Raw genomic sequence first — 110932 nt, 5'->3', positions numbered from 1 at the left:
CCGAAGCGCGCTACTCGATCGCGACGTTTACCCGTCCCGGTGATCCCGAACGTGATCTCGGAAACTGCGGCTTCCCGTTCCAAGACATCGACATTGAAGACGGCGTCGTTCCGGTCGACGTCGTCGTCGACTACCTCGAGGACTACTCGCCGATCGATTACGAGGAGACGACGCTCGTCCAGACGCCCGACAACGGCGGATGGGTCCAGAATACGCCCGCTGACGGACCGTACCCGTACGTCCAACCGGGGGTTGATTACGCGGGCGGAGATGAGTACTGCGAGACGCGGTTAATCCCAACCGGGACCCGCTTCCCCGAGAGCGGGCGAAATCCGTACCGGTAGCCGAGGATGCCTATGCAGGGATGAGAACTATCGGCGGCCTCGCACCAGATAGTATTGTAAGGTGATTCCAATGGTGAACCAAATTTCCCCTGAACGGCTCGCGGATATGATTGACTCAAACGAGTCGTTCACGCTCGTCGATACGCGCCCTGAAGATAGTTACGAGGGCTGGCGTATTCACGGCGCCGAGAACATCCCGTTCGGTCCAGACAACGAGATCGGGGACGAAGAACTCGAGCGCGTTGAGGAGGCCAAAGACGGAGAGACAGTAGTCGCGATCTGTGGAAAGGGGCTTACGTCGACGCCGTTCAGCTTCGAACTCGAGCAACACGGCTACGACGACGTGTCCGTCGTGAAGGGCGGTATGGAGGATTGGAGCAAAGTCTACGAGGTCGTTCCCGTCGAGACCGAAAACGACGACCTCGTCGTCCTGCAACTGCAGCGACGGGCGAAGGGCTGTCTCGGCTATATCGTCGGCTCGAGGGACGCCGAGTCGGCGGTCGTCGTCGATGCGACCCGTCAGACGGACCAGTTCAAAATCGTCGCCGAGGAGGCCGGGCTCACGATCGAGCGCGTCCTCGATACCCACGTTCACGCCGACCACATCTCGGGTGGACCGAAGCTCGCTGACGAACTCGACGTACCGTACCACCTCGGCGAACACGCGAGCGAGCGGGGCGTCGAGTACGACTACGAACCCCTCACCGACGGCGAGACGATCGAACTCGGCGGGATCGAGATCGAAACGCTACATACGCCAGGGCACACGACCGAGATGGTCAACTACCTCGTCGATGGCGAGGCGCTGCTGACCGGCGACACGCTGTTCGTCGAGTCCGTCGGACGGACGGAGCTTCAGTTCGGCGATGAAGATGCGGCACGCGGCGCCAAACTGCTATACGAATCGATTCACGACACCATCCTCGAGTTACCGGAGGAGACGCGGATCCTTCCGGGCCACGTGTCGGTCACGGAGGACAACCGATACGAGGTCGGCTCGCCTGGCGAACTGATCAGCGCTCGACTAGGTGACCTCCGCGACGACCTCGACCTGCTGGGACTGGACGAGGACGAGTTCGTGGACCGATTGGTCGACAATGCGCCCGACAAGCCACCGAACTACGAGCGCGTGATCGAGATCAACACGGGTTCGGAGCCACCCGAGGACGAGTCCGAGGCGACGGAACTCGAGTTAGGGCCAAATAACTGCGCGGCCTAGTTCGCGCAGTCAGACTCGAATCGGTTCTGTACGGTCGATCATCGGTTCCGTGGCACGTCTTCTACATTGGAATCCTTCCAGTCACCTCCTGCCCTGTTTTCTTTGCGAAATTCGCCCTTCGATTGGGACGACAGGAGCGATCATGAATGGCTGCACCGGACCCGAACTATAACGACTCGAGAACGCGTTCGAAGCGTTCGTAAGCATCGTCACCGATCGGGTCGAGTTCGTCGTCGTCAGCGACACCAATCAGACGCTGCGGGTCGACCGCGCTAACGACGACGCCGTCGTCATCGTCGTACACGACGACGTTACACGGGAGCAACGTCCCGAGTTCGAGATCGTGCTCGAGTCCCTGATGGGCCAACTGCGGATTGCACGCACCCAGGATTCTATACTGCCGGAAGTCCTCGTCGAGTTTCTTTTTCAGCGTTTCCCGGACGTCGATATCGCAGAGTACGCCGAACTCCTCGTCCTCAAGGGCGTCGATCGTTTTCTCGACGATGTCGTCAAACTCGCCGTCGACTTGTGTACGAATCGTGTAGGACATACTGTACGATCGACTTCGAGAATGATTGTAGTTGGGGTAGCAACGGCAAGCCCACGGCGCGTGCTCGGGTCGGGGAAGACTGTAGTCAGTCCACGATGAAGGGTTTACTATGGTTTCGCGTCGTATCGTACGAGCGATCGCCGCTCTGCTCGGACTCACGGTGCTCGCCGGACTCGGATACGCCCTCCGGTGGCGATCGAACCCGTCACCGTGCCCGTACGCCCAGCGCCACGCGATCAACTTCCCGCGTCCGGTCATTACTCGCTCCCGGCTGCGCGACGTACTCAAGCCCCAGCCCAGTGAACGTCTTCTCGAGGTCGGACCGGGAACCGGCTACTACACCGGGATGGTCGCACGGGCAATCGAACCGTCGGGGACACTGCACGCCGTGGACGTCCAATCGGAGATGGTCGAACACGTCCGAACGCGAATGCGACAGGAAGGGAACCCGAACGTCGAACCGATCCGCGGCGACGCACGATCGCTTCCGTATCCGGACGACACGTTCGACGCTGCGTATCTGATCTTAGTCCTCGGGGAAATTCCTGACCAAGAGCAAGCCCTCGACGAACTCGAGCGGGTTTTGAAACCCGACGGTCGACTCGTCATCGGTGAGTCTCTCCCCGACCCGCACTTCGTCGGATTCGAAGGGCTGCGACGCCGTGTCGAACAGCGAGGACTGACATTCGACGCGCGCGTCGGAACGCGAGTTGGGTATTTCACCCGCTTTGACGCGGGTATTTCAGATCGGTCGGCCGACTCTGTCGAATGAGCGGTTGTTAGGTTACTGTGCAAAACCGATTGGGACGGTTCGACCGACGAAAGCGTTGTCACGTCTCTTCGATCACCCTCACCGAACCTCTACTTAGCGCGGTACACGGATCGGTTTGTTCGTCGTAGTGTGGAGAATGAAGACAGCCTCTACTATGGCCCTTATATTGTGCAATTCTCACAAAACCTTTAAACGCTATCAGTCCATACGTAGTGGTGATGGCAACTGATGCACGCGGTGCCTCCGGAGAATCGCTCGACGAACCGATCTACATCGACGGGAGAAGCCACCTCGAGGACGTCACGACGGCGCACGACGTCGTTCTCGTGGACTTCTACGCCGACTGGTGTGGCCCCTGTCAGATGCTCAATCCCGTCCTCGAGCAGCTCGCGGACACGACCGAGGCCGTGATCGCCAAGGTCGACGTCGACGAACGCCAGCAACTCGCGGGCTCGTTCGGCGTTCGGGGTGTGCCAACGCTAGCCCTCTTCGCTGGCGGCGAGCAGGTCGAACAGCAGTCCGGCGCGCTGCCGGAAGACCGACTCCGTAGCCTGATCGAGAGATACACCGAATGAACAAGGAAACAGACACGACCGCGGATGTTCGCAACGTAGTGATCGTCGGTTCCGGCGTCGCCGGTCTCTCCGCGGCCGTCTACGCCGCGCGGGCCGACCTCGAGCCGTTGGTGCTTGAAGGACCCGAACCGGGCGGCCAACTGACGCTGACGACCGACGTCGAGAACTACCTCGGCTTCCCTGAGGGCGTCGGCGGGATGGAGCTGATCCAAAACGGGAAGGACCAGGCCGAGCGCTTCGGCGCTGAGTTCACCCACGGCACTGTCGAAAACACGATGCTCGCAGAGCGGCCGTTCGAACTCGAACTCTCGAACGGCGACACGTTGCAAACGCGTGCGCTGATCGTCGCGAGCGGCGCGAGCGCTCGCTGGGTCGGCGCCGAGAACGAAGACGAACTGATGGGCTACGGGCTCTCCACGTGTGCGACCTGCGACGGCGCATTCCACCGCGGTGACGACGTCCTCGTGATCGGCGGCGGTGATTCGGCGATGGAAGAGGCGCTCTTCCTCGCGAAGTTCGCCGATAATGTGACGATCGTTCACCGTCGCGAGGAACTGCGCGCCTCCGAGATCATGGCCGACCGCGCCCGCGACAACGAAACCATCGAGTTCCGCTGGAACACGGAACTCGAGGCGATACACGGCTCGCAGGAGGCGGGCGTCACCAGCGCGACGCTCGTCTCGCATCCCGACGGCTATCCCGCGGAGAAGGCCGCGACCGGCGTCGACGTCGACCGAGAGACCGTCGATGTCGGCGGCGTGTTCTACGCCATCGGCCACACACCGAACACCGAATTCCTCGAGGGGACCGCCGTCGACCGCGACGAGAGCGGCTATCTCCGCACCCGTACGGACGACGCCGGCCGCGCGACGACCGAGACGGCGGTCGAGGGCGTCTTCGCCGCCGGCGACGTCGCTGATCCGCACTATCAACAGGCGGTCACCGCTGCCGGAACCGGCAGCATGGCAGCACTCGATGCCGAAGCGCACCTCGAGACGCTTGAGCGAACGGAAGAGGCCGCATTTGAGATTCCTCTGTAGCTGGAAACATGCATTCTATGAATTATTAGATTAGGAACGGCTGCTCAGTAAGTCTATAGAATTCAAGAACGAGAGCTCACTCGCTGGCTTTGTCACTGTATCCACAATATCACGCCAATTTCGAACCACCATTTTATGTGTCGATATCGGACGAAGAGACGATGGCTACTGATTCAACTGTTCACGATTACGAAGTTCTCGTCGTCGGAGGCGGTCCGGCTGGAATGACCGCAGCGCTGTATACGACGCGACTCGGTCATCGAACGGCCGTCGTCGATCGAGGCGGTGGACGCGCAGCGATGATGCAAGAGGTCCACAATTTACTTGGTGTCACGGAGGAGACATCCGGGAACGAATTTCTCTCGGTCGGGAGAGACCAACTTCAAGAGTACGGGTGCGATATCCACAATGATCTACTCGTCTCCTGCGACAGTACTGAGGATGGTTCGATCCGTCTCTGCGGGAATAATGCTGACTATCGCGCAGAGTACATTGTTCTCGCGACGGGATTCAACGATGTCCGCCCAGAACCGCCACTACCGCGGACCGGTCGTGGACTCCACTACTGCTTGCACTGTGATGCCTACATGTTCGTCGATGAACCCGTCTACGTCATGGGATACGGGGAGAGCGCTGCACACGTAGCTGCGATCATGCTGAACTTCACCGACGATGTTGATCTACTCACTCGCAATGATAGCCCTGAATGGAGCGACGAGACGGCAACGATGCTCTCGAACCATCCGATCGATATCATTCACGAGGACATCGTTGGCGTTCAAAACGACAAAGATGGCTGGTTAGCAGCCCTTGAGTTCGAAGATGGCATGGTTCGCGAGTACAAGGGTGGCTTCGCCATGTATGGTGCCGAATACAACAACGGTCTGGCCCGCAACCTCGGCTGTGGTATCAATGATGATGGGACGGTCGTCGTCGATGATCACGGGCAGACAACAGTCGATCGCGTCTATGCAGTGGGAGACTTGACACCTGGGCACAATCAACTCCCGATTGCATTGGGCGAAGGAGCAAAGGCTGGTATTTCATTGCATTTCGAGTTACGTGAATTTCCCCGTGATCTCGACGTCATCGAGAAACAGGGTCCAGTCCGTTCCGATGAAGTTCCTGGGATTCCCGACGAACTTCTCGAGCAAGAAGTCGAATTCCACACATATGACTGAATGACTGTAGAGTAGATATGATGCAGAATCAGCTTGACCATCTCCTAAAATAGTTCATCTTCCAAAACTGTAGAGGAAGTGGATTGTTGAGTTAGGAACGACACGTAACATTCACGGCCCCTATTCACCTCAACGATATGTGAAAAGAATCATTGGGAACTGTTTCCGAGAATAGAAGTCACACCGTAGGTGCCAGTTCTCTCTATAGTCCCCGTTGTGAGTCAATCTTCTGTTTCACCTACGCTTTGCTTTGGCAAGCCGGACAGTATCTCACCCCTCTGTAGAATTCTAACCGCGTACTGCACGAATCATACCTCATGTCTGTCATCCGCCTCTCACCAAATTCGAATCCACAGGTCTATCTTGGAGTGTCTGTGCGAGTTTCAATGTAGACAAAAATACGGCCCTCACGCGGTTAAAACTCTGGAGGAGAGTGCACACCAAGTGAGAGGCTATCGGCTCTGTTGAAATCCTCTTCTTTAGAGAACCATTCATGTAAATCTACTGTACACCAAACGTGCTTACTGATCAAGAGTCTTCAGCAATAGCTGATACCGGAGCTTGAAATTCCGCTTAATGGGCACCTCACCGAATTCTTATACCGATTCACTTGGATCATCATACTATGGGGAGTGGCTCATCAGAGGCGGTGATACTGCTGGTAGAAGACAACCCTGGCGATATCCGTCTCATCGAAGAGGCCTTCTCAGACGGCAACATCGGAAATACGCTCACCACCGTCACTGATGGCCGAGCAGCACTGGACTTTATCGATCAACGTGGCGAGTACGAAGACACTCCCCAGCCGGACATTATACTGCTTGATCTGAACCTACCGAAAGTGGACGGAGAGGACGTTCTACATGAGATCAAGCACCACCCAGAACTGGATGACGTACCAGTGATTGTCTTAACCGGGATGGATGAGGGCTTGATTGAATCCCGGGATCTCGATCATGATGCGGACGAAGATGCAGTCCTCGAAAAACCGGTTGATCCTGGCGAGTTTGTTGAGCTAATTCGGTCGTTCGAGCAGTTTCGGTTAGCAGTTATGAGAGTGGACTGATAGGAATAGCTTCTGCAGTAAGTCCTTGACCTCTACTGAGCGATTGGTGGTGTAGAAACTACCACAGGTTAGGGATTCCACCAGAGCCAATCTACGGATTTGTGAGGATCCGTACATCGGACTGCGTAACGAGGACACGAAACTCACCAACCGAGAATCTTACTTCGAGGTCATTGTTCGCCGAGTCCACGAGTTGCTCGAGTGCTTCGATGTCAATCACCCGTTGCAGTTGGTACTCGTCACGACCGAGTCCCTCCGTTTCAAGCGCGGCGACGATTTCGAAGAGGAGGTACCGATCACTCATCAGTGATCACCTCGTCGACGACATCGATAATCTCCGCAGCGGTCGAACTGATCCGTTCGAGTCGATCGAGGATAGCCTCCGACTCTTCGCCCTCCCATGCAGCAAGGTAGAACGCCGACCCACTCGTGTTCAGCCCGAAATACCGACCGACGATATAGCCGACCGCTTCCGCCTCGAGTTCGCGTTTCGAGCGTTCGGTCTCGTCGTCGACGTCACCGTGCAAGCGTGCGTGGGCGTACTCGTGGACGGTCGTTACGGCAAGGTCGGCACTGTTCTCACGATCGCGGACCTCGATTAGTGGTCGCTCCGCAGGAGAGCGGTACTGACACACGCCTCTGGCATCACCGTAAGGCCACTCCGCTGGAGAAACGACCTCCACTTCCACCTCAAGCATCGAAGCCCCCTCGAGGAGCGCTGGCACCAGTTCGTCGGCTTCTCCGGTCGCCTCCGTCTCGAGTTCGGGCAGTGGCTCTCCCTCTGTCTGAGAAATGTCGAAGACTGGCGCTGGCCGAAAGCCGACAAGTCCTTTCGACCACTCCTCGGGTGATGTCTCGTCGTACTCACAGTCGCTTCGTTCGTGGTACGACGGCGAGTTTTCGCACTCGGGGCACTGCTTTGCGATGATCGGTGCCCAGATCCAGATAGCACTCTCGCCCTCTTCCACATACCGGTCGAATTCGTTTTGCCACGTTCGATAGCCGGCAACGTGAGTTGCGTGCGGACGCTGGCGTGTGATCAGCAGCGTGTTTCGGTAGGAGTAGTCATGGAAGTGACTCTGCACGTCGAGCCACTCCTGGAACTGCTCACTCGAGACTGCGTCATCAACCTCGTCGACGAGGTCGTCAACCCAGGCTTCCATTGTACTGTGCATCTCGTCACGTCTGGTGTCCGAATCATCGAAGGACACCTGCGAACAGTCGCTCGTAGTCATCGTTCTTGGCGATGGACGCTCCGTTCTGGAACGCCCCTCACCCCTTTGGGGGAAGAAAAACACACTCGAGGGAGCGCCCGATCAGCTCCGTTACAGGTATCTCATCCGGGTTGTGACGATCAGGTTTCAGCTTCAATCTCGACTAAGTCGTCTCGCCGACTGCGAAGCGTGTTCGGTGATGTTCCTGCGATATCGGCGATCCGCTGTTGCGAGAGACAGAATCCGACTCGCTGGGCAGCGAGATAGAGACAGCCCGCTGCGACGCCACTCGGCCGACAGCCGATCGTCATTCCGCGTTCGCGTGCCGTCTGTGCGAGTTCGAGTGCTCGTCGACGAACCTGATCTGGGACCTCGAGTTCTGTTGAAAGCCTCGGAATGCGATCTACTGCTGCAATCGGCTGTGTCGGTAACTCGAGTTCGACGTTCATCGCGTTGTAGGCGTTGGTAAGTCTCTGCTGATTACAGCGTGCACAGGCTGCGACTTCTGCCCGTGATCGTCCGAGTCCGTTACACCGAGTGGTTGCGTAGACACTGGCTGCAGCCACCGCCTCGAGCGATCGTCCACGACAGAGCTGTTCGGACTGTGCAGTTCGGAACAGCGAACACGCCTGATCCCGGATACTCTGTGCGAGGCCGAGGCTTGCGACGATCCGCCGGATTTCACCGAGTCCATAGGCGAGGTTCCGTTCAGTTTTCGACTGCCACTGGGCACGGGACTGTTCGCGACGCAACCGGTTCAATTGTCGACGCTTCGTGCTCGAGAGGGTGTTTCCATGTCCGTCTTGCGTGTACCCGATCTCGGTGGAGAGGCCTCGATCGTGGCGTGTCGGTGTCAGCGGGGCACCGGTCCGTCTCTTGGTTCCCTGCTCGTCATGTCGACCCCAGTCTGGCCCTCGGTCGAGGTGAGTGTCCTCGAGGATACGTCCACAGTCCTCACAGATCGTCTCGCGGTCAGTCGTTCGAACGCTGCCGCCACAGTCTGGACAGGTAGTTGTAGTCGTCTGAATGCCGTCGTCAAACGTCGTCGTGTAGATGTCTCTCGTTGCCATCGATAACTCCGAAGAGGACAACTGATCAGCCCCTTCACCGCTACTGGGGCGATAAACACCACTAGTTGATTCCAGAGTTCAGTAGAAAGGTCCGTGGTATCAGTGCACATGTTTAGGAAGCTCCAACCCTACAACGGTCCTGCTGAAACTCTCACTCCGTCTCGGGCGTAGCCTACGGTGCCGATGATCCGAAACATTCCCCGTGATCGTCCCAAGAACACATCTTCTGAGATCGGTCCAGTGTTCTACACCTGCGGCAGCTACCGATTGCCTAGACACTAAAGGGTCAGAAGAGTGAATCAGGGTGGCACTTCGGACTGGGATCAAACGGGCCGAGATGCCAATCACTGTCGAAGTTGAGTTCCGCGAGGTCGTCTTCATCATCCATATCCTTCACTACGCTCACATCGTCGACGTCTCCGTCAGAGAGGAATTTCTGTGTATCGACGACATCCCGGGTAATATCCTCAATCGTACCGAGAATCTCGTCGATCCCGTACTCCAGCGTCATATACAGTTCCCGCAGTAGCACGAGATAGGTTATTATCTGTTCCCGGGATACAGGGTTACGACCAAGAAAATCAGTCTCAGTGGTCACCCATCACCATACTGGCGTGGAACACATGCCGCCAACCCACATTTCAGGTTAGGAACCAGCTGACCTCGAAACGGCGATTACACAGACGAGAGAATCGGAGATCGCGCAAGCATAGGACAGAGATGGTCACATCCCTGTGAATTAGGTTTCCGGGTGATCGTACCGGTGGAACCGGTACTTGCCTGTTCGCATCACCCAGTATCGTCTATCAAACTCGAGAAGATCATCGTTATTGACCGCCTCCGAAATGAGGTCCGAGATATTCGTATCGGTGATGCTGTGATCAGCTGCCATCTCCGTGATTTCCTCAAAGGTGGTCCCCGGGTTCTCCGCCACGACCTCCAGAATCTGGTCGTACCCCTCGTCCATAGGTCAGGATATCCGATGTTGTACGATCGTTTCTGTCCGGCATTCAGGACAGATATCGGTGTCTTTGTCGACAGTGGTGCCACAGCACCGACACTCGTACACAACGTCCTTTTCGTTCACTAGGCCAAGCAACCGGCCTACTCTGTCACATAGCATGGGCGGTAGTTACTGTGGGTTCACGACGTCGCGGCACTCAGGACACTCAGCGTATACTGCCGATCCCGTCTCAGTCTCATACTCGAGGATCACGTTGAGCGTCGTGATCTCGGCCTGGCAGAACGGACACGCACCGAGATCCGGTGGGTTCGTCGTGGACATGAATTTGTGAAGGTAATACAGAGGGAGCGTGTGACTGCGACAGGGGATGATGTGGTTACTCCCTCTACAAGCAGGAGAACACCCGTATTCACAAATAGGCGATCCAACCGCGGTGAAACTGAAAATAGACGGTACATGAACACATCAGGTTGCAACTCGAGGATTCCTCTCTAAACGATAGACAGACCTTCCTTAGGAAATCCAACGCTCCGCCGATACAGAGAACGATCGGGTCCCACCCGATGAGATTCACCGGCTTTCAGAGGGAAACGCTGACCGGAACCACCAGCCACTGATCAGGAGCACCAAGATTACTGCCAGTCTACCGACTACTGCTTCATAGGAAACACCGATCCCGCCGGTCGATCCAGTTATCGCCAATCCAGAGAATAGACCAGGTGACCGAATCTCAGAATCTCAGCCGTCACCTCAGTCGAAAAACTCGGCGAATAACTTTGGAATGGATCTCAGTTGCCATTTCCGACGAACCGCCGTGTACGACCCCAGATCGAGTCACCGTCATCAGCACCCGTCTCATCCATTCGGGGTTCGAATATTGATTACGACGCTCGAGTACCTCCTGATAGTCACTGAGTTGCTCTTGAAGCGCTTCATTAGTCGCCTCAAGTTCGTTGATACGGTCGTCTTTCTCCCCGAGTTCGTCGACGCGGTCGTCGATGCCGAACTCACTGGCCACGGGGCGATTGAGTCGTGTTTCGACCTTGCGATGGCTGACGTCAGCGTCGAAATCCTCGAGTGAGGTCGCAATACTTTCTTCGGTCGGTTCGAGTCCACCGTCAGCGGTGAACCTGTCTGTTGTTGGATCGTAATCTCGGGTCGATCTATTATCTGGAAAAACATCCACCCCTCTCGAGGGTACAAACAACACTCTCAGATCTTCGCAGGCGTCGTAATCGGTGGACCAGTCACGACTCCTCACGAAGTTCTTCAGCTCGCTGGCCTAGCTGTTTGAGGATCGGAAGGCGTTGTTGGTGCTGGTTTTCGTAGGCGACACACGCCTGAAGTGTCTCCATGTCGGTGATCGTCGCGACTCCTGCATCAATGATCCGGGGATTCGATGACTCGAGGCGCTGTGCTGGTGTCAGTGACTCATCAGTCTGGTCGGCATCTGCCATCATGGACTCCTCTCACTCTCTCGAGGAGAGGAACAACACTACGGGACCGTGGCGCAGGTCTAACGTGTATTTCGAGCAGTGAGACGCGTCCGTCGTCCAGATTTTTAGTTCACCGGCGGTGCGTGTTTCCGTTCGGACTGTCAGGGTCCGGGCCGTGTCGGGAAGACTGACACCGGGTGCATTCCCAGATTGATGAGTCTGGAATCTCTGGAACTGGCACTTCATCGAAGCCACTGAACATGTGGCGTGCCGCCTCACCGCAAGACCGACACTCGAGATTGCGACGGGTTCGCCCCTCACGAGGAGGGTTCTCGGAGCGATCCGGTGGGGAGACGTTTTCGAGGGCGATCGCATTGGGGGCAAGACTTCATTCGTCTTCGGGAGCGAACTCCCAGCGGTCGTCATCGTTGTAGTTCATGGTGTTGTGGAACTCCTCGTGGGTCGTCAATTTTCGCTCTTATCCCTTCCCTCGTGAATCTCCGAGTAGTGGAGTGAAAGTGAAACGATATTTTGTCGATAGATCAAAAGAATTATCTATACGTATTAATTGGTTTATATGTGGGGAGGCCGGGCGGTTGTCGTCCGTTCGGCTGTTACCTGTCAGAGGCACCCTCACCCGCGCTTTCCGTACGTTTTGTTTCCCACCGTAGTGCATGAGGCCTACTGCTGCTCCCACAGCATCTCGATGCGCTCCTCGATGTGATCAAGGACGAGGCGGCTCACGTCGCGGTGGTCGTCCGGCCACTGAGCGTTCTCCGCGTCGGTGCGGCTAGCGGCCGGTGGTGGATGGAAGTGATCCCGTGAGTTGTGTGCGTTTGGGTACCGATCCCATCGGCACTTCCAGTCGCTGTCCCGTCGCTGCTCCTGGTAGTGGAAGTTGAAGTCGTCGTTGCGATACCAGCGAATCTCAAAGCGAGCAGACGCCTCGTTCGGATAGTAGCCGCCTGATAGCTCGACGCAGAGGTGTAGCTTCCCCTCCTTGACGATCTCCGCCGACTCGAACATGCGACGCCCAACGAATCGGGAACGCATTCGCTCTAACATCGACCGGTCTATCGGTGCGGGACTCGCACCGTCATCCGCCGGCACCATCTCAGCTATGCGATGGGGCCGTCGAGCCGGCGGCCTTTCTCCTGGCGCGTTCGTGTAGGCGACGCTCCTCGATGATGGTGGCCCAATCACCGAGTTCCACATACACGTCGTCAATCCGCTCCGCGTCGAACTCGAGGACATCAACCTCGGCGGGGGAGTCGACCCCATATTCGCCGCGGTACTCTTCGATCCGGTCAGTCAACTCCGACACGCGGGCCTGCAACTCGTCGACAGTGTTCTCCCGCGCCAGCTTGTTGACCCGCCGCCACTCGAAATAGTCGTCGTTGCGCTCGTACCTGACCGGCCGGCCCTCATGCCGAATGACGATGCCAAGGTCGGCGTAGAAGGACAGGTGTGTCCGTGCCGACTCCCCCGAGCAGTCTGCTCGCTCGGCGATCTCGGCGGCCGTCATCGGCTCTCGAGCGTGTAACACCGCACCGTACACGCGCTGCTTTGTGTCCTCGCCTTCGAACGGGGGCGGGCCGTCGTGACGGACATCGTCTGTCATACTCCTACTAACGGGATTGGCACACATATTTCTTCCTCTGGGCAAAATATATCGCCCAAAGTCATAGTCACTCGCCGTGCACCCCAACCGTCTTCGACCCCCACGCTCGCCGCCACCCACGCTATCCTGTTCTGAATCTCGATCGTCATAGGGAGGATCAATCCTCCTCGGTGTTGCTGTCTGCGCTGAGTCCGTCGTAGGGCAGTATCTGTTCCTCGCTGTCCCCGTCTCTGACGGGCGGCTCTCGAGAGAGGGGGACGTCTTCGTCAAACGTGTGTTCGTATACGTCTAGGAGTGGCATGATGATCAGTCTTGGAGAGCGCGTATTGCTTGTACACGCGCCCTCCACTCCTCTGAGGAGGTGAGCAACACCACGGTCGATCGCGTCGGAATCACAGAGGGCTACAGAGAACCCAAGTGATACAATCGAGAGGCTCTGTTGAAATCCTTAGAACATCCCTCCACCGACACAACAGCTACAAGAGTCCTTCAGAAATTCATTATGTATGAAGAATGTAGCCCGTAGAAGATATATCACAGCCCTCGCTGCTTCCGGTGTCGGTATTCTGGCTGGATGTGCAAGCGATGAATCCAGCAGTAATACATCACAGCCACAACAGAACCAGAAGAACGATTCAAACGGAAACACAGAATCTCAAAATAGCAATCCGAACGAAAATACAGAAGCACAAAATGACGAGCCAACTGAAAATGCAAAAGCGACAAAGAAGGGATCAGCAACAGTCAGAAGTACCGATTTCATTTTAGGAGATTCTGCCGTGTTGAATAGATGCTGAGTCACGGTCACAGCGGTTCACAGAGCAGTTCTATGTTCGAGATAGCGAACATCAGGACGATTTCACGGAACTGCCGATACCAGCCCAGCGCTCGCACGGCATCGCCGAGCGAGCGCTTCGTTGTCGAATACGAAGTCTCGGCCATCCAGCGCTGAGAGTAGCCTTTTGCGCGGATGAGAGCGTTATGACCTAGCGTCAACGGCCTCGATCCACGCTGTAAGATGAGTGGTTCGACACCAAGCGCGTAGAACTCGTATTTCGTGATCCAGTTGTGGAACGCTTTGTCGGCAGCTACGGACAGCAGGTCGTCCGCGTTCCGGCGGACGACCTGCGGCCCGGTCTTCGTATCGTGTTTCCACCGGGCAGAGATATGCACGTCAAGGACAGCAAGAGACTCTCTATCGGTTAGTGTCGTCACTTTCAGTGTTTGGACGTTACTGCCTGACCGCTGGCGGTAGTACGACGAGGCTGAGCGACGGTCGAAGAATGTGCTGTCGAGAGCAGCGTGGCCAGACTGCGGGTGTTGCTGCGCTGAAACGCGCAGCAACGCCCGCCAAACCCACATTTTCAGCCGGTCGAATGATTTGTAGATTGTGCTGTAGTCCGGGAGATCGTCTCGATCTAAACCGAGTGCGTCACGAATCTCGGCCATATACTTCAGCCGATTCGACGTTTCTCGGTAGCTGTGGCCGTCTTCGAGCCGGAGACAGTGCAGAACGACGTGCTTCCAGCGGGCGAACCCGCCGCTGGCGGGCTCGCCCGCGTGCTTTCCCAACGCTTGTTTGACTAGGTGCCGACACTGCTCAACGAAGTCGAGGAGATCGACTTCCATGGACAGAATCGATTTCCTCGGCTTCGTCCTTCTGCTCCGTGATATCAGCCGATTAGATCGCTATTCAACAGGGCAGGAGATTCGGTAACTGCACCACCGAGCGGCCAAATCCCATGGGCAGTTACAGAAATCAAGAACATAGAAGGGATCACCCACGGCTGGGTTCAAACCGAACTACGATTCTACGATTCGAATGATACTATTCTGGAAGTGCGAGAGGGATATTGTCCGTATATCCCGGCAAACACGGTCTGGAAGGACTATACACGGTACTACACCAAAACGCCAGACCGTCTCGAATATGTTGAGGCCCGGATCATCAAGTCTGACCTCATCGTGGATGCGTCGGAGATCGAAGCAGCTACAGTGGTCAGCTCGGATATGACTGCCGATCCCGAAGGTGGTATCGATCTAACTGCCGAAATTGATCTTCAGGGTGCAAATCCTGACACAGTGACAATCGTTGGTCTCTTCTACGACGTTCAGGGCCGATTCCGTGGGGCCATATCATCGTTCAAACGGAACCCAGCAGCGACTGTCGCGATGAGCGCAGGAACAATATCAATCCGAACGCCGCCGAACCTCCAAGGTCAGCAGGTAGACTCTCACAAGATCGTCGTTCTTGACGGATTCATCTGATCAATATTCTCGAGGGTCGATATGCTCTATTTCCACAATATCTGGATAGAGCGTATCGGTCGAAACGATCGGTTCGCCGAGCATGTCGGCCGTCCCGAGATGGACTGCATCGAAGACGTTGAGCTTCTCGTATCGCTTTCGCAACGTCGCCGCCGCCTCCATCACGTCGACAGTCAGCGGGACAAGGTCAACCCCCTCGTCGACGATCGCTGTGTGGGCGTCCGCGAGTTGGTCCCGATCCCATTCACCCTCCATGACGTACTGGACTTCGATCGCTGTCGCAACCGATGTTTTCGGCTCCTCAATCGCTTCGAGATCGACGCTGCTTGCGAGCCAGTCATCAGTTTTCAGGAGCGCAAGGATCGGATCCGTATCAAGATACACGTTTGCGCTCCAGTCGCTCGCGGATATCATCGCCGGCCTGCTCTGCGGTGAAGTCATGCAGTCGGGCATGGCGCTCTTCGCGAACAACGAGGCGAGCTCCGTACCGAAGCGCCTCGGAGCGGGAGCTGAACATACCTTCTTCGACCAGTTCGTCCAGTTCTTTTACCAGCTCCGGCGGCATGGATACTGGAACCGACTTTCGATCACTACTCATGTCTATACCATCGCTACACAATCGTATAAAGTTCTCGGCTATCCTATTGGCCTGCAATAGACTACATACACACAGTCATAATTATTTCTCGGAAACGGATCATGGAGTTTTAACCAACAGAAGTCACATCCTTCCACGAGTGTTGGTTAACAGTAGTTGGTAATACGGTTTCTTTATTCAGAACTGAGAGTGAATCAAGACTAAGACAGAGTCTACAGTTCGCATGACTCACTGCTGCTCGAGCGTTCGTGTCTCAGGTGGTGCGAACGAGCAGCATCTTCTCGGTGAGTTTAACGTCATATCACTGACCGAGAACGCGACCGACACCGATTCGCCGGTTGTGACGAGCCGATCGAGCGCCTCAGTATCGATCGTGTCGGACAAGACGATTCCGTGGGTTGGTCCCAGCTCGGTTGCCGGGCAATTTTTGAGACTCGCGATCGCTTCAATAATTGCGATGCTCGGCGGCGTTTCCGACTACTCGTATTCGACTTGCTTAGTTACCATGATTCGCCTCCTCTGCTAGCCCGGCCCCTGCTCCTGAAAATCGCTCGTGCTGGGATCGGCAGTTCGGACAAGCGTGGAGCGTTCCGGTGTTGTCCGAAAATACCCGCTTGTACTGTTCTGTGACGTGCGCACCACAGTTCGAACAGTTGGGCATCGTCACACCCCCACAACCGCATGTTCGTACATGGCACGCGTCGTCTCGAGCTTAGTGATCGCACTTGAGAGGGTCAACGGCTCGGCCAGGTGATCCTCGAGCGTTTGCAGCTCGGCCAGCACTGCTTTGAGTTCGGTCTGCACTCGTTCATCAGGCCAGCTGTCGACGGATTCGCTCATCGCGACTCACGCTCCGGGCAGCCGGGCGCATGCGACAGGTTGTCCTGTCCACCGAGTTCGACCAGCAGCTCGCGTTCGCAGTACGTACATCGGACGTACGCCTTACCACCCTGTTCCGGCGGTTCGACATGCCGCGTGTACGTCGGTTTCCCGGACTCACTCTGAGTAGCCTCGGCGGCTACGGTCCCGCCGTCGGGAACCAACCACTCTGTACGAGCAATCACCTCGGCTTCCGCACGCAGGCGCAGTTTTCGGCCTGTGTCGGTTTCATAGTATTCGGATCGCTGTACAATCTGTTTCAGCTCTCTGAATCGGCTCATCTGTCAAACCCTCCACCCCTCTCGAGGGGAGAACAACACCACCGAACAGCAAGGAGGACGTCCAGTGCTGTCGCTGAGTGTCTTCGTGTCTGATTGAGCGCTAGTCAGCTTCTGCGGTCACTGTCTCTCGATCCCACGCTGGCTCCCACTCGCTCTCGCAACCATCGACGTGGGCTGCATACGCCGAGAACCAGTAGCGATCGTAGCCACGAGACTCGGTCCCAAGCCACTTGCCAGACGCGAGCGCGCCGTACTCATCAGTCTCGGGAATCGGCTCAGCCTCTTCGACGGACCACGTGTACTGGCTGTCGAACTCGGCGATGAAGCCCTGGTCGCCAGACGGTTCACGCAGCGTACACCGAGTGTTGCAGGTCGCACAGAAAACGCCTTGATAGACAAGGTGTGTCCATTCGTCGGAGCCACAGACAGGACACGTCACCGTGTCGAACGCACCAGCATACCGCTCTTCAGTGTCGACGATCGCCATCACTCGTCACCTCTCTCTGGATCGATCCGCGTCACGCGACCGATCTTGGCGTGGGCACCAGCCAGTACTAGCGAAACGTGCTCGAGCATCGAGATATCGGTCACGATCGTGTTCCCGTCCTTCTGGAGGACGACGACACCGCTGTCGTGGACCCAGACAGAGATGCCGATGCCCCAATGATGCCATCGGTCAGGCGAGAGTGCTCTCGACGGAAGTGAGAGACTCTCGTCACCGCGATCGATCGCCGCCTGCACGCCCTGACGAAGCGCCCACACTTGCGACTCGGTGAGCGTGTCCTCAGGTGCGTCACTCTCGTCGACGTACGTCAGCAGATCGGCCACCATCATGCCTCACCTCCGATGATCCGATCGACCTCAGCCAGTTCACGCGCTTCAGCGGCCTCGTCCGCATATCCCACGTCGGTGGCATAACGCTCGAGGACGGTCACGGCTCCATCGTCGTCCTTGGCTGCTCGCTCGAACAGTTCTTCAAGAACAGTGACGACCACACGATCGGCGACCTGACGGCCAGCATCGGCTGCCTCGCTCTCGATACGGCCAAGCCGCGACTCCGGATATGCGTAGGTTTTCGAAGGTCTGGACTTCAGGCTCGAACAGTAGACGACATCGAATACGCGATCGTCGTTGGTTGCGTCGAATCGTGAGTTCCCGTAATTATCGAGCAGATTGTAGTTGTTTGCCTCGGACCACTCCGCTACGGTCTGGCCAGTATCGGTGACCACGTGCACTGGTTGCCCCTGTGCGAGATCCAAACAGACGTCACCAAGTTTGATCGACTGCTCGCTCATTACTCCTCACCCCCGTCGTCACTGAGAGTGCGAGCAAGCGTTGCGGCCTGCTGTTCAATCGGCTCGTGGTGGGCGTGTCTGACGTTCAGAAGAGCGAGGTGCGCTCCATGCCCCCACAGCTCTGCCTGGTGAAGCTCGTCAGCAAACTCCTCGAGAACGTCGTCAGTCGTCTGGCGACCATCGGTGAGGCCGTTGATCCGAGCTGCAATCCGATGAGGGATTGCGTCTCGACAAGAAGGATCTCGTCCTGTGTAGTCGGCCATCGTCTCGACGAGTCCCACAAATGCCTCAACACGTCCGTCAACCGTGATGTCCCACTCTTCGAGGTCATCCTCGTCGACGGCGTACGTCACAGCGTCGGGTTCCTGTCTCTTGAGGAGAGCCTCGAGAGCCGCTCGCTTCCAGCTGCGGTAATCGCGGAAGCCCCAGAACGTGGCGAACTCTTCGAGCGTCTCGATTGAGTACTCGATGGAGATGTCGGCGCAAACACGCTCAGTCGTCTCGTCACTATGGTCAGTGATCCGAGTGACCGGCCCACTGGCAGTCGCGAGGAACCGTCGTGGAAGCAGCGTCGTGCAGTCGGTTGACTGCGCTTCATCGGATGTTTTCGTTGGCTGTGCTGCCGTCTCGTCTGCTCGTGACATCTGTGATACCCTCCATCCCTCTCGAGGGTGTAACAACACCACGTGCGGTACGTTCGTGCGGATGCTGGTCGACTCTGGCGAAGTTACCCCACGACTTCGGACTCAGTTTCACGTGTGGGGTAACTCACGGCGCTGGTGGATTCGCTGTGGCCTGCAACCCGCAGACCTCGAGTTCTCGAATCCGCTGTGCATTGCGTGCAGCCTCGAGAACGGACGTTCGGATCGCGACTGCAACCCGATGTTTGCATGCACCCTGGTGGTGTTTGTCTGCTGGACACGGACAGCTGTGCGGCAAGCCGTCCTCGATCGTCACGAGGTACTCGTGGTCCTCGGGATTTGCGTGACTGGCGTTGCGAACGAGGACGCCCTGCGCGACAAGTTCGAACTCGAAGGCTTCGTACTGGGCGCGTCGGAGCGTCCGCTGGGTCGGTTCAAGTCGCTCGATCGGATGTGCTGATGGTGATATTGACATAGATCAGGTGTAACTACCGGTAGACTGGTCGATCGTTTCGAGTTACGTGCTCTCGCAGTCGGAGCAGATGAGTTGAACTCCGAGGTCACAGGCAGTTTCACAGCTCTGGGTCGGAACAAGTCCGAACTTCCCGCAGTAGTTACAGCTCGTGTTAGTGTGTTCAGGGGCGTCGAATACGCCGAAGCGGGAATGCTCGACGGTCGAATCGGACTCGGTAGTGAACTCAACGGCGAGTGGGTTCGTGATCTGGCTGGCAGTTTGCATCGTCTTTGATCCCTCTATCCCTGTCAGGGAGCGAACAACGCCACCGGCTGTTCAGGTGCTTCTACGGTAGCATTGGTGGCAAGCGCACTACCGACGGCGGCTAGATGGAAGACCTCGAGGTTATCATCGATAAAGCACTCCAGACGATGGCCATCACATCATGTTGATCCACGCCGTCACGAACAGTGCCAGCGTCGACAGTCGTATCGCCTCAAGCACGGCATTACGGCCGTTATCGATCGCTCGGCAGCGCACCGCAATACGATCGAAACTTGTCGTTCGCCGCGCCGAAGCCGTGCGAGATTCACTCACGATAGATCGTGTCATCCGCGACGAGCGCGAGCGAACGCCCACAATGCGGGCACTGTTCGCTCGAACTCATCGCGTTTCCCCCAGTGTCGGTCCTGTCTCAAGTCGCACTATGTCGGTCCGTTGATCGCGGGTCCGATGAGTGCCAGCCCGGCAGATTAGACAGCGCAGATCCTCTCGGATGGCGTCGGCGTGATCGCACACCACGTTGTGGGCGACCACCAGATTGGCCGAGCGGTGTCGACACTCAACTATTGTCGTTCACCGTTGAGATCGACGTTGCGTGGACTACGCCGTGCATCGGACAGTACTGGCCCGCCGTGGGACCGAAATCGCTCAACTCGACGACCGCTGTTGGTCACCCACAGTGCGGGCAACTACTGCCCCGAGAGTCAGTTTCTTCGCGATTCGGCTCGTACTGTTGACCGCCTGTATCCCGGGTCATTGTCCTGAGCCGAGACAGGCATTAGCCGCGTGTTCCAGCACGCGGTTTCTCGAAGAACTATCCCCCGAGCGTGGTGCCTGCCTCCATCTAGACCTTCTACGACATAGAAGACAAATCTCTTTTACACTGGTGAAACTCTCGTGTTTGGCAATATTCCCTCGACGGCACAGTGATCCACAAGCAACGACCGATCCTTCAAGAACAGCTCGCTACTGCCATCCAACCGACTGCTGAGGCTTAGCTAAAGACCAATGCGCACCACATTAACTGATAGGCGAGGATCAGAGACAGCAGTTTATTCGATGGACATAGGTCTGCTTAGCCTCGTACTGAACGGATGGTAACGCTGAAAGGCTGTGTTGAACCACTAAACGACAGCGGAATGGTTCGCTAAATCGAAGGTCTTGAAGCGGGAGACTTCAGTTGTTCATGTCCCAAATCACCCGCTTCATTGGGCAGTTGTGCCGATTGCTCAAAACGTTATTGGCGATGGAGACGAATACGTTGCCCCGAAAGGTGGCGGCGGATTCGCCGACTATGCCCTCGTTTCCCTGCATTGTCTGCGAATTTACCTCGATACGTCTTACCGGATGACGATTGACCTGCTGAAAGAGATACCTCAAATAACCGGAGAAATCGGCCTCATCGCGGCCGATCTCCCCGCTCCATCTACGCTATGTAAAGCGTTCGACCGAATCAGTATGAGCGTCTGCCGAGTGCTGTTAAGCCGGTCGGCGCAGCTGAACAATCCCTCGAAACACGGTGCTATATAGATTGGACCTTAGAGCGTGTCACACAATGGTTCTCAACGGGAATTATTCGCAGCCCCAGTTATGATTAAAACTCATGATTGACGAAACTCATAGGGTTACACGCGAATTGGGAATGGTATAATCAACAGGTAAAGGGTATGAGACGCATTCTATGACACGCTGTGGACCTTATCCAAACAAATTTTTCCTATGCCTTATCTGCCTTAGATCCGTATTTGCTGTTGATGAGCGAAACACTATATGAAAGACTAGGTGGTGAAGACGCGATCACGGCGGTCGTCGATGAATTCTACGATCGCGTTATGGCAGACGAACAGGTCGTTGGCTACTTCGACGATGTCGATATGCAGAAACAGCGCGCCCATCAGGCTCAGTTTATTAGTTCGGTCACTGGCGGCCCGATCGAGTACTCGGGCGGGGAGATGGAAGACGTCCACGCGGATATGGGCATCACCCCGTCGGACTTTCGGGCGATCGCGACCCACCTCGACGACGCGCTCGCTGAATTCGACGTCGGCGAGGACGATCGTGAGGCAGTACTCGAGGAGATCGCGAGCTACCAGGGTGCGATCGTCACAGCGGCCGACTGATTGATAGGTCGTTCGATTCTGTTGGTGTATCGACTTCAACGACTCTTGAACTATAACTGTAGTCTTTGACGATTTTAAGAAGAGACTGTATTATATAACTGTCACTCTGAGCCACCCGCAGTACAAACTATCGAATAATACTTTCCAGAATCACAATTATTGATCTTACTAGAGAATTTATACTATATCCTTCCAACAGTTTGAACAAGGAATGGTACCGTTTTAACCTCTACTGGCTTACCTCTCGAGGTAAGAAACAGATTAGAACCGGCGAACCCACTGAGCGACTAGACATGAGTCCTACAAGCGTGTCTGAGATGTTAGGGGGAGTTAGCCGGTGACTCTTTCCTTGAGTACGAGAAATACACTGGTATCGAAATAACGCCTCGAGGGATAGCAATTACCAAGTCGCTTGCATGGAGGCAGTGCATTGTCACATTGTTCTTTGATCACATCTTAGCATACGACATTGACGGTTACACTTCTCGTCAAATTGAATATGATATTTGGAAGATGGAAACTATCGTCTTCAGGAGCGAATTGATCGTTCCTGTAGCGACACCTGTCGAAGCATTCTCGAAGATTCTAATATTTCCATCATGGAGTTCTATACCGTAAATTTCCTCATCAGGAATTTTGATAAATGGTCGTGGCAGGTTTGACTGGACTATAGACGTTATATATTTGATATCCACGGCACCATCCGCCAGGAGACGGTCATGGAAACCTTCAAGAAAACTCGTCGAGACGGCGGCCAGACTGCCGTACTGATCGAAACCAGTGGTTAGATGTCTGTATTACTGGGATAGTAATGAAAGACATCGTCGCGCCAGCCACCCTTGCCTTTCCCAATGTCCTCGAAGTCCTCGACGAATTCGATGCGGGTAACCCACTTGGCCATTTTATAACCGAGTTGGTTTTCGATGCGCAGCCGATAGGGGGCACCGTGGGTGACCGACAGATCCTCACCGTTCATTTCGTAAGCGAGGATCGATCCTGTCCCGTTTCGAGTATTTAAATCCGATGTCAGGCCGTCATGTTCGGCCTGATGACCGAAACGGTTCATACCCTGACACAGCGTTCTTCTGACCAGAATCTCAGCGGAGGGAGTTGTCAGTCAGCCACGACTGCAAGCGAATTTTACTCGCTGCTCGACGAAGTCGACAGCGAGTTCATCGCCGAGCAGTTCGATATCGGCACCTACACGACCAAGCACGACTTTGAGAACCATCTCAAGGTCGGCGTCTTCGAGGGCATCAATCCGTCTGACTCGCTCGCTGAACTTGCCGAGAAAACAGCCACACATGATCAGCTCGAGGAAATGGCTGCATCAACGTTCTCCCGGCGAACGAACGACCGCGACTACCACGCGGTCGTTCGTCTCTTCTTCGAGCTACTCCATTCGCCCCAGCTGTATCACCAACGCAGTGTTCAGCGCAAGCGGCTCGAATGGCTCGATCGAGCAGTTGTCGCTCTCGACGGAACAAATCTCGCTCTCACCAGGTCGGTCGCTGTTCCAAGTGAACTGCATGACAGCGAAGCCATTGATGAGATTAAGCCAGGTGACCGTGGCCTCAAATTCAACTTCGCTGCACGTGTGGACGGACACGCCAAGCAGCCTCTTGGCGTGTCTGTCACAGCGGGCGAAACACGCGAACCAACTCAGTTCGACCATCTCCAAGGCGATGTCGAGGTCTTCACAGACCTCGACTCGCCAATTCACGTGTTCGACCGTGGCTATCTCGACTATGACCGTTTCTGTGCGCTGAAAGAGCGTGAAGAGGACTTCGTGTGTTTGTTGCAGTCAGATTCTCGGGTCGATGTCCTGGAGCGAATCCAGGACATCGACATCACTGACGAAGCAGGGACACGACACGTACGCGACGACTTGATTGAACTGGCCGAGACTGGCGAAACGTTTCGGCGGATCGTATTTGAGGACGTGGACGGAGAGGAGATAGCGTATCTAACGACGCTATCTCCGGAGAAGTACGATCCTGTGGACGTGATGAACATCTACACGCTTCGGACGTTAATCGAGATTCTGTTTCGTGAGCTAAAGCAGTATACGAACATCGAGAACTTCCATTCACAATCGGTAAACGGCGTGTTGTTCGAGTTGTTCTGTACGCTGATTGGTTACGTGTTGATCGAGTGGTTCCGGCACTGCCACCCACTTCGGGGTGGCGTGCCGGAAGCAGTCCGTCTCATTCGTACACGCTGGAACAAGTCGCTTCCCGTGTACGGGTGAATCATCTGATAACGCCGTGAGAGCGCCGCCGCAGGAGCGGCGGCACTCTCCAGACAGGTGATTACCAGGCTATTGAGGCTGAGTCTGGACGATTGCGGCTGGTAGATTACGTCTTCGTCCCTTTGAACTGCTTTGCGATCTGACAGACCATAGTCTCTTGCGTTGTTGCTTGCTCGGTAACCTTATCACGTCGAAACGGGACAGGATCGATCGTGGTTCGCGGGCTTTAGTGAGCCGAATCGCCTCGTAGTAGAATTCCGGAACCGCAGGATCAACCTCAAACGGACCATCTGCGGAGTACTCCCACTTCTCGTCGAGCGTCCAGAAGACAAGCCATTCGGCATCCTCGTGGGGATTAAATCGGTCTATGATCTCCGACAGCGGGACGCCGCCCCACTTGGCGTAGTAGGTCCATCCTTGGATACAGTCGTGACGGGTGATGTTCTCCCGCTGGTCCATCTCACGGATCTCCTCATTCGTCAACTCAAGTTCGTTCTCAACAAGGCCATCAACGGTCACGGTCCAGTCTTCGAACCCGTTCTCGTAGTAGTAGCGGTACTCGTCATTGCGCGGCGGTTTTCCGTTGACCCGTGCGAAGTCGGACTTAATCTCCCTGTCGTCGCCGTCGACGAATGAAACTTGGTGAAAGAGTCCTTTCAGCAACGGATCGACGCCGACCTCAAGTGAATTCTGTGTAAAATAGGGCCGCTTGAGGGATATCCACGTTGCGAACCCTGCGAAACCGAAGACGATAACGACACCTATGAGGGTGAGAGCCATGGTCAGTTCTGTCGAGGCTGTCGAACTCCCAAGAACAATCTTCCCCATCTTCGACCAGAACCCGTGTGCGGCCACGAGGGAGTGGAGACTTCGGTTGAACTGTCGGTGGTCCCGAACCAATCAGGGGAGTGCGCCCGGAAGGCGGGTGCTTGGAAAATTCCGGTAAGAATCATCACTGGCGACAGTATAAAAATGACGCTGAAGTACGTGAGTTGCTGCAGTGCGTTGTAGCCGTTGGCGTGGGAGATCTGTAGCTGTGCGTATGTGAGCAGGTCGTTCCAAGCTTATGGGAAGATTTCAAGGGTCACCGGGACGAATCGTGTTCACTCTCCTGATACAAAGAGGGCACCAGCATAGAGGAGTCCACAGACGGTCCAGCCAAGCGCACCCCAGAAATGCCAGTGCCGTCCCATGCCGACCGCGTCTCGGCCGGGGAGAGAGATAAGGGCGGATGGAAGGTCAATTTCGTCTTCAGCGGCCCAGAGGTTCTCTCCGTCGATGACCTCCTTGTCGAAGTCGGTTGTCCGTTCCTCATCACCGACACGGATCCACTCATCGCCGGGTTCGGCGTCGTCGTTCCAGTAAAGTTTCGGATGACTCATCAGGATCTCGTATCCATTCCGGAACAACAGAATGATGAAAAAGAAGTTGAACCAGTGAGTGATCCGAAGCCACCATGGGAATGCTAGGCCGTCGGCCATACGTGAACAAAGAATGCCACTCTAGTAAACTTTGGTCGCGACTAAAACAGGTTTGGACGGGAGCTTTTTGATGATAGCACCGTACTCATAGTGTATGGGTGAACGAACCTGTTACAGAGAGTATTGTCCAGAATGTGATGCACAGGTAACAATCGTTGATGAGGAGTGTCCTGACTGTAATCGAGTACTAAAAATCGAGTGATATGTACTATGTCTCTGAACATACAACCACATTCTGATCAGCGACTACATAGATGCAGTTTCAATATACTGCCTTGACAAATTATGAAGAGAGATTACAATGCAGGTTGAATTCGATCAAGCAACCTGTACTGGGATTTTCAACTGTGTCAAAGAGTGGGAAGCATTTATCGAGGATCGAGACGCGGGAAAGGCTCCCCTTCTCGAAAGCGATGAAATAGAGTCGGATTTGTACGGACGGGAAGTCACCAACGACGAAGAGATGGATGCAAAAATGGCTGCATGAGTCTGTCCTGTCGATGCGATCGCGATTTCTGACATGACGGCACACAATTGATTCCCTGAAACAACCGTCCGTCATAGGAGGCATCCTCCTTTCAAGTATCGCGGTTATCTATCAGTGTCACTGCCAACACGCTACCCCCCGTAAGCATTGGTATGGACATATAGTCTGGAGTAAACGTAACCAGTTGCTTGGGAGAAATCTGAGGTTCTATGGAGAATTCGCTCGACATTGTTCAAAATCGATTGCTCTCTCATCTATGCCTGGGGAATGAAAACTGATTCAACTGTAGTTTTCGTATGCATCAAGTATTTCTGGGTAATGGTTTCTGATCGTTACGCAACTCACATGGGTAGCATTACTCACTGTATCTTGTGTGACTTTCTCATTTGTTAATTGGGCAGCTGCGTATAATGCCGCAGCAGTAATACTTGCTGGACTTTGGCCGCTGTGTAAAGACTCCGATTTTGCCGCTTCAAGTAGTCTTCGCGTTAACTGCTCTGCTTCCTCACTCACGCCAAGTTCAGATGCAAATTGTGGGACATATTGGAGTGGATCCACTGGCTTAAGTTGTAAAGAAAGCTCCTGAGAAATATAGCGGTATGCTCGTTGAATACGTACTTTTGCAACTCGACTTACAGTCTCAAACTCAACTAGTGTCCGTGGTGTCCCATGTTGGCGCGCAGCAGCATACAAACTGGCTGTTGTCATTCCTTCGATTGTTCGCCCTGGCAAGAGTTCTTGGTCAACAGCTTGTCGATAGATAACACCAGCAGTTTCCCGACAAGGTTGTGGAAATCCTAGCGCTGATGCCATCCGATCAATCTCTCCAAAAGCATGCTTGAGGTTACGCTCCTGAGCATTCTTAGTGACAAATCTCTGATCCCATTTCCTTAACCGTCGAAACAACTCCTTTCTTTTCGAGGAGAGTTGATTTCCATATCCATCCTTATTTCGCCAGTCAATCGTTGTACTGAGTCCACTATCGTGCCGAAGTTCGGTTGATGGTGCACCAACTCTACTACGCTTTAAACGTTCTTCATCTCCAAACGCTCGCCACTCTGGGCCACGGTCAATGATCTCCTCAGCAGTAATAAGTCCACACTTGTTACATCTTGCCTCCCCATGTTCGCTATCCTGAATTACCTGTCCATCACATTCAGGGCATACTACCTTTGATTCTGCAGATTCTGACTGATCAGATATCTCATGCGTAGTTGCTTTCTGTTCTACCTTTATATGGCGATCTTTCATAATTTATGTGAAGTGCTTTTGGATGAGATTTGCTGTGTGGTCACCTAGCGCATAGGGCTGACTTAACCATAAATGTAGATCAAATTCCCAATGGTTAGGAACCAGCCACTATCCTATTGAATTCGGACAAAATTATAATCCATTTGAAGACCGGTTTTAAGAAGATACTTAGAGGAAGAATGAGTCTATAAGGAATCTGGCTCTAATGATGAAATCCGCAAATTTCGGTAGTCTATAAAATTCTGGAATCAAACCGCTTTAAAGATGTACAAATGCTCGACCAAGATCGGCGCGGAGGTCGTCAACGTGCTCGATACCGACGGGAATGCGGACGAGAGAATCCGGAATTCCGGCTTCCTCTCGCTCCGCGTCGGAGAGGTACGATGCAGACATCGTCGCGGGATGGTCGACGAGCGATTCGGTCCCCCCGAGACTCACGGCAAGCGTGAACGTAGTGAGTTCCTCGAGGACAGCCTGCGTCTCGACACCCGTCGCGTCCAACTCGAACGAGACGATACCACCGAACCCGTCCATCTGTTCGCGAGCGAGGTCGTGTTGGGGATGCTGCTGTAATCCGGGATAATTGACCTGTATCGTCGCTGGATGACCGTCGAGGAACCGCACGAGTTTGGCGGCGTTAGTTTCGTGTTGGTCCATCCGAAGCGGAAGCGTCCGTAGCCCGCGGAGCGTGAGATAACAGTCGAACGGAGCAAGCGTTCCACCGAGATCGTAAGCCTGCGTGTGCCGCACCGAGTCTGCTATTTCATCGTCATCAGTCAGGATAGCACCCCCTATCGAATCGCTGTGGCCGTTCAGATACTTCGTCGCACTGTGGATGACGACGTCCGGTCGTTTCTGCGCAAAAACTTTCCCCAGATCGCGATGCACGGCGGGGAAGCTGCCGTCCGGGACGTCGATCCCGACTCGGGAGCAGTCTGGATCCAACTCCCGGGTGCGTGAGGAGGGTGTGGCATCTCGCCGATGACGATGAGGCAATCCAGAGCCACCTCGCAATGGAACTTCCCCGGCGTAACAGAGGTTCACGTCGAGACCGTCTGATCCCTTGATCGCACCCGGAAATAGTGTCGTTCGAATATCTCTATGCTAACGACAGGTTTACTCACATCTGACCGCTAGTTCTCAACTGACGTCCGAGTCCATATAACTGAACTGAAAAGATATTTGGACTAAACGTTACCTGACCGACGCACGTACCCTATAGTGATCATGTCGAAACATGCGTTCATACTCCTGTCCCATCCGGAGTATCCGGGTAAGTTTGCCAACCCGCTGACCTATGCTGCACAGCTCGATGATGCCGGCCACGATGTCGAAGTGTACTTCGATGGGGAAGCGACGTACTGGTTCGACGATCTCGAGGAGCGGCCCCAACCCGCGCTGGATGCCTACGCCCGTGCGAAAGAACGTGACCTCATCGCGGGGGTCTGCGATCACTGTGCTTCGTTTAAGGGCGTTGTAGAAGCCGTCGAGAGCGAGGGATTCGAGATCGAAGGTACCGACCACGCACCTGACGTGGCAGAGTTAGTCGACGAGGGGTACGAAATTCACATGGTGTAGTAGTACTCCCCATTGCGCTTCTGTTTTCGGTCGAGCTGACTACCCGGTTTGTTGACCCGAGGCCGGCCGGTTTGCTCGTCGCGGCGGAACGTCACGTCCAGCGAGGAGAGGAAATCGTTCATCCCCTCGCGCATGGGTTGTGGCGCGGTTGCCTCCCCGTACGTCCCGGACTCGCCGTCGAAAACGACCAGTCGATCCGACACGCGATTGATCAGGAAGAGGTCGTGGTCGATCACGAGCAGTGGCCGGTCGCGTTGGCGGGCGAACCGACGGAGCTGGTCGGCAACAGCTACGCGGCGGTCGACGTCGAGAAACGCCGACGGCTCGTCCAGAAGGTAGATGTCGGCCTCGCGGGCGAGACACAGTGCCACCGCGACCCGCTGGAGTTCGCCGCCGGAGAGCTCCGAAAGCGGGCGATCGAACAGCGTCTCGAGGTCGAACGGCTTTGCGATCCGCGTCTCGAACGCCTGCGAACTGACGTCGGTAACCCGCACGAACCGTTCTCGAACCGTCTCGTCGTCCGGAACGATGTACTGCGGTTTGTACGAGACAGTCGCGTGGTCGGGGACGGTCCCATCGTCGGGTTCGATGCCTCCCGCGAGTAGTTTCGCGAACGTCGTCTTTCCGAGGGCGTTCGCCCCGACGATCCCGATCGATTCGCCCTCGTGGACGGCGCCGGCCTCGACGGTCAGCGAGAACTCCTCGAAGCTGACCTCGAGGTCCGGATACTCGAGGACTGCCTTCGTCTCGGGGACCGACCGCTCCCGTGGCCCCGGGAATGTGATCGACTTATCTCTGATCCGGACGTTTTCCTGTCGAAGCTGTCCCTTGAGGAACTGGTTGATACCCTCGCGGGATCCGAGACGTTGGGCAACGACACCGAAATCTCCCGGTTCCCCGTAGGCGACGTGGATCCCGTCGGCGAGAAGGTCGAGGGTCGCCAGGTCGTGTTCGACGACTACCGCCGCGGCCCCTGCCTCAGTGATCCGGTCGCGGATCGTTTGGGCGACGCTCAGTCGTCGTTCGACGTCCAGGAACGACGACGGTTCGTCGAACAGGTAAAGGTCAGCGTCGGTCGCCAGCGTGGTCGCGATCGCGAGGCGCTGGTGTTCACCGCCCGAGAGATCGCCAATCGCCCGGTCGAGAAGCGGCGTCAGGTCGAGTTCGTCTACGAGGTCGTTCACCCTGTCTCGGGAACTGTTCGCTCCGTTCGAGTACGCGGCCAGCCGTGTTCGGACCGTCTCGTCTGCAGTCGCCTCGTCTACGGGTGCCTCGACTCGCTGGTGTTTGGTCGCTGTCGTTACGTCTTCGCTGCGGAGTCGCTCGAGGTGTGTTTGAAGTGTCGTACCGCGAAACGTGTCGATCGCGCGGTCCCAGTCGGGGTCGTCCTCGTGCCCAAAGTTTGGGATCGTCTCTCCAGCAAGGATCCGTAACGCCGTACTCTTCCCGATCCCATTGCGTCCAAGCAGGCCGATCACGGCTCCGTCCTCGGGCATCGGAAGTTCGTAGAGTCGGAACCCGTTATCGCCGTACTGGTGAACGAGCTGGCCGGTTTCGGCGGGGAGCGGCACGATCCGAATCGCGTCGTTGGGGATTTTCTTTTCGATGAGCTTGTGTTCGCGCATTACGACGTCGTCGTCGATGTGTAACTCCCCGTCGTCGGTGACGTGAAACCCCTCGCGCCCCGAGCGATTGAGTGGGTCGTATTTGACCGCGATGTCTCTGATCTCGTCGGTCACTTCGTCCTGATCGATGACCGCGACGTACGCTTGCTCTTGGATGTCGGTCGGATTCGTCATGGTGTGGTTGGAAATCTCGTCTCTGTGTGCTGGCGTATACTGGGTGGTGTTCCGTGCGACCGACGGGGCGAACCGTGGTGCCTTGCCATCGACCCGTTTCGCCCGCTCGAAGGAGAGCTATGCCGACTCCTGCTGTGCCAGCACGATGAGTGCGGTACTCGGCTCGAGGGCGTGCGGTGCGATGTCTTGGTCGCCGTCAAAACGGGCGATGTCGCCTGCGGTAACTTTGTAGGTGTCACCATCGGGTTCCAGTTTGATCTCGCCCTCAAGTAGGTGGAAGACGATGTCACGACCCGGGTGTGAGTGGGGTTCGGCCGCCTCGTCTGCAGCGAGTTTCAGCCGGATCGTTTTTGGCTCCTCGGTGGGGAAGACGTTCGCGTGTGGTGTGGCCTCCAGTTCTGAGAGGGATCGAATTGTGGGCATACGTGACTTACCTCGTAGCCGAGTACGCGTGTCGTCCCGACGGGATCGTCAGTACGGGTCACCGTCTCGGCGTCCGAACACGAACGACTACGGGTTCGACTCTCAAAAGTGGGCTGTCGAACACGTTTGTTCCTTGAATTATGCTGATGTCGACGTACCGTTCGACAATCGACTCATCGCAGCGGTACCGAGACCGATCCGCCCTTGTGCGTTCGGTTGGACGGTGACATACCAGTATGTCCGAAAACGACTACGGATTCGAAACCCTCGTCACTCGATTCGACGAGGACGGTTCCGGCGCGGCGGAGACCGGGGACGTCGTCGCACCGATCCATCTCACAACCACGCACGAGATGGATCAGCCGGGGGTCTCCGATCACGGGTACAAGTACACGCGATTTGGCAACCCGACTCGAGACGTCCTCGAGAGTCGACTTGCGAAACTTGCCGGCGCGGAGCACGCGACTGCCTGTGCATCCGGAACCGCAGCGATAGCGACAACATGTCTCGCGGTCCTCAAGCCCGGCGATCACGTCGTCGCGTTCGACGGCATATATGGTGGGACGCGGCTCCTCTTCGAGGATCTCGTCGTAGATTCGATCGGAGCGACCGTCGAGTACGTGGACGCGACGGATACTGAAGCGGTCGCCAACGCCATTGCCGACGACACTGCGCTCGTCTGGATGGAGTCGCCGACGAATCCACTACTCCGACTCTGTGATCTCGCCGTGATCGGTGAACTTGCTGCAGCTGTGGACGCCTCCTTCGTCGTCGACAATACGTTTTCGACGCCGTACCTCCAGCGACCGCTCGAGTTCGGTGCCGATGTCGTCGTTCATAGCACGACGAAATACATTAACGGCCACAGTGACTCGATGGGCGGCGTCGTCCTCACGAACGACGATGTGATCGAAAGCGAGATCGATCACGTCCGAGCGTACGATCTCGGCGGAACACTGTCGCCGTTTGACTGTTATCTCACGCTCCGTGGGCTACGGACGCTTCCGCTTCGGATGGACCGACACGAGGCGAACGCATACCACATCGCCGAGTTCCTGTCCGATCACCCGGCCGTCCGTCGCGTCCGCTATCCCGGACTCGAGGCACATCCACAACACGCCCTCGCCGAGGCGCAGATGGACGGGTTCGGTGGGATCGTCTCGTTCGAACTCGACGCTTCGGGAGCCGAAACGCGAGCTGTCCTCGAGGAGCTCGAGGTGTTCACCCTCGCCGTGAGCCTCGGCGGCACCGAATCGCTCGTCGACCATCCGGCGACGATGTCGGCGTCGTATCTTTCTCAAGCGGAGCGCGAGGCGGCCGGGATTTCAGAGTCGCTGGTTCGCATTCCCGTTGGGATCGAAAGTAGTGACGATCTCGTCGCCGATCTCGAGCGGGTACTCGCCAATCTGCTGTAGCGCCACGGGTCTTCGGAGCGACGAACGAAGCGGAGCTACGAGTCAGTGATCGCGATGCCAACCCAGTCGTCAATCCTGATAACCTTGAGTTCGTGGTCCGCCGGTTTCTCGCCGATCGTCACGTCGCGCACGGTGTCGCGGATCATCCTTCGACATGCTCGTTCGATCTCGGACGCTGTGATCGCGTGATCAGGTTCGCGAGCAATCCGTACTCGCAGTTCGATGCTCCCACCGTCGGGTAGTGATGTCGCCGCGTTCGCACACAGACTTTCGATCGCCTTGAGCTCCTCTCCGCTGACGTCCGATATACAATGCTCGACTCGGACGACACGTTCAACGTCGTTGATCCGACGGATTGCATCCAACGGCAGTTCGTAGTTCGAATCGATCAGGATGGTCCCCGGCGTGCCGTCGGAAGCGGACGCGGGGACGATCGATACCTCGGTGAACAGGTCTCCGTAGTACTTTTCGAGCGTCGAATCGACGTACGACTCGGTTCCCGGCTTCGTTTCGATGAGGTACGTGTCGGTATCCGGTGTGGAACTGCTCATAGTGGAATTCGTACGAGGACCTCGATAGCGTTGTTTTCGATCACGTTTCCACGACCTGTACGTGGAATGCAATCTTCCAAACGCTCTCAAGTTACGGAAGTACGAGGAGAAAGCCCCGTGCTTTAGCGTGGGGATGAATCCGACAACAGGGACGCTAACCACGACTATAAGTAGACCGACAGCATTGCGTATCGTAAGCATATCAGATGAAAATTGGAGTTGGGTTGGGGTCTCCGTCAACAAAAAGCAACCCTGCGTCGGATGGCTACTCGACCCTCGTGGTTGAGTCGGGTCGATGGCACGGCCTGTGAGGTGCAAGCGGATATCCAAGCATACCACGCCTCTTTCGAGGCCCGACGCACTACTCACAAACCACAGCCAGACCCTCGTGATCTGGTCAGGGTGCCTTCGGGGATGTAGGGACGGCCTGCTGTCCCACGAAGGAATCCTCGCCCTTCAGGGCGGGGAGGATGTCAAACAGCTGTTTTCCCAATGGAAGAGCCACGTTCGTACGGAACCGCATTAGGAAGAAGCGGTCGCCGTGGGCAGTCAGTTCGAGTTCCCAGTGCCATCTCGTCTCTCACGGTCCGTACAGACCCCTCGGGAACCGGACGATTCCCGAGATGTTCAGTCGGGTGCGCCATCTCGACACCAGAGCGCGGTCACTGGACGACCGCTCCCGACCGACGAGGGCCCACTCTTATGTGATTCACAGCCGATTACCGGATCATGGCAAGTGGCCTCGAGTATCCGTGGTGGCTCCGAATCACGCACTGGTTTAACTTCTTCTTCATCATTCTGTTATTCCGAAGCGGTTATGAGATTCTCATGAGCCACCCTAAACTCTACTGGAGCGACGACGCGGAACCGAGCGATGCGTGGCTTCGAGTTGGCGATGAGGAGCGGGACACTGACTTCGACAAGGAGGTCATCGACGGCGAAGACCTCTGGGCGGCCGAGGACGAGATTGACCCGCCGTCGGCGCTCATCTCGCTGCCCGGTCGCGACGCCATCGGGATGGGCCGCCATTGGCACTTCTGGGGTGCGATCGGGTGGACGATCTGCGGTGTTCTCTACGTCGGAGCGCTACTTATATCGGGCGAGTGGACGCGATTCGTACCGACGTCGTTCGAAATTTTCCCACAGGCGTGGAATGCGCTTATATCGTACGCACAACTTCAGATCCCCCACGCTGCGGGATACAACGCCCTCCAACAGCTCACGTACTTCAGCGTCATCTTTATCCTATCGCCAGTAATGATCGTCACCGGTCTCCTTCAGGCACCGGCCTTTCGGGCACATTGGCCGGAGTGGTTCGGGTGGAACCGACAACTCAACCGGAGCATCCACTTCATCGGTTTCATCGCGTTCAACGTCTTTCTGTTCGTCCACGTCGCCCTCGTCGCGGCCCACGGATTCTGGTCCGAGATGGGGAAGATCGTTCTCGGGAGCGCAAATGCGTCTACTGATTTGACGATCGCACTCACCGTGTTGGGCGTCGCAATCGTCTTCGGGTTTGCCGCTCTCGCTACGTGGATCTCCCTGAAACGACCGTATTTCACTCAGAACCTCCTCGAAATCGGCGTTGACCCGCTGTTGAAAGGGCTGTTCCACCACGTCTCGTTCTACGACGGCGACGATCGGCCCGAGGAGTCGGACTTCGCGCGAGTCAACGGCAAGCCGCCGCGAAACGACGAGTACCGCGCCCACTTCGAGAACGACTTCGAGGACTGGACGATCATGGTCGATGGCCTCGTCGAAAACAAACTCGAGCTGACCAACGACGAGATACGGGAGATGGACAAACAAGAACACATCACCCGTCACGACTGTATCCAGGGTTGGACGTATTATGCCAAGTGGGGTGGCATCCCACTGTCGACCATCATGGACCGGTGTGAGCCCCACGAGGACGCGGAGTGGCTCGTCTTCTGGACGCTCGACGAGAAGTGGGAGTATTCCGAGGACGGACCCTTCGAAGAGAAGGGGGTGGAGGACGACATTCCAGAGTTCTATTACGAGGCCATCCGGATGGACAAGGCCCAGGAGCCGCGTTCGATCCTCGCCTACGAGATGAACGATGGCGATCTCCCCGTGGCCCACGGCGCCCCCTACCGGCTCCGTATCGAGAGTCAGCTCGGCTACAAGATGTCCAAGTGGGTCACTCGCATCGAGTTCGTCGAAGACTTCGACGACATCGGCAAGGGCTACGGCGGGTGGCGTGACGATGTCCTCCACTACTACCCCAACAGCGCCGACATCTGAAACGACGATGCTGTCTCTGCTTTCGCGACGGCATCGGGCGATCTAAGCGTTCGATGACCACCGACCAAGACCCTGACGAACCTGGTGAGTTGCCGGTCGGCAGTGCCGGCCGCGCTGGCAATGTACTCAAGTTTCTCGAGTATTGGGATCCGCTCTACTTCGCGCTGGTCATGGCGACCGGAATCGTCTCCATCGGTGCGTCCCTCACTGGATTCGAGCGGATCGGCCGGTTGCTGTTCGTGGTCAACACTGTCGCGTACGTCGGTATCGGTGTCCTCACGGTGGCACGGATCGGCCGCGCCCTCGGATCGACGCTTCACGACCTCGTCTCGCCGGACCGGGCAGTGGGGTCGTTCACTGCCGTCGCAGCGACCTGCATCCTTGGGAGTCAATTCGTCGTCTTCGAGCAGGCGGTTCTGGCCGCGACGGCGTTACTGGTGTTCGCCGGCGGTCTCTGGTTCGTTCTCACGTACACCGTGTTCGTGGGATTGACGATCCGGGACGTCGACGATCCCATCGAAGAGACGCTCGACGGCGGCTGGTTTCTCGCCGTGGTCGCAACACAGTCCGTGGCCGTGCTCACCGCGTTACTCGCTCCACAATATCCGTCGGTGCTCGAGAGCGTCGGCCTAGTGGCACTCGTCCTGTACCTGATCGGCGGTGGATTCTACCTGGTGTTCTTCACACTGGTGTTCTACCGGATGACGTTTTTCGCGTTTCGACCATCGTCCGCGACGCCGCCGTACTGGATCAACATGGGTGCCGTCGCAATCACAACGCTGGCGGGCGCGTTGCTCCTCCAACTCGGACCGTCGTGGCCATTCATCACCGAGATACGCCCGTTCCTCCTCGGGTTCACATTCTTCTTCTGGGCGACGGCCACGTGGTGGATCCCATTGCTCGTCGCGCTCGGCGTCTGGCGGCACACCGTCGGCGGAATCGCACTGCCCCATCGACCAGAGGGGTACGGCCCGCGATACTGGGGGATGGTCTTCCCGCTGGGGATGTACACAGTGAGTACATCCCGCCTCGCGAGCGAAGTAGGGATCGGAATACTTCACGTCGTTCCGCGAGTGTTCGTGTTTATCGCATTCGGAGCGTGGGCAGTTGTGAGCGTTGGGTTGGTCCGCCGCGCGGTACAGTGGACGCAGACGCACCTCGGATAAGACCGTCGTGCATCGGCTGTATCGGATTACCCCTTACCTAACCGTAGGCGCTAAGGTCCCTTCCTCAACGAGCGACCGGAGGGAGCGAGTAGGGAGGGATACAGCGCCGTCATCGTCTTTCATCAATACCAAAGACTACTCCCAACCAACTCACCGTTTGCGCGATTCCATAGTGGCACCTACTACGTTCCGGAGAACATACGGCATCCCTCTCCAGATCTGGAGTACACAAACTCCGGACTGTTTTTGGACGAGCGACCGGTGGATTCGAGTACTCATATGGCCGATTCGAAGTACCACCTCGAAACTCTAGCTACCCGGTTCGATCGGGCCGGCACCGGTGTCGGCGACACCGGTGATGTCGTCCCACCGATTCACCTCTCAACCACGCACGAGATGCACAGTCCTGGGAACCGGAACACGGATACAAGTACAGTCGGTTCGGTAATCCCACACGTGATATCCTCGAGGAGAAACTCACCGAACTCTGCGGTGTCGAACGCGCTATCGCCTGTTCCTCTGGGACCGCTGCGATTGCAGCGACCTGCCTGTCGGTCGTCGAAGCGGGCGACCACGTGGTCGCCTTCGACGGCATCTACGGTGGCACGCGCTTACTCTTCGAGGACCTGCTCGTCGATTCGCTGGGCGCCACCGTCGAGTATGTCGACGCGACCGACGTAGACACCGTCGACGCGACCGACGTAGACACCGTCGACGCAGCAATCACCGACGAAACCGCCTTGGTGTGGATGTAGTCGCCGACGAGCCCGTTGCTCCGGCTCTGTGATCTCGCCGCCGTGGGCGAGATTGCGACGGCGGCAGACGCGACGTACGTCGTCGATAACACGTTCGCGACGCCGTACTTCCAGCGGTCGCTCGAACGGGGATCCGACGTCGTCGTCCACAGTACGATGTCTCTTGGACGAACCCTCGGCGTTCCTTGACGTGAACCGTCGAGTGGTATTCGCTGATCGGATTCACCAGTTCAGCAAACGAACGAATCGACCCGTGCTCGTCGTGGGTCACGACCTCTTCGTCGTCGATCGGGTTGCCGATCGGTTGATCGTCTTCGAGGGTGAGCCGAGTCAGAGCGGCTATGCAAATTCTCCACAATCGATGCGGAATGGCATGAACGCGTTTCTATCTGCCTCGGGATCACGTTTCGACGAGACGAACGAACCGGCAGGCCTCGAGTGAATAAGCCAAGCAGTCAACTCGACCGGAAACAAAAATCGAGCGGCGAATACTACTACTGGGACTGAGCATCCAATCGAATGGGAGTGGAAACGACACCCCGACAGAGAATCGTCGAAGCGTGATGCAAGTGGTGTCCTCCTCATCGAAGTGAACGTAGGCTCGCACGCGGTCTGCCGATTTGGATTATACTTCCTTCCCCCGATCGCTCGGAAATGAACGGATGAACAGAATCTACTCTCGGAAACGGTTGGGGGATGTTTCTCGACATCTTCGTGGAAAAGCGATTGCAACACGTGGGAATCGCGAGGTAGTCTTATTGGGTAACGGGACAAATTCCAGACAGAATGTACGACCGTATTCTGCTCGCCACTGATGGAACCGTCTCATCGCAGAACGCCGAAAGGCACGCAATCGAACTTGCAAAGGAACACGCTGCCAACCTACATATACTCTTTGTCGTCGATGAGAGCATCTACGCGGCCTACAGCGGAGATGAGTACGTAAACGAAGCAGAAGGACCAGAACACGGACTCGAAGAACTCGGTAAAGAAACAATTGAGCAGGTCCGGTCGAGTGCGATGGATTTCGACGTGGAAACCAGGGAAGCGCTCAAGCACGGCCACCCGGTTGAAACGATCCTCGATTATGGAGATCGCAACGATGTCGATATGATTGTCCTCGGGACGAAACATCGACCAGCGGAATACCGGGCGCTACTCGGAAGTGTAACAGAGCGCGTTCTCAGGCTTACCACTCGACCGACAGTCGTTATAAAAACGGAAGTCGACGAATAAACAGGTCCCTTGAGAACCAGAGTAGAACTGCAATTAGTGCGGATATTAAGGGAAACAAGAAAAAAGTTATCACATCAGGGACTATTTAATTCGGCCCATATATTTAGCATATCAATACAGACGGGAAAATGTCAGAGGGAACCATCAGTGGATAGTTCACAACCAGTGTTATCCACCCAGAGACCGTAATCACCGATATGGCTTCTGACGATTCACATCCACCCCGGGATTCCGATGACTGGGCCAATCCAGATCTCTGTGCGTTCTGTGGCGAGAATTTACGGGATGGTGGCGCTGGATTCATGGAACACATCGAGACAGCCGAAACCTGTAAGGCGAGGTTCGAAGATTGGCTGGAGAACATCAGCGATGACATGGGGAGTACTTGGACCGGCTGAAACGGGATCCACATGAGCCCGGATCGGCGGTATTGAGTCGTAAAATGAAAATCGATTAGAAGACCACGACCAGGTTGTTCGTCTCTTCTTTGTCCCAGATGCAGTCTCCGAGTGTGGATCGGACGAGATCGTGTCCCTCCGTTAACGAGAGTGCCCACGAATGTCATCTATCCATCCACCATCATGAGTCGACCGGCCGGCGTGCCGTCCAGACCCATAACAGTTCGAACGCCGTCACGCCGGGGATGGTATTCTAAATATGCTCTTGAAAATAGTACGCTGCAAGTTCGACTCTACGACTAGGTCGGTGAACCTCAATCTCAAGCAACCACCGCAAATCGCGCCGTACAGATGGATATAGCTACCGGCACAACAGTCCATCATCTAAAAACCCGGCTCGATGGCGAGCCCGCTTTCGCTCAGCATCGGTCAATCGGTACGCCGGTAACTCATCTGCGAGTGACCCTAATTGTCTTCGTCGTTCTTGATGGCGTTCGAGGAAGTCGGCTATGTTTTCTGCTGCGATTTCCTTGAGTTCACCGCTCAACAACGATCCATCACGATACTCCCGGGCGAGTCGTTCCAGCCGCTCGTCATCCGCTTCGAAGAAATACGAGAGAAACTGGAACGACGTGTCTCTCTTGGGATCTCCACCCTGATCTCGATGTTCGTCGATGGTGGACTGACCACCGGAATATGCGTGGGCCCGGATCTTATCGAACACGGTTTCTCTGTCGTCAGAGAGAAGAATACTGGGAGCGTCATCCGAAGAGCTCATTTTGCCTGGCCCCGCGAGGCTCGGGAGGAATTTCGAGAGCAACGCGCTCGGTTTATCGACGTCGTATCGCTTTTTATCCGCGATGTCCCGACAGATGCGAATGTGGGGGTCCTGATCGACTGCGATCGGAACGAGCGTTGGATGACGTCCCTCGACGAGTTGCGGCAAGAGGAGGTGTGTCGCCTGCACCGCGGGATAGAATGACAGGCCGATGTTCGCAGGTTCTCCGTACGTCGCCTCGACAGTCGATTGGGTCACCGCCTTTGCGAATGCGGTTGCGAGGGGATATACCACGTCTCCATCCGCTGTATCCACGACGATACGCGTCCGATCTGGATCGAAGCCTATTGCGAGCAGATCGAATAAGTTCTCACGAGTGTGATCGCCGATTGCTTCGAGGGACATGTCTTTCAGGAAGTATTTCTCGTCGTCGGATACTGGAATGTAGACGAGAGCGTTTGTCTGCTCTTGCAGGTGCTTGGCAAAGTAGAACGGGACGACGTGACCGATATGCATCGGCCCTGAAGGGCCCCGACCCGTAACAATAGAATGAGGTTTTCCTGCGTTAACAGCGGAGAGGAACCTATCTATGTCGCGTTCTGCGTAGAATACATTTCGATGAACTAGCGGATGGACTGGGTCGGGGAAGGCTGTGATCTGGTCGTCTGTGAGCGTATCAGCCCCAAACTGTTCAAGGAGTTTCTCGTAGTCGATCTCTCCGTCGACGCTGTAGGGCGTAACGGTGAATTCGTTTCTTTCTGTCATTTTTTGGTGTGCGTCTAGAGGTCATTATGATGGCGATACAATCGAGAAAGTGAGTGAGCATCGCGGTTGAGCCAGCTAGGTGAGAACGACTAGCCGTGCTCCGTGATACTGTCCACTTCCGGACGCTAACTACCGCCAGCGCCGTTCGTCGGTTTCGCGGGAAGTGGACACTACGTATAGTGTTGGGTGCAGAGCGGGTATATGTGTTACTGCTCTCCCCAACCCGTCGAATACGATGTAACGGTGGGCGGTTCCTCCAGCATCTGATAAACCCAAGACTCCAACCGGGTTTCGACGTTCCGGGTTACGAAGCATATGATCGGTCTATGAGGCAGTTTCGTGTGCGTCCTCGGGGACAGCTATTTCGGTGGTCTCCCCTTACCTTTTCACATGGAACTCCGCTACCCTCCTAAGCGAATTTCAGTACTTTACCCACGAATATGAGCTCCCAACAAACATCCTCAGAGACAGAAGAGAAATCCGACACTGGCTCTTCACCACAGCAGCAACGTCTCGATAAGAAAGACGAGCAAGCAAAAGAGCGGGGGGCACAAGCGGCCGCTGAAGCACAGTCTCCCGCCGATGAGGAGACAACTCTCCTGAAGGTCTTCCGGTACGACCCTGAAGTCGAAACCAAACAAGAACCCCGATTCGATGACTTCCATGTTCCCTACGAAAAGGGGATAACAGTCTTGGACGCACTCATCTACGCTCGTGACCACTTCGACTCTAGTCTCACATTCCGTCACTCGTGCCGGATGGCGGTGTGTGGAAGTGACGGACTATTCATCAACGGGAGCCAACGACTCGGCTGTCAAACGCAAATCTCCGATCTCGATGAGCCAGTTCGCGTCGAACCGCTCCCTCACGAACCAGTAATCAAGGACTTGGTAGTGGATATGGACCACTTCTTTGAGCGGATGGAATCCGTTGAACCATATTTTCAGCCCGAGGATCTCCCAGACGGTGAACTCGAAGAACAGCATCAATCTCCCGAGAACCGAGAGAAGATCAAGATGGCCTCACGGTGTATTCAGTGTGGCTGTTGTACGTCGTCGTGTAATCCCTCACAGTTCGACGACGAGTACATCGGCCCCGCTGCCATTGTCAAGGGGTATCGGTTCTATATGGACGAACGCGAAGAGGAAGACGCGAAGGAACATCGGTTGGATCTACTCGATAAAGAACACGGGGTCTGGCAGTGTCATACGCAATTTTCGTGTACAGCCGTCTGTCCAAAGGACATCCCGATCACAGAAGAAATCCAGGAGATGAAGCGTGAATCAGTCAAACAGAACCTCAAATTCTGGTGATCGAGAACATCGGGTTGCGGGGCTACTACACAGCGTAGTGATCAAATCTTCCACTCACGCCACCTGAAACGGCAGTCAACAACAAACTATGGAACCAATTGTTCCCCCTCCTCGTCGTAGATCGTGATTGCGTCTACCGGACAAACACGAGCGGCCATTTTCGCATCGAACTCCTCTCCCTCGGGAACGCCTCGTCTGTAGTGATCAGTCTCGAACTCATCACTTCCGACAAGCGTTGCTTTCCCCGCATCGCGATCTTCGACGAACTTCTCCCACTCGTGAACGCAGTTGAAGATTCCTGTGCAGGTATCGCGGTCGAATTCGACTTCCATTGTGTGAATATTGGTATGTTGTGCTTTGAATCGTCTGTTCCAGCGACTCGCTCTGTTCACCGGGGGATATTGACTGTGGTCTTCTTGGTAGTTGCTTCCGGATCACCGTAGTAGTTTGCTCCTATAGTAGAATCTGGAAGTCTTTGTAATGCGCACTAACGTAACCAGCTGCTATCCGTTGATCCTTACCGATCTATCGAGTGCTGTGAGCAAAGACTTCTGGGGATTACTATAGGTTGTTGTAGTACTGAATCTGGCTCTGATGGAATCTTGGTAATTCGACACATTCGGAGTTGGAATCTCCTCCCTCAGGGATAGTCACTATCTGTTAGAAGGATCCAGCTCCTCTGTATCTAATAGCGTGAGATTTGTCCTGCTCTTTTTAAGCCTCCATCGAATACAGTAGATTGACAGAATATCAACAAGCATGACAGACAAAAATCCAGAGATAGCGGTCACGTTCAATCCACAGAAATGGGTCGATGGACCGTACCATCTAGATGATGGGGCAGATAAACAATTGAATCCTGCCGAAGATCGAGACCCAGTGACGTTCGTAGTGCCGTGGGAGGACGGGACTGACGAGGAGGGAACCATTTTTCCTGACGAATCGTATGAAGCAAATCAGCTGCGGTCTCATCCTGCAGCCCCCAACTGGGTCCAAGACTGGGAAGGACCGTACTATGTCCGGACGAAACTGGTTGACGACGAGTAATTGACTCCAGACAATGCAGGCCAAGTAGATATAGATTTGCTGGCAGAGACGAAAAGAACGGCTGTCTCTATTGACGTCTTGGGTTATTGACCTCCTCCACGCTGTAAACGACGTGGAATCCAACCATGGGATATCGGTCGGGAGTAGCCTTCCAGGTTTCAACCCGCACTTCCAAGGGAACCAGCAGCATACTGGAGGAACCTCTCGGTTTAACTCCCTTAGTAGGGCTGTGGTCCGGTCAAACAGGCCCCGTCTCCAGCCGAGTCATAGGCATGCATGTGTTCTCTGGCATGACTCTCTCCACTGGAGTAGCAGGTCTAAATGCGTAGTACAGACGCTTAAACGCACCGGTAGAAGATATCCAGCCCGGCCACCGACGTCGGTTCACCGGTCGGGCCTACCGCTCGACCCGTGCCTGAAGACGCGGGTATGCGCTACCAATTCCTATCATCCCCGCGGCGCGTACACGTTCTATACTCAATTACGTACACCTGACCCTTTTGAAAAGTGAAGATCAGTCGGTAGACGGATACTCCCGTATGAACCGTGTATTGATGAGATTCCTCTTTTCACAGACGGTATGAGGAGGATGCTCCGACCCCTGAGATTGGAGAGGAAGCCGATAACCGATGACGCAAACCACGTCACGATGGCAGACCTACTCCTCTACATGTAAGTGACATTGAACATATATGAAAATACTGTGGAGTACCGTCGTACCGCCGTCATCAAACTCGACACTCTCGACGGAGCCGATGATTCCCTTCGAGAGACTGTTGAGCAGTTCAAACACTGCGCCAACACCGCAAGCGAGTGGTGCTGGCACGGTGACGACGGAGACCACGTCACCTCGAAAGCCAAAGCCGAACGCGCCCTCTACGATCGACTCCTCGATGAAACCGACCTCACCGCGAATCTCGCCCAGAAAGGAATTCGGCGAGCAGTCGAAGCCGTCAAAAGCGGCGTCGAACGCCTCAAACGTGGCGAGGCAACGTCGCAACCGCACTTCTCGGCAGACAGCACAGTCTACGACAAGCGGAGTGCGACGTTCCACCGCGACCACGTTTCCCTTTCGGCCGTAAACGGACGAATCGAGTGTGACTACATCCTTCCTGACGACTCGGAGATACCACCGACGAAGTACGTCTCCAACGAGGGCTTCGAGTTTCGGATGGCCAACCTCCAGTACCGTGACGGTGACGGGTACCTCCACGCTTCGATGCAGAAAGTCGAAGCAGACGCGGAAACACCAGAATCCGAGTCCAAGCACAGAACAGTCCTTGGTGTGGATCCGGGCGTGAACAATCTCGCCGTTGCTTCGACGGGGCGATTCTGGTCGGCAGACGAGTTCAACCACTGGCGTCAAGAATACGAGAAGCGTCGTGGCTCGCTCCAGCAGTGTGGGTCCCGCCACGCCCAAGAAAACATCGAAAGCGTCGGACAGAAAGAGTACGGACGCTTCGAGATATACCTACACACGGTGGCGAACGAACTTATCGAGGAAGCCGTCGAGAACGATTGTTCGCACATCGTGTTCGAGGATCTGATCCACATCCGGGAGAACGTCCCCGGAGCGACGTGGCAACACCTCTGGGCGTTCCGATGTCTCCACGAGTACGTCGAATACAAGGCCGAAGAACACGGTGTCGAAGCCGTTCAGGTTGATCCACGCAATACGTCGAAGCGTTGCTCAACATGTGGGTTTACCCACGACGATAATCGCTCGGGGGAGACGCTCGAGTGTCAGCAGTGCGGGTACGAGAGCCAGGCCGACTACAACGCCGCGAAGAATATAGGCTTGCAGTATCTCCATCGTCGGCAAAATGCAGACGATGGAGGCGCACCCGTAGATGTGCGCTTGAATCGCGGGACGTTGGACGTGAGCGGGGAGTACGTACCCCCTGCCTCAGGTGAGGCATAGAACGGAAGTCCACGCGAAAGCCTCGGGGCTTGGCCCTGAGACGATTTACGTCTGCTGAAGTCGGTGTTCGCGTTCGATGTCCCGCAATTGCGGGATCAATTCGGAATCTTCCGTTACGTGGATGATATAGCGGGGAACGTCCCTCGTTGTTCGTGCCATAAAGGGTTCTCCCCAGAAACTCAAGAGCGCGTCAGTCTGCTCGTTTTTCGTCCCGCGAAGAATGAACGAGACGTTCTCATCGAGTTCGCGCCAAACGGGTTCCTGTACCGTCTCAGCACCCCGACACTCCTTTACTTTGGGTTTGACATGAGTATTCCAGCGCTCCCGCTCACTCTCGTCGAGGACGAACTGAATCGAGGACACATTTGGATTCTCGATCGGTGGACGAAGCAACGCATCGAATAAATCCTGGGGAACGAACATGAGGAGACAGACGTTGAACCAGGTCATTTCTCCACGGGCACCCTGACCGAACTGCGTACTCCGGGATCTGAGCTCTCCTGGGCCGATGAGTTCGAGGTCGGAGGCATCCATACCGGCGCGGATGTCTTCGACAGTGCGTTCGGTGTGAGCGAGGGACTCAGAGAGATTCTCCGTTTCCGATTCACGCCTGAGATGACTGATAAACAAGAACGCCATGAGAACGAGCGTGATCTGAAGAAGCACGGCTTCGTCCACGATGTGCAAGAAATGGAGTACCAGTGCGAGAACCGCTGCTAGGATACCCGCGACAGCTTCCCATTCGATTTCCTTAATTTGCCATCTCATAACGATAGTATCTCTGAAACGGTTCTATTGAATCCACGGACGGCATCGGGGTAAGTCGTCAGAACGATTGAGGTGAAGCGGAAGAGGCGTCTTAGTGCAGAAGATTCTCTTCCGCTTCGTCAAACAGGCTGTCTCGATAGCACGAAAACTTACTGATGCAGCAGTGATGCAGATCAGCCATCCTGCCGGCAACGGAGTTGCCGGCTGGAAGCACGCAGTCTTGCACTTTCTTCGGGTTCACATGGAAGCGACACTCGTCGAAGTCCTCGATTGGGCCGAGGAAATGGAGCGGGTCCGAGCCGCGCTCGTTCTCGAGCGCGGCGAGTTCCCCGGTCCATCCGCGCTGTGCAAGTCGTTTGATCGAGCACCGATGCGGATCTGGAGAGAGCTGCTCCGACTCTCGTCGGAGCTGCTCGATCAGTCCGGTCACGCCGCCATCGACGCCACCTATTTCGACCGCCAACAGGCGTCGAGCCACTACCTCAAACGGTGCGACCGAGACGTACAGACGATACAGGCGACGTTTCTCGTCGATACCGCGCAGGGCGCGGTGATCGACGTACACTGTAGTGCGAAGTGGCCAAACGGGACGAAGATCGGCCCGCAGGTCGTCCGGCGGAACGCCGGCGACCTGCTCACACTCGCCGCTGACAAAGGCTATGACGACATGAGCTTCCGCGAAGAACTCCGTGCTGACGGCGTGAGACCGCTGATTAAACACCGCGTCTTCGCACCCTACGATCACGCGCACAACGCGCGGATCAACGACGATCTCTACAACCAGCGGTCGATCTGTGAGACCGTGAACTCGGTGATCAAGCGCTCGTACGGCTCCGCCGTCCGAGCGCGAGCATGGTACCGTCAGTTTCGTGAAATCGCTCTCACTGCTGCCGTTTACAACGTCGAACAAGTCGTCAAACAGTGAAACCCGCTGCCCTCTGCGGATTCAATGAAGCCCTCTGAAACAGAAATCTGGTTATAGCTATTTAGTCTAGTGGCGAAGTCCGCAGATACTCTTCGGTGCTTCAAACGAGATGTTCTAGTCCCACAGAAATTATGTACTCGGGTACTGGCTACACTTCGGGCTCAACGCTTTGATCGTCAGCCATATACACGAGTTTACCGGCCCGCTCGAGCCAGTCGACACCGAGTTTTACAGTCATGGGGACGAGTGCCGTCGTGAAGATTGCCATGAACACGAGAATCGAGAAGAGCTGTTGGGAGATGATTCCTATCGAAAGTCCGATCGAGACGATGATGATTTCGACCGTCCCACGGCCGTTCATTCCGAGACCGATGACCAGTCCCTCTTTGCTCGTCAGTTTCGTCGGAAGCGCGAACGCCCAACTACCGACGATCTTCCTGAAGAATGCGAGGGCCAGGACGAGCAACAGGAGACCGAGTTCTTGAGTGAACACGCCCAGCGTGAGTTCGAAGCCAACAGTGACGAAGAAAATCGGCGCGAACACGCCCATCGCGAGGTCGTACATGACCGTGTGCATATGCTCATATATCACCTTGTCGAGCTGCGCCTGCCGAAGGAACATCCCGGCGACGAAGCCGCCGATAATCATGTGGAGGTCCGCTAGAGCTGCCAAATATGCGAATATTAATGCCACGATGAGTGCGACACTGAACGCGGAGGTTTTGTCGATGAATCTGTACCGGCGCATCAATCCTTCGAGGCGTTCCCAGACGACTGGGAGCACGCGGTCGCCGATAACGAGCGCAACCGCGAAGAACGCGAGCGCGCGGAGCATCACGGTGCCAATGCTCCAGAGGGTGACCTCGCCGCTCTCGATGAATCCGGTGACGCCCGCGAATACGACGAGAATGCCGACGTCGGACAGGAGCGCTCCGCCCAAGAGCACGCCAGCGATCCGCGTGTCGAGGATATCGAGGTCAACGAGAATCCGTGACTTGGTCGCCAGCGGCGTAGCCGAGGCCGAACGGCAACAGGAACCCGCCGAGCGCGATCATCAGCGCCTGCGGATCGAGTTCGAACAGCTCGTGGAGGTCGATTTCCATCCCCACGTAGACCATCAATAGGAAGACGCCGAATTCGGCGAAGATGTTGAGGACTTCTGAAGAGTGGAGTAATCCAAGGAGGGCCGGCCCGAACACGATGCCGGCGAGGATTTCACCCATCATCGCGGGGTAGCTCAGACGTTCGGCGAAGGCACCGAACACCCAGGCGAGGGACAACACGAGTAGCAGATTGATAATGTCGATGCCGGTGGCTTCGACCATGTGATTTTGAAATGGGTGAGCACGCCTTTGTATTCTCCTTTTTATTTTGCACGAACCGTCTACCAACCGATGAATCAATCATGTCTAATTACGTTCTATTGTCTACCTGTATTTAGAGTTGGAGAGAACGTTTGATATTTCTCACCGCTATTTTTAGAACGGGTTCTCGGAATTGCCCGAACCATGTTCGAGTCCGGTACGGATCACCGGTCCGTTGTTTGAGCGCAAAGAAGAGAGCTTCAACCACTGACCGCCAATGATTGATGCCATCGTCATGGCGAGCGCCGTGCGCTATATCAAGCTTGTCCGATTTGTATAGTGATGGCTAGCCAAATGGCGGTCAAGGCCAATTGTATCGATAGCCTGCACGTCTCAGGTATCGTGAAGCATATCGAGGAGTCGCCGGTCTGGCAGATCGAGATATTCGCGGAGACCGTGGATCGCTACAATTACCCAGCAGCATAGCCGCCGTATCCCTTCTTGGCCGCTGGTGTAGGATCTCCAGAGATAGCGCATTGAGCCAGAGTTACAAGGTGATCTGTGAAACGCATAAAAGGAGGGGCATACTATTTAGACAGACTCAGAGGTCAGTTAGTTCACCAGAGCGACTCGTTCTCTACAGTATCTAACTTCTACTATAAGTTTCCTGATCGGCTTTTGGCTCAGTTCTAGATGCGTCTGCCCGCCACGAGAGAACGACGACGGTCAGGTATAACGCGCCCAACAATCGCGCCGCTGGTTTGATCCACGGCTTCATCTCCAGATCCTCAGTGTTCTCGTAGACAAATTCTTGGCTAAGCTGGATAATTGGATGTGGCACGAGCGCAAGCAGGATCCCAGCGACGGCGAGTAATCCACTGACAATCGTTGAGCCGCTCTCACCTCGGCCGCGGACGAGCAGCCAGACGAATATCATTCCCTCGAGACGAGCTCCCCAGAGCGCCCATGGACGCAATTGTGCCTCATCGGAATTCTCGAGGCCGATCCATTCGCACATGTCGATGATCGGTTTCGGTTTCGCGATCTCGAACAGACCGAACACGATCAATAGTTTGCGAAGCACAGTCGTGATACGACGTCAGCTGACAAAAAGACTGACTCCGCTGTTGAAAGTTGTCTCATTAGTGTACAGACGTTGAAGCTCAGACACAGACAGATATCAAGGATCGATTCGTACGTTCATCGAAAGATGTTATCAGATCGTCATGGGGCAGGATACTACCCAGAGCTTCAGCCATCAGATCTCCGGGAGCAGAATCAATCAGGTGCTCGGAGTCTGCAAACTGGCGACAGGCGACTGAACGGCCGCTGGTTGCCCATTATGGTCTTCCGGCCGCGGTCCGACATTCTCTCGATCATAACTGTCGTCGAATGTGTCACTGACCGTTTTCCGTCCCACTGGTGTAACTCCCGATCTGATGACGCAGATCGCAACGATCATCGACATGTATCAACTCGCTCCGCAGGTCAAGGGATTCCGTCTCCGAGCCCCTGACACCGAACTCGAATTCGATCCCGGACAACACACTACGGTCCGGTTCGAGGCCGACGGCAAGGAGGTTGTCCGCCCCTACAGTCCAACGACTCTTCCCGGCACCGACGAGTTCGCGCTGGCAATCAAGTGGTACGACGACGGCCTCGCATCTTCGTACATGCATACCCGCTCGCCGGGCGACGAGATCGAAATCGGCGAATTCGAGGGAGGCCTCTCCCTCGAGGATCCAGACCGTGATATTGCCCTGCTCGCGAGCGGCACCGGCCTCACGCCGCTGCTCGCGATTCTCAGGCAGTACGCACAGGTCGGAAGCGGTGACGCCCACCTCATCTTCGGCGAGCGGACAGCCGACTCGATCTTCCATCGAAGCACGCTCGAGGAACTGGCAGCCATGCACGACAACGTCGAGGTGACCTTCACGCTGTCAGATCCCGAGTGGGACTGGCTCGACCGAACTGGCTACGTTCAGGAGCATCTCAAAGATCTCTTCGAGGAGTTCGAGGAGCGGGACTTCTACGTCTGCGGCGTCCCGGGAATGGTCGTCGAGACGAAAGACGAACTCCGCGACCTCGGCGTACCCGAGGAGCGGATCCACAGCGAAGGGTGGGAGGACGACGCGGTCACCGATGAGTCGTGAATCGGACGGCTCGGGCTTCTACACCCCGTTTAACGACCGGTGTCGGCCGTCCCGCTCGAGTCCGGCCCGGGGAGTCGCCGAACGGATAGCACCGCCGGTTGTAATTTCATCCTGTAGATAAACGGAACTGGATCGAGAACGACCTCACGGGAGCGGGTTCCGGTGACCGATTCGTCGCCCCGGATAACAGGTGCGCCGACGGGCGATTCACGATCCGTCGGAATCGATCGACCGCTCTCGCCGCGGCGGTGCGAACCGTCACCGGGCCGGTTGTCGGTCATACGCCTGAATAGGTGGCTTGCATCAAAAGTCCATTTGTGGATAAGCGGAGCGTTATTCCTCGCGCTTCTCGGCGAGATGCTCCCAGATTTCCGTACAGCCAGCCCCTTCTTCGATATCGGAGAGGTGTGCGTCGTCGCGTTCCGTCGGTTCTTGTTCGACCGACTCTAGGTTGCATTCGGCTGCGTCAGTCATCGACGGCCTTTCGAATCCTGCCAGCATAAGTCTCGGTTCGGCTGCAAAAGATACCTGTACACTGTCTTACGGGTCGATTATGCCGCTATTCCCGACGACCAGTCAGTCTGAAACGAACGGCGCTCGAACGACTCGTGTCGACCCGGATTTGCTGAAGAGCGGAGTCACCACGAACACGCTCGAGTTGGGGTCGACCGTTATCAGCTCGACAGCTCGCGACCACTCGCAACAGCAGTGCCAATCGACCGGTAGTCCACGACGAACAGACGGTTCCGGCCTGACCGCCGTGGCGCTGAACGCCGATCGGCTCGATACGATCGTGTTCTGCCGTTTCAGTCATCTCGGTGTGTACTGGTAGTCGGAAACGACGGTGCCGGCAAGAACGATGGTGAATGACGGCATTCGTTCGCTGGAACTCCCAATTTCCTGCATCTGATCGAATCAGCGGGCATTTGCCGTCGGCAGAGATGCGGCGAATATAACCGTCAGAGAGAACACTCGTCACAGCAAATCATGACTGACAGTACCACGACCGGTGGCGCTGAGAGACGTCTCCGGCGATAATTACGGTTTCACTCAGTCTAAATAGTACTTGATCGGCCCCCGCTCGCTGGAGCCTCGAGCGTCAAGGACAATCCCTTCTAATAACGAGTGACGAGTCTGACGTACTGTCGATCCTGGCTGATCTCACTGGGTATCCTCGAGAGCGATTCGAATACATGGGCAAGATACGCAACCGCTCGGGGATGGAACCAACGCCGATCGTCGACTGGGAACAGGAGGGTGCGTGGGACGATCTCGACGCGAGCGAGCTAGAAGACGACCCAGATGATGAAGACTGACAAATTCGACATTGTCTAAATCTCCTCCCATGGCCGTTCCCCCTGCTGTTTTCGATACTTTTATACTCTGATAGAACATCGAACAAATATGTACGATTTAACGGGCTTCCAGCGTGACCTGCTGTACACGATCGCCGGCCAGGACGAACCACACGGACTCGCACTCAAAACCGAACTCGAGCAGTACTACGAAGGCGAGATCCACCACGGCCGGCTCTATCCAAATCTCGATACACTCGTCGATAAGGGCCTTGTCGAGAAAGGCGAAGCTGATCGACGGACGAACGTCTATACGCTCACGGCTCGTGGCCGCCGCGAGATCGAGGCGCGTCGGGACTGGGAAGATCAGTACGTGGGCGAGCTACTAACAGAGTAGCAGACGATCGCGCCCACCGCTATGACAACTGCGATACCTGCGCGCGACTGAGCCGCGGTTCTGCAACTGGCGTCGACGTTTCGATTCCGGACCCGGAGACATCGCCCGGTCGCCACGGAGGTGAGACCGATGTGTAGCTGGTTCGTTCCGGCGAATCGGCTATGCGATGTCGAGAGTCAGACGCCATAGCCCATCAATCGGCTGACAAGGACGGTCGGCGCACTTTCAAGGATCGAAAGATTCGCGTCGACAGTGGACAGTCCTTGAACGGTACTGAACGGCAACTAAACTCTGTTGGAGAATGTGACGGGAAGGATTTGCACCTTCGGCGCACCTGTGGAACAGGCACGTGTTACGCTACACCACCCACGCCGACTGTAGTCGATATGTCGCCAGTCGTCTCCATATAAATCCAGGGCGTTTCTCACTCCCCGATTCTATGCAGCTACTAGTATCTCTTGGGAGATCGTCATTTCTGGAATAGTCCCGCTCAGTTTATGTTTTCCGCTAGAGTAAAGCTCGTTCCGCCACACTTGCAGAAACCTCGCCCCATCGCCTTCGGTTCTCCATCTAATAGATTAATACCTGGTTGTATCAAGCCACATTTATTACAGTATAGTACTACCCTGTCTACTCTCTCTGTCATTTTACCGAAGGTCATTACTACTGGACTCGATAATAACCTTACTCAACTACCACGGACGCCTGAATGATCGATACAGGATACTGATCGCGAGGACGATGGTTCATGGTCTGAACAGGGAATCGCGCAACTGACGTGGTCGCACGGAATCGATCCGTCGGTGATCGTTGAGAGATCACGATGAACGTCGATGCTGAGCGCGACGATCTCACTCGCGAGCAGCGCCGGGAGATCGCCGAGATGCTGAGCACTCGAGCTATCAGTTTCGACCTCGAGAGTCCTGTCTCAGTGACGACGAAGGGTGAGATGTGATCTCGCGTTAGAATTCTTCGCAGGTACCAACGAATCACGAATGAAACAGTCACTCTGACTGATTATATTTAGAATTCGACTGTAATAGCCCCTAATACGCCCTGTTTCGGCACACCTAAAACTAACGAGCTACATAGTTCCAATTGAAGTATGGAACCAACAGTAACCCGCGGGATAGCGTTGAACCGTCCGGCAAACCCGCCGATACGTCTCTCGTTCGGTTTGTTCTGGCTGGTCGATCTCGTCGCTACCGTGTTCCTCTTTCTCGTTCCGTACGCCACCGAACTTAATCCGATCACGACCCATTTCTATGAGCTAATCGGATTACCTGGCGTCGTTCTCGCGGGAAGTATCTACGCCGCCACGGTCGTCATGATCGGACACTATCTCTCGAAGCCGTATGATGCACTGTTCGCTGTCGGTACTGTTCTCGTGTACGCTTTCTGTGCGACTAACAATGTCATCCTCCTAATGAGCGGGGAAGCAGTCTTCGAAACGCTCGCCATCGCTTGAGCGAATCGCTTAGAAAATATCGCTGATCGCGATCTTTGCCTGCTCAGTCCCGCGGTGATCGCCGCCGCCGTGCCACCGGAGCAGTGGAAGATCACACGAGCGGACCATCTTGTCTTTGAGGATCGGACAATCCGACCGCCCATGCGGCCAGTAGACGACGAAGCAGTACCAGCCGTCGTTACGTCGAGCTTTCTCATGATACTCCCAGTAGACCTTAAAGTTCCCTGGCTGGCCGTCGGCGTGCTTGTGCATCGTCGACTTAATCTCGACGGACGTTCCCGAATCTCGCGTTGTGCCAGCTCGCCCGCTCGAGATTGAAGCGACACTTCTCGGCCATCCGTTTCTCGACGGCGGTCCCGAAGTGGTTCGCCCACTTCGAGTGGTTCATATCGATGTGGAGTTTGCCGGTTGGGCCGTCGCTCCTGTCAGCGGGTTCGAACATCATGTCCTCCTTGATACACTCGGGGTCGTTCGCCCGCGCGTACTCGGCTGTCTCGCCATCGGCCTCGAGTACGATCGGGACGGGGTCGTCGCCGTACTCGACGTGAATCGCAACGGTCGCACGTTCGTCGGGCCAGTTGTCGTGAATCGTCACCGCCTGCTTGCTTTCGCTGCGGCGGTGCTCGAGAGGTATTCGCCATCGGATAGACGTTCACGCCATCCTTGCCGTCGGAGAGGATATACGGGTTCTCGGCGTTTCACTACTCGAGATGATCTTGCCACCAAATCGGTACGGCGGTCCTGACGACCCACTGGGGAATGTTCTCTTTTAGCCGTCGGATCCGCTACGCCTACTCGAGCATTCGACGATTGATCCGTGGCTGCAAATAGCAGCTGCACTCACAGCAACAGAAACCCCCAGGAACGGCCGCGCTGTTCAGATAGGTCCACCGCTCGAGCAGCAAGCGATTTGTTCTTGTTTATCGACAATTCACCCGTACCGGTCGCGAGTGAACGCGGATTGATTGTTGTGATGGACAACAACGTTTATAGTGTTGTGAATGATAACAACAGGTGATGGCCGAAGGTGATGATGGGGCGACGCGTTTCCTCAAGCTAACTGAGGACTTCGGCGACACATACGTCGAAGTTGAGGCGTGGTCCGTGCCAGAGTCGGACCGGTACCCGGAAGGAGTGAAATACTCATTCCAGTACGGAAACACAGCCGGCGAGACGGTCATCCGATACGACAACTTCCCGGACCATCCCGAGATCGGACGGCACCACAAACACCGCTCAAGCGACCCCGACGACGTTGTGACGGTGGACTTCAACGGGTTAGAGTCGCTGTTCAAACGATTCAAGCAAGAGGTGAAAGATCATGGCGAACCCTGGTAACAGCAACAGGAAGAGCAAGACAAACAGCGAGCGTACGATGCATATTCGGTTCCAGAGTGGCGACGAGCAGGGAGTGCTCGAGACGCTTCGCGCACTCGATCGCGGCGAGAGACCCGAGCCGCATCTCGAGGTTGTGTTTCACGATCCCGACGACCTTCACCGCGTAGTCCGCCCGAAGAACCTCGAGTTACTCCGGAGTATCGTCCAACACGAACCAGAGAGTATTCGCGAGACCGCTCGGCTTGTCGAACGTGACGTCCGACAGGTCCACACGAATCTCGAGGAACTTGAGGAGTTACACTTGCTCGAATTTGAGCAAGCCGGCCGATCGAAGAAACCGACAGTATGGTATGACTCGATCGAGCTGGACCTGTCGCTCACCGATGCTGATTCCGAGGCAGCACGGGCGTGATTCACTCGACGCTATCTCTGATCACCATCACCTTTACTCGCCGCGCACCGTCGAAGTCGCGGAGTCGGTCGGTTAGCTCACGAACCTGCCCGGTTGGCCCCCGACAGAACAGCGACTCGAGAAATCATCGCCCTACACAGACGAGTGTATGGAGCGTGTCATAGAATAGGCCATGTGGCCTATGGACTCCAGAGCGACCGTTCAGTACAGGTGAGGGACTGAACGATTGTAAAATACAGCGAAGAGCGGTAGCGTTACTCGATGTCGAGGCTGTACAGGCGCTTGCGGGCGTCCGAGAACGAGAATCGGGAGTCAACGACGTTCTCCTCGTCGAGACGATTCAGAGCGTAGCGAACCGTCCGGGCTGGCAGAAGCGTCTCGTCGGCAATCTGTTGCTGGGTCATCACATCGCTGTGCTCAAGGACCTTTGCGACGAGTTTGGCACTCGGTGGCAGATCACGGATGTCGTCCCATGACCCCATTTGAGTCCTTTCCTGATGCAGTGATTCTGACGTGCTCATTGTATACTCCCCGTTTCAAATACAGGATGATAATATTTCCTATCTCAATATATGCATAGTGGTTATACCAGGCGCGAGTTCATCTCTCTAAAATCCCGTAAATAGGTAGTTCTCTGTGTAAATGCATCGGATAGAACTCCGACCGGATGAACTACGCTACGCCTTAGGACCGCTCGAGCTCACGCAGTTGCTCTCCGATCACCCACCAACGATTGGCTGAATCGTTCAGACGTTTCTCACAGCAGAGGGTCATTTGTTGCAACGAGATAGCGTATCAGAGAATACATCTCACACCCACCATCTGCCGATTATACGGCTCCCAATTCGCGTATAAGGCTTAATTTCGTCAGTCATTGGTTTTGCTCAGGACTGAAACCGTGAATAATGCCTGTTGAGAACCATTGTATGTCAGACTCGTATATGGAGTGTGGGCACAGAATGACGGCAGACCACCAGCCGGTGGAGTGTACAGAATGCGACGGTGAGATGCTCACTCTCAGCAAACTACAGGAGTGATCCACCGCCACCTTTCGGGGCGGCGGATTCGTCTCCATCGCCAGTAACGTTTTGAGTAATCGGCACAACTGTCCCAATGAAGCGGGAGATTTGGGACATGAACAACTGAAGTCTCCCGCTTCAAGACCTTCGATTTAGCGACCCATTCTGCCGCCGTCTAGTGATCCAACGCAGCCGTTTCAACACAGTTGGAATCGGAGCAAGATTGAAATAGGACAGGACGAGCATATTCACTGTCGCGTTCTCCTGCGCGACATGGACGATCCAATCACCACCGAACCCCATTGGCCCTTCTCTCTATTCCGCCCGGCGGCCATCCCCCTGTGCCTATCCGGGCGGCATTTTGAGGTCCTCTCGAGGCGATTAAACGCTGAGCGAGAGCTATCCAATCTCAAGGATCTCACCGCAAAACTCACAGCCGGCGACTATGAGGACCGCAACCGCTTCCGCAGCGAGATTATGCGCTCCGCTCACAGCCTTGCTGGCTTGATCATCCATCTATTCGATGCCCTCGAAATCGATATCGTTCGAGAGCTTCGCGTCCCGTCGGGACTCGAGACCGATTCGCTAGACGAGCTCGCAACCTCGATCAGTATTTCGGCCGCGATTCAGGGGAAATACGGTGTGTTTGCCTCGTACTGACAGCTGTTCAAAACTCGCGAAGAGCGTCGTCACACTGCGTTCTCACCGACAGTCGACACAGACGATCCGCTAGTGACGCTCATCGGCTCTGTCATCGTTCGCGGTGAGGACGTCCATCCGTCTTCACCTATACCTTGAGGACACACTCGAGACGCCAGCAGCGGTCGCTGATGACGCTCCCGAATTTGCGGTCCACGTCTCCCTCTCGACGGTCGATCGAACGGACTACGCGATGGCTGCGACGCGGATCCTGCAGGCCAAGAACCTCCGACCGACTCGAGACAGTATCTCGCTACTACGGGCGGTAGCCAGCTCGCCGTACGCTGCTGCTCGAGCACTGTACCAACTCGCCACCGAAGACGAGAGCCGAGAGCTCCGGCCGGACGAACTCCGCTACGCGTTGGGAACACTCGAACCCAAGCAGTTGCTCGCCGATCTTCCACCGACAGTTAGCCGAATCGTTCAGACGCTTCTCACAGCCGAAAATCGCCTATCATAGCGTGACCTCGCTGACCGAGCGGGCGTCTCAGCACGGATCATCCGGAACTATCGCAACCGGCTCGAGGCGTTCGATCTCATCCGGGTTGACGAGACTGGATACCGCCTAGTTCTATCGTTCCAGACTACTTCCGAACGCCGCGATCCCGTTGTTCCAACTGTCCTCGAGGCGAACCAGACGCTCCTCGACGCATTGCTCGAGAAATCCTCCCGCCAGAGCGATACAGTGATCCTGACGACCCACTCGGTGGTGTGCTGTTTTGGCCACTGGACCCCCAGCGATTATTCGATCACCACCGAGTTAGTCCGTGGCTGCGACTAGCAGCTGCGCTCATAGCAACAGGATCTACCGGGAACAACCAGGCCGTGTGGATGGGCCCACCGCTCGAGCAGCAAGCGCTTTCTCAGACAACTCCGTAGGATTTAGTGAAGCGAGATCGCGTTGCCAGTCTAGCTGTTGTTCTTCCGGACGGGGACGCCGTAATCGATGTGGACTTCCGGTGTGCTCGGTGATTCAGATGCTGGAGTTCCGTTCCAATCGAGAACATGAACATTCGCTAGTTCCCCAGAGAACTGGAACCGATGGACGCCGGTTTCGATCGTCCCTTCAACAGCATGTTCCGAGACTACTGTGGTTTTCTCGAACGAGTCAGCCTCAACTGGTTCGATATCACCATCGACGCTAATTTCGTAGTTGGATGGCACTCCACGACCGATTACTGTAACGGTATTTGTCATCGTTGTCTCACTTGGCATACAGTGGGAGACTCAATTTTGCCAGTATAAGCCTTCTTATTGACAAAACGGTCGGAATTTCCAACGCTCTCGAACGAATGAATATGGATTACACTACAACTCGACGTGCTGATCTTCCCACTCTCGTCTATCTTGGATCGCTTGCTCTCCTGCGTCGCTGATCGCGTAATAGTTCGTTCGTCGGTCGAGTTCGCCCTTCTCGACCAACTCCTTGTTGACAAGCGTGTCGAGGTTTGGGTACAGCCGGCCGTGATTGATCTCGCTCTCATAGTACTCCTCTATCTCCTCCTTGACATCTTGGCCAGACGGGCGGTCGGCACTTGCGATCACGTACAGGAGGTCTCGTTGGAAGCCGGTGAGGTCATCCATCTCGCGTGAGTATTCAACGATGCTGCATTTTACTTCTTTCCACGGAGAATTGTATGTCTCCGCGCTGTGAAAGTAGAATGTTGTGCTCTGTTGGATATATATTACACTCAATCAAATAATGGAAACTGTAGCAGAGGCCGGTTCGAGGGTGTCATCGAACGATCCACATGACGCTCTTTTCACCGAATCTGGAGCGAACTGTCCGTTCACTCTACTTGCTTACTTATCGGATAGCTTTTTCCATCACGAGAAACTCAAAGAGATAGTTCTCCTGCGAGACTGTCTCGACGTCCTCATACCCACGTTGGCGGTACATCTCCGGGAGATATGGATGCTCTTCCGGAGTGATCAGCCGGATCGTAGCGTACCCACAGTGCCGAACCTGTTCCTCTGCGTAGTCCAGTAACTGTCTTCCGACACCCTCTCCTTTCCAGTTTTCGTGTACGGCGAGTCGGCTGAGTTCCACACGGTCCGAGTCTGTTTCTTCGAGACAGACACCGCCAATTACATCGCCGCCTTTCTTGGCAACGTAGACTGTGTTCTGCTGAACCAAGTCAGCTATCTTCCTCTCTGATGCAGACTCTGCTTCGTTGGGGAGTCCTAGCCGACGATTTTCCTGATACGCGCTCTGGTATACCGCCGCAAGTTGCTCGGCGACGGCCACTGTCGCTCGTTGAATGTGCGGTTCACTTATTCGTAACGACTATCTATCTGATAAAACGTGATAACGTTGCATCCTGTACTGATCGGCAACTACAGATACAGACTGTGCGAACTTCGCTGTACTTTTCGTTGCCGGTCGCCAACAGAGCGTAATGGGAATTCAAAGCTACTTTGAATCCGATCTCCGGTTCTACTATGCGGTTGGTGGGTTCGTGATATTGGTTTTCATAAGCGGGATCGCTGTCTCGGCAATATTGGAACTCGCCGTCATTGATCAGCGGCTCATTCCGCTCATTGTCGGATTTTTCTTGTTCATGTTCGTCTACTTTATCTCGGTAAGCGTTCAGGCTCTCGAACCGGATTCGTGACGCTATCATTTTTGAATATACTGTTCACTTCTTTACCTGTACTGAGCGATAACTACAGGTACGAAGTTATCATGTAATGGTGTCAAAGCTGTATTGTTATTTTGCGTATCCTCTAAGATCTGCTTATCACAATCATGGACCGAGATGAAGAGCAGCCGTCCGATGAACCCGTACAGACTACGATCAGCGGTGTCGACGTGCAGTTTCGTGTGGCGTCAGAAAGAGAACGTCGATTTCTTCCCGACGATGTCGGAATCTATGATGAGATGTTTGAGGACATGTTTTCCGAAATGCACGGGGACGATGTCTTCTTCGATATTGGTGCTCATATTGGCATCAACAGCTGTGTAATCGGTCGAAGGCACCCTGAGATAGATATCGTCTGTTTCGAGCCTCACCCCCAGACACGGAGGAGTCTAGAGACGAACCTTGAGTTAAATGAGATTGACGCCCTCGTTATGGATTGTGCTATCTCAAATTCAGATGGGGCGATAGCGTTCGATACTCAACACGATACGCTAGGTGGGATGGGCGAAGTTCGCCATTCGGGGCAGGGGATAGAAACACCCGTTCGAACGCTCGATAGCATCATCAAAGATGATGGTGTCCCATCGCCAACCGTTATCATGTCGGACATCGTGGGCGAAGAAATCAATCTGCTCCGTGGCGGTTCAATGACCTTCTCGTCGCTAACGACGCGGCTGGCATACCTTGTAACCCACGACCAGCCATTAGAACGTCTTGGAAGTAGTAAGCACGAAGTCGAGGATCTTCTAAGAAGTTATGGGTTCGACGAGTTGGAATACCTCCGCGATAACTTCCTCAAGGCCAAGAAGTCAAGTCAATCCGGATAACTGTCAGAGGATGAGTGCGGGCGCTTGGTGCAGTCGTGATATCTGCTTCGTCTGTACTTACCGTTTGTCGGATAGTCACAGAGAGAGGGTATGGAAACCATGCGTTCTAGTTTAACCGATTGTACCGTCGTCTGATTGAATATCGTTGTGACTACCTGTCAGAGAAATCCGGTAGATGATGTGACTTACAGACCACCGGATTCTGCCCTGTTGAATAGCGATCTAATCGGCTGATATCACGGAGCAGAAGGACGAAGCCGAGGAAATCGATTCTGTCCATGGAAGTCGATCTCCTCGACTTCGTTGAGCAGTGTCGGCACCTAGTCAAACAAGCGTTGGGAAAGCACGCGGGCGAGCCCGCCAGCGGCGGGTTCGCCCGCTGGAAGCACGTCGTTCTGCACTGTCTCCGGCTCGAAGACGGCCACAGCTACCGAGAAACGTCGAATCGGCTGAAGTATATGGCCGAGATTCGTGACGCACTCGGTTTAGATCGAGACGATCTCCCGGACTACAGCACAATCTACAAATCATTCGACCGGCTGAAAATGTGGGTTTGGCGGGCGTTGCTGCGCGTTTCAGCGCAGCAACACCCGCAGTCTGGCCACGCTGCTCTCGACAGCACATTCTTCGACCGTCGCTCAGCCTCGTCGTACTACCGCCAGCGGTCAGGCAGTAACGTCCAAACACTGAAAGTGACGACACTAACCGATAGAGAGTCTCTTGCTGTCCTTGACGTGCATATCTCTGCCCGGTGGAAACACGATACGAAGACCGGGCCGCAGGTCGTCCGCCGGAACGCGGACGACCTGCTGTCCGTAGCTGCCGACAAAGCGTTCCACAACTGGATCACGAAATACGAGTTCTACGCGCTTGGTGTCGAACCACTCATCTTACAGCGTGGATCGAGGCCGTTGACGCTAGGTCATAACGCTCTCATCCGCGCAAAAGGCTACTCTCAGCGCTGGATGGCCGAGACTTCGTATTCGACAACGAAGCGCTCGCTCGGCGATGCCGTGCGAGCGCTGGGCTGGTATCGGCAGTTCCGTGAAATCGTCCTGATGTTCGCTATCTCGAACATAGAACTGCTCTGTGAACCGCTGTGACCGTGACTCAGCATCTATTCAACACGGCACCGGATTCAGTAATTGTGAATCGAATTCAAAGAGCGTTTCCCTCTGATGAGTTGCGCGAGCGTGCTCGCGCAACGAATCTCATCCAACGCGAACGGAAACTCGACGTCGTCGCGCTGTTCTACACGCTTTCACTTGGCTTCGCTGCCGGATCTGATCGATCCATCCAGACGTTTCTCGAACGCTACGTTGAGATGGGTGACTGTGATAAACTCGCTTATTCAACCTTCTATGGATGGTTCGGACCAGGATTCGTTGCACTCCTTCGAGAGATTCTCGATGACGCCATCGAGAATCTCGACACGGGCCGAACCGATCTGAGCGGACGTCTCGAACGATTTCGAGACGTCCTCATCGTCGACGCCACGGTCATCTCGCTCTATCAAGACGCTAAAGATGTCTACGCGCTTGACGACGACCGAGCCGGCGCGAAACTTCATCTCACGGAGTCACTCTCGACTGGGCTTCCAACGCGATTCCAGACAACCGACGCGAACACCCATGAACGGAGCCAGCTACCCACCGGCGAGTGGGTAGCTGGCGCCCTCATCCTGTTCGATCTTGGCTACTACGATTTCTGGTTGTTCGACCGCATCGACGCTAACGACGGCCGGTTTGTCTCTCGCGTCAAAGAGAACGCGAACTTCGAGATCGTCGAAGAACTTCGCACGTGGCGAGGGAACAGCATTTCGCTAGAGGGTCAGTCGCTGCAGGCCGTCCTCGACGACCTGCAGCGACAGGAAATCGACGTGCGGCTCACTCTCTCGTTCGACCGTAAACGAGGGTCGGGCGTCAGCACGACCCGAACCTTTCGATTGGTCGGCGTTCGCAACGAAGTCAACGACGAGTACCATCTGTACTTGACGAATCTCGACAAAGACGACTACAGCGCGCCCGATATCGCACAGCTCTATCGGGTGCGCTGGGAGATCGAGCTGCTGTTCAAAGAACTCAAATCGCGTTTCGCCCTCGATGAGATCAACACGACCGATCCGTACATTATCGAGGCGCTGATCATCATGTCCGCAATCTCGCTGCTTCTGAGCCGTGTTATTGTCGATGAACTCCGAAAACTCGACGCAAAACAGCAGGATAGCGTCGACGACGCCGCGGCGTCGTCGTCGCATCTTCCTCAACGCCGATGTTCACACGCTGTCGAGCGCCACGCGCACCTGGTCCAGTTGTACGTGATGCTCGATTTAGGGTACGAGCTTCCGGATTTAGATGAGTTGTTGCTGTGGTCATCACGTGATCCAAATCCACATCGGCCGCGGTTACGTGAGCAGGTTGAGTCAGGCGAGTTCTGGTAACGAACTCGCCTGACGACTGGGGTAGCTCCTGTCTCGATAGCGGCAGCTCTGGAACGGCGACGCACTCACAGCCGTGAGTGCGCCGCCTCGAAGGTATCACACGACGAATCAGCGACTGCCTGCTCCAGCGAACCCAGTCTCCTTATCCAATTCCACCCCAATTTGGTACAGTCTCCGCTAAGATCCTGCTTCACTCCGCCACTAAACTAGAACAGATGGTATGGAAACTTTTCTATGACACCCTGTGGTTCGTTTAGCAACTGTGGATAGCGTACCTATCTGGCTTGGGGCAAGAATGAAGCGTGATTTCTAAGATATTATCCTTCGACCTCTCGTTCGTGGCTGTCGCACACCTCCCCCGACGCCGTACCCCTATTCACCTATGGAAATCCTGCTGACTGACCAAACCATGCTTGCCAAGATAATTCTTCGGGCGACGAGGACTTGCTGTAGTTTTCGAACGTAGAATCGACAACCGGCGAACCGATAGCTACTGAAACAGCCATCAGGCGGGGGACTTCTTGTTTGCGAGAGCAGTCGCTCGCGCTGCCACCAACCGGCCAATGAGCGCCGCTCCGGCGGCGCTCAGGCACTCACCCCTGGTGGGTCGTACACCTCCTCACGATCCAGCATGTGATACATTGAAACCAGCAGCTTTCGGGCGGTTGCTACAATCGCTGTTTTCGAGTTCTTTTTTCGAGCTAACCGGTTGTAAAACCGGCTGAGGTACTCGTCTTCGCACGTATGTACCGCAGAGTATGACGCTTGAACGAGCAGCCACCGGACTCGTCCTGATCCTCGCTTCGAGATGCTCCCCTCAAACCGCGAGTCGCCAGACTCGCGGATTATCGGGTTCAGTCCAACGTAACTTACGACCTCTTTGGCCCGATCAAACCGGTTGATCTCTCCCAACTCCGCGTAAATCGTCAACGCCGTAAAGTAACTCACACCAGGAATCGTCATCAGGAGCTGGGTCTCCTTCAGAGACCCAGCCCGCTCCTCGATCTCTGCTTCTAACGACTCAATCTGCTCAGTGAGTGTCTGAATGAGTTCCAGATACGACTCCAGTAATGCATCCCACGGTGCCGGGAGCGAGAGTTCCCGCAGGAACTCTCGTCCCTTCACACTCAGCGGTTTCACCTCCTGAGTGATCCCGTGGTCACTCAACAAGCTATGGATCTTGTTCGCGTACTCGGTCCGGTTCTCGACGAGCTTCTGGCGCCCGCGCACAAGTGCGCGGGCTTGTCTAACCTCGTCAGTTGGAACGTAGCTTTCAGGAATCGATCCTAACCGAACCATCCGAGCGAGTTGTTTCGCGTCAACGCGGTCAGTTTTCTTGTCCGAGTCGGAGATCAACTTTAATTTGCCGGGGTTAGCGACGGTCACATCCAGATACTCTGAAAGAGTGTCATGGATGTGGTAGTAGTTGCTGGTCGCTTCAAGCGCGGCTTTGGACCCAGCGTACTGCTGGGCAAAGTCGTCGAGGTTCGCGTTTATAAATATAGTACTCAAGATAACTTTTGCAAGTCAAGGAACTGCTTGATCCAGTTTCCAGCGAAGCTCACACGGTCAGTCACTTTTTCGAAGACAGTACTGACGAGAGCGCGGAACTCCTCCGCGCTCTCGACGATTAACGGTGAAATTTCCCACTTCAGACTCTTCCAAACCGATTCAATTGGGTTGAGATCCGGCGATCCAACCGGTAAGAACACAAAATCGATACCGAGCTGGGACGCTCGCTTGCGCGTATACTCGCACGTGTGTGAGAAGAGATTGTCCAAGACGAGCAGAATCCGCTTGCCGGGATTCTGCTCGCGGATTGCTTCGAGACACTCGCAAATTCGTTCTTTTGTCTGATCTTCGGGAAACGAAACAACGCTCTCGCCGTTGAGTGCATAGAAGCCGACCGCTGGTTCATCGATTTGAACCAGCGGTCGCTCGATATGTGGGTTATCGACGTACCACATCCGACGCGAATTATCCCACGGTTGGGGATGTGACGCGTCGAAGAATCCAACAATAGTCCCGCCATCTGTACAAATATCGTCGTCAAGTTCCCAGCCACCGGCTTCGTCGGCTTCGTGTTTGTTGTGAGGCTGGTTGTCGTCCTCGTCGAGCGCCTCATCAAGGCGCTCGTCGAGGATCTCTTCAGCGTTATCAGGCCGTGACGGGCGCTTTGTCCGCGGAATTGAGTACGAAAGCCCGAGTTCACGGAGGAACGTGCTCAGATAATCTGGATGATACTCAACGTCGAATTCCGTGTTGAGGAGATGCTGTATTTCCTGTTGTTTCCATGGTTGGCCCTCACGAAGGAGTTCGAGAAGCTCTTCCTGGTCATCTTCGCCGAGCTTCGGGGGGCGTCCGTCCCCGAAGTTCGGCGTCAGTTGACCGAGACCGCCCTCATTCCACCGGCGACCCCACCGACTTCCGGTCGATTCAGACTTCCCAACCCGGTTTGCTGCCTCCTCAAGCGTGTCGCCTTCATAGAGATTCTTTACGAAGGTAAGACGGCGGACGACCTTCGGATCGTCCGCCTCGGCCAGGAGTTGATCAAGCTCTTCATCAGAAAGATGGCGAACAACGTCCTTTCGACGATCGCCGCTCACTGTGTCGATTATCTCCCTCCAGCCCCAAAACTTCTCTCACGTACTACGACGCGAACCTCTTCGACGATCTCACCGTTTTGGTCCAATACTGCGATTTGTGAGTACCGTTTGTGTACGCCGATTCCGATGAACATTGGGTTCACCTCGGGACGGTGGTGCGTGAAACAGAGATTCACCTATACGGACTTTCCCGACTGCCGCCGGGAGCGGCAGTCGGGCTGTAATGCCCAGGACTCGGCTTCCTACGCACTCGGGCCAGTCAACAGCACGTGCTTCGGTGCACGGAATAGGGCTCGGCCTCTTGCGTCCCATACTTGTTTCACGCTCTCATGGGATAGCAGGATTTCCATCGAGTCAACAGAGCAAACTCAACAACAATCGACTCTTGCTCGCTGTCTGGCACCGTCACCTCTGAGCCCTCTCCCTCTCGTGAGGGGTGAACAACGCCACAATCGCGTCGAACTGAGCAGTCACTCGAGCGGTCTCGTCTCTGCCTTCTCTGCTGCTGGGGTACGGACCGACTGGACGGCTCTGTGATGCTCTCTGAGCCGTGCCAGCGGTGGCGCGCGCTGAATGCGCGCTTCAGCGCGCAGAACGTGCGAGGGACGAGCGATGCGACCACAGGGAGCAAAGCGAGGAGGATGGGGAGGACGCGAGCGAAGCGAGCGTGTGGTCGGACACACAAAAAAGAGGGGAGGCGACGCTATTCCTGGGTCCACCACTGCCCGCGTTCGGGGAACTCGAGGCGGCTCCAGCCGGTCACGGCCAGATTGCATCGCTCGTTGTGCCAGTTCTTTGCCGCGTTCCTGATCCGTACCGTCTCTCCCTCGCTCACTGTTGTCTGGTAGGAGTTCTCCCAGATCGTGAACTTCATCTTCTCAGTCTCATCCGCGATCAGTCCCACTTGGCTGATCGACGACTTCGAGGGATCCCACAACTCGATAATCTCGCCTTCCACGTCCACTTCGCCTGCCTCCACCTCCGGCACGTCTGCGATATCGACGATCGTTCCCGACTCCGCTTTCACTTCGTCCATCTCCTCGAGGGTTGCGTCGATCATCGACTTCCCGTCCGTCACCTTCTCCGCCAGTCCACGGCTCACTGCCGCCCGGTTTGGACCCCCACGAACCGTCTCCGTGATTCGCACCGATTGTGTGTTGACCTCCGCCAACTGCTCTTGCTCCAGCTCCGAACGGGGATCCACCCGTTCGACCCGCCGCTCTCGGCGCTGCTCGGCCACGACCTCTCGCGTCCGCTTCTCTCGCCCCTCTTGCGTTCCGAACGTCGCCTTTGCGCTGATCACCTCGATTTCCTCCTCTCGAGCCCGAATTCGCTCTTCCTGTGCCAGTGGCAGGTGTCCGAACTCGTTCTCCTCGCGTCCAACCACCGTCTCCGGGTGGTTCGTCTCGACTTTCGTGTTGATCTCCTGCTCGACCGACGCCTGGAACTCCGGCGTCTCGTCCACGGCGTACTCCGCGAACTCGTCTTCCACGTCGACGCCCACGTCCGTCTTCTCCGCAGCCGCATCTTGGTTGACACTCGATTCATCCGAAGTTTTATCATCTCGGAAGTTCGTAGAACTCATTGTAGTTTACCTCGAAGGCGCTACCCACCGCGTCTTCACCTCAACTCTTCTGAGTCCCAACTGTGTTCGTCTCCTGCAACCGCTCTCGCTCGCGCCTTCAGGTCCCCTGAGGCGCGAGTAGAGCGGGACACCCACCCCCACCAGCCAGCACCGCGCGCCGAGACGACCGGCGCGAGCGTCCAGCGGAGTAACCGTGGGGGGTGAGCAGCGACGCCGCGCAACCCCTCGCGGTTACCCGCTGGCGTCGAAACCAGAGCCCGGCAGCACAGCGACCACCGGGAGCGAGCAGCCCGGAATGGTCGGTCGCAAGCGATGCAGAGGGAGGGAAGGCGAGCGGGGCGTGCCATCTCGTTCACACCAGTCGAGAGATAGCTACAGCATCCCCGCCTTCAGCTCAGCCTGGTGGGCTTCGAAAGGGCGAGGTCGACTCGGTCGTCCCCCGCCGACGTCTCCGCGAGTGGAGCGAGCGGAGGCCAGCGAGAGCCGCGGCTCTCGCTCGGCAAGCACCGCAACGACCGAGCGTTGCGAGGGAGTGAGACGCGCAGCGAGGCGCGGGATGCCGAGCGGCCGAGGGCTTTCGGGGGTAGTGTACTCCGCTCCCCCTCTCTGCTCGAGTAATATCGACGACGTCGTCTCCCTCACAACCATCTCTCTGTCTCCATCCCTCCATCACGATCTTCCCCTTACCCTACCCCTCCTTCTATTCTCCTCTCCTCGAGCATCACCTCCACGCCAACCTCACTCTGCCCTACACAATCCGAGCAATTCACACGTCTATCCGTACCCCCGCAACATCGTCTTCGTCTCTCCCCCAACGTACCAGCGTACTACCATCCCGCGTGTACTGCCTTCTCGATCTCCCCGTTCACTACCGATACCGAACCCGTCAATCGTCCATGCTGCTACCTCCGTCAGCACCGTCCAGCTGTCCAACGCTCAGATCGATCTCGAGCAGCAGGACCACCGACCGAGAGGAGCCAATCTGACACACTGGGAGGGTGTCATAGAACGGGTCGCGTACCAGTTTCGTTGACCCCGACGAGTGTTACGTACAGGACAAGAACTTGTTGAGAAGTGTCCTGCGATCAAGGACTGGAGCTCACGACGTACACCGTACAATACAGTTACCGGTACGGTGGTGCTGCGCCGGTAGAGAAGACCGTGCATGTATTCTTGGTTGTAGCAACTGACCGAGAACGTGAGCGGGATGGGTACCGGTGGGTGAGCCTATCAAATATCTCCTCTGAATTCTCGTACGATAAAGGCGCCATCCACGAGATGAAACAGACAATGAACGCCGTCGGACTGAACGACCTCGGCGTGGATACTTTCGGGGTTCAGTATGCGTGGCAACTATCGCCGGAAGCACGCGCTTAGAAAGTCTATCAGGACACTATACTCGTCGGTTTCTGAACCCTACGCTGAGTGTTTTGGATAAAGTGAACCGTTGTCTGGTTCAACAATCTGCTTCTCGATGAGCCGGTCAGCCGCTTCTGAGACGGCTTGCTGCTCGTTATCTGAAAGCGTCTGCACGTTCGAGAGAACAGCGTCTTGAATCCCTTCGTTCTCGTGCAAACCGTCCTCAATCGCTCCCAGAACGAAATACTCAACTTCGAATTCGGTTGCGAATGCACTGATACGCGTCGTGAATGCTGTCGGCAGACCTGAGAGTGAATGAACCGCAGTTTCGATGGCGAACAACGGATGAGAGCGATCGCGGATGTGCCGTGCCTCAGTCGAGCCAGTGTTGAACGGGCGTTGTTCCTCTATTTCTTCGATGATTGTTTCGTACGCCAAGCCGCGTTGTGCGTAGATTCGCATATCCTCAATATCCCGCCGCCTTCCGCTCCCTAAGTCACCGCCTGAGACAGCTTTTAGCAGGAACATGTCCTCGTCAGCGAGTACGTACGCTTGGGCGTGCTCGCCGGTCCAGAACTCGTCTGCTCGGCCATGCATTCGGTTTGTGATTCGAACCTTGCCGACGACTTGCCGCTCAAACAGGTCAACGCGGAACCCTCGGTCCGGGTGGCGAAGTTCGACCGTTTTCCCCACACCGTCGAACGATTCGGTTGGTTCGCCGATCACCTCGAATCCGTGGTGTTGAAGCGCTTGGTAAGCGTGCTCGAATTCGGTGGTCACGGCGAGCGCGAGGTCAATGTCTTCGGTCTGGTCTTTTAACCCATGGATAGTCATTGCGGACCCGCCCAACAAGTACACGTCAACCGGTTCTGAAAGCCACTCGTCAAACTCATCAAGGAACTCCTTGATCGCTTCACTACCACTAAACACGGTCATCTTACGCAACCCCGTACTGTTCTTTCAATGCGGCGTACTCCTGACCACTCGGGATGCTGTTTCCCACATCATCGGTCGTGGCGAAGTCGCCCTTGATGAACTGGTAGATTCGTTCAATCAGCGGTTCAATCCCGTACCATGACGCGGTCTCAAGTAAGTCGTCTTCGGGGATCTGCTCCTGTTCGATGAGAAGCATCGCGTAACTCACTCGTCGAGCGCCCGCCTCAAGAACGAGTGTGTGACAGACGATGTCCGCAGGCGTGAGTTGGTCATCTGGCGCGTACCAGAATGCTGGTTCACCGGCGAGGAAGAATTGCAGGTCATACGCGTAGAACGCTGCTAAGCCAGTCGTGTCCCACTCAGAAGCCTGTTGGAGTGCGTCAGTGTTTTCCGAAGTCTGAACCTGGGCGAGTGCGCGTTTCGGATCGCACCACGCTATGGTCGCGCTGGGGGCGAGTTTTCGAGCTCGTGTTCGATGCTCATGTGTCACGACTTCCTGAGCGAAGTCACGTAACGGTTGGAGATCGTCGGTGAGGGCGTAGTCTGGGCCGGATGGGGCTAACATCGCTCGGTTCTTGAGTGGTGTCAGGGCTTTGTGAACGGCTTGCCGCGTGATTCCTAATCTGTCAGCGATTGCCGTGACGCGGCGGGGTTCATCGAGATACCAGCAGACGCGGATCGTTGCTGGTGAGAGGAGTTCTGGCCAGTCCACGTGGCCGAGCTTCGATGTGAGGTGCCGGTAGGCTTCGACCACCGGATCATCGGTTGCACGTACGACGCGTTGATTACGATGACGCCGGGACTCGTCTACCAACCCGACTTCGAGTAAGTTATCAACGACGCGGTAGACCTGCTTCCGACTGTGCCCGGTTTCTGCTGCGAGGTCTTTCGCAGTCGCTTCTCGCGCAGAACACAGCACGTCAAAAATTTCGAATCCGGTCTTCGAGAGCATCTTTGTAAACTATATTGTCCGAACACTTAAAAATGATCCGACAAAATGGTTTACAACCTTGGCCTGGAACGTTCCAACATCTTGGTTGAACAGCGGGTGCTGGTCTTCAACCTGTATTTGAGATTACCTGGCCTTACAAGTTATAAGTACTTTCTTACATATTGTCGTTTTAGCCAACTTATGCAGAGAGCGTTCAATACGCCTACCTACATACCAGCTGATTCACTGGAGTCTGGGGTGAAACCAATCTTTGAGAGAACCTATGACACCTTACACTGGGGAAAGCCCGGCAGCACAGCGAGCTCGAAGAGAGCGAGCGAGCAGCCTGGAACCTGGAGGTGGGCGGGTGACCGTGGGAGGGCGGTACTGTGCGGGGCGGTCCGCCCGTCGTCCCTCCATACTCACCTCCCTCATCTCACCACTCTCGTCCTCCCTCTCACTCAAACCGCACCGATTCCCTACCTTCTGTACGGCTTCCCGATCCAGGATCTCATCGAACCGGCCCACGCCCGCACCTGCACCCGAATCGCTCGCCGCAGATCCTGCCGTAGCACCGCCACTTCCGTATAGTACGATCGCGCACTCCTCGGTAATTCGTGGAACCGTTCCTGACACTCGAGACACGTGTACTCGAACTCTGCCCGGACGTTGTTCTGGTGCCCCTCGAGCGTGCCCTCCTCACTGTAGTGGAACTCCTCGTACACGAGCTTCTTCGAAACGAACTCGCGACCGTCACACCGCGGGCACTGGTTCATCATCAGCGGCTCGTCCGATCCCTGCCTCGAGACAGTACCCGATCCCATCGATGCTGCCCCGGCCGATTCAACCTCACTGCTCTCCTCACTATCCTCGGCTGTACTCCCGGCTTCGTCCACTGTGGTATCAGCTTGGTCTGCCTCCGGTTCGTCTTCCTCACCTAGCGCTGCTCCTTCTCGAACCCAGTCGTCGAATTCCTCGCTCAGGATCTGGTCGTCGTCCTCTGCCTCTTCCGTCTGGTGTTGGTCAGTCCAGCTCATATCCCGACTCACCCCTCTCAGGTGGGTGAACAACACTGCCGTCGCGATCACCTAGCCTGACGTCTTCCCTGCCACTCTACGTACATCACCATCACGATCATCTACCCTGACGTCCTCCTAGCTGCTCTTCCCTCACCACCACCCTCGAGTACCACCTCCCTGTCGACGTCCTCGCCCACGGCCACATTCTCCCCTCGAGGAGAGCAACCCACACTGTACTACCTCCCCTCCAGGTCCACTCTATCCCTATCCTCGAGCTCCCCCCAAACTCCCCGGTCACGGCCTGGCTCCTAGCTTGTACGTTCCTCCCACTCTCACCTCTCCTCAGCTTCATCTCCAGTCCCCTGCTCCAATCCTCTGCCCCTCCACTCCGATCACCACACTCCACCCTGATCTCCGCCCTTCACTCGTTCTCTGCACCTCCCTCTCTTCTCCCCCTCTCACCACGAGCACCATCCTCTCTCTACTTCTCCCACCCCTCTTCTTTCTCTATTGGCTCCTCACATTCTGCTCTCTTTGCAACTTTTTCTCACATCTATTACCTTGTCTCTCACCCCGTTCCCTCCCACCCCTCTACCGCTCTCCACTCTCCACTGATCGTGTTCTAAAAATGCTTCTCACTCCTCTCTCATTCCCCTTCCGACCACCCCCTTGTTACTGCCTCTACCTTCCACCCGTTCTACACCCAACTCAATCCCTCCATTCTCGAGTCCACACACTCCTCCAGACCGGACTTCTATTTTCTGATACATACACCTTCCCTTGCCCTCTGAACTCTCCACGTCTCACTACCCGTCGCGCACACCTCTGTTTCTGCATACCTCCCCATTCCTTTGGACGATTTTTCGCCATTCACGACCGGTTTTACGATCTTATATCTCTTTATATCCCCGTCGGGCTCGTCTAAGGGCGTAACGGTGTGGTCGACGCGTTCGAATTTTAGAGTGGATTCAAGAACGTGCTCGACGGAGGGGTGAAACCGTCGTTATTGAGCATATCGCCGTTTTATGTTGGATAGGAATAGAAAAATAGATTGTCATTTGTAGAAACAGTTTGGGGCGAGAATCACAGTATTCAGTCTTTTTCGCAGTCTCAGGCCTTAGATCGTGGTCGACGGGATATTATATACCCAAAATTAAATGGAATTAGTACACATAGTGTTTCAGATAGGTATGGGAAAGGTGTAGATTCGTAAATTTTTGAATCGTTGGATGGTTCGGTGAAATAATGGATCTATGGATGGGTCGATTCTTTGTAAATGTTTGTGCTATAGGTGTGAGGAGAAATCGTCAGTCTGCTCGAGTTGGTCGTACATGTCGTCGGGGAATGGGAGGCTGCCATAGATTGAGTAGGGGCACTGCTCTTTGCCGATACAGTACCGTTGCATATCGTCATTATTACAATTCATTGGCAGGGGTGTGTTCCCTTTGGAACCAATGCCACGATCGCCCCGCCTGGCTTCGTACTTGATCTGGTAGGCGGGGATCTCTGGATCGAACCACGGCCACCGACTGAACAGGTCTTTGAGTTCATCGGTAATCGCGTCGACGGGCCTCTCGCGGTACTGCGGAAGCCACATTACCATCCGAACGAGGTTGAAGAGGTCTTTTCGGACTGGTTTCTCCTCTTGGAGCCGCTCATCCATCGCTGCCATACAAGGGAGTTCAAACAGGTCTTCGAGTTCCGTAATCTCGAGTGGGCGCGATCCACCGCCCGAGTAGCCAATCCGATACGTATTGACGCGGTCACCCCGATCGACTGACACCGATCGATGCGATGAATGATCTGCAAGCGAGTTCCCTACACTTCGAGGGGTCGACAGCTGTGTGAGCTGGGCTCGTTCACTCTCGTTTTCTGGTTCGTATACCTCGAGCGCGTCGGACAACTCCTGAGCAGTATGAAACTCGCCGATCTGAGTCTGGGGTGACGCTCGCACCGCATTTTGGAGCAGTCGGACGACCTGCTCGCCTTGATCCCAATTTTTCCACACCTTCTCGTACTGGCCGATCTCGAGGGCGTAGTCAGTACGCTCGGAGATCGCCGTCTCGTGCTCTCGAAGCCACTTGCGTTGTGGCTCACCGAGTTCATCCTCTTGGACTGCCTGTAGCCGGCCAAAACACCGCTTGGCGTACGATCGATAGGTGTCATGGAGGTGGTCGAGTGGGACGTAGAGACGATTGTTCTTGACCTGCGTTCGAATCTCGCCCGTTTCGTCGACACTCGTCGCTTCGGTGGATGCTCGCGCGAGACACTTTCGAGAGGCAGCTGCCATTGGGATTTCCACATAGAGATCGTACTCATTATCGGCAGTCCCCTCCTCGTCGAATTCGGGCACCGGTTTGACGCCCGTACAAACGCGACCCGGGTGGGGACCATCCTGACTGGGGCCTTTCGCGTAGAGGACCTCAGCCATCTCTTGGTAGAGCGATGGATCGTCGTACTCATGCACAAGTGCGAGGAGGTTGGTCGCGAACAGCTCGCGGATGTTGTGGAGGACTTGATTCCGACGAGGCGGTGTGTCCTCGAAGCGGGGTTGTTCGCTCACGCAAACTGTACTGAGAGTAGCCAGCAATACGAGCGTGGCGGGCTCATCGACGAATGGATACTCGAGCGGGCGGTTGCGCTGGGAGCTCTTGAACGCAGCAGTCCCAAACTGTTCGAGATCCGAAAGCAGCGTCTCTCGGTCTGGTGTATTATCGACGACGTAGCGGTCGTACCCGCGGGTGAACAATCGAACGATCTCTCTGTCAGTGTAGTTGGTTGGGATCGCTGCAGCGAGGTAGGCGTCTCGCTCGGTCTCTCGTGGATCAATCATGGGTAAGTTCACGCTCGGTTTCAAGGAACTGTGGACGGGCTCCCGTTCGAGGATCGAAGGCCGGGCTCTCGATCGGCTGGACGACACGGCAGACGTCAGCGTGCAACGAGTAGGGCACGCGAAGCAGACGGCTCCGGTCAGCGGTCACAACCGGATCGATCGGAATCTCAAAACGCTCGAGCAAGAGGTCGTTGAGCACTTCTCGGCTTTTCTCGTCGTACCCGTATTCAAGATCGTCGTCGAGCAGGTAGACGTGGACGCCTTGACCAGAGTAGATAACCATCGTCTCCTCGGCAGCAAACACCTCCGTGAAGAGGTCTCGTGTTTCGAAGCCGTACTCGATCGCACGGTCGATGTCCTCGAACGAGTAGGGATACCCCCTCGGATCGGCGTCACGAATCTCGGACTCAGCGAGCAACGCGTCGTCACGACTCGCATCTGCTGATTGGATCTCGAGGTCGGTCTCGTCAAGCTCGCGTTCAGCGCGTGCTGTGGCGATGTCTTTCGCATCGATATCGATTGCAAGGATCCACGGTCGGTCCCAGTTGTCTAACCCGTAGTAGACGCCATCCGAAATCGGATCACTCTTCTCGAGCAGATCGGGATCAGCCAAGGCGTACTCACTTCCCTGGAACGGGTCGTACCGTGCGGGAGATTGGATGAACGAGACGAGTTCCTCGAAATCGCTGAAGTTCTGTGAGACTGGCTCGCCATCTGAGGTGGTACGCCACGTCGGCCGTCGAATGAAGTCGCGATCGGGGCGCTTCGATTTGCGGATGGGATGACGCTCGCGGAAGCTGATCCCGAACTCCTTCGGTGCTGTGTGAGTGACAAATGACGGGAGCTGGTCTACGTACTTGGGGAATTCCTCGGTGTAGTACGCATAGACCTCGTCGCGAGTTGCCTGTCTCCACGTCATAGGGGTATCTCGGTTGAACGGGACGCACTTGATCGTGATCGCCGCGAACCTGAGCCATCATCCATGCCAGAAACACAACGGCCCATCAACAGAAGCATGCGTCAAGGGCCTCCGTCCTCAGATAGCGTGCGGAATGTCTGTACTGTTGTCATTCCATCGGCTTCGAACTCTTCGATCACCGGGATAATTTTTGCAATCGACCGTGCTGAGCGGCCACTCGGCCGACCAGGAAGGCGCTCTGAATCAGCAAGTACATCGATCGTGTGCTGGGCCTCCTGACGGGAGGGAAATGCCCAGACTGCGTTTGCGTCGACTGAAGCCATCTTGTCATAGTCGGTGAGAATCGTTTGAGCGTTGTTTGAGGCCATCTCAACCTCTCCAACCCACACCAGTTCGTCATCAGCGTCGACTGCCGCGATGTCGAAGACCGTTTCAGGAGTGTGCTGATAATATCGGTAGACCTGTTCAACTGCCTCGAACTCGGTGAGCCAGTTCCAGAGGAGTTCTACCCCGACTTTGTGCGGTGTCTTTTCACCGAGATCACCGACCCCTTCCTCAGCAGTCAGTGTCTCACCTAAGAGCTCTCGTCCAGCTGGAAGAACCGTATAGTATGTGTGACGGTTCACCGTCTCCTTCTCGAGGAGCCCCTGTTCAAGGAGAATCTGCGTATCAAGTCCGTCAAGGTCCTCTTGGAACTCACCCATCCCCTCCAAGAGCGTGTACCCCGGACGGTCACGGTTCATCGCGTCGAGGACGCGTTTGAGGAAGATCGCATCGTCTCGCGAGAGCCCACGCCGTCGGAGTTCATCGTCCGAGACTGGGCACTCCTCTTCGTCCGTGGCCGGATCGAAGAAGGCGGCTCCATTTGCAACGCCAGCTGGATCGTCGTCGGGCGTCTCCGCTTTATTGCTGTCGTGATCGATCCCGCTGACGTCTGTCTCAGCTGTGAGATCGCTATCGTCTCGATCATCGTGCTGATCGTCGGCCCCATCGTCAAGGCTGGTCTTCTCGAGCGGCTGCTGGCCCTCTGCGTCCTCACTCTTTTCGTCGAACTCTACCATCTTTTCACTCTCGTCCTCATCCAGTGCTGGCGGTGCGCCAGCCCGCCGATCTGTGTCGCTCCAATTCGACCACTCCATCGCGTCCTCGTGGGTCGGCACGTACAACCCGTACTCCTCCTCAGTCCGCTCGAGCACCTCCGGCAGGAGCTCTTCGTCGAACTGTTGTTGTTCGGCCGCCGTCAACGGCTCCTCGCTTTCTGGGTGGCCGGTTATGATCGGGGGCGAGTGCAAGGTCAACGGCGCTGGCCGATCCTCACCGAATCCAGGGGAGACGAGTTTCGTGAACCACTCGCCCGCTGCCATCCGGTTGTTCCGGTTCCGGACATCCTCTACAGACAATTCGTCGTGCGTGAATGTCTTCGCGAACTGGTCCTTCATCGAGATATCACCAATCAGTTTCGTATGCACCTCCGTCAGCAGTTCCTCGTATGCACCGGTCCCATTGTGGTACTTCTTGACCTGCTCGGGATACTGCATAATGAACCCGAGGCTCAGTCCCGACGATCGGCCCTGGGGGAGCAATTGATCGGCGACCAGTTCAGTCGCGACGAACGGTGCAGCCTCTTCCATGATGACGTTGACCACGTTCTCAGGGTTCGTCCGCCGCCGTCGTTGGATCGAGTGCCACAGATCACTCAACATCACTGTGGTGAACCCACGCTGGGCGTCGAGCGTGAGATCGCCAAGGTCGAACAGGATGGTGACATCTTCATCGAGGAACTCACTGAAGTCGAAGTGGGTCTCCTGCTGGTGGAAGCCGTAGAGATCGTCTCCGGTGGATTTGACTTCGCGCCCGGGTTTGTGTCGAAGCATCCAGTGAAGGTGGCGGTCCTCTTTCAGTTTGTTCAGCCGGTTCATCACCGCTCCCATCGTCGTGTCGAACTGGTTTTCATCCTTGGCGAACTGCGCGGCGAGTGAGTCGTGGATGTCGGCATTGATCTCCGAAACCTCTGGCAGCTCCTGATGATGGTGCATTCGCGTCGCGGCCTCGACGAGATCATCCAACCCGAAGACATCGTCACCGTGTTTCGGATCGAACAACGCTTGGATCAGGAACGTCAGAATTTCGTTCGCCACGAACGCCTGTTCGTACTTCTCCGCTCCCATGATCATCCGCATCAGTTCGTGGAAGTGGTCGACTTTCTCCTTGACTGCCGTCTCCCGATCGTTCCCCTCGAGCGCTGATCGAATATCGAAGAACGAGATGGCTGGCAGTGTTCCTGGCTCGCGGAAGTAGTACACGTCGTCGAGATTCCCGAATCTCTTGTAGTGAGCCATCAGGTAGTTCTTACACATGTTGTCACCTTTCGGGGCGAAGAGGACGTTCGGCCCTGGTGTCGTCTCGGCGAGCGAGCGCAACATGTGGTATGTGACTTGGCTCTTCCCGCTCCCAGTCGCGCCACAGAGCAACCAGTGGCGCGACTGACGGTTCGGTGGTAACCGAAGCGGCCCCTCAATGGCACTGTTAGCGTCCTGACCGAGGACCATCCCCGTGGTATACTGACGGCGTTGGGCGGTGTCCAACCCAGGAAGGGTCGTGCGGCTTTCGGGATTCGCATGGGTCTCTTTGACCGCCTCGTCGGTGAGATGCTCGGTACTGGGGACGATGACCATGTTGCAGAGTTCGGCGGGATCGAGATGGAGGTCGGGTTCGGAGCGGCTCACCCGCCCACCAGCGACGACCTCACCCTCGAGAAACCGATTGAAACAGCGTCGCGACTGCTTGCGCCGACTGCGCTCAAGAACTCCTTTCTCGTGGAGGGTTTCGCTCTCGAGTTTGTAGTAGTCACCGGCAAGCGGATCGAACACGGTACTCAGGTTCCGGAGGTCGTGTTCGATTTCGGATGTGTCGCTCAGAGACGAGTTCGTGGGGACAGTCACCGCCCGCAGGTTGGTCGTGAACGTATGTCCCCAGTCTTCGTTTTTGATCTCAGCGATGCGCTCAGATCGGGATTCACTGAGTGACTCTGACCGCGATGAGGACGATTCGCTATTCTTTGGACCGCGTAGAAGCTCTTCAAGAGCTATGGCGGCTTCACCCCACAGCGTCTCGCGCCCCTGTTCGATTTCGTCGATGTGGTATTCACCCTCTTTCGTCAGATCGGGCTCACCTTCGAACGCGGCCTGAAAGACGATCGGATGATCCGTGCTTGCAAAATGATCGATCAGCACGGTCAGCGGCGCGTGTGAGCTCGCCTTCGTCCGATCGTCCTCACCCATCTGCCCATCGAACTTCTTGATCGCCGCCATCGGATCTCCACTGCCGGTCCACCGCAACCCATATGGTTCAACTTCATCCGGATGGGGGCGCGCAAGCACACCCTCACCAGTATCGACTGGCGTCTCGAGGGAGAACGTGAGCGACCCTGGATCGCGGTTTTCTGCGTTCTCTTTCGCACGGAGTGCATCGAGGTCAACACTCGGGAGTTGCGTGCCGAGTGGGTGACTGGAATCAGACTCAGAACCTTCTGTACTGATGCTCTCTTCGGCGATCTCGTCTCGATCGACCTGCTCGCTCATAGTCGTCGCTCCTCCATCAGCAAGCGTCGGTTCGGAGCCACGAACACGAACGAGCGCCTCGACTTCCGCGGGCGTACACTGGAGCGTACCGTTCTCGAGGGCAGTCTCGAACTCGTCGTACGAGTACTGCTGTGGAGTGATGAGCTTCTCCGCAAAGTCAACAGTCATACGTTCGATTTCCACGGAGTCGGGGTAGGCCGAGTTGAGCCGATCGTAGAGCGTGGACAGGTGTTGCTCGCAAGTGTAGTAGAATTCGATCGGAGAGTCCGTCCCGTCGCTGTAGATCACAAACTCGAACGTGAGCGGGTCGGGATCCGAAAGCGGGTTGAGTTGTTGCCACCACGACAGCCCACCTCGTCGGACGTCGTGCAAGGGACGGACCTGGTTGATGACTTCCGGTGGCGCTCGTTCGCCCGTCGATGGGACGACTCGGATGTACTCTTGGGTACGCTCGAGCGGCGAGCTAGCGGACGCCTCAAGCTCGAGCACTCGTTCGTGAAGCTCTATTGGATCCTCGATCGCCCAGCACTGGATTTCGGGCGACGTGTGGTCGAACGTACTAAACGTGACAGTGCCATACGACAGCAGCTGGCCGATGGGCGACTGCTGAAAAGTGGTGTCGACGACACGGTCGAGGTGAAGCTTCGTGAATCCATCGCCACGAATTCCCCGCGTGCGGACGTAGAGTTTCTCCGACGTGAGGACGTACGTCGTGCGAAGCGCCCGAACAATCGGACGCACACCGATCGCGACGCCTACCAGGCCAACCAGAATGGGGACAGCACTCAGCCACCAGAGTGGAATCTCGGCAGTGATGAGTGCTGTCTCGAGCGTGTAGGGCTCGAGTCCGACGAGCGACGGTCCTGTTGTGACCCCGACGATGCTCTCGGTCGCCAGAGCGAGCGCGACCGCCACGAAGCCGAGTGTGGCCAGATACGTCCGAAGGCCGCCTCGAAACAGTGGCGTGCCCATCCACTGCACGTCCAGGTCGGAGACCTGCTTCACTTGCTCGTCCTCTGCAACGATCCATTCAAGGGATTCAGCGTCGCTGTTGGGGGTACTCTTGGTTTTCTCAGTCGTCTGCATCGGTTGTCACCTCCGTGCTCGAAGAAGCGTCACCACTCGCGGTCTCCGGTTCACCCATCGTGCTGGCAGCATCGACCCACTCGTCAAGCAACGTGTGCGGGATCGACATCTCCTCTGAAAGTGACTCGGTATCTGCCACAGCGAGCTCGCCAACCGTCTCGACACCCGCTTCGGCGAGATACCCTGCGTACGTCTCGCCGATTCCAGTGATCGTGGTGAGATCGTCTTCTTGATCCACTGTAGCTTCAGCACGAGAATCCGCCGCTCTCTTCTCATGCGGTTCCTCCGGTCCCTCATCTGCAGCTTCTGTTGCTCCTTGACCGGCCTCAGCAATCTCACTAATGTCTCTTTCGTGGTATTCGGTCTTCACATCGGCTCGCTCTCGATCGGCGTGCTCGACGACCGCCTCGTCGGTCTCAGACTCCTTGTCAACCTCATCCAGATCCGCCTCCTCGAGTACCGACTCCGGAATCTCGTACTCATCAAGTCGGCCCTCTGCGGCAAGGAATCCGGCGTCGTCGGCGTCGATATACCGGTTCTCGGCGAGATACTCCCACGGATCGAGATCATCGTCGAGGACGGAGACTTCGTAGTCGTTCACGTGGAGTGCGAGTGGTTTCGACCACTCATTGACTTCGAGCAAAAACTCCGAATAGCCCCCGTCTTCGCCAGTCTGGGCCGTCGTCAGGAACGTTTGCTCCGAGGGGGTGAGATCGTGGAAGTCGATCATCTCGTTGCTGACCGACTCGTGGTGGAAGATTTGCTTGATATCACAGAGATTGTAGACGTTGCGCGCTTTCTCGGCGGCCTCCTTGGTCTGGTCGTCCGACTGGGCGATAAACTCATCAACAGTCTGAGAAATAAGCGTGATTGCGGTATTGAAGTGGCGACTGTGCCGGATGAACAGATCGATCATATCTGTCGTCGCCTCCCGCCGCAACAGGTAGTGCGCCTCGTCGATCGTCACCTGGGTCCGGCGGTCGTGATCGCTGGCCGCTCGCTGGTAGATCCAGTCGAACATCACGTGCATAAACAGTGGTGCCTGCCCCGTGTCGGAGAACATCGACATGTCGATGACGACTAAGCGATTGTCGAGTTCGACGTTCGTCCGGCCGGTCAGATTGTCGTTCTCGCCGCCTTTCTGGAACGCCTCGAGACCCAGCAGCAATTGATAGGCGTACTGCTCGTCACCATCCCGAAATCGTGTCTCGAGCTGGTCAATCTCGGGCCACACTCGCTCGTTGTTCGCATCCTCGTGCAGTTCCAGGAATTCCGATGGCAGGCCACCGTCTGCGATTTCCGCGAGGATATCAAGGAGGTCCTTGATCGTCGGGCTTGTGTTCTCGTGGGTCGCCGTCTCTTCCGTGATGCCGTACTGGAGGTAAGCGAGTCGGACGGCCCGCCGCAGGATCCCCTCCTGCTCCTTGCTCAGCGACTGTTCGGTCACCGCCGAGAAATGGATGCGAAACAGCTCCATCACCGAGCGCAATTTCTTCTTAAACGGATCGTCCACAGCGTCGTCGATACCGCGCTGGATCTCAAGCGGATTGACTGTGTTGTCGCCGCCGAAGCGAATCACTTGCCCACCAAGATTGTTCGCGAAGTCGACGAAGTCTGCAAGCGGATCGAGAACCAGCATCTCGATCTCGGGATCCATCATCAACCGATGGTACATCTCGTGTTTCTCGGCGAACGTCTTTCCGGAGCCCATTGTGCCCGCAATCGCTTTCGAGTACGAGGAGAGCTCGTATCTGTCGAGGATTACGGGTGTGTCAGTCGCGTCAAACCCATAGAAGATCCCCTCAGGATCGGTGATCACTGGCTCGATAAACGGAAACATCGTGCCGATAGCAGTCTCCTGCATCAACTGAGTCGACTTGATCGAATCGTCACCGAGCGGGCCGAGTGCGTCCTGTGATTCGACCTGGCGCTTCTCGAGGGGGACTGCTTCTGCGTTCGCGGTACTGAGTGAATCGACGACGCGTTCGGTTGCTTCGTTGAGCTCCTGTTCGGTGTCGGCGACCACCTCGATGTAGATCGCGAAGTCGAACAACTTCGTCTCCCCGAGGATGATATCCCAGATAAGATCTTGAACCATGTCACGGTCGGCCTCCTCCTCGTGGGTGTCTGTTTGGCTCTTCTCGTGTTTCTTGTGGAGACGAGCCCGTAACTGGGTGAGGCGTTTCTGCAACTTGCGGAGAACCGACCCAGTATCGCGTGGCTGGATGTGTTGAGTGACCCGAACGTGATCGTTCGTCGTATACAGTTCATCAAGCCAACCTAAGGGGACGCGTTCGGGGTAGCCGTGGATCGTCAGCGTACGGACGAACTTGTCATTGCGGATCATATACCCCGATTCGAAGAAGTTGGAGACCTCTTTCAACTTTCGTGGAGCGATGATATCCCGGTCGGCAAGCGACTGTTCGGTGTCATCCTGGACGACACCCAGTCGGAACTCACCCTCGTCGACCTCCTCGAGTTCGAGGAGATGCTCGGCTTGCTCGCGGATGTTTTCCTTGGTAAGGTCGTCGCCGTTAGCCTCGACGATCGCTGCTGCCCGGTCGAACGTCTCGTCATCGATCTCCTTGAGCGTGTGCTTACTACCCGTAAGACGCGAACGAAGCCCTGAGAGGAAACCCATCAGTACTCACCCTCCGTCTTGGTCGCTTGGTTGAACTGCTCGAATTGCGGGTCGACGTGGTTGTAGTAGTGGTACAGGATTTCCATGGTTTCCTGACGGTCGGTTACCTGGTCGATCGAGACCTCCGTCCGGCCGAGTTTGTTCGTAATCCGGCGCTGTCGCTGTCTCACTTCGCGAATGCAGAGCTCAGTTCGTGCGTCCTCATGCGAATCGCCGAACGGCGTGTGAGCAAGTACTCGCGAGCAGGCAGCGCCGATAAGCGGGAGATCGCCAAGCTGGCTCAGAACGCTTCCCGTGTCGAGATTCTTGTGGACTTGGTCGGCGTCGACACGGGTGACGATGTAGAAATCGCGTTGTTTGAGGTCAGCGTCTGTGATCCGGTCGCTCGCCCACTGGATGTAGAACTTCCGTCCGTACTGGAGAATCGGCGTCTCTTCTCGAGCAGTCGTACTCGATGATGCCGTGTAGAAGCGCTCGAGGTGCCCCGTAAGGTCGAATGTTTTCGGGTAGCAGGGGACGGCCACACTAAACTCGAGCGACATGAGGAAGGACATGTACGCGCTCATCGTGTCGTGTCTGGCCTGTTCACTGAGCGAAAGCCAGTTCTGCGGATGGACTTTCAAGAGGCCGATATAGCTGTCACCGTCGACGGCGATGCCATCCTCCCGGACGTAGTCGAAGCTGAGTGTTTCCTGGGTCGTTGTCGATCCACCAAGGCGATCCTTGAGCTCGAAGTGATCACGCGCCCGGGAGCGCTCTCGAGCGGTTGGAAGGTCCGTGTCGATGTCGTCAAGGAATTTGTCGAGTGCTTGTAGGACCTCGAGATCGGACTCGGGTGTGGGCGGCGTGTGATCACTGGTGGCAGTCGGCTGGACAACAGGCTCCTCGTCCTCGTCGTATGATTCTGAGGCTGGTTCGGTGGCTGTCTCGTCGGTGGGTGCAGTTCCCATCATCAATCACCGTCCGTCGGCTTCCGCTTCCTGCTCGGCTTCGATCGTCTCGATATCGAGGCCAGCCTGCCGAACGTAGACGACGTCCTGGGCGACGGGCGTCTCTGGATCGGGGCGCGTGCTCCGGTTGTGGTACTCGTTCGAGCCGAGATGGTACTCGGCGGCGGCACGGGCGTAGCTGATCGGTCGCTGCCCGGCGGGGGAAACCAGCAAGACGAGGATGCCGATGGCGAGTCCAATCCCGCCGGCACCCAAGAACAGTGTCCCAGTGAATCCGAGGCTTTGGGCGATACCCATGGCCAGGAACGGAACCACGAGAACCTCGCCGGCTTCTCGGGCGGTCAACCCGAAAACCAACTTCGTATTAACGACACGCCCTGCGATAGGGAATGTTTCCATAGGCAATCTGTACGTCTTAGGGATATCTAGTTAAAAGTTACTCCCGATTTTGATATTCCAATGACGTGCCAATTTTGAACGATCTTGCGGTTCCAATCTACCTCTTGCTGGGCACGGTCTCAAGACTGATGGTCTGGCTGGTCTGGGAGCGACATGTGGAGATCCTCGAGCGTGAGTTCGTCAGCGTCGCGTTCGGCGGCACGCATCGCGGCGTCGTCGACAACCCCAGCGATATCTGCGCTACTGACCCCTTCTGTCTGGTCGGCCATCTTCCTGTATGCGTTGTTGTCAAGGTCCGTCGGCAGTTCGTCGAGCCGGACGCGGAAAATGGCCTCTCGAGCGTCGCGATCTGGAAGTCCGAGTTCGTACTGCTGGTCAAAGCGACCCCGGCGAGTAGCCGCGTCATCAAGGAGTTCAACGCGGTTCGTCGCTGCGATCACGAGGTAATTCGGATCGTCGGCGTCCAGATGAGCGAGGAACTCGTTGACGACCTGGGTATGCTCGCGATTGACGTCGCTTTCACGGGAAGCGAGCAGCGCATCGATCTCGTCGATAAAGATCACACACCGATCGAACTGTTGGGCCTCCTCAAACAGTCGGTTGACCTGCTCGGTGGACTTATTGACCCAGCGTGATTTGATATCGCCCGCCGAGAGCTCGAGATACGGGTGGCCGAGTTCGCCGGCGATGGCTCGAGCGAACAGCGTCTTGCCCGTCCCAGGTGGGCCGTAGAAGAGGATCCCGTTCGGTGGGGAAATGTTGAAGCGTTCGTAAGCGGCATCGAGCCGGGTCAGCGGCCGGATCGCCGAGCGCTCGATCTCCGTTTTGAGTGGCTCCATCCCACCAACGTCCGCAAATCCTGTGTCAGGCGCAGACTGCCAGCCATATTGAAGTTGAGAAGGAGTGGATTGTTCTTGAGCCGCTCCATCGCTGGAGTGGGACGTCTTGGGTTTGGTCTCGGCTTTCTCTCTCTGGGCAGTCGAATCCACTGCGTCTGTTTGCTCCCCTTCTCCTGTCGAGGTTTTCTCCTCGGGATCAGCTGTAACGGTTCCAACACCCATTGACAGCATCAGTGGAACACACGCGAGCCAACTGGCTCCCATATACCAAGAGCTTTCAAACATGGCAGAGACTCGAATCGGCGCAAGGATGCTCGCGAGAACGGGCCAGTTGTTTTCCCAGGCTGGGAGAAACCACATTGCCGTCAATATCGCTGTACCAATGAAGATTCCAACCAACCAGAGCCGATCTGCTTGTTTAGTCTCTCCTCTATAAAGTGGGTAGATACCAGCAGTCAAGAGCTCTGCAGTGAAGGATGGAACCATCCAAATCGCAACGATTGCGATCAGCGCTATAATCGGGTCGGAAAAATATGCGACAATCCAAATAATTCCCAGTGGAGCAGCTACATAATTCGCTGTAAAGAGGCTGAAAGAAATGCTACCGATAACGGCTTTCTTCAGGAGACTCTTTGATTGGGATGTTCTGTCCATTTTCCGTTAGTTATTGTTGTTGTCGTATTTATCCAGTGTCTGTTGATTCGATTCCGTGTCTGGCGATGTGTCGGCAGCATTGGTGCTGGATTCGACTGTCCCGTCGCTAGTCGATTGCCGAGTCGACGTGTCGATAACAGGGTTTTCCCGATATCGTTCTAATCCGGCCGCCGCCCACTCGGTCGGTGATTTGTGAAGGTTTCGAGGTCCGTAGGAGACGCCAGCTTTTGCGTCTGAAGCTGCGCGCTTCCCGCCTCTTTTCGCACCAGAGCCTAGTCCTTTGCCTGCATCAACTAAGCGCGGGGCTTTCGACGTGGCTGCACTCCCAACTGCTGCTTTCGTTTGGCCGACGCGTGATCCCACGCTGCTGGCAGCACTGCTCGCCCTTCCACCTGTCTTTCTGTCGCCCCATCTGGCTCCTTTCGCTCCTCCGTACCTCGCCTGCTCCATCAGTTTAGTGCGTCGCGACTTCCCACCCGATTGGGTCGATGAAGAGGATTGCGTTTGAGAACTCGAGCTGCTCTTTGCACTCCGACCGAGGCCTCTCGGCGACATCCCCGCCATCATGGCTGCTTTCAGCCCGACGGCCGCGGGGGCGACCAGCCCGATCAGCCAGAAGAGCATTGCTTCGATAAGTTCGCCAAACTCTGCCTCAGTTGCTTGCTCGCCCTGGACAGCGACATCCGAATACGCCCCGACGGCTGCCGCACCTGTCTGCAACAGCCCGGCCATCACGATTCCTGCGAGTAGCATGTACGCTGTCGCCCGCAAGAGCGTTTTCGCGATCGCCGAACTGTGGCGAAGTGGACCGAAATCCAGGTACAACATAGCCCCCAGAATCGGGAGCAAAATGAACGTCGCGTGGAACAAGAACTCGCGAAACACAAAGACCCCGAGGGCGAGCAAGATACCCGCGACGGAGACTAAGCTAATGATGATCCCACCGATGATGGCACCAGCGCCCAGCGCGGCTGTCCCGCCGAATCCAGCCTCGAGAATCTTTGGGCCGAACGCAGCGCCATAATCATCGGCATAGACATGCAGAATGATCGCATTCGTCAAAAGGAGACTAAAGTGCATGATCTGGCGGGCAACGGCCACGAAGATGATCACCTTCAACGTTTTCCAGACCAGCATGAAATTCGTCACCTCACGTCGATCGGCGAACGGCTTGGAGGCGATCCCAGCCATGAAGACGATCACCAGCAGTTGAGGGAAGATATCCAGATTGTGCTGGAAGGCACCCTGCATCGTCGGGTCATTATAGGGGCTATCAAAGATAATGAATGAACGAATGCCGTTCGCAATGAGGCTACTGATGAACCCAATAATTCCGGACAGGATATAGGTGAAAAAGTCCGAGACCCAGCCGGAGATAAACGCGACGGTGAGGGGGACGCCGTCAACTGGAAGGAAGGCACTGCTCTTCTGGGCTAACACCAGTATCGTGGGGTCAACGCTTTCTGTGATGCTTGTGATCGAAACGGGCAATCTGAATCCGGTCATGGGTTGGATGGGATCTCTGTTATGGGCGTGGCTGCCGTAGAGGGGCTGTTCAGTCTCACTGTGCTGGGTCGGGTTCGAACAGTCATTTGTTTGTACCTCTCATATACGCGAACGGAATGTACAAGATCACAAATGCGATGATCGAGACGAACGCCCCAGTGAAGCTCATCAGTAGCTGGTAGATGTTGAACGCCTCTGGCTGGAACGTAATCTGTGCCTCAGCTGGACTGTAGTACACCTCTTCCGCTGGATCAGTCTCGCCCGTGAACGAAGCCGTCACGTAGAGGTCACGCCGTTCGACGACTGCGGTTCCGTCCGAATCGGTCGTCACTTGTCCCTGGGCAGCCCCATGGAGCCAGAGTGTCTCGTTGCCAAGCGCTTCGCCGGTCTCCCCCTCGAACAGGTGTAGCTCTGCGTACGTGTCGTTGAGGATCGCCGTCTCGAGCTGGGCGTCGCGCTCTTGGACAGTCTGTGTCGACACCGGGATTGGATCGCCGTGGATATCGCGAACCTCGGTGATCGGCTGTGCTGCGTTTGTGATGGTGAGCGTTGTCTGTCCACGCGGTTCGATCGAGGAGAGATTGACATCTTCATCGAGTGGTGCTGGCTCGGATGCAAAGCTGAAGCTGTTCGAACTAGCTAGTTCTGGTGGGTTTACGAGGTTGGTTGGTTCCCCTTCAAGCGTGGGGTCCTCTCGCTGTGCGGCGAGTTGCTTCTCGAGGATGTTCGGGAACGGAACGGTCTCCTGTTGGGTCGCTGGCGCTGGTAGTTGCTCGAGCGTCTCATTCTCTGTCGACACTCCCGACGATGCGTCGTTGAGCACTGGTACCGTCGTATTGGACTCGGTTTGATCCGGCGATATCAGTAGCTCATCACCTGGCCGATGACCCCGTGTGGCGTTCTCATACTGGCGCTGTGAGTAGACGCCCCAGATATTCTCAATCTTGCCGGCGCCTTCTTCGAACGTCGCAGTATTCCAGAGCCGACGGTCATGGAGCGTCTCCGGGCCATCGAACTCGAGGATGAGCCGGTCGATACCGTCGTCTGATTCGATGATCGTCTGCTCGATCGATAGCTCTTGGTTCGTCGTGACGACAACGGGAGCCTCGTCTTGGACCGTGTGGGAGAGTTCGAGCGTCTCATTGTTGGTGGTATTCGACAGCACCCAGTCAGTCCCCTCACGGACGTAGGTGGTCTCCTGGACTGCAAGCCTCGAGGTGATCGTCGCTTCCACCTCCAGCGTTGTCGCCCCGCTCGCGTTCGCGTCCGCGTAGTCGAGCTGGTGAGGCGTCTCTGGATCACCACTCCAGGATTGGGACCCAATCTCGAGTGTCCGGTCGGTTTCTTGATCGAGGAGTGTGACATTGAGGCAGGTCCGGGTCTGATCGGTCGTGACGCAGGTCCCCTCCGGGATGCGAGTCGCATAATCAAGGTGGGTGAGGACCGTCCCGTCACGCGGTACCAACAATAACTCACTCTCGGTGTCGTCTTGGGTACCTGCTTCAGACTCCAGACGGGTCTGGGTCCCTTCTTCGGTTCCAAGGATCGTTACGTGAGCGTCTGTTACGACCGTGCCGTTCGAGCGTTCCGAGTCGGGGAGCCAGAGACTCGTCGACTCGTTGCGCTCGATCGACTCGAGTTGCTCAAGCCGGTACTCACGCAGTGTCCGCTGGTCCGGGCCGACCTGATACGGGGGTTGGGTCGTCGAATAGTGGAAATCGCGTATTTGACTCAGCTCCGCTACCGAGATATTCTCTACTTCGTCGACGTCCTCGAGGTCTGGGAGTACGAACGGTGGGACTGAGCCAGCTTCGGGATCCGGTTTATCGGAGATAAAGACGTCTGTGTCGTTGGCCGTCGTCTCCGCGGTGGACATCGTCGCTGCACCACTAATTGAAAGTGCCAGGGAGACAACGAGCAGCAGTACAAGCGACAATCGTTGACCATCCATTCGTGGTGGGGTGAAAGGGGATCGATTGGGGGTAAGTCGTGATTCTATTGGGTGCTACTTAGAAGACGATCCAGGGTGTGACCATCCCCGGAGCGAGGTTTTCGAAGAGCGTCACGAACACGTTGTAGCTAACTGAGAGGACGATCATCCCAGCGCCGCCCCACATACCTCGCCAGCCCCACTGGGCACGGTCGGCATGTTTGCGGGAGACGAACCAGGCAGCAGCACCAACGAGAAAGACGATGACACCGATCTGGCCAAGTGTTGTTGCGACGAATGACTCAATCTCCGACAAGGAATTGTTGATCTCGCTCTGCTGGGCAGCAGCTATCCCAGTAGTTGCAATGAAAGCGAACAGGGCGATCAGGACTCGGGCACCTTTCATTTTGCGTGCCATACTCGCTCTCTTAGGTGCTAGTATTTAGATTTAATCCTAGATGGGTAGATGAGTATAAGTCTGACGATCACTGAATGTAGTCACAGGCAATTGCCCATGCTCCAAGGATGACTGGCGGCCACGTGATCGCCCCAATGAGTCCGAATTCGGGGCTCAATCCAAAGTCGGTCCAGGCAAACACCGTCATGGCAGCGGCCACGATTCCCAGCACACTCGTGACAAGGAATGGTTTCGAGACGACTACCAGACTACCCAGCAGTGTCGCTCCCACCAAGAGGGCAGCCTCTCTCTCCACTGCCATCGGGGCGTATCCGGCGGAGAAAGCGATTCCCCGAACAACGAGGACAGCCCACAGAGCGATTGCCAGCGCTGCAAAAATCCCGCGTACAGTCGCTCGCAGTGACCCAACCGTATACACGTGCGGACCGCTTTGGCGACCGCACGATTGGCACGTCCAGTCGTCATGTCGGTAAACCGTCTTTCGACGGGCTTCCCAATCTGGCGGACGATTCCCCGAATACGTGTCGGGATCGTCATAGCGTGACTCAATCTGCGCCTCGAGTGCGCTCATTCGGGGTCGCCCTCGAGTAGTTGCGTCCCCTCGATCACACTTCCGTCAGTGCCCGAGCCAGGATACCCGGCCATCCCGATCCCGGCGAAAGTGGTGCTTGGCCCAGTGAGGACTCGACGACGCATATCATCCGACAGTTTGTGTCCGATCACATATAGTTACCTGGGCAAGTGGCTAGGATGTTACCCCACAATGTATATGATTCTATGTGGTGTGGGGTAACTCAGAATTGGGATGACCACAGAGAAACCAGAGCCACCAGATCTCCCAAAGACCCTCCGCAAGCCACTGGAACGCCAGCCACCCGACCGTCTCGACCAAGTGAGTACATATGCTGAGCAACTTGCCCGGTGGAAACGCGCCGAACGCGAGCGCGAAATCACCGAAACTCGAGAACGTGACTCGATCACTGACGATGAACAGACCACCCTCGAAGAACGCGGGATTTCGACCGCCCCCTCTGATTATGAAGATGTAGCTACCAGTGGAGCATACATCACGATCAAGGAGACGAAACCCGGCTACAAATATTACTACTGGCAGTGGCGCGAAGGAAATTCCTGGAAGAACAAGTATATCGCACCCGTCAATCCAAAAGGCTCCACCGAGTGAATTTGTAATCGGTCGTCCCGAGAGCAGCCGACGTACCCTCGATCGAAAAGAGCTTGTTGTACGCCGTTCGGCGTACGCATTCCACCTCCTCGGCGACCTCACTTGTCGTCCCAACGTCGTCGAACTCTTGGAGTGTTTTGAGGGCGTCGACCTCTGAGTAGACTGTCTCTGCCTCCACTGCGTAGTGTGCTGTGTTACGTCTACCGGTACACTTTGTGGTGCGCAGATTTATGCCGGTGCACTACGTAGTGAGAGACATGAGCCGAAATGACCGAGGCGAATATTCACCATCGGTGACGGACGAGGAGATCCTCGCGTTCATTGCTCGCGAGGATCGCCCAATCCAGACAGCACAGTCAGTCGGTGATCAGTTCGGTATTGATCGCTCGCAGGCCTATCGACGGCTCCAACGCCTCGCCGATGACGGTGCGCTCGAGAAATCAAAGGTCGGGGGGAGAGCTGTCGTGTGGTGGCTCTCCACCGAGAGCGAGCAGGCGAGTGAAGCAACGATTTGCGACGTCAACCCAGACGATTCGATATTTGATCGCGAGACCTTCGAAGCGGGAGAGCCAACCAACACCTCCGAGAACATCGACGATATCCTCTATGGTGACGCCGGGTCGGCATGAGCCAGGGCACACCCACTCCGTTATTCGTCGATACGGGCGGTTTTTATGCGGCGTTTGTCGAGGACGACGCCAACCACGCTCGAGCCTCAGCTGTGTTCGACACGATTCGGGCTGGTAAGTATGGGCCGATTTTCACGAGCCGATACGTGCTCGCCGAGCTCGCAACCGTGATCCTCTATCGGAAGAGCCACCATCACGCTGTCTCGACACTCGAGGAGATCCGAGCTTCAGAGACGATCAATGTGGTCCCCGTGACTGATGCCATGTTCGACGCGGCTCACGAGCGCTTCGTCGACTATGACGACCAGGAGATCGCGTTCTTCGATCACCTTGGCGGTGCACTCGCTCGCGAATACGAGATTGAGCACGTATTCACATTCGACCCAGACGATTTCCACACGCTGGGGCTCACTGTCGTTCCAGACGATACGGGAGAAGGATCTCGTCGCGACTGATTCTCAAGTGGACCTAATGGGACACCCCGTCTCGAGTTCTTCACCGGCGATGTCTCGACTTTCCTGTGGCGTTCATCGGAGGGCTCTCCACCATCGATGTGCTTCCGAAGAGTGGTTGACTAGTTCCTCTTCGAATCACTGATATCGGGGATGATCGTCAAGTGAATACTGGTCGACTGAATCGCCCTTCTCGTTGACCACTTCGGGACGCCTGCCGCCCGGTTCATCGTCAGCAATCCCCTTCAGAATCCCATAGAACTGCCACTCGTCACCGTAATCGAAGAGATAGCAAATCCGGTCACCAACCTTGAGATCCAGCTGACTCGCCAACTCAGTAATCGTCGTCTCACTTGCGTTATAGACCGTCTCGTCCCACCGCATCGCCTCGCCACTCGGAAGATCTTCGTACTCTTCCGGACGCTGGTACTTTACACTGCTTTGCCAGTAGTCTTGACCCACGCCGAAAAACCAGAGATGGGCCTGATTGAGTCCTATCGACTCATTGATGACGGCCTGGAACTCCGCTAACGTTCGGTCCCCGCCGACGATGATATCACGCCACAGCGCGGTCGGATCCCACTCGAGTTTGACGCGGAAGCGATAGGCCGTCATCTTACACCTCCACACCGGATCGAAAGCTTGTGAGGTCGTTGATCCGTTCTTCCAACTCTTCGATCTCGTCTCGTAGCTCCTCGGCTTCAGTCCCCTTTGTCGCAGACAGGCGGTCCTTGAGGCCCTGGAGCCGCGTCTCCTTCTCCTCTTCGTCGACCTCGGCCTTACGGACGTACTCGCGCTCTTCGATCTCGTAGACGTCCGTCGGTGCTACCTCGGTTACCTCGAGCGCCTCGTCGACTTTCGTCGAGTCAACACTGGTGACCCGCTCACGAGGAATGCCGGCTTCCTCGAGCGTCTCGAGGACCTCCTCCTCGTCCCGGAGCGACCGATACGTTCGACCGGTCCGCTGAATGGAGCCGAATTGCCCGTAAACGGGCTGGTCGTGATGAATGCGATTGAGGAGGACGTTGGCAACGTCCCCACGGAGATTGTCGGCATCTCGTTGCACGTCCGAAAGCAGCGTATAGAGGTTCACCAGTGAGGCGGTTTCCAGATCCTCGAGTTCGGAAACGTCGTAGCGCTCGAGCGCATCGATCAGTAACAGCGCGTCCGAGTAGACTGCAAGATCGGGCTCCGTCCGTTCCTCGTCACTAGTAGAAGAGCCACCTCGAACGAACTGAGACGGCGTTGGGTCATCGGTTTCACGAAGCGTTCCGGCCTGCTTGTCGATCTCGAAACGCGGGTGGAGACTCAATACCGCTGGATACGGATCAGCTTCTGGCGGAAGGCGATCGAGTTCGAATGCAGCTATACCGCTCCGAACCCGGTCAATGAGCGTTTCGAACTGCTCTCGCTGGAGCGGGCGAGATTTTTCTGAGTCGACGAACTCGACGATGATGTAATGCTCTTGGACGTCCGTAATTCGAATCCGCTGCTCGGATAACGGAGTGATGAGTGTTGCGCCATCCTTGAGCGCCTCACACTCGGAGAGCAAATTATCCCACGTGGACGCGAAGGTCATAGAGTGACATACGCACTTGGTACAGTAAAACCGTTCGCGGCAGCTCTATCACGCCTTTTTCAACACAGCTAACCGCACTGATCGACGATACTGGTCACGGATGAACCTCGAGTTCGACGACGGAACGCTCCTGCTCCGCGACGCACCTGAGGGAGTTCCCTACGCAGAGTGGGATGACCGCGTCGACGAATTTCGAGCTCAGGCCTATCGCTATCGGTCGCTTCTTGACTGGGCAGACAAGTGGCAGACTGACTCCAGTGACGATAGCCAATCGACCCTCCGACAGAGCGCTCGTCAATCCCAGCCTCTCGATCTCGAGGACAGCGCCCGTTCCTATCCCGATCTCGCACTCACACCGACCATTCAAGTTGATCCTCGTCACTACCAGCAGGCCGCTCTCGAGGCCTGGCGCGAGCACGAACGCCGGGGCAGTGTCGTGCTGCCGACCGGCAGCGGGAAGACCTTTCTCGGACTGCAAGCGATCATGGACGCTGGCGTCGCGACACTCGTTGTCGTCCCGACAATCGATCTCATGAACCAGTGGCACGCCACACTGACCAATGCCTTTGGTGACCAACTGCCGAATGGCGTCGGCGTACTCGGCGGCGGGTCTCACGAAATTACTGCTGTGACTGTCACAACCTACGACAGCGCCTATCGCTACGTCAACGAGTATGGTGATCAGTTCGGTCTCCTCATCGTCGACGAGGTGCATCACCTACCGGCTCCGACCTACCGCCAGATCCCTGAGATGATGATTGCTCCGTACCGACTCGGACTCACCGCCACCTACGAACGGGCCGACGACAAACACGAGACGCTCGAAGAGCTGCTCGGTCCAGTCGTCTACGAAGAGAATGTGGATGCGCTCGCCGGCGAGTTCCTCAGTGAGTACGAAACCATCCACCTCGAGGTCGAACTCACACCTGAGGAACGCCAGCAGTACGACACGGAGTACGAGATCTATCGTGAGTACGTCGATAGCCACGAGTTCGATATCTGGAAGGAACGAGGGTATCAGGAGTTTCTCAGACGCTCGTCCTACGATTCACAGGGGCGACGGGCACTGATCGCTAAACAGCGCGCAGAGGAGATTGCCCGAACAGCCCACAAAAAGCTCGATACCCTCGATACGCTCATCAAACAACATCACGATGACCGCGTCATCATCTTTACCGCCAACAACGACTTTGCCTACGACATCTCTCAAGAGTTCATCGTTCCCTGCATCACCCATCAGACACCGACTGACGAGCGAACCGACCTTCTCGAGCGCTTCCGGACTGGCGAGTACTCGATGCTCGTGACATCGCAGGTCCTCGACGAAGGAATCGACGTCCCTGCGGCCAACGTGGGAATTATCCTCTCCGGAAGTGCCTCAAAACGCCAGTACGCCCAGCGCCTTGGCCGAATTCTTCGCCCAACAGACGATCGACAGCCCGCACGACTGTACGAGATCATCGCCGCGAACACGAAAGAACGATATGTCTCTCAACAACGTCGTCAGGGGGTAAATTCCAGTGCTGACAGCTGATCTCGCTCGCTCACGAACGACCGGCGGAGAAGTCGTTCCCCTGTTCATCGATCCCACCGAGAACCGCTACCGGGAGACCGCTCGAGAGCTCATTGAGCTGTTCGAGGCCCACTTGGGCAAGCCCAAGGGCGACCTCGAGGCGGCGATCAATGAACTTACGATCGATAATACGGAGTACAAGATCATCCAGGGGTTCGCAAAGCTCCTTACAGACGAGTGTGAATTCGAGGTACACGCATCGACCGAACCTAAAACGATCCGCCACCACCTCTTCGAGTACGCGAACGAACAGTATCCAATCGTTCGCCAGCCAACACTCGGTGAGGATACCCAGAAGCTCGACGTGTATAGCACCGTCGCCGACGAGTTGGGCATCTCTCTTGCCGAGTGTCACCAGGGAATGTACGCAGACCTCGAGGAAAACAAGCGTCTCGTGCGGCTGGGAGAGCGCACCGTTGATGAGAGTACAGCACAGGAGACTGGTGACAAGACACCGTCAACGACGAAACTGACTGGCAGCAGTGATGAAGCCTACCAGGATACAGCACTCACTGTGGAGTGGTTGCTGACTCGCTACAATCTCGCACTCGCACAGGCGGTCCTTTACGATGCAACGCGTATGCGCATCCGCGTGTGGGATCACTTCGGGACGGTATTCAGCTACGTGAAGCTGTTCGGGTTGATGCACCGGATTTATCCGATCGACAGCAACGGGCACCGTGTGGCAAGCACTGATCTCGCCGACGGCTACGAAGCAGTGCTGGACGGGCCTGCCTCGTTGTTCTCCAAGTCCCAAAAGTACGGTATCCGGATGGCGAACTTCTTGCCGGCGTTACCGCTGTGTGATCGCTGGGAGATGGCCGCAGAGATTCTCGTCGACGACACGACAGGGGAAACACATCGATTCACACTCAATCAGACTGACGATCTTGAGTCTCACTACAGTGCTGGCAAACGGTTTGACAGCGATCTCGAGCGAACGCTGGCCCAGAAGTGGGAGCGGGCGACGACCGATTGGAAGTTAGTCCGCGAGGATGATATCCTCGATATCGGTGAGGAAGTGTTGATTCCCGATTTCGCGATCGAACATCCTGACGGCCGCCGAGCAATTCTCGAGATTATGGGATTCTGGACGCCCGAGTACCTCGAGTCAAAGCTCGAGAAGATTCGCCACGCAGATGCCGAGAACCTGGTCGTTGCTGTCTCTGAAAACCTGGACTGTGCTCGCGACGAGTTCGGTGAGGCAAGCGACCGTGTGCTGTGGTTCAAAACCGGGATTCACGTCTACGATCTCGTAGAGGTAGCAGAGGCTCATGCGGTTCACGTGTCTTCAGAGATTTCAGATTCCAATTGAAGCGCACTGTCGGAGACGGTGATCACGGTGCTCTCGTGACTGCCCCCGGATGACTGTGCTTGGCTACTGGCCTCGTCATCGGATTTGGTGATAGCTGTGGCCACGGATATGGACGTTGAAATACCGGCCGAGAGAGTTTGTGTCCATCAATCCGCGATACGTCTCTTCTGGCACGTCGATGTACTGATAGACGCTTCCGTCCTGGAGTTCCACTTCTAAGACCTGCTCATCCGGATCGTATCCGACGCTGTCGAGCAGAGATGATGATACGGATTCGCGGTCCATACCAGCGGTCTTCGCTGATAACGGGGATAAATCCTCGCGAAGGAGCTATTCATCTGAAGATATCCACGACGTCCGCCAATGCCGACATTGAAACAGCGGCATCGACGTGTTGCCATAGCTCGGCGCACGGTCGCTCCAGTCGGTCCTCGCCGTTGATATCCTTGTATCGCCTGAGTTACTGAACGGGGACTGCACAATGCGCGATCTGAACCCACGGCTTGGGACGAAATTCGGACAGTAGTTGAACGACAACTCCAGCAAGCCGATTTGGAGGCGATCAATCATGCGGTTGATCGGTTGATGGAAGAGGGGAACAGCAGAGAGAAGGCCATCGATACGGTCGGGGCGGTACTGCTCGAAGAGATGTCCGAGATGATGGCTGAAAAGGAACCGTTCGACCGAGAACGGTACATCGAACGGTTACAGGAACTCTGAGCGTGCTGGAGCAGTCATAAGAGTTCGGGCAGAATGTTTCATTACCATCCAACAGTTGGAGATACTCGACACATACGCGATTGTTGGGAGAAGTGGCGATGTCTTCGAGGGAGTTGAGGGACGCATGCGGACAGCGTCAGGGCCATATCCATTGGCGTAGCCTGGGAGGGTTGAGGCCCACTGGACGGTCCCTTCATCATCAACGAGTGCGATATTACCGGCGATATCGAAGTTCCCAGAACGTGCGTATGCGTCTGATGGTCGTTGATCGATGCGTTCGGTCAAGTCATGATTGCGTTTGAGATCGCGCTTGTAGACCTCCTCAGGGGACGGATGTCTGATTTTGCCGGGAAAGTCAGTAATTGAGCGGTATCGTTCGTCAATGCGGTCGATTTCGACTGAGAGTCCATGTACATCATGTATCGTTCCCAACAGTCGTATCGTGTGGTTGTGCCAACTTTGGACCTCAGCGTCGGCATAATATTGAACCATCATACCAGAATTCATGCAAGCAAACAGGTTAGTCGTGCTGTGATATATGAACTTGGCCTCAGTCAGTGGCGCAACAAGGAGCAGACGAAATTGAAGTACGAAGTACCAGTACAGTACCCCGTTCAACGGACTGCGAGCGATCGAACCCTAGCTGACACGTGTCCTACATCAGTCCACGTTCCATCCTCGTTGCGGCTGATGAGTCGGCCGTCGTTGGTGCCAGCCAGCACAGCCCCGTCGACGGCAGTCCATGCGAGGATCACCTCTGCTGGTCCACCGGGGTAAGAGACGGTCTCAATCGTCTCGCCAGAGTCCGTCGACTCCACTAGTATCGCGTCGGCACCACTCTCACCGCTCCATGTCCCCGGTGAACTCCGTGCGGCCGCTGCATAGAGCCGTCCATCGAACGTGAAGGCCTCGCGGAAGTATCGGTGATCGAGTTCGGTGTCGAGCCGTGTCCACGACTGCCCGGCATCGCGTGTGCGATAGAGGCCATCACCGCACGAAGCGATGTACTCGTCCGCCCCGAGGACGAGCACGTGGTGGACGTCATCGTGGACGCCGTCGCGGCGCTCGGTCCACGTCTCGCCCTGATCCTCGCTGATGTGGACACCGCCGACCTCGACACCGGTGATCATCCGGTCGGGCGTCTCCGGATGCACGCCGAGACTCCGGACGTGGGCTTCGTTGCGGTGGCGCGGAGTATGCCACTGGTCCCGCGATGGGAGGTCCTGAAAGCCCTCGAGTTCGTTCCATGTCTCACCGCTATCGGTCGAGACGTAGAGGTGCGCGGGATGGGTGCCTGCGTAGAGTCGTTCACCGTCGGGACTGGCGACAACTGAGTACACCTCCTCCTGTGGAACGCCAAGGTCCTCCCATGTTCGCCCATCATCCATCGACCGATACAATCCCGACTTCGTGGCCGCGAACACGCCGTCGATCTCCGGAAACGTCTGGACTCGGGGTGTGTTACCGCTATCAAGCACCTGTTCAACATCGTCGACGGGAACGGATGCTGTACGAAAGACGCCGTCACGAGTACCGATGAGTACCGCCATGGTAGAAGTATGTCCGCTGCCTGATTAACCTCTGGGGAGTTTTATCGTAAACCGTTCCGCGAACTCGTGCTCACCGTTACTGTCTATAACCTCGAACGAGCAATCAAAAAGAGACCCCTACGTCTTTTGTGAATTCAATGAAGCATTCAAGTCGAAAAAGAATAGCGTTTTTTGTGATGAGATGAGGAAGACACGGGTTCTCGACCGATAGTCGTTTCATCCGCGCAAGAATGAGTCGAAAAGGGATACTACGATTTTAGGTGGAGGTTGTTCCCTACATGATGATAGGTGAGAAGTATGTATAGAGATACTGGACGGAACCGCTACTTCCAACTCCTGTTTCTTTTAAGAACCTCTCCCACCCCACCGTTTCCAACTTAGGGAGAAACACGTAGAAGGAAATAGCGGAACAGGTGTTTCCCTAACACAATGAACACAACTAGCCTCTCATCTAGCTGCGTTTTTCGCTAGTGCGGGTTTGGTTTTATCGCTATTGCAATAAGTATTTCTCTTTTTCTATAGCAACGTATAGCTGGCCCCACTCGTTCTCACGGGGAAGTTGGAAATGGTGGGGGGGGTGTGTTTTATAAGGGATCCGCTGGTTGGAAGTGATGGTGCGGGGTTGAAGAGTTGGAAGGCGTGGTTTTATGAGGATATCCTGTGTGATGTTGTTACATGGGCTACTTCGACGATGATGGGTTCCTTGACGAACATATCATCAAAGACCGAAGCATCCTGAAACCCGAGCACAAACCCAAGAAACTGGAAGAGCGAGACGAGGAACTCGAAGACTATGTGAAACTCCTCCGCCCTCTACTGAAGGGCTGGGATCTCGACAACATCTTTCTCTACGGCCACTCCGGTGTCGGCAAGACAGTCGCAACTCGCACTCTTCTCCCTGATTTACGAGACAAGGCAGAGGAACAGGCTATCGATGTGGATATCCTCGAAATCAACTGCTCATCCGCAAATACGTCCTACCAATCGACGATCGAACTCATTAACGAGGCCCGCAATCCCGAGTATCCACTGACGACACTAAACCTGGACAAATCTGAGCTGAGTAAGACAGGCTATCCTGCTGAACAGGTCTATGATGAACTCTTTGACGACCTGAACAAGGGAGCCGAGGATATTATTCTCGTACTCGACGAGGTGAACACTCTCAGCACCGACAGCGAACTTCTCTATCAGCTTACTCGTGGACAGACAATGCACAAACTCGAAGCCGAGCTGTGTATTATCGGGATCAGTAACGACTTCAATTTCAGAGACGATCTCCCTGCACGGGTAAAGGACACGCTCTGCGAAACCGAGCTTCACTTCCCTGCATACGAGCAGGGTGATCTCATTTCGATTCTCTCGCGCCGCGCTGAGCAAGCGTTCTACGAGGGGACGACTGAAAACGGTGTCATCGAACTCTGTGCGGCTCTAGCATCTCGAGACCGTGGCTCGGCTCGCCAAGCTATTCGACTACTCCGGAAAGCTGCTGAACTCGCGGAGAACGAATCAGTGGAGACAGAAGATAGTGACTGTATCGAGGAACAACACGTGCGAAACGCTGAGGATATCATTGAGCGAAATCAGGTGACAACTGGCATCCGTAAACTTCCATCACATCGGAAGTACGTCTTGCTGGCGACCACAAATCTCTCTGCCCAGGGGAAAACACCCGCTCAAACAAGAGACATATATGAGTACTATAAGTCGGTGGCAGAGGAGTTTGGACGAGATCCACTCACTCGACGTGGAGCGCACGAACATCTGCTCGAAATGTGTGATAACGGTATTCTCAAGAACGTAAACCGAGATCAGCGCGGACGTGGGCGACCGAACAAATACAAACTTGATACGCCCCTTGAAACAGTGATCGATGCGTTAGAGCAAGAAGAGGACGGTGAAATCGGGGATCTGGATAATCTGCGTGAAAAAGCAAACCGGCAAACCACACTCACTGAATGACTTGGAAGCAGTGGGGTGTCGTCTTTTATATACCTCGAAGCGATGGAACGGTTAGAAGCGCTGGTAACGGACCCATCTCGACGTAAGTTGGAAAACATGGGGTGTTACTAATTTAAGGATGGAACGGTTGGTCGGGTTGGAAATGATGGTATGACGTACGTCAGACATGAGTTGGAAGTCGTGGGGGGTGCTTATTTAAATACTTGGAAGCCTTGGTTAATGGCAGTATCCCCGATCACCAACTATAGCGAGTATTTTAGTGACGCTCTTCGGAAATAGATTGTTGGTCGGGAGAGCTGGCGCTGTGAAAGCGTAGTGGGCAAGGGTAATGTTGACGCATCACCCGACTATATCCCCAGTTGAAATATTTCGCTCGGAGGCGAGCGCCGCGAACCTGATCCAGCAGGTTCGCTGACGCGAGGTCCTCCAGTGCCCGCGCTGCCGGTCTGAGTTAGTGATCGAGTACGGCAGATATCGAGAGTCAACGGTATTGCTGTAAAAATTGTGGACGTACGTTCACCGACAAGACCGTCCTCGATCAATTGTTGTTCGCGTTCTACTCGTTGCTCCGGTTCAACACGAGTATCCGCCAGTTAGACGCTGAACTCGACATCTCCTACTGGTCACTTCGGCGGCGCGTCGAGCGTTCTGGTGAAGCGCTCGACGCGCCTCGCATCGATCTTGTTGGCCCAGTCGAGATCGATAAGTTCTACATCTCTGCCGGGAAGAAAGGTCGCGAGCGTGACTCCTGCATCGGAAACTCGCCGTCCCGCTTGCTGAACGATGTGTAATCCGGCGATTTCTCAAGACCAAATACGTCAAGGATTCCGGGCATCTCGTTGAGATAGTCTTCAAGCTTCCGGAGCGGTTTGTCGGTTTTCTCTTTGAGCAGAAGGAGTGCGATTTTCGTGGACTTCTCGTACTCGTCGTCGCCTTTGGCGACGGCGGATACGTTGGATCCTCTACGTGGATCGAGACAAAATATTGAAATGTCTGTGCAAGGTTCCTGAGACAGCCCATATCGCCAGACGGCGTCCAAATTCCCTGAAATCAGTGATAAAACCAGCAGAATGAAAGCCGGTTCAACGGAGCATGGATTCACTCGCCTCGAGACAGAGATGAAAACGACGAAGCTGGCTATTCTTCAGCGATCCGGGCCTCGATCAACACGGCCGATAGGGCGTCCTCCAGGTCGACGCTATTGGCGACGCCGGCTGGCACCTCGAGTTCTATTGACAGTGACTGCTCAGGATCGGCGGCGTAGTCCAGCTTGGCCGTAGCCTCGACATCGATCGGTGCGGTCTCAGCGTTGTACTCGAATGGGGATGGATACTTGCCCTCCAGTTCCGCCCCCTTCTGAAACCGAACTTGTGGGGAGCGACTGTGAAAATACCGCGAGCGGCGCGGAAGGTGGGAAATGCCCGCTCGCGGCGTATGGGGATGCTGGCTGTGTCGCGCACGTGGGAACGCGACATACGGGCCAAGGCCCGCTGGCCGCTTGAGTTCAACGCCAAAATCAATTGGGTCGTCGCCTACTGTCACCACAGTGCTATAGCCCGCTAGCCGAAGCCAACGCTAGCCGTCGCGTCTGCTAGTTGCGGAGGGTCTACCAACGTTGATCGGTCGGCGTTCTGTCTGCCTATACGTGACCCGTCACGGCGATGGCCGCTTTCTGAGCTATAGTAGAATCTGGAAGTCTTTGCAATGCGCACTAACGTAACCAGCTGCTATCCGTCGACCCTTACCGATCTATCGAGTGCTGTGAGCAAAGACTTCTGGGGATTACTATAGACGCCCTAACGAACGGCGAGCATTACCGGATTACCGAAAGGAGAACGCCACTCGAGAGTTAAACTGCTTAGTAATACTGACCAGACAGACTGGATGTTTTAAACAGTATTACTGGCTTGTCTGCCGAGTATTTATGTAGGGGTGGAACGACATTCTGCCTGTATGATACCGTATACGGTGTGGTCGGAGGCCGGCGGCGTCGGAAAGACTACGCTCGTCGCGACCCTCTCTCGCGCACATGTTAACCGCGGCCAGAAGGTGCTGGTGATCGATATGGACCCACAAGACGGCGGGCTGACCCATCACTTCGGTCTCGACGACGATAAGGGGAGCGCCGACGCGGACAATCTCGTGATGCACATGATCGGTCGACCACGCGGGGACTTCGACGATCTCGTGCGCTCGAGTGAGGGCGTCGATGTAATTCCAAGTCACAATATGCTCGGCACTCTTGACGACCTCCTATCCAAAGCTCAAGAACTCGAGGAAGACACGAACCCGGACCCAGAGTACGAATTTGAAAAGGAACGCCAACTTCGGCGCGTGCTCGTCGACGCCGGCGTACCCTCGGAGTACGACGTAATCATGATCGACCCGCCGGCATCGGAGGGTCAACACCTGTATAACGCCGTCTACGCGACAGGTAACCTCTTAATCCCGTTCGAACCGTCCCCGAAAGGCGAGCGTAGTATTCAGGGCCTACGGGACGTAATCAATGGATTCGAGGACGAACTCGGTGATATCGACGTGGGCGTAATCGGCACCGTCCCGAATAAGGTCAGTAGGACGAACATCAACCAGAAGTATCTCGATGCGCTCGAGGATGAAGCACTCCCAATTGCGCCGATATCGATCGGTGAACGCGGGTCAATGCTCGGCGAAGCGTGGGATAACCAGGTATCGATCTACGAGCTGGCTGAGAACGAATCCTATCGTGACCTCCGAGACTACGAGCAACCGACTCTCGAGAAATTCGATGAACTAGCGGAGTATATCACCGAACAGTTCGCCGCAACCGAGGCCACAGCATGAAATCAGGCACAACTGATCCGTTCGCGAATGACAACGAGGACGAACAGACAGCAGAGACAGACAGTATCACCAGTCAGACTGACGGGTCAGACTTGACCGAACAATACGACAGTACGACGGATCAAACCGGTGCAAATCAATCGCAGTCTAGCGGTAATACCAGACAGTTTGACCGGTCAGACTTACCAAGAATAGTCGGTCGGGACAAGGTCAAAGACGACCGCGACGACGTGCATCAACTGTTTGTCTACGCGGATACGGACGACAGAGAAGAGAAAGCCCGCCGAGACCTCAATGACCGATTCGATGACGACCTCTACAAACTTGACGCTCGAGAGGCAATCTATCTGGCCGGTATGCAAAACTTAGACGACGCCGAGGATATCCTCCGCGAATGGGGACAGGACTTCTGACAGGTCTGGTCTAATTCTCACCGCCGATTTATAGAACAACCCCGACAACAACCTCTCGTTCAAACGCCGACCCGCTGGCCGACCATAAGTGCCGTTCGCGCCGTGGATCTGCTACTCGGTGGCGGCACCAAAGCGAGTGGCGCTGGCGATTTGGACTCGTTTAGGACCGCCTTTCTTCGGAACGCACGATGTGAACAACGTCGGGTACTCGTGCTCGAGGACGTTCGCCGAGCGGTAGTCGTACAAATTCGAGAGATCTTTCATGACGACGAGGACACCGCCGGGCGTTTCCTCGAGCCGGTGGATGGGTTTGGGTTCGGTCATTCGGATTCACCGCTGAACCCGATGATGATTGTATACCCGTGGCCGAACACGTCCCGTCGGAACGCGATGGTATCGGGGTTGGCCGTCGGCCGTGGGCGGCCATGACTATCGTGATACTTTCAGAGGTAGCTTTCGCGGGACGCCTCAGTTTCCGTGAAGTAGTCCTCGAAATTACTCGTTCGGAATCACCCCGCAGTTCCGCTCTAACGAGCCGCTGTGTCGCGCCACGAATCGCTCCGCTCCAATTTTGATACTCGCCCGACTCGACGCGCGTCGATCACCGCGAGCACGTCGCCCTTTTCCTGATAGGAGACGCGTTCGGTCGCCGTCGCGGTCGTCTGGCGGTCGCAGTCGCCGGTTTCGCGCTAGGAGGACATCTATGCGTCACCCCCGTAGAACCCGACACCCTCGAGGAACGTTTCAACCGTCTCGTCGTAATCATAGGTGTCTATCTTGAGGTAGCAGTACATGCCGTTCTCGCTGTCAAACTCATGGATTTGCCACCCTTTGCGGTCGATGCGCACCCACACCTCCGCACAGACCGACTCATCGAACCGGCCGACTCGCGTGACGTATTCGCGTTTCTTCGCCGCGGAGAACCAATCCGTTTTGTCTTGGACGAATCACACCGGCCACGGATCTTTTACGGCGAACACGTCAATGAACCCCAGTGGGTCGGTATTCGAGTAGGCGTCTACTTTATCAACGTTATCCGTCCCGTAGACACGACCAAGGATGTCGGCTGTCTCGCGTTCATTCTGTGTGCCTTTCTCGTTTGTGGATTCGGCCTCACTCATTGGTCTCACCTGTCTTTTCGTGTCGGTTGTCTTCCTTGAGCACCACCCCGAGTGCGTCGTGTAGCTCTCGCGCCCGTTCGACCGGTCCGAGATTCAACTCGAGGTGGCGGTCAGAAAAGCGCCGATCGCCGAATAGTGGCGGGTCGCGGACCTGATTCACTCGAATCGGGATATTCAGCGGTTCCTCGATGGACGCCTCATAGTAGGACGTTTGGGCCGGATTACTCCAACCGGCGTAGTGATTCTGTTTCTAGTCGATCCCCTTCTCTTTTACCCGCCCCTCGGTCGCCGGGAGGTCCGGTTCGTATTTCGGTCGCGGGCGATCATGGTAGTCACCGAGTACGTCGTCGTCGAAGTGCCCGGTCTGGATGGTGGACACCTGGTCACTCTGGCTTGAGTCACTACACATCGTTTCCTTCAGAGTGATCAGTAGTCGTGTGTAATGGTCGTAGATTTCGGAATTCTAAACACACACGCTTAAGTAGTCCTTCACATAGTTCTAAAACGGAATAAATGGGTTCTGATAGTGAACCAGTGGAGGTTTCAGTTATCTGCGAATCGTGCGGAATCCAACACCAAGCGCACAAATTTGCTGAGAGAGAGTTTAGCCTTATTGACCGGGACAATACGTGTCGGTGTGGTGGAACCGAGTTCCAGACTTGGGAACAGAAAGTCGAGGCATCGTCTTTCGGGAACTGATTAGTCCCGTCTGAGCCATTATCGGTTCCGCTCATTCATTGACACCTCGCTCCTACTCGAGTTCTCCCTGTCCGACGGGCTCTGACTCGACGCCCTTGAACCCGACGGAATCGGCCACTTCGGTCCTCGATACCAGTTCCGGCGTGAACCCGTGATAGGCATGGCACTTCCGAACCACGCTCGCTCGGGAGCGTAGTACCACACCCACCGGTCTCGGGGTCTCGACACCGGAGGACCTCGTCACTTGCGAGCCCTGCTAGCGGGTCATCTGTCTGTGCCTGTCCCACATCGATCGGTTGTTCCGGTTGCGGTGTACTGTTCATGCCTTAGATCTCTGACTTCGGCTGTTTTGTGTGTGTGAGAACGGCCAGAATTTCATCTCTATGCCATGTGAATTGTATGTGAAGGCTCACTCCCGGTAAACGGACGCCTAGAGTGTCCGAGACTAACGAAAACAGCGGAAACGGTGGTGTGGGAAAAGATTGTATTCTGGCTATGCACACCTGACAACATACCAACTGATGCCACCGATATACTCGCCGCACTCGAGGAGAAGTACCCCGACGCCGTCGCTGCTGACGCCCAACCGGAGGGATCGACGATCTCGAAAACGCACACAACTCAATCGAAGCCGCGTTCGTGGCCCACTTCCGTTCCCGTGCATCGAACTCCAGATTCGGAATCAGGCCAGCGGCGAGGCGGGCTAGCACCGGATCGAACTCGCGGGCGGTCACTGGGGATATGCATACGACCAGCCGCCCGCTGGCATCTCGCGGCTCGTGACTTTCTCGAGACGACTATCGATGCCGACGAGTTCGAACAGTGATGGGACGAGAACGTCGGGTTTGGTGGCGAGGAATAGCACTCTCATCCACTGAGTCGCGCCCGAAGCGATATCCCACGGGACATGGAGACTCCACACGGCCGGCTGTGCGACCGGCCGAAAAGGGACAAACCCACAGTACTCGCGTATCACCCCCTTTCGCCGATGGAACTACGCCCCTCGAGTCCCGACTGTCGTATATGTCCAGCGCTTGATCTCGACGACCTCGAGTTACTGGATACCACAGAAGGAATTGAGTTCTACAAAGACGGCGAGAACGTTGTCGTTTCGAGTGAGTCCATTCGCGCGGGGGAGGATGGCGTCAGAATCACCTACAATTCGCTGGTGAACGCCGTCGTGGAACTGCGAGACCAGTATCGAGAAGAGGAGTAACCATGCCCCTCGCACTCTGAAACTCGCCCGAACTGCTATCCGTCCCCGTGTGGACACTCCGCATGGCCGGTCGAACGGTCCGGCCGACAGGGAACTAGGAGGAACATCCGCTCCATATAACTCATCCCCCTGTCCGATGGAACTACGCCTCTCGAGTCTCGACTCTCTCCTATGTCCAACTCCCGAATCCGACAGTTCCGCGTTCGCTCGCCGTCCGATCGCGACGGCTAGCAGATCTCGACCGTGGCCTGTCGAACGACCAACACGGCGGTGACCGAACACTCGCCGGTCACGGAGACTGACATGGCGATTGACGAGTCACATTTCTACGTGACGCTGATTCGGGAGAGCGAGTATCGGTTCCACCAGACGAGTACGAGCACTTGGTCGTGCCCGACGGTGCGCTCGGCGAGCTGGACGAGTGGCTCGAAGGTGGCGAGTAACCGACCGTGCCGGAACTATCGATCCAACTGCTACAATTTCTGGCAGTAATGGTCTCTGTGATGTTTGTCTCGATTCGGTTTGTTCACGGCCAAAGCACTGACGAACCGTTCATCAACTCACAATACATCTACTCGAGCACTGATGCGGATGGCGTCGATTATCAGGTCTATCTACCGTATTCTACGATCTTGTTGGGTGCTGCGTTCGTCCCACTACTGCTAGCATTACTGACTCTCGCTGCGAATGTCGTTGCGTATGGGTACTGGGGACAGACATACCACTCGCTGTTTCTATTCGCAACCACACTCATGTTCGTCGGATTAACGGCCCTCTCTCTATTCATCCTCTATTCACTCCCACAGTTTCGCATCTCGGTTGTGTAGTCCCCCGATTCTTTTTATCGGAAGCCGTGCCCAACCCCAGCATGCGAACCCCACAGAGGACTTGCTCCTAATCGAGGTACTCGTCGAATACCACGCGGATCGAAAGAGGATGCCCAACCCGAACGGGCGGCTCGAGGTGATTGGTGACGGATATCATCTTCGCGTTCTCTATACCCACGACCGTTCTGTTGGCCAGCTACCTACACATCAGTGTATCCGGCCAGTTCCAGGTACGGTGCTACCATACCCCGTTTGACCGCTAATTCTACTATTTCCCTTTTCCCATCGTACTCGATTAGTCCTGCCTCCTGCAAGTGAGGGAGGTGACAGTGAGCCAGATCGGTAAGTATCCGCTCATACCACTCGTACGATGGCTGTTCTTCTTTGATCGCGATGTACTCGGCAAGGTCACCGAGTGCGATCGCGGCCGGTTTCTGCGCCAGATATGCTAGGGTCTGCTGTCGGCGTTCGTGTGAAAAGGCCGTGAACAGCTGGGTCGGGGTAATATCGCGGCGGCCATCCTCCGGCTGATTCGTGTCTCGGGTTGTCGGCATCATAGGTCGGCTAGTGTCCTGTACTTGTGCGGCGTTCAGACCGGCTGGCTCTCATGAAACGCCCTCAACAAAGTACGTCTACCTCGGGGCATGTGAAGGTGTCACATAAACCTTCCTATCTTGAAAAGATACTAGAACACGAATATTCACTGTTTTCGGGTAGTCAGACTGCCAATGAGACGAACAGTGGCCTGGGGTTACTCTTCGAGAAACGTCGGTTCGTACGTGGACTCCGTGGGCGATATTTTCTCAATTGTCATCCGCCAGTTTGGGGCATCAGAGACAGAAGATGCGATTTCCCACGTGCCTTCGATATCTGCGCCCCGACCAAATGCGGTGAGGATCAACTCCTGGAGATCGTGTTCGAATGCAGTTGTCACGTCAGCGAAGGGTTCGGAGGGGTCAGTGTTTTCCATGATAGAGAGAGGGTTCAGAACGGTAGAGACTGTTTGAACTCTCACATCTTCCACGGACGGGACGGTGATAACTATGTCGTTCGCTCATCCAGCTACCCGACAGTCTTCTACCTAATACAGATCTATTTGGAAGGATGTGGTGAATGTGAGATTTGAGGGTGGCGATTAATTAACTTTCACATGGCATTCGGGTATCAGAGAACGATTTTCATGGGGCTGTTTTCATCCCGATTTCGGTGAACCAACCGATACGTAGGCTTGCGTATTGATCGCTATAAACAGTCGTTTGCTTAATCTTGCGGTTCGCCACAATTGTACGACTCAACGAGAGGCGTCGCACAGGTCTCACAGTACGTATAAATCATCTCTCTTTCCACCGTGCCACAGTTCAGACACCGCTTGTATTCCTGTACAGGCATGCTCATTTCCCCTTATTCGGATGAATACTGGAAATTATCGCTCATTCGAGTTGCCAAATCTGGATTTCCCAATTCGGATGGTCAGTTGTCGACTGGATCCGGAGGCTCCCTTCTATTTCGACATCGTTGGTTTCTGCTTCTTCTAAAATCGCTTGGAGAGCGGAACGAAGCGATTCGGTGTCATCAATTGACTGCCCATTTGTCATGGAGTGTGTTACAGGTCGACTGTACTGCTGCTCTCCGATCCTTCTACCTGAGAGACGTGAACGTAGTTGGCGGTCACTGCGACACGATACGTTGTATAGGTAAATTCCAGATATACGTCGTCTTGATCCGCGTCATCACTGGAGTGGGGATGAAAGAGGGTATTCAGGGCATCAGGGTCGATATATTCATAGAGTGGATCCAACTCAATTGGATCACGATTTGCTGCCTCTGCAACAGCAGCGATAACCGTTTGGCTGACGGGGACATCCTCACTGTACGTATACTTGACAGGGGAATCTGTGCTTGACATCTATTTCCTATTGAGCACTCCATACGTGTGAGTCTCCGTAGTCAGTAGCTACGTGTTTAAGTGGCATCTCGTTCAGATGGTGATTGATCAGTGATACCATCGGTGTCTGAACGGACCGTCTGTTCAACGAGTGTGTTTAGTGCTCGCCGCAGCCGCCGCCCAAGTGCAGACGAGGTAACCTCGACCTCCTCGGCCAACTCTTCGAGCGTGACACAGCGTGGTTGATTAAAATAGCCCCGTTCGTGCGCTTGAACGAGCACTTCGTACTGGGCAGGAGTCAATTCGAACCGTTCAGCCGGGTCATCAGGCTGTTCCTGATAGAGGCGGTGAAGCTGAAACGGGATTCCTTCCTCTTGGCAGGCTTCACGGTACGCTTTTAGAGCCTCCAGAGTGGGGATGCGGGCACGAAAGTGGGACTCCTCATGTGTGGTTGTAATATCGAGATACACCATATCGTACTCAGCCGCTTTTGGATACAATAACTCCTGTACAGCGTCTTCGGGGTACGTCACACGATATAAACGTCGGTCGTCGAGTTCAGTGAGACAGGCGTACTCTTTGGTGGTGGGATTGGCTTGGAGTGCTGATTCGAACGTGTCGAAATCATCACCAGAAGTCCAGAAGACGTGTTTCGCTTCTCCCGCCTGCGTCATATGGATGTCCTCCGTGTGGAATACCATCTCTGGAACTGCTTCGGCTTCTCTCATAAGCGGAGAAACAATGCTGAACTCGGCGATCAAACTCATTTGTCACCCCGTATGTCCGAATCGCATGACGTCGGTACTGTGACCACGTCATACAAAGGGGACAGCAACTCCCGGCTATGTCTCCCCCATTCAGTATCAACTGCCTGCATCAGATCCTCTCTCAACAGATGTGATTTTGTCATACGGCCTCCTTACAGGGCGCATCACACCAGAGGTATTGAATCCCCGTTAATCCCATTAGAAGGATTATAGTACCATAGATAATAGCGTGTCACCACCACCGCAGCTGATGAGTAACGTCGTAGATATTATTTATCGTATAGGCATTGGCAGTAAATTTCCAGAGGTCAACTTACAGCGTTCCATCGTTCGTCTGTACCGAACGGCAACTACGTATGCGTACTCGTCGTAGGATATATATTGTCTCTCGGTTAATCAAAAAATGTAGCTATAGTGGAACTTAAGGGAGAATATCAGTAACTCCTTATACAGACATGCGTAATACCAAACAACCCAGAGCCCGATCACAGAACGACTCACCATCCGCTAACGAAGACGTGGCAAAACTTCGTCTTCAACTGTATCATCTATCTCTTTCAGAATTAGAAGCGACAGGATTGGTCAACTATGATCGAGACGAACAGATTGTAAAGAAAGGACCAAAATTTGACAAAAAGCGACTAGAGTGGTAGATGGTTGGCTGTTCTTCCATCAGCATTGTGAGCCATGCCATACCACTTTCTCTGTGGCAGCCTATATCTACATTCGCTAATGACAATGAACTCGCCTACTTCGAAAGAAGAGTTTCAAGAAGCACTCGATGAACTCACACAAAGAGCATATCAAAACGGTGTAAAAGTTGCTGATGGAGGCTATGAACTAATTCGCCATGATGAAACCACACCTGACTGGAACATGACAATAATACGTCTGAAATAGCTCGCTCTTCACTGAACAATTCTTGACCTGTACTCATCGTTTGTTGGGTAGTCACAGAGAGAGTATGGGAACTTTTCTATGACATCCTGTAGGTGGTAGCTGGTCTGATCACGCTGGAAGCTACTCGCACCAATGGCGGCGACCCCACTCCAGCCATAGTAGCCACTGAAAGTCAATGCACACCTGATCGCACGACGGCTGTGCGATCAGTGTGTAAATCGTTTCAGTTGTTTCTATAGCTTGCTCCGCGCTGCGGCAGAGCAGGCTGCGGAGTTCACGCATATTCTGTTCCCACTGGCAGAGCGTAGTATGATCTGGGGAGCTGTCAAGGTTGAGTCCTTCGCAGACGGCTCTAGAGTCGTTGAACCACGCTTCAGTTTCGCGGAGGTTTTGCCAAGTTCTGCATGCAGGAGGATCAACGCGATCTGAGCCCACTCGGCGAACCCGCTGTCGCCGTTGGGCGCAGCGGGTTCATCTAGATCATCTCGTGCTGCTTAGCAAAGTTATCACATTGCCGTATGGTCGGTCGCTTTGACCTCATATCGCAAGATGGCCCCAACTCACTACAAGTCTCACGAAGAACAGTGGAGAGAACGCCTGAGAACAGGATTAGATGACCTCAAAACAGAGTAGTTCCAGTTTAAAATAAAAACCGGATTGCTAACTACTGGGACCGATCCAGCCAAGAC

General features: G+C 55.6%; 121 protein-coding genes and 15 pseudogenes (2 of these 136 cut by a window edge). 52 read left to right on the top strand and 84 right to left on the bottom strand.

Features of this window, described 5'->3' with window-relative positions; all coding sequences use genetic code 11:
* Both HYG81_RS38725 and HYG81_RS38720 read left to right on the top strand, forming a co-directional pair.
* Positions 1 to 344 carry the 3' end of a bifunctional metallophosphatase/5'-nucleotidase gene (locus HYG81_RS38725; protein WP_226777924.1) on the top strand. It extends 1450 nt beyond the left edge of the window, so 344 of the gene's 1794 nt are visible here — the last part of the coding sequence; its start codon lies beyond the left edge, outside the window; its stop codon occupies positions 342 to 344.
* 70 nt (positions 345 to 414) lie between these two features.
* Positions 415 to 1563: an MBL fold metallo-hydrolase gene (locus HYG81_RS38720; RefSeq protein ID WP_226777923.1), complete on the top strand. Its 1149-nt coding sequence runs from the start codon at positions 415 to 417 to the stop codon at positions 1561 to 1563.
* 166 nt (positions 1564 to 1729) lie between these two features.
* Here HYG81_RS38720 and HYG81_RS38715 read toward each other — a convergent pair whose 3' ends face one another.
* Positions 1730 to 2113: a DUF302 domain-containing protein gene (locus HYG81_RS38715; RefSeq protein ID WP_226777922.1), complete on the bottom strand. Its 384-nt coding sequence runs from the start codon at positions 2111 to 2113 to the stop codon at positions 1730 to 1732.
* Between the two features lie 109 nt (positions 2114 to 2222).
* On the opposite strand from HYG81_RS38715, the gene HYG81_RS38710 reads away from it, so the two are divergent.
* From HYG81_RS38710 to HYG81_RS38690, 5 genes are all read left to right on the top strand, one after another.
* Complete coding sequence (locus tag HYG81_RS38710; protein WP_226777921.1) at positions 2223 to 2885, top strand: class I SAM-dependent methyltransferase; 663 nt, start codon at positions 2223 to 2225, stop codon at positions 2883 to 2885.
* 218 nt (positions 2886 to 3103) lie between these two features.
* The gene (trxA, locus tag HYG81_RS38705) at positions 3104 to 3460 is read left to right on the top strand and encodes a thioredoxin (RefSeq protein ID WP_226777920.1); all 357 of its coding nucleotides are present in this window, start codon (positions 3104 to 3106) and stop codon (positions 3458 to 3460) included.
* Positions 3457 to 4500 (top strand): NAD(P)/FAD-dependent oxidoreductase, encoded by a 1044-nt coding sequence (locus HYG81_RS38700; protein WP_226777919.1) that lies wholly within the window; start codon positions 3457 to 3459, stop codon positions 4498 to 4500. Before trxA ends, HYG81_RS38700 begins: the two co-directional genes overlap by 4 nt.
* Positions 4501 to 4661: 161 nt before the next feature.
* Complete coding sequence (locus tag HYG81_RS38695) at positions 4662 to 5681, top strand: NAD(P)/FAD-dependent oxidoreductase (protein ID WP_226777959.1); 1020 nt, start codon at positions 4662 to 4664, stop codon at positions 5679 to 5681.
* Positions 5682 to 6306: 625 nt separating this feature from the next.
* Complete coding sequence (locus HYG81_RS38690; protein ID WP_226777918.1) at positions 6307 to 6747, top strand: response regulator; 441 nt, start codon at positions 6307 to 6309, stop codon at positions 6745 to 6747.
* A gap of 91 nt (positions 6748 to 6838) precedes the next feature.
* Here HYG81_RS38690 and HYG81_RS38685 read toward each other — a convergent pair whose 3' ends face one another.
* From HYG81_RS38685 to HYG81_RS46095, 6 genes are all read right to left on the bottom strand, one after another.
* Positions 6839 to 7051, bottom strand: coding sequence for a HalOD1 output domain-containing protein (locus HYG81_RS38685; protein ID WP_226777917.1), 213 nt, complete (start codon positions 7049 to 7051; stop codon positions 6839 to 6841).
* Positions 7044 to 7982 carry a DUF955 domain-containing protein gene (locus HYG81_RS38680; protein WP_226777916.1) on the bottom strand — a complete coding sequence of 313 codons (939 nt, stop codon included), beginning with the start codon at positions 7980 to 7982 and terminating at the stop codon, positions 7044 to 7046. The genes HYG81_RS38685 and HYG81_RS38680 overlap by 8 nt, the downstream gene beginning before the upstream one ends.
* A 119-nt stretch (positions 7983 to 8101) precedes the next feature.
* Positions 8102 to 9031, bottom strand: coding sequence for a transcription initiation factor IIB (locus HYG81_RS38675; protein WP_226777915.1), 930 nt, complete (start codon positions 9029 to 9031; stop codon positions 8102 to 8104).
* Between the two features lie 286 nt (positions 9032 to 9317).
* Positions 9318 to 9542 carry a hypothetical protein gene (locus tag HYG81_RS38670; RefSeq protein WP_226777914.1) on the bottom strand — a complete coding sequence of 75 codons (225 nt, stop codon included), beginning with the start codon at positions 9540 to 9542 and terminating at the stop codon, positions 9318 to 9320.
* 228 nt (positions 9543 to 9770) lie between these two features.
* Positions 9771 to 9998 carry a hypothetical protein gene (locus HYG81_RS38665; RefSeq protein WP_226777913.1) on the bottom strand — a complete coding sequence of 76 codons (228 nt, stop codon included), beginning with the start codon at positions 9996 to 9998 and terminating at the stop codon, positions 9771 to 9773.
* A gap of 165 nt (positions 9999 to 10163) precedes the next feature.
* A complete protein-coding gene (locus HYG81_RS46095; protein WP_474671963.1) occupies positions 10164 to 10316 on the bottom strand; it encodes a DUF7837 family putative zinc-binding protein in 153 nt (50 codons plus the stop codon).
* A 556-nt stretch (positions 10317 to 10872) separates the two neighbouring features.
* On the opposite strand from HYG81_RS46095, the gene HYG81_RS38660 reads away from it, so the two are divergent.
* On the top strand, positions 10873 to 11076 hold the full coding sequence (locus HYG81_RS38660; RefSeq protein ID WP_226777912.1) for a hypothetical protein: 204 nt from the start codon (positions 10873 to 10875) through the stop codon (positions 11074 to 11076).
* A 166-nt stretch (positions 11077 to 11242) separates the two neighbouring features.
* Here the strand turns inward: HYG81_RS38660 and HYG81_RS38655 are convergent, their stop codons facing one another.
* The 4 genes from HYG81_RS38655 to HYG81_RS38640 form a co-directional block, all read right to left on the bottom strand.
* The gene (locus HYG81_RS38655; protein WP_226777911.1) at positions 11243 to 11452 is read right to left on the bottom strand and encodes a DUF8129 domain-containing protein; all 210 of its coding nucleotides are present in this window, start codon (positions 11450 to 11452) and stop codon (positions 11243 to 11245) included.
* Positions 11453 to 12112: 660 nt separating this feature from the next.
* A complete protein-coding gene (locus HYG81_RS38650; protein WP_226777910.1) occupies positions 12113 to 12457 on the bottom strand; it encodes a toxin-antitoxin system TumE family protein in 345 nt (114 codons plus the stop codon).
* 88 nt (positions 12458 to 12545) lie between these two features.
* Positions 12546 to 13052, bottom strand: coding sequence for a DUF7342 family protein (locus tag HYG81_RS38645; protein ID WP_226777909.1), 507 nt, complete (start codon positions 13050 to 13052; stop codon positions 12546 to 12548).
* 157 nt (positions 13053 to 13209) lie between these two features.
* The gene (locus tag HYG81_RS38640) at positions 13210 to 13353 is read right to left on the bottom strand and encodes a hypothetical protein (RefSeq protein ID WP_226777908.1); all 144 of its coding nucleotides are present in this window, start codon (positions 13351 to 13353) and stop codon (positions 13210 to 13212) included.
* A gap of 205 nt (positions 13354 to 13558) precedes the next feature.
* Here HYG81_RS38640 and HYG81_RS38635 point away from each other — a divergent pair, with 205 nt between their 5' ends.
* Positions 13559 to 13849, top strand: coding sequence for a hypothetical protein (locus HYG81_RS38635; protein ID WP_226777907.1), 291 nt, complete (start codon positions 13559 to 13561; stop codon positions 13847 to 13849).
* 7 nt (positions 13850 to 13856) lie between these two features.
* On the opposite strand, the gene HYG81_RS38630 is transcribed toward HYG81_RS38635, so the two are convergent.
* On the bottom strand, positions 13857 to 14681 hold the full coding sequence (locus HYG81_RS38630) for an IS5 family transposase (protein WP_226777861.1): 825 nt from the start codon (positions 14679 to 14681) through the stop codon (positions 13857 to 13859).
* A gap of 210 nt (positions 14682 to 14891) precedes the next feature.
* Here HYG81_RS38630 and HYG81_RS38625 point away from each other — a divergent pair, with 210 nt between their 5' ends.
* Complete coding sequence (locus HYG81_RS38625) at positions 14892 to 15320, top strand: hypothetical protein (protein ID WP_226777906.1); 429 nt, start codon at positions 14892 to 14894, stop codon at positions 15318 to 15320.
* On the opposite strand, the gene HYG81_RS38620 is transcribed toward HYG81_RS38625, so the two are convergent.
* The 11 genes from HYG81_RS38620 to HYG81_RS38575 form a co-directional block, all read right to left on the bottom strand.
* Positions 15321 to 15704, bottom strand: coding sequence for a type II toxin-antitoxin system VapC family toxin (locus HYG81_RS38620; RefSeq protein ID WP_226777905.1), 384 nt, complete (start codon positions 15702 to 15704; stop codon positions 15321 to 15323).
* On the bottom strand, positions 15694 to 15918 hold the full coding sequence (locus HYG81_RS38615; RefSeq protein ID WP_226777904.1) for a ribbon-helix-helix domain-containing protein: 225 nt from the start codon (positions 15916 to 15918) through the stop codon (positions 15694 to 15696). The genes HYG81_RS38620 and HYG81_RS38615 overlap by 11 nt, the downstream gene beginning before the upstream one ends.
* A 228-nt stretch (positions 15919 to 16146) precedes the next feature.
* Complete coding sequence (locus HYG81_RS38610) at positions 16147 to 16359, bottom strand: HalOD1 output domain-containing protein (protein ID WP_233289929.1); 213 nt, start codon at positions 16357 to 16359, stop codon at positions 16147 to 16149.
* Positions 16360 to 16414: 55 nt separating this feature from the next.
* Entirely contained in the window at positions 16415 to 16579 is a 165-nt protein-coding gene (locus tag HYG81_RS45850) for a DUF7563 family protein (protein ID WP_425607560.1), read from the bottom strand.
* Positions 16580 to 16581: 2 nt separating this feature from the next.
* Entirely contained in the window at positions 16582 to 16758 is a 177-nt protein-coding gene (locus HYG81_RS38605; RefSeq protein ID WP_226777903.1) for a hypothetical protein, read from the bottom strand.
* Positions 16755 to 17078, bottom strand: coding sequence for a DUF8118 domain-containing protein (locus tag HYG81_RS38600; protein ID WP_226777902.1), 324 nt, complete (start codon positions 17076 to 17078; stop codon positions 16755 to 16757). The genes HYG81_RS38605 and HYG81_RS38600 overlap by 4 nt, the downstream gene beginning before the upstream one ends.
* A gap of 100 nt (positions 17079 to 17178) precedes the next feature.
* Positions 17179 to 17565, bottom strand: a complete 387-nt coding sequence (locus tag HYG81_RS38595; RefSeq protein WP_226777901.1) for a DUF7567 family protein — start codon at positions 17563 to 17565, stop codon at positions 17179 to 17181.
* Entirely contained in the window at positions 17565 to 17912 is a 348-nt protein-coding gene (locus HYG81_RS38590; RefSeq protein WP_226777900.1) for a hypothetical protein, read from the bottom strand. The genes HYG81_RS38595 and HYG81_RS38590 overlap by 1 nt, the downstream gene beginning before the upstream one ends.
* A complete protein-coding gene (locus HYG81_RS38585) occupies positions 17909 to 18373 on the bottom strand; it encodes a hypothetical protein (protein ID WP_226777899.1) in 465 nt (154 codons plus the stop codon). The genes HYG81_RS38590 and HYG81_RS38585 overlap by 4 nt, the downstream gene beginning before the upstream one ends.
* The gene (locus HYG81_RS38580) at positions 18373 to 19017 is read right to left on the bottom strand and encodes a hypothetical protein (protein ID WP_226777898.1); all 645 of its coding nucleotides are present in this window, start codon (positions 19015 to 19017) and stop codon (positions 18373 to 18375) included. The genes HYG81_RS38585 and HYG81_RS38580 overlap by 1 nt, the downstream gene beginning before the upstream one ends.
* A gap of 124 nt (positions 19018 to 19141) precedes the next feature.
* Entirely contained in the window at positions 19142 to 19489 is a 348-nt protein-coding gene (locus tag HYG81_RS38575; RefSeq protein WP_226777897.1) for an SWIM zinc finger family protein, read from the bottom strand.
* Between the two features lie 1447 nt (positions 19490 to 20936).
* Here HYG81_RS38575 and HYG81_RS38570 point away from each other — a divergent pair.
* Both HYG81_RS38570 and HYG81_RS38565 read left to right on the top strand, forming a co-directional pair.
* Positions 20937 to 21277, top strand: a pseudogene (locus tag HYG81_RS38570) (IS5/IS1182 family transposase); the annotation flags it as partial.
* 227 nt (positions 21278 to 21504) lie between these two features.
* Positions 21505 to 21870 carry a group I truncated hemoglobin gene (locus tag HYG81_RS38565; protein WP_226777896.1) on the top strand — a complete coding sequence of 122 codons (366 nt, stop codon included), beginning with the start codon at positions 21505 to 21507 and terminating at the stop codon, positions 21868 to 21870.
* Between the two features lie 784 nt (positions 21871 to 22654).
* Here the strand turns inward: HYG81_RS38565 and HYG81_RS38560 are convergent.
* Positions 22655 to 22861 (bottom strand): annotated as a pseudogene (locus tag HYG81_RS38560) (molybdopterin-dependent oxidoreductase); the annotation flags it as partial.
* A 57-nt stretch (positions 22862 to 22918) separates the two neighbouring features.
* On the opposite strand from HYG81_RS38560, the gene HYG81_RS38555 reads away from it, so the two are divergent.
* On the top strand, positions 22919 to 24121 hold the full coding sequence (locus tag HYG81_RS38555) for an IS4 family transposase (RefSeq protein WP_226777895.1): 1203 nt from the start codon (positions 22919 to 22921) through the stop codon (positions 24119 to 24121).
* A gap of 69 nt (positions 24122 to 24190) precedes the next feature.
* Here HYG81_RS38555 and HYG81_RS38550 read toward each other — a convergent pair whose 3' ends face one another.
* Both HYG81_RS38550 and HYG81_RS38545 read right to left on the bottom strand, forming a co-directional pair.
* Positions 24191 to 24976: a molybdopterin-dependent oxidoreductase gene (locus HYG81_RS38550; protein WP_226777894.1), complete on the bottom strand. Its 786-nt coding sequence runs from the start codon at positions 24974 to 24976 to the stop codon at positions 24191 to 24193.
* Between the two features lie 248 nt (positions 24977 to 25224).
* On the bottom strand, positions 25225 to 25602 hold the full coding sequence (locus HYG81_RS38545; RefSeq protein WP_226777893.1) for a cytochrome b/b6 domain-containing protein: 378 nt from the start codon (positions 25600 to 25602) through the stop codon (positions 25225 to 25227).
* A 301-nt stretch (positions 25603 to 25903) separates the two neighbouring features.
* Here HYG81_RS38545 and HYG81_RS38540 point away from each other — a divergent pair, with 301 nt between their 5' ends.
* A complete protein-coding gene (locus HYG81_RS38540) occupies positions 25904 to 26089 on the top strand; it encodes a ferredoxin (protein WP_226777892.1) in 186 nt (61 codons plus the stop codon).
* Positions 26090 to 26368: 279 nt separating this feature from the next.
* Here the strand turns inward: HYG81_RS38540 and HYG81_RS38535 are convergent, their stop codons facing one another.
* Together HYG81_RS38535 and HYG81_RS38530 are read right to left on the bottom strand one after the other, a co-directional pair.
* Entirely contained in the window at positions 26369 to 27340 is a 972-nt protein-coding gene (locus HYG81_RS38535) for a transcription initiation factor IIB (protein WP_226777891.1), read from the bottom strand.
* 258 nt (positions 27341 to 27598) lie between these two features.
* Complete coding sequence (locus HYG81_RS38530) at positions 27599 to 28228, bottom strand: trans-sulfuration enzyme family protein (RefSeq protein WP_226777957.1); 630 nt, start codon at positions 28226 to 28228, stop codon at positions 27599 to 27601.
* Between HYG81_RS38530 and HYG81_RS45480 the strand changes: the two genes are divergently transcribed.
* The gene (locus HYG81_RS45480; RefSeq protein ID WP_255647777.1) at positions 28172 to 28300 is read left to right on the top strand and encodes a hypothetical protein; all 129 of its coding nucleotides are present in this window, start codon (positions 28172 to 28174) and stop codon (positions 28298 to 28300) included. The two genes, HYG81_RS38530 and HYG81_RS45480, sit on opposite strands and share 57 nt — an antisense overlap.
* 267 nt (positions 28301 to 28567) lie before the next feature.
* The gene (locus tag HYG81_RS38525; protein WP_226777890.1) at positions 28568 to 28918 is read left to right on the top strand and encodes a DsrE family protein; all 351 of its coding nucleotides are present in this window, start codon (positions 28568 to 28570) and stop codon (positions 28916 to 28918) included.
* On the opposite strand, the gene HYG81_RS38520 is transcribed toward HYG81_RS38525, so the two are convergent.
* Together HYG81_RS38520 and HYG81_RS38515 are read right to left on the bottom strand one after the other, a co-directional pair.
* Entirely contained in the window at positions 28906 to 30717 is a 1812-nt protein-coding gene (locus tag HYG81_RS38520; protein WP_226777889.1) for a ribosome biogenesis/translation initiation ATPase RLI, read from the bottom strand. The genes HYG81_RS38525 and HYG81_RS38520 overlap by 13 nt on opposite strands.
* A 117-nt stretch (positions 30718 to 30834) precedes the next feature.
* Positions 30835 to 31140, bottom strand: a complete 306-nt coding sequence (locus HYG81_RS38515) for a cupin domain-containing protein (protein WP_226777888.1) — start codon at positions 31138 to 31140, stop codon at positions 30835 to 30837.
* Positions 31141 to 31376: 236 nt separating this feature from the next.
* Between HYG81_RS38515 and HYG81_RS38510 the strand changes: the two genes are divergently transcribed.
* Entirely contained in the window at positions 31377 to 32555 is a 1179-nt protein-coding gene (locus HYG81_RS38510; protein WP_226777887.1) for a trans-sulfuration enzyme family protein, read from the top strand.
* A gap of 35 nt (positions 32556 to 32590) precedes the next feature.
* On the opposite strand, the gene HYG81_RS38505 is transcribed toward HYG81_RS38510, so the two are convergent.
* On the bottom strand, positions 32591 to 33106 hold the full coding sequence (locus HYG81_RS38505; RefSeq protein ID WP_226777886.1) for a hypothetical protein: 516 nt from the start codon (positions 33104 to 33106) through the stop codon (positions 32591 to 32593).
* 729 nt (positions 33107 to 33835) lie between these two features.
* On the opposite strand from HYG81_RS38505, the gene HYG81_RS38500 reads away from it, so the two are divergent.
* From HYG81_RS38500 to HYG81_RS38475, 6 genes and pseudogenes are all read left to right on the top strand, one after another.
* Positions 33836 to 35371, top strand: coding sequence for a molybdopterin-dependent oxidoreductase (locus HYG81_RS38500; protein ID WP_226777885.1), 1536 nt, complete (start codon positions 33836 to 33838; stop codon positions 35369 to 35371).
* 53 nt (positions 35372 to 35424) lie between these two features.
* Positions 35425 to 36537, top strand: coding sequence for a tellurite resistance/C4-dicarboxylate transporter family protein (locus HYG81_RS38495; RefSeq protein WP_226777884.1), 1113 nt, complete (start codon positions 35425 to 35427; stop codon positions 36535 to 36537).
* A gap of 461 nt (positions 36538 to 36998) precedes the next feature.
* Positions 36999 to 37481 (top strand): annotated as a pseudogene (locus HYG81_RS38490) (PLP-dependent transferase).
* A gap of 97 nt (positions 37482 to 37578) precedes the next feature.
* Positions 37579 to 37799, top strand: a pseudogene (locus HYG81_RS45845) (ribosome biogenesis/translation initiation ATPase RLI); the annotation flags it as partial.
* Positions 37800 to 38078: 279 nt separating this feature from the next.
* Positions 38079 to 38528 carry a universal stress protein gene (locus HYG81_RS38480; RefSeq protein ID WP_226777883.1) on the top strand — a complete coding sequence of 150 codons (450 nt, stop codon included), beginning with the start codon at positions 38079 to 38081 and terminating at the stop codon, positions 38526 to 38528.
* A 197-nt stretch (positions 38529 to 38725) separates the two neighbouring features.
* Complete coding sequence (locus tag HYG81_RS38475) at positions 38726 to 38926, top strand: DUF7501 family protein (protein WP_226042922.1); 201 nt, start codon at positions 38726 to 38728, stop codon at positions 38924 to 38926.
* A 361-nt stretch (positions 38927 to 39287) separates the two neighbouring features.
* On the opposite strand, the gene HYG81_RS38470 is transcribed toward HYG81_RS38475, so the two are convergent.
* Positions 39288 to 40469, bottom strand: coding sequence for a tryptophan--tRNA ligase (locus tag HYG81_RS38470; protein ID WP_226777882.1), 1182 nt, complete (start codon positions 40467 to 40469; stop codon positions 39288 to 39290).
* 440 nt (positions 40470 to 40909) lie between these two features.
* Here HYG81_RS38470 and HYG81_RS38465 point away from each other — a divergent pair, with 440 nt between their 5' ends.
* On the top strand, positions 40910 to 41782 hold the full coding sequence (locus HYG81_RS38465) for a succinate dehydrogenase/fumarate reductase iron-sulfur subunit (protein WP_226777881.1): 873 nt from the start codon (positions 40910 to 40912) through the stop codon (positions 41780 to 41782).
* Positions 41783 to 41868: 86 nt separating this feature from the next.
* Here HYG81_RS38465 and HYG81_RS38460 read toward each other — a convergent pair whose 3' ends face one another.
* Positions 41869 to 42114 carry a ferredoxin gene (locus HYG81_RS38460; protein ID WP_226777880.1) on the bottom strand — a complete coding sequence of 82 codons (246 nt, stop codon included), beginning with the start codon at positions 42112 to 42114 and terminating at the stop codon, positions 41869 to 41871.
* A gap of 427 nt (positions 42115 to 42541) precedes the next feature.
* Between HYG81_RS38460 and HYG81_RS38455 the strand changes: the two genes are divergently transcribed.
* Positions 42542 to 42829 (top strand): hypothetical protein, encoded by a 288-nt coding sequence (locus HYG81_RS38455; RefSeq protein WP_226777879.1) that lies wholly within the window; start codon positions 42542 to 42544, stop codon positions 42827 to 42829.
* A gap of 703 nt (positions 42830 to 43532) precedes the next feature.
* Positions 43533 to 44750: an RNA-guided endonuclease InsQ/TnpB family protein gene (locus HYG81_RS38450; RefSeq protein ID WP_226777878.1), complete on the top strand. Its 1218-nt coding sequence runs from the start codon at positions 43533 to 43535 to the stop codon at positions 44748 to 44750.
* Positions 44751 to 44795: 45 nt separating this feature from the next.
* Here HYG81_RS38450 and HYG81_RS38445 read toward each other — a convergent pair whose 3' ends face one another.
* Positions 44796 to 45518 (bottom strand): hypothetical protein, encoded by a 723-nt coding sequence (locus HYG81_RS38445; RefSeq protein ID WP_226777877.1) that lies wholly within the window; start codon positions 45516 to 45518, stop codon positions 44796 to 44798.
* Between the two features lie 94 nt (positions 45519 to 45612).
* Here HYG81_RS38445 and HYG81_RS38440 point away from each other — a divergent pair, with 94 nt between their 5' ends.
* The gene (locus tag HYG81_RS38440) at positions 45613 to 46443 is read left to right on the top strand and encodes an IS5 family transposase (RefSeq protein ID WP_226777876.1); all 831 of its coding nucleotides are present in this window, start codon (positions 45613 to 45615) and stop codon (positions 46441 to 46443) included.
* 148 nt (positions 46444 to 46591) lie between these two features.
* Here the strand turns inward: HYG81_RS38440 and HYG81_RS38435 are convergent.
* The 3 genes and pseudogenes from HYG81_RS38435 to HYG81_RS38425 all read right to left on the bottom strand — a co-directional run bounded on the left by HYG81_RS38435 (position 46592) and on the right by HYG81_RS38425 (position 48831).
* Positions 46592 to 47666 (bottom strand): annotated as a pseudogene (locus HYG81_RS38435) (cation:proton antiporter).
* A gap of 214 nt (positions 47667 to 47880) precedes the next feature.
* Positions 47881 to 48319, bottom strand: a pseudogene (locus tag HYG81_RS38430) (hypothetical protein).
* A 74-nt stretch (positions 48320 to 48393) separates the two neighbouring features.
* On the bottom strand, positions 48394 to 48831 hold the full coding sequence (locus HYG81_RS38425) for a hypothetical protein (RefSeq protein ID WP_226777875.1): 438 nt from the start codon (positions 48829 to 48831) through the stop codon (positions 48394 to 48396).
* A 355-nt stretch (positions 48832 to 49186) separates the two neighbouring features.
* On the opposite strand from HYG81_RS38425, the gene HYG81_RS38420 reads away from it, so the two are divergent.
* Positions 49187 to 49900, top strand: a complete 714-nt coding sequence (locus HYG81_RS38420) for a ferredoxin--NADP reductase (RefSeq protein ID WP_226777874.1) — start codon at positions 49187 to 49189, stop codon at positions 49898 to 49900.
* 128 nt (positions 49901 to 50028) lie between these two features.
* Here the strand turns inward: HYG81_RS38420 and HYG81_RS45840 are convergent.
* Positions 50029 to 50181 (bottom strand): annotated as a pseudogene (locus tag HYG81_RS45840) (DUF7119 family protein); the annotation flags it as partial.
* Between the two features lie 52 nt (positions 50182 to 50233).
* Positions 50234 to 50374, bottom strand: coding sequence for a hypothetical protein (locus HYG81_RS38410; RefSeq protein ID WP_226777873.1), 141 nt, complete (start codon positions 50372 to 50374; stop codon positions 50234 to 50236).
* Positions 50375 to 51093: 719 nt separating this feature from the next.
* Between HYG81_RS38410 and HYG81_RS45475 the strand changes: the two genes are divergently transcribed.
* The 4 genes and pseudogenes from HYG81_RS45475 to HYG81_RS38400 all read left to right on the top strand — a co-directional run bounded on the left by HYG81_RS45475 (position 51094) and on the right by HYG81_RS38400 (position 53060).
* Positions 51094 to 51216 carry a hypothetical protein gene (locus tag HYG81_RS45475; RefSeq protein ID WP_255647770.1) on the top strand — a complete coding sequence of 41 codons (123 nt, stop codon included), beginning with the start codon at positions 51094 to 51096 and terminating at the stop codon, positions 51214 to 51216.
* 88 nt (positions 51217 to 51304) lie between these two features.
* Positions 51305 to 51592 carry a PadR family transcriptional regulator gene (locus tag HYG81_RS38405; RefSeq protein ID WP_226777872.1) on the top strand — a complete coding sequence of 96 codons (288 nt, stop codon included), beginning with the start codon at positions 51305 to 51307 and terminating at the stop codon, positions 51590 to 51592.
* 838 nt (positions 51593 to 52430) lie between these two features.
* Positions 52431 to 52547 (top strand): annotated as a pseudogene (locus HYG81_RS45470) (DUF7692 domain-containing protein); the annotation flags it as partial.
* A gap of 150 nt (positions 52548 to 52697) precedes the next feature.
* Complete coding sequence (locus tag HYG81_RS38400; RefSeq protein WP_226777871.1) at positions 52698 to 53060, top strand: hypothetical protein; 363 nt, start codon at positions 52698 to 52700, stop codon at positions 53058 to 53060.
* 9 nt (positions 53061 to 53069) lie between these two features.
* Here the strand turns inward: HYG81_RS38400 and HYG81_RS38395 are convergent.
* Positions 53070 to 53448: pseudogene (locus HYG81_RS38395) on the bottom strand (PD-(D/E)XK family putative nuclease).
* 629 nt (positions 53449 to 54077) lie between these two features.
* On the opposite strand from HYG81_RS38395, the gene HYG81_RS38390 reads away from it, so the two are divergent.
* Both HYG81_RS38390 and HYG81_RS38385 read left to right on the top strand, forming a co-directional pair.
* A complete protein-coding gene (locus HYG81_RS38390; protein ID WP_226777870.1) occupies positions 54078 to 54398 on the top strand; it encodes a toxin-antitoxin system TumE family protein in 321 nt (106 codons plus the stop codon).
* Positions 54382 to 54810, top strand: a complete 429-nt coding sequence (locus HYG81_RS38385) for an HVO_A0114 family putative DNA-binding protein (protein WP_226777869.1) — start codon at positions 54382 to 54384, stop codon at positions 54808 to 54810. Before HYG81_RS38390 ends, HYG81_RS38385 begins: the two co-directional genes overlap by 17 nt.
* Position 54811: 1 nt before the next feature.
* On the opposite strand, the pseudogene HYG81_RS38380 reads toward HYG81_RS38385, so the two are convergent.
* The 3 genes and pseudogenes from HYG81_RS38380 to HYG81_RS38370 all read right to left on the bottom strand — a co-directional run.
* Positions 54812 to 54931: pseudogene (locus tag HYG81_RS38380) on the bottom strand (CopG family ribbon-helix-helix protein); the annotation flags it as partial.
* A gap of 133 nt (positions 54932 to 55064) precedes the next feature.
* Positions 55065 to 55331: a MarR family transcriptional regulator gene (locus HYG81_RS38375; RefSeq protein ID WP_226777868.1), complete on the bottom strand. Its 267-nt coding sequence runs from the start codon at positions 55329 to 55331 to the stop codon at positions 55065 to 55067.
* A 516-nt stretch (positions 55332 to 55847) separates the two neighbouring features.
* Positions 55848 to 55946, bottom strand: a pseudogene (locus HYG81_RS38370) (IS5/IS1182 family transposase); the annotation flags it as partial.
* A gap of 156 nt (positions 55947 to 56102) precedes the next feature.
* Here HYG81_RS38370 and HYG81_RS38365 point away from each other — a divergent pair.
* Together HYG81_RS38365 and HYG81_RS38360 are read left to right on the top strand one after the other, a co-directional pair.
* Positions 56103 to 56489 (top strand): hypothetical protein, encoded by a 387-nt coding sequence (locus HYG81_RS38365; RefSeq protein ID WP_226777867.1) that lies wholly within the window; start codon positions 56103 to 56105, stop codon positions 56487 to 56489.
* Positions 56490 to 56592: 103 nt separating this feature from the next.
* On the top strand, positions 56593 to 56988 hold the full coding sequence (locus HYG81_RS38360) for a hypothetical protein (RefSeq protein WP_226777866.1): 396 nt from the start codon (positions 56593 to 56595) through the stop codon (positions 56986 to 56988).
* Positions 56989 to 57437: 449 nt separating this feature from the next.
* Here the strand turns inward: HYG81_RS38360 and HYG81_RS38355 are convergent, their stop codons facing one another.
* The 3 genes from HYG81_RS38355 to HYG81_RS38345 form a co-directional block, all read right to left on the bottom strand.
* Entirely contained in the window at positions 57438 to 57743 is a 306-nt protein-coding gene (locus tag HYG81_RS38355; protein ID WP_226777865.1) for a hypothetical protein, read from the bottom strand.
* Between the two features lie 93 nt (positions 57744 to 57836).
* Positions 57837 to 58112: a PadR family transcriptional regulator gene (locus HYG81_RS38350; protein WP_226777864.1), complete on the bottom strand. Its 276-nt coding sequence runs from the start codon at positions 58110 to 58112 to the stop codon at positions 57837 to 57839.
* A 223-nt stretch (positions 58113 to 58335) separates the two neighbouring features.
* The gene (locus HYG81_RS38345) at positions 58336 to 58776 is read right to left on the bottom strand and encodes a GNAT family N-acetyltransferase (RefSeq protein WP_226777863.1); all 441 of its coding nucleotides are present in this window, start codon (positions 58774 to 58776) and stop codon (positions 58336 to 58338) included.
* A gap of 151 nt (positions 58777 to 58927) precedes the next feature.
* Here HYG81_RS38345 and HYG81_RS38340 point away from each other — a divergent pair, with 151 nt between their 5' ends.
* The 4 genes from HYG81_RS38340 to HYG81_RS38325 all read left to right on the top strand — a co-directional run bounded on the left by HYG81_RS38340 (position 58928) and on the right by HYG81_RS38325 (position 62437).
* Complete coding sequence (locus tag HYG81_RS38340) at positions 58928 to 59143, top strand: hypothetical protein (protein ID WP_138246919.1); 216 nt, start codon at positions 58928 to 58930, stop codon at positions 59141 to 59143.
* Between the two features lie 134 nt (positions 59144 to 59277).
* Positions 59278 to 59997 (top strand): FkbM family methyltransferase, encoded by a 720-nt coding sequence (locus HYG81_RS38335; protein ID WP_226777862.1) that lies wholly within the window; start codon positions 59278 to 59280, stop codon positions 59995 to 59997.
* Positions 59998 to 60275: 278 nt separating this feature from the next.
* Positions 60276 to 61100 (top strand): IS5 family transposase, encoded by an 825-nt coding sequence (locus HYG81_RS38330; protein ID WP_226777861.1) that lies wholly within the window; start codon positions 60276 to 60278, stop codon positions 61098 to 61100.
* A gap of 2 nt (positions 61101 to 61102) precedes the next feature.
* Positions 61103 to 62437, top strand: coding sequence for an IS4 family transposase (locus HYG81_RS38325; RefSeq protein WP_226777860.1), 1335 nt, complete (start codon positions 61103 to 61105; stop codon positions 62435 to 62437).
* A 585-nt stretch (positions 62438 to 63022) separates the two neighbouring features.
* On the opposite strand, the pseudogene HYG81_RS38320 reads toward HYG81_RS38325, so the two are convergent.
* The 18 genes and pseudogenes from HYG81_RS38320 to HYG81_RS45465 all read right to left on the bottom strand — a co-directional run.
* Positions 63023 to 63931, bottom strand: a pseudogene (locus tag HYG81_RS38320) (IS110 family RNA-guided transposase); the annotation flags it as partial.
* A 14-nt stretch (positions 63932 to 63945) separates the two neighbouring features.
* The gene (locus HYG81_RS38315; RefSeq protein ID WP_226777859.1) at positions 63946 to 65043 is read right to left on the bottom strand and encodes an IS630 family transposase; all 1098 of its coding nucleotides are present in this window, start codon (positions 65041 to 65043) and stop codon (positions 63946 to 63948) included.
* A gap of 703 nt (positions 65044 to 65746) precedes the next feature.
* Positions 65747 to 66628, bottom strand: coding sequence for a DNA-binding protein (locus HYG81_RS38310; RefSeq protein ID WP_226777858.1), 882 nt, complete (start codon positions 66626 to 66628; stop codon positions 65747 to 65749).
* A gap of 1416 nt (positions 66629 to 68044) precedes the next feature.
* Positions 68045 to 68923: a hypothetical protein gene (locus HYG81_RS38305; RefSeq protein WP_226777857.1), complete on the bottom strand. Its 879-nt coding sequence runs from the start codon at positions 68921 to 68923 to the stop codon at positions 68045 to 68047.
* A 1-nt stretch (position 68924) separates the two neighbouring features.
* Entirely contained in the window at positions 68925 to 69875 is a 951-nt protein-coding gene (locus HYG81_RS38300; protein WP_226777856.1) for a helix-turn-helix domain-containing protein, read from the bottom strand.
* A gap of 458 nt (positions 69876 to 70333) precedes the next feature.
* Positions 70334 to 70891 (bottom strand): hypothetical protein, encoded by a 558-nt coding sequence (locus HYG81_RS38295; protein ID WP_226777855.1) that lies wholly within the window; start codon positions 70889 to 70891, stop codon positions 70334 to 70336.
* A 1267-nt stretch (positions 70892 to 72158) separates the two neighbouring features.
* The gene (locus HYG81_RS38290; protein WP_226777854.1) at positions 72159 to 73706 is read right to left on the bottom strand and encodes a primase-associated protein; all 1548 of its coding nucleotides are present in this window, start codon (positions 73704 to 73706) and stop codon (positions 72159 to 72161) included.
* Positions 73699 to 74625: a bifunctional DNA primase/polymerase gene (locus tag HYG81_RS38285; protein WP_226777853.1), complete on the bottom strand. Its 927-nt coding sequence runs from the start codon at positions 74623 to 74625 to the stop codon at positions 73699 to 73701. The genes HYG81_RS38290 and HYG81_RS38285 overlap by 8 nt, the downstream gene beginning before the upstream one ends.
* A gap of 101 nt (positions 74626 to 74726) precedes the next feature.
* Positions 74727 to 79292, bottom strand: a complete 4566-nt coding sequence (locus HYG81_RS38280) for a PH domain-containing protein (RefSeq protein WP_226777852.1) — start codon at positions 79290 to 79292, stop codon at positions 74727 to 74729.
* The gene (locus tag HYG81_RS38275) at positions 79279 to 81933 is read right to left on the bottom strand and encodes a helix-hairpin-helix domain-containing protein (protein ID WP_226777851.1); all 2655 of its coding nucleotides are present in this window, start codon (positions 81931 to 81933) and stop codon (positions 79279 to 79281) included. The genes HYG81_RS38280 and HYG81_RS38275 overlap by 14 nt, the downstream gene beginning before the upstream one ends.
* On the bottom strand, positions 81933 to 82883 hold the full coding sequence (locus HYG81_RS38270; RefSeq protein ID WP_226777850.1) for a TraC-like domain-containing protein: 951 nt from the start codon (positions 82881 to 82883) through the stop codon (positions 81933 to 81935). The genes HYG81_RS38275 and HYG81_RS38270 overlap by 1 nt, the downstream gene beginning before the upstream one ends.
* Before the next feature lie 6 nt (positions 82884 to 82889).
* Entirely contained in the window at positions 82890 to 83282 is a 393-nt protein-coding gene (locus HYG81_RS38265) for a hypothetical protein (protein ID WP_226777849.1), read from the bottom strand.
* Between the two features lie 119 nt (positions 83283 to 83401).
* Entirely contained in the window at positions 83402 to 84121 is a 720-nt protein-coding gene (locus HYG81_RS38260) for an ATP-binding protein (RefSeq protein ID WP_226777848.1), read from the bottom strand.
* A gap of 660 nt (positions 84122 to 84781) precedes the next feature.
* Positions 84782 to 86281 carry a TrbL/VirB6 family protein gene (locus HYG81_RS38255; protein WP_226777847.1) on the bottom strand — a complete coding sequence of 500 codons (1500 nt, stop codon included), beginning with the start codon at positions 86279 to 86281 and terminating at the stop codon, positions 84782 to 84784.
* An 82-nt stretch (positions 86282 to 86363) separates the two neighbouring features.
* On the bottom strand, positions 86364 to 88157 hold the full coding sequence (locus HYG81_RS38250; RefSeq protein WP_226777846.1) for a DUF8186 domain-containing protein: 1794 nt from the start codon (positions 88155 to 88157) through the stop codon (positions 86364 to 86366).
* 133 nt (positions 88158 to 88290) lie between these two features.
* Positions 88291 to 88629, bottom strand: a complete 339-nt coding sequence (locus HYG81_RS38245; RefSeq protein WP_226777845.1) for a hypothetical protein — start codon at positions 88627 to 88629, stop codon at positions 88291 to 88293.
* A gap of 67 nt (positions 88630 to 88696) precedes the next feature.
* Complete coding sequence (locus tag HYG81_RS38240; protein WP_226777844.1) at positions 88697 to 88930, bottom strand: hypothetical protein; 234 nt, start codon at positions 88928 to 88930, stop codon at positions 88697 to 88699.
* Positions 88931 to 89196: 266 nt separating this feature from the next.
* Positions 89197 to 89325: a hypothetical protein gene (locus HYG81_RS45465; protein WP_255647766.1), complete on the bottom strand. Its 129-nt coding sequence runs from the start codon at positions 89323 to 89325 to the stop codon at positions 89197 to 89199.
* Between the two features lie 109 nt (positions 89326 to 89434).
* On the opposite strand from HYG81_RS45465, the gene HYG81_RS38235 reads away from it, so the two are divergent.
* The gene (locus HYG81_RS38235; protein WP_226777843.1) at positions 89435 to 89812 is read left to right on the top strand and encodes a hypothetical protein; all 378 of its coding nucleotides are present in this window, start codon (positions 89435 to 89437) and stop codon (positions 89810 to 89812) included.
* Here the strand turns inward: HYG81_RS38235 and HYG81_RS38230 are convergent.
* The gene (locus tag HYG81_RS38230; RefSeq protein ID WP_226777842.1) at positions 89787 to 89990 is read right to left on the bottom strand and encodes a hypothetical protein; all 204 of its coding nucleotides are present in this window, start codon (positions 89988 to 89990) and stop codon (positions 89787 to 89789) included. The two genes, HYG81_RS38235 and HYG81_RS38230, sit on opposite strands and share 26 nt — an antisense overlap.
* A 79-nt stretch (positions 89991 to 90069) precedes the next feature.
* Between HYG81_RS38230 and HYG81_RS38225 the strand changes: the two genes are divergently transcribed.
* Together HYG81_RS38225 and HYG81_RS38220 are read left to right on the top strand one after the other, a co-directional pair.
* A complete protein-coding gene (locus HYG81_RS38225) occupies positions 90070 to 90441 on the top strand; it encodes a helix-turn-helix domain-containing protein (RefSeq protein WP_226777841.1) in 372 nt (123 codons plus the stop codon).
* Complete coding sequence (locus tag HYG81_RS38220) at positions 90438 to 90896, top strand: type II toxin-antitoxin system VapC family toxin (RefSeq protein WP_226777840.1); 459 nt, start codon at positions 90438 to 90440, stop codon at positions 90894 to 90896. Before HYG81_RS38225 ends, HYG81_RS38220 begins: the two co-directional genes overlap by 4 nt.
* A gap of 135 nt (positions 90897 to 91031) precedes the next feature.
* On the opposite strand, the gene HYG81_RS38215 is transcribed toward HYG81_RS38220, so the two are convergent.
* Both HYG81_RS38215 and HYG81_RS38210 read right to left on the bottom strand, forming a co-directional pair.
* The gene (locus HYG81_RS38215) at positions 91032 to 91508 is read right to left on the bottom strand and encodes an IS1096 element passenger TnpR family protein (RefSeq protein ID WP_226777839.1); all 477 of its coding nucleotides are present in this window, start codon (positions 91506 to 91508) and stop codon (positions 91032 to 91034) included.
* Position 91509: 1 nt separating this feature from the next.
* Entirely contained in the window at positions 91510 to 92472 is a 963-nt protein-coding gene (locus HYG81_RS38210) for a DUF7983 family protein (protein ID WP_226777838.1), read from the bottom strand.
* A gap of 100 nt (positions 92473 to 92572) precedes the next feature.
* Here HYG81_RS38210 and HYG81_RS38205 point away from each other — a divergent pair, with 100 nt between their 5' ends.
* Both HYG81_RS38205 and HYG81_RS38200 read left to right on the top strand, forming a co-directional pair.
* Positions 92573 to 94006: a DEAD/DEAH box helicase family protein gene (locus tag HYG81_RS38205; protein WP_226777837.1), complete on the top strand. Its 1434-nt coding sequence runs from the start codon at positions 92573 to 92575 to the stop codon at positions 94004 to 94006.
* Positions 93993 to 95360: a DUF790 family protein gene (locus tag HYG81_RS38200; RefSeq protein WP_226777836.1), complete on the top strand. Its 1368-nt coding sequence runs from the start codon at positions 93993 to 93995 to the stop codon at positions 95358 to 95360. Before HYG81_RS38205 ends, HYG81_RS38200 begins: the two co-directional genes overlap by 14 nt.
* Before the next feature lie 75 nt (positions 95361 to 95435).
* On the opposite strand, the gene HYG81_RS38195 is transcribed toward HYG81_RS38200, so the two are convergent.
* Positions 95436 to 95645 (bottom strand): KTSC domain-containing protein, encoded by a 210-nt coding sequence (locus HYG81_RS38195; RefSeq protein ID WP_226777835.1) that lies wholly within the window; start codon positions 95643 to 95645, stop codon positions 95436 to 95438.
* A 300-nt stretch (positions 95646 to 95945) separates the two neighbouring features.
* On the opposite strand from HYG81_RS38195, the gene HYG81_RS45460 reads away from it, so the two are divergent.
* Complete coding sequence (locus tag HYG81_RS45460) at positions 95946 to 96080, top strand: hypothetical protein (RefSeq protein WP_255647775.1); 135 nt, start codon at positions 95946 to 95948, stop codon at positions 96078 to 96080.
* Here the strand turns inward: HYG81_RS45460 and HYG81_RS46090 are convergent.
* Together HYG81_RS46090 and HYG81_RS38185 are read right to left on the bottom strand one after the other, a co-directional pair.
* Positions 96066 to 96572: a DUF8045 domain-containing protein gene (locus HYG81_RS46090; RefSeq protein ID WP_486641986.1), complete on the bottom strand. Its 507-nt coding sequence runs from the start codon at positions 96570 to 96572 to the stop codon at positions 96066 to 96068. The genes HYG81_RS45460 and HYG81_RS46090 overlap by 15 nt on opposite strands.
* Before the next feature lie 122 nt (positions 96573 to 96694).
* The gene (locus HYG81_RS38185) at positions 96695 to 97630 is read right to left on the bottom strand and encodes a WD40/YVTN/BNR-like repeat-containing protein (RefSeq protein WP_226777834.1); all 936 of its coding nucleotides are present in this window, start codon (positions 97628 to 97630) and stop codon (positions 96695 to 96697) included.
* A gap of 675 nt (positions 97631 to 98305) precedes the next feature.
* Here HYG81_RS38185 and HYG81_RS38180 point away from each other — a divergent pair.
* Together HYG81_RS38180 and HYG81_RS38175 are read left to right on the top strand one after the other, a co-directional pair.
* Positions 98306 to 99592, top strand: coding sequence for a Cdc6/Cdc18 family protein (locus HYG81_RS38180; protein ID WP_226777833.1), 1287 nt, complete (start codon positions 98306 to 98308; stop codon positions 99590 to 99592).
* A 349-nt stretch (positions 99593 to 99941) separates the two neighbouring features.
* Positions 99942 to 100338 (top strand): annotated as a pseudogene (locus HYG81_RS38175) (transposase); the annotation flags it as partial.
* Here HYG81_RS38175 and HYG81_RS38170 read toward each other — a convergent pair.
* Together HYG81_RS38170 and HYG81_RS38165 are read right to left on the bottom strand one after the other, a co-directional pair.
* A pseudogene (locus HYG81_RS38170) lies at positions 100332 to 100612 on the bottom strand (IS5/IS1182 family transposase); the annotation flags it as partial. The pseudogenes HYG81_RS38175 and HYG81_RS38170 overlap by 7 nt on opposite strands.
* A gap of 117 nt (positions 100613 to 100729) precedes the next feature.
* Complete coding sequence (locus tag HYG81_RS38165; RefSeq protein ID WP_226777832.1) at positions 100730 to 101134, bottom strand: hypothetical protein; 405 nt, start codon at positions 101132 to 101134, stop codon at positions 100730 to 100732.
* A 411-nt stretch (positions 101135 to 101545) separates the two neighbouring features.
* On the opposite strand from HYG81_RS38165, the gene HYG81_RS38160 reads away from it, so the two are divergent.
* On the top strand, positions 101546 to 102415 hold the full coding sequence (locus HYG81_RS38160) for a ParA family protein (protein ID WP_226777831.1): 870 nt from the start codon (positions 101546 to 101548) through the stop codon (positions 102413 to 102415).
* A gap of 230 nt (positions 102416 to 102645) precedes the next feature.
* Positions 102646 to 102828, top strand: a complete 183-nt coding sequence (locus HYG81_RS38155; protein WP_226777830.1) for a DUF7970 domain-containing protein — start codon at positions 102646 to 102648, stop codon at positions 102826 to 102828.
* 111 nt (positions 102829 to 102939) lie between these two features.
* Here the strand turns inward: HYG81_RS38155 and HYG81_RS38150 are convergent, their stop codons facing one another.
* The 6 genes from HYG81_RS38150 to HYG81_RS38125 form a co-directional block, all read right to left on the bottom strand.
* Positions 102940 to 103152, bottom strand: a complete 213-nt coding sequence (locus HYG81_RS38150; RefSeq protein ID WP_226777829.1) for a hypothetical protein — start codon at positions 103150 to 103152, stop codon at positions 102940 to 102942.
* Positions 103153 to 103529: 377 nt separating this feature from the next.
* Positions 103530 to 103676 carry a hypothetical protein gene (locus tag HYG81_RS38145; protein WP_226777828.1) on the bottom strand — a complete coding sequence of 49 codons (147 nt, stop codon included), beginning with the start codon at positions 103674 to 103676 and terminating at the stop codon, positions 103530 to 103532.
* Between the two features lie 99 nt (positions 103677 to 103775).
* Entirely contained in the window at positions 103776 to 103949 is a 174-nt protein-coding gene (locus HYG81_RS38140; protein ID WP_226777827.1) for a hypothetical protein, read from the bottom strand.
* Between the two features lie 250 nt (positions 103950 to 104199).
* Positions 104200 to 104358 carry a hypothetical protein gene (locus tag HYG81_RS38135; protein WP_226777826.1) on the bottom strand — a complete coding sequence of 53 codons (159 nt, stop codon included), beginning with the start codon at positions 104356 to 104358 and terminating at the stop codon, positions 104200 to 104202.
* A 342-nt stretch (positions 104359 to 104700) separates the two neighbouring features.
* Complete coding sequence (locus tag HYG81_RS38130; protein WP_226777825.1) at positions 104701 to 104850, bottom strand: hypothetical protein; 150 nt, start codon at positions 104848 to 104850, stop codon at positions 104701 to 104703.
* Positions 104851 to 105378: 528 nt separating this feature from the next.
* A complete protein-coding gene (locus HYG81_RS38125; RefSeq protein ID WP_226777824.1) occupies positions 105379 to 105519 on the bottom strand; it encodes a hypothetical protein in 141 nt (46 codons plus the stop codon).
* 36 nt (positions 105520 to 105555) lie between these two features.
* Here HYG81_RS38125 and HYG81_RS38120 point away from each other — a divergent pair, with 36 nt between their 5' ends.
* Positions 105556 to 105864 carry a hypothetical protein gene (locus tag HYG81_RS38120; protein ID WP_226777823.1) on the top strand — a complete coding sequence of 103 codons (309 nt, stop codon included), beginning with the start codon at positions 105556 to 105558 and terminating at the stop codon, positions 105862 to 105864.
* A gap of 1027 nt (positions 105865 to 106891) precedes the next feature.
* On the opposite strand, the gene HYG81_RS38115 is transcribed toward HYG81_RS38120, so the two are convergent.
* The 4 genes from HYG81_RS38115 to HYG81_RS38100 form a co-directional block, all read right to left on the bottom strand.
* A complete protein-coding gene (locus tag HYG81_RS38115; RefSeq protein WP_226777822.1) occupies positions 106892 to 107248 on the bottom strand; it encodes a DUF7344 domain-containing protein in 357 nt (118 codons plus the stop codon).
* Between the two features lie 194 nt (positions 107249 to 107442).
* A complete protein-coding gene (locus HYG81_RS38110; protein ID WP_226777821.1) occupies positions 107443 to 107661 on the bottom strand; it encodes a hypothetical protein in 219 nt (72 codons plus the stop codon).
* A gap of 633 nt (positions 107662 to 108294) precedes the next feature.
* Positions 108295 to 108597 carry a DdfA family disk-determining factor gene (ddfA, locus tag HYG81_RS38105; RefSeq protein ID WP_226777820.1) on the bottom strand — a complete coding sequence of 101 codons (303 nt, stop codon included), beginning with the start codon at positions 108595 to 108597 and terminating at the stop codon, positions 108295 to 108297.
* 56 nt (positions 108598 to 108653) lie between these two features.
* Positions 108654 to 109343 (bottom strand): helix-turn-helix domain-containing protein, encoded by a 690-nt coding sequence (locus tag HYG81_RS38100; protein ID WP_226777819.1) that lies wholly within the window; start codon positions 109341 to 109343, stop codon positions 108654 to 108656.
* Positions 109344 to 110075: 732 nt separating this feature from the next.
* On the opposite strand from HYG81_RS38100, the gene HYG81_RS38095 reads away from it, so the two are divergent.
* The gene (locus HYG81_RS38095) at positions 110076 to 110243 is read left to right on the top strand and encodes a hypothetical protein (RefSeq protein WP_226777818.1); all 168 of its coding nucleotides are present in this window, start codon (positions 110076 to 110078) and stop codon (positions 110241 to 110243) included.
* Between the two features lie 83 nt (positions 110244 to 110326).
* Here HYG81_RS38095 and HYG81_RS38090 read toward each other — a convergent pair.
* Positions 110327 to 110784, bottom strand: a pseudogene (locus HYG81_RS38090) (hypothetical protein); the annotation flags it as partial.
* Between the two features lie 123 nt (positions 110785 to 110907).
* Positions 110908 to 110932 carry the 3' end of a hypothetical protein gene (locus tag HYG81_RS38085; protein ID WP_226777817.1) on the bottom strand. The gene runs 953 nt beyond the window's last position, so the window shows 25 of its 978 coding nt (coding positions 954–978); its start codon lies off the right edge, out of view — the gene reads right to left on this strand; the stop codon is at positions 110908 to 110910.

This window comes from Natrinema zhouii, assembly GCF_013456555.2.
GTDB classification, from domain to species: Archaea; Halobacteriota; Halobacteria; order Halobacteriales; family Natrialbaceae; genus Natrinema; species Natrinema zhouii.
This window is presented reverse-complemented; position numbering and strand designations above follow the sequence as displayed.

Coding starts and splice junctions, on each gene's coding strand:
- HYG81_RS38475 (WP_226042922.1), top strand. CDS start 38,726: ATGGCTTCTGACGATTCACATCCACCCCGGGATTCCGATGACTGGGCC.
- HYG81_RS38545 (WP_226777893.1), bottom strand. CDS start 25,602: ATGGCCGACGGCCTAGCATTCCCATGGTGGCTTCGGATCACTCACTGG.
- HYG81_RS38335 (WP_226777862.1), top strand. CDS start 59,278: ATGGACCGAGATGAAGAGCAGCCGTCCGATGAACCCGTACAGACTACG.
- HYG81_RS38650 (WP_226777910.1), bottom strand. CDS start 12,457: ATGTTCGAGTCGGCGGAGATCGTCAAGGAGGGGAAGCTACACCTCTGC.
- HYG81_RS38630 (WP_226777861.1), bottom strand. CDS start 14,681: ATGGAAGTCGATCTCCTCGACTTCGTTGAGCAGTGTCGGCACCTAGTC.
- HYG81_RS38500 (WP_226777885.1), top strand. CDS start 33,836: ATGGCAAGTGGCCTCGAGTATCCGTGGTGGCTCCGAATCACGCACTGG.
- HYG81_RS38295 (WP_226777855.1), bottom strand. CDS start 70,891: ATGAGCTGGACTGACCAACACCAGACGGAAGAGGCAGAGGACGACGAC.
- HYG81_RS38330 (WP_226777861.1), top strand. CDS start 60,276: ATGGAAGTCGATCTCCTCGACTTCGTTGAGCAGTGTCGGCACCTAGTC.
- HYG81_RS38305 (WP_226777857.1), bottom strand. CDS start 68,923: ATGACCGTGTTTAGTGGTAGTGAAGCGATCAAGGAGTTCCTTGATGAG.
- HYG81_RS38225 (WP_226777841.1), top strand. CDS start 90,070: ATGAGCCGAAATGACCGAGGCGAATATTCACCATCGGTGACGGACGAG.
- HYG81_RS38420 (WP_226777874.1), top strand. CDS start 49,187: ATGACGCAGATCGCAACGATCATCGACATGTATCAACTCGCTCCGCAG.
- HYG81_RS38585 (WP_226777899.1), bottom strand. CDS start 18,373: ATGAGCGAGCAGTCGATCAAACTTGGTGACGTCTGTTTGGATCTCGCA.
- HYG81_RS38205 (WP_226777837.1), top strand. CDS start 92,573: ATGAACCTCGAGTTCGACGACGGAACGCTCCTGCTCCGCGACGCACCT.
- HYG81_RS38645 (WP_226777909.1), bottom strand. CDS start 13,052: ATGACAGACGATGTCCGTCACGACGGCCCGCCCCCGTTCGAAGGCGAG.
- HYG81_RS38445 (WP_226777877.1), bottom strand. CDS start 45,518: ATGAGATGGCAAATTAAGGAAATCGAATGGGAAGCTGTCGCGGGTATC.
- HYG81_RS38555 (WP_226777895.1), top strand. CDS start 22,919: ATGACCGAAACGGTTCATACCCTGACACAGCGTTCTTCTGACCAGAAT.
- HYG81_RS45465 (WP_255647766.1), bottom strand. CDS start 89,325: ATGCGTCGTCGAGTCCTCACTGGGCCAAGCACCACTTTCGCCGGGATC.
- HYG81_RS38110 (WP_226777821.1), bottom strand. CDS start 107,661: ATGGAAAACACTGACCCCTCCGAACCCTTCGCTGACGTGACAACTGCA.
- HYG81_RS38095 (WP_226777818.1), top strand. CDS start 110,076: ATGACAATGAACTCGCCTACTTCGAAAGAAGAGTTTCAAGAAGCACTC.
- HYG81_RS38350 (WP_226777864.1), bottom strand. CDS start 58,112: ATGGATGACCTCACCGGCTTCCAACGAGACCTCCTGTACGTGATCGCA.
- HYG81_RS38185 (WP_226777834.1), bottom strand. CDS start 97,630: ATGGCGGTACTCATCGGTACTCGTGACGGCGTCTTTCGTACAGCATCC.
- HYG81_RS38410 (WP_226777873.1), bottom strand. CDS start 50,374: ATGACTGACGCAGCCGAATGCAACCTAGAGTCGGTCGAACAAGAACCG.
- HYG81_RS38270 (WP_226777850.1), bottom strand. CDS start 82,883: ATGGGAACTGCACCCACCGACGAGACAGCCACCGAACCAGCCTCAGAA.
- HYG81_RS38515 (WP_226777888.1), bottom strand. CDS start 31,140: ATGCCCACAATTCGATCCCTCTCAGAACTGGAGGCCACACCACACGCG.
- HYG81_RS38290 (WP_226777854.1), bottom strand. CDS start 73,706: ATGATTGATCCACGAGAGACCGAGCGAGACGCCTACCTCGCTGCAGCG.
- HYG81_RS38695 (WP_226777959.1), top strand. CDS start 4,662: ATGGCTACTGATTCAACTGTTCACGATTACGAAGTTCTCGTCGTCGGA.
- HYG81_RS38265 (WP_226777849.1), bottom strand. CDS start 83,282: ATGGAAACATTCCCTATCGCAGGGCGTGTCGTTAATACGAAGTTGGTT.
- HYG81_RS38250 (WP_226777846.1), bottom strand. CDS start 88,157: ATGTCCACCGCGGAGACGACGGCCAACGACACAGACGTCTTTATCTCC.
- HYG81_RS38640 (WP_226777908.1), bottom strand. CDS start 13,353: ATGCCACTCCTAGACGTATACGAACACACGTTTGACGAAGACGTCCCC.
- HYG81_RS38675 (WP_226777915.1), bottom strand. CDS start 9,031: ATGGCAACGAGAGACATCTACACGACGACGTTTGACGACGGCATTCAG.
- HYG81_RS45460 (WP_255647775.1), top strand. CDS start 95,946: ATGGAAGAGGGGAACAGCAGAGAGAAGGCCATCGATACGGTCGGGGCG.
- HYG81_RS38520 (WP_226777889.1), bottom strand. CDS start 30,717: ATGACGAATCCGACCGACATCCAAGAGCAAGCGTACGTCGCGGTCATC.
- HYG81_RS38220 (WP_226777840.1), top strand. CDS start 90,438: ATGAGCCAGGGCACACCCACTCCGTTATTCGTCGATACGGGCGGTTTT.
- HYG81_RS38680 (WP_226777916.1), bottom strand. CDS start 7,982: ATGACTACGAGCGACTGTTCGCAGGTGTCCTTCGATGATTCGGACACC.
- HYG81_RS38260 (WP_226777848.1), bottom strand. CDS start 84,121: ATGGAGCCACTCAAAACGGAGATCGAGCGCTCGGCGATCCGGCCGCTG.
- HYG81_RS38235 (WP_226777843.1), top strand. CDS start 89,435: ATGACCACAGAGAAACCAGAGCCACCAGATCTCCCAAAGACCCTCCGC.
- HYG81_RS38635 (WP_226777907.1), top strand. CDS start 13,559: ATGAAGAATGTAGCCCGTAGAAGATATATCACAGCCCTCGCTGCTTCC.
- HYG81_RS38365 (WP_226777867.1), top strand. CDS start 56,103: ATGGACGATCCAATCACCACCGAACCCCATTGGCCCTTCTCTCTATTC.
- HYG81_RS38690 (WP_226777918.1), top strand. CDS start 6,307: ATGGGGAGTGGCTCATCAGAGGCGGTGATACTGCTGGTAGAAGACAAC.
- HYG81_RS46095 (WP_474671963.1), bottom strand. CDS start 10,316: ATGTCCACGACGAACCCACCGGATCTCGGTGCGTGTCCGTTCTGCCAG.
- HYG81_RS38125 (WP_226777824.1), bottom strand. CDS start 105,519: ATGAGAGTGCTATTCCTCGCCACCAAACCCGACGTTCTCGTCCCATCA.
- HYG81_RS38590 (WP_226777900.1), bottom strand. CDS start 17,912: ATGATGGTGGCCGATCTGCTGACGTACGTCGACGAGAGTGACGCACCT.
- HYG81_RS38565 (WP_226777896.1), top strand. CDS start 21,505: ATGAGCGAAACACTATATGAAAGACTAGGTGGTGAAGACGCGATCACG.
- HYG81_RS38210 (WP_226777838.1), bottom strand. CDS start 92,472: ATGACCTTCGCGTCCACGTGGGATAATTTGCTCTCCGAGTGTGAGGCG.
- HYG81_RS38375 (WP_226777868.1), bottom strand. CDS start 55,331: ATGAGCACGTCAGAATCACTGCATCAGGAAAGGACTCAAATGGGGTCA.
- HYG81_RS38355 (WP_226777865.1), bottom strand. CDS start 57,743: ATGCCAAGTGAGACAACGATGACAAATACCGTTACAGTAATCGGTCGT.
- HYG81_RS38240 (WP_226777844.1), bottom strand. CDS start 88,930: ATGGCAGTGGAGAGAGAGGCTGCCCTCTTGGTGGGAGCGACACTGCTG.
- HYG81_RS38470 (WP_226777882.1), bottom strand. CDS start 40,469: ATGACAGAAAGAAACGAATTCACCGTTACGCCCTACAGCGTCGACGGA.
- HYG81_RS38135 (WP_226777826.1), bottom strand. CDS start 104,358: ATGTGTAGTGACTCAAGCCAGAGTGACCAGGTGTCCACCATCCAGACC.
- HYG81_RS38460 (WP_226777880.1), bottom strand. CDS start 42,114: ATGGAAGTCGAATTCGACCGCGATACCTGCACAGGAATCTTCAACTGC.
- HYG81_RS38390 (WP_226777870.1), top strand. CDS start 54,078: ATGGCCGAAGGTGATGATGGGGCGACGCGTTTCCTCAAGCTAACTGAG.
- HYG81_RS38685 (WP_226777917.1), bottom strand. CDS start 7,051: ATGAGTGATCGGTACCTCCTCTTCGAAATCGTCGCCGCGCTTGAAACG.
- HYG81_RS38115 (WP_226777822.1), bottom strand. CDS start 107,248: ATGATGCCGACAACCCGAGACACGAATCAGCCGGAGGATGGCCGCCGC.
- HYG81_RS45850 (WP_425607560.1), bottom strand. CDS start 16,579: ATGCCCAACTGTTCGAACTGTGGTGCGCACGTCACAGAACAGTACAAG.
- HYG81_RS38160 (WP_226777831.1), top strand. CDS start 101,546: ATGATACCGTATACGGTGTGGTCGGAGGCCGGCGGCGTCGGAAAGACT.
- HYG81_RS38285 (WP_226777853.1), bottom strand. CDS start 74,625: ATGACGTGGAGACAGGCAACTCGCGACGAGGTCTATGCGTACTACACC.
- HYG81_RS38700 (WP_226777919.1), top strand. CDS start 3,457: ATGAACAAGGAAACAGACACGACCGCGGATGTTCGCAACGTAGTGATC.
- HYG81_RS38540 (WP_226777892.1), top strand. CDS start 25,904: ATGCAGGTTGAATTCGATCAAGCAACCTGTACTGGGATTTTCAACTGT.
- HYG81_RS46090 (WP_486641986.1), bottom strand. CDS start 96,572: ATGGTTCAATATTATGCCGACGCTGAGGTCCAAAGTTGGCACAACCAC.
- HYG81_RS38310 (WP_226777858.1), bottom strand. CDS start 66,628: ATGAGTTCTACGAACTTCCGAGATGATAAAACTTCGGATGAATCGAGT.
- HYG81_RS38255 (WP_226777847.1), bottom strand. CDS start 86,281: ATGACCGGATTCAGATTGCCCGTTTCGATCACAAGCATCACAGAAAGC.
- HYG81_RS38575 (WP_226777897.1), bottom strand. CDS start 19,489: ATGTCAATATCACCATCAGCACATCCGATCGAGCGACTTGAACCGACC.
- HYG81_RS38615 (WP_226777904.1), bottom strand. CDS start 15,918: ATGAGTAGTGATCGAAAGTCGGTTCCAGTATCCATGCCGCCGGAGCTG.
- HYG81_RS38215 (WP_226777839.1), bottom strand. CDS start 91,508: ATGACGGCCTATCGCTTCCGCGTCAAACTCGAGTGGGATCCGACCGCG.
- HYG81_RS38405 (WP_226777872.1), top strand. CDS start 51,305: ATGTACGATTTAACGGGCTTCCAGCGTGACCTGCTGTACACGATCGCC.
- HYG81_RS38180 (WP_226777833.1), top strand. CDS start 98,306: ATGGGCTACTTCGACGATGATGGGTTCCTTGACGAACATATCATCAAA.
- trxA (WP_226777920.1), top strand. CDS start 3,104: ATGGCAACTGATGCACGCGGTGCCTCCGGAGAATCGCTCGACGAACCG.
- HYG81_RS38710 (WP_226777921.1), top strand. CDS start 2,223: ATGGTTTCGCGTCGTATCGTACGAGCGATCGCCGCTCTGCTCGGACTC.
- HYG81_RS38100 (WP_226777819.1), bottom strand. CDS start 109,343: ATGAGTTTGATCGCCGAGTTCAGCATTGTTTCTCCGCTTATGAGAGAA.
- HYG81_RS38465 (WP_226777881.1), top strand. CDS start 40,910: ATGAGCTCCCAACAAACATCCTCAGAGACAGAAGAGAAATCCGACACT.
- HYG81_RS38720 (WP_226777923.1), top strand. CDS start 415: ATGGTGAACCAAATTTCCCCTGAACGGCTCGCGGATATGATTGACTCA.
- HYG81_RS38120 (WP_226777823.1), top strand. CDS start 105,556: ATGGAGACTCCACACGGCCGGCTGTGCGACCGGCCGAAAAGGGACAAA.
- HYG81_RS38280 (WP_226777852.1), bottom strand. CDS start 79,292: ATGCAGACGACTGAGAAAACCAAGAGTACCCCCAACAGCGACGCTGAA.
- HYG81_RS38140 (WP_226777827.1), bottom strand. CDS start 103,949: ATGAGTGAGGCCGAATCCACAAACGAGAAAGGCACACAGAATGAACGC.
- HYG81_RS38670 (WP_226777914.1), bottom strand. CDS start 9,542: ATGACGCTGGAGTACGGGATCGACGAGATTCTCGGTACGATTGAGGAT.
- HYG81_RS38245 (WP_226777845.1), bottom strand. CDS start 88,629: ATGGCACGCAAAATGAAAGGTGCCCGAGTCCTGATCGCCCTGTTCGCT.
- HYG81_RS38480 (WP_226777883.1), top strand. CDS start 38,079: ATGTACGACCGTATTCTGCTCGCCACTGATGGAACCGTCTCATCGCAG.
- HYG81_RS38535 (WP_226777891.1), bottom strand. CDS start 27,340: ATGAAAGATCGCCATATAAAGGTAGAACAGAAAGCAACTACGCATGAG.
- HYG81_RS38505 (WP_226777886.1), bottom strand. CDS start 33,106: ATGAGCAGTTCCACACCGGATACCGACACGTACCTCATCGAAACGAAG.
- HYG81_RS38400 (WP_226777871.1), top strand. CDS start 52,698: ATGGAACCAACAGTAACCCGCGGGATAGCGTTGAACCGTCCGGCAAAC.
- HYG81_RS38275 (WP_226777851.1), bottom strand. CDS start 81,933: ATGGGTTTCCTCTCAGGGCTTCGTTCGCGTCTTACGGGTAGTAAGCAC.
- HYG81_RS38715 (WP_226777922.1), bottom strand. CDS start 2,113: ATGTCCTACACGATTCGTACACAAGTCGACGGCGAGTTTGACGACATC.
- HYG81_RS38300 (WP_226777856.1), bottom strand. CDS start 69,875: ATGCTCTCGAAGACCGGATTCGAAATTTTTGACGTGCTGTGTTCTGCG.
- HYG81_RS38455 (WP_226777879.1), top strand. CDS start 42,542: ATGACAGACAAAAATCCAGAGATAGCGGTCACGTTCAATCCACAGAAA.
- HYG81_RS38600 (WP_226777902.1), bottom strand. CDS start 17,078: ATGAGCCGATTCAGAGAGCTGAAACAGATTGTACAGCGATCCGAATAC.
- HYG81_RS38655 (WP_226777911.1), bottom strand. CDS start 11,452: ATGGCAGATGCCGACCAGACTGATGAGTCACTGACACCAGCACAGCGC.
- HYG81_RS38525 (WP_226777890.1), top strand. CDS start 28,568: ATGTCGAAACATGCGTTCATACTCCTGTCCCATCCGGAGTATCCGGGT.
- HYG81_RS38385 (WP_226777869.1), top strand. CDS start 54,382: ATGGCGAACCCTGGTAACAGCAACAGGAAGAGCAAGACAAACAGCGAG.
- HYG81_RS38510 (WP_226777887.1), top strand. CDS start 31,377: ATGTCCGAAAACGACTACGGATTCGAAACCCTCGTCACTCGATTCGAC.
- HYG81_RS38605 (WP_226777903.1), bottom strand. CDS start 16,758: ATGAGCGAATCCGTCGACAGCTGGCCTGATGAACGAGTGCAGACCGAA.
- HYG81_RS45475 (WP_255647770.1), top strand. CDS start 51,094: ATGGGCAAGATACGCAACCGCTCGGGGATGGAACCAACGCCGATCGTC.
- ddfA (WP_226777820.1), bottom strand. CDS start 108,597: ATGTCAAGCACAGATTCCCCTGTCAAGTATACGTACAGTGAGGATGTC.
- HYG81_RS38495 (WP_226777884.1), top strand. CDS start 35,425: ATGACCACCGACCAAGACCCTGACGAACCTGGTGAGTTGCCGGTCGGC.
- HYG81_RS38595 (WP_226777901.1), bottom strand. CDS start 17,565: ATGGCGATCGTCGACACTGAAGAGCGGTATGCTGGTGCGTTCGACACG.
- HYG81_RS38665 (WP_226777913.1), bottom strand. CDS start 9,998: ATGGACGAGGGGTACGACCAGATTCTGGAGGTCGTGGCGGAGAACCCG.
- HYG81_RS38340 (WP_138246919.1), top strand. CDS start 58,928: ATGGGAATTCAAAGCTACTTTGAATCCGATCTCCGGTTCTACTATGCG.
- HYG81_RS38580 (WP_226777898.1), bottom strand. CDS start 19,017: ATGTCACGAGCAGACGAGACGGCAGCACAGCCAACGAAAACATCCGAT.
- HYG81_RS38150 (WP_226777829.1), bottom strand. CDS start 103,152: ATGACCGAACCCAAACCCATCCACCGGCTCGAGGAAACGCCCGGCGGT.
- HYG81_RS38195 (WP_226777835.1), bottom strand. CDS start 95,645: ATGGACCGCGAATCCGTATCATCATCTCTGCTCGACAGCGTCGGATAC.